Source organism: Enterobacter roggenkampii, from assembly GCF_001729805.1.
Classification (GTDB): Bacteria; Pseudomonadota; Gammaproteobacteria; order Enterobacterales; family Enterobacteriaceae; genus Enterobacter; species Enterobacter roggenkampii.
Genome location: NZ_CP017184.1, coordinates 114,551 through 229,893, shown reverse-complemented (window position 1 = coordinate 229,893; position 115,343 = coordinate 114,551). Strand labels below are relative to the sequence as shown.

Below are 115,343 nucleotides of genomic sequence, written 5' to 3'. Positions count from 1 at the left end.
AAAACGCTCGGGCTGGACGGCGTCATGGTCTATCAGGAAACCTACCACGAGGCGACGTACGCCCGACACCACCTGAAGGGCAAGAAACAGGATTTCTTCTTCCGCCTGGAAACGCCGGACAGGCTGGGTCGCGCCGGTATCGACAAAATCGGTCTGGGTGCGCTGATCGGGCTCTCCGACAGCTGGCGGGTGGATTGTTACATGGTGGCGGAACATCTGCTGTGGTTGCAGCAGCACTACTGGCAGAGCCGATACTCCATCTCCTTCCCGCGCCTGCGTCCCTGCGCGGGAGGAATTGAACCGGCTTCGCTGATGGATGAACGCCAGCTGGTGCAGACCATTTGCGCGTTTCGCCTGCTCGCTCCGGAAGTGGAATTATCGCTCTCAACGCGCGAGTCTCCGGCATTTCGCGATCGCGTCATCCCGATTGCAATTAACAACGTCAGCGCGTTTTCCAAAACGCAGCCTGGCGGCTACGCCGACGACCATCCGGAACTGGAACAATTTGCACCCCATGACGGACGACGCCCGGAAGCGGTCGCCGCCGTCCTGACGGCGCAGGGTCTTCAGCCCGTCTGGAAAGACTGGGACAGCTGGCTGGGAAGAGCCTCGCAGTGACGTTGAAACGCACTGCAACACGTTAAAAAATTGTCGAGCCGCGACGAAAAGGCAAAACCGGAAGATTGTCAGCGATCGTCCGGTTTTTTATTGTCACACGGTCAGCAACGGATGCTGACCAGGGCGAAAAGCTTCTTCCTCGTTTCGCCCTGCCTCTGGTTCATTGCACAAACGGCTCATGCCATTTTAATAAGTATTTTCTTAATGGTTCTTAAGATAAATCATCCTGTCAAAAATCGCGTGCCGTATAATTCACCGCTAACCGCAGGACAGCGACTATGCTGAGAGGATATCGGCAGACGAAAAGTATTCACCATCAGGAACGATGTACAGCTCATGGCACTTCACAGCAAAAAGCTCTCTTTTACCCGGCCCATTATGCTCAGCTTTGCGGGGATCCTCTGCAGTTTTGCGGTGATCGCGATCGCGGTGACGCTTTCGCAACGAAAGGATTTTCTTGAGGATTATCATAAGATCAATAGCAACTTCACGCACAACCTGGCGGTGAACTACACCGAATCTATCCTGCGTGAAAACGACTATATTCTGGGCCGTTCCGCGATGTACTTTGCGCGCGACGACAGGCTAAACGAGACGCTAAACCTTAACCCGACGCAGGGGCTGCAGATGGTCATGCATTTGCAGAACCTGATGCCGACCGTCTCCTCCATTTCGCTTGCCGATACGCAGGGGCATTATCTGCGCGCACCGGAGGTGCTCCCCACGGAGAAGAGTAAAACCTTCGATCCCCGAACGCGGCCGTGGTTTGTCGCTCAGGCGGAAGCCAGCATCTTCAGCCACTATACCCGTCCCTACATGGACTACTTTACCGGCCATCCGACGGTAACCCTTTATAAGCCGTTGATCTCGCCGGAGGGCAGACTGAAGGGAACGATCGCCTTTCATCTCGATTTGACGTCGATGGGCTATACCCTGCGCCAGATGGTGGCGCCCGTTCAGGGGGAATTCTTCGTCGTCGAACGCGACGGTGCTGTGGTGCTGCATCCGGATACCGGCGCGCTCTTCAAGCAGTACGTGAGCGAAGCGCTGATGGACAAAATGACCAGCGGCGAAGGCCATCTTTACGACAAGAAAAGCAACGCCTGGTATTACTATTACTCGTTTACCAACCCGGACTGGTTTGTCATCTACCGGGTATCCGGTGCGACGCTCACCGATATCACCCGCCACGAAACGACGATCGTTGGCTGGGGGTTTGCGCTGGCGGCCATCATCATCATCCTTTTCGGCTTATACCTCCGCCACGCCTCGCGTAGCGTGCTGATGCACATTATCAATGCCATCAAAACTGGCGACGTTAACGAGGCGCCGCGCCTTGAAGCGATGTTGAGCCACACGATTCAGTCCAATAAAGAGCGCGAAATGGCGTATGTGCGCCAGGCCACCCACGATGCGCTGACGGGCTGTAAAAACCGCCGTGCGTTCGACAGCGATATCGCAGAGCTGCTGAATGCCCAGCAGCCCTTCGCGATGGCGCTGGTGGATATTGATAACTTTAAGTCAATTAACGACACGCTGGGTCACCTGACCGGTGATATCGTTCTGCGCAACGTGGCTCGTGAAGGGATCCAGATTATGCAGCCACATCACGTCTCGGTTTACCGTTATGGCGGAGAAGAGTTCGCCGTAATCTTCCAGGCGGAGCAGATGTCTTCCGCGCTCTCATTATTGGAAGCGTGGCGTACCGCCGTTGAAAAACGCGTCTGGCGGGAAGAAAACCTGCGGGTTACGTTCAGCGGCGGTCTTGGGGAGTGGCATTTTGAACCGCTGGAACAATTTGTCGGAAGCGTTGATAACGCTCTCTACAGCGCCAAACAGCAGGGAAAAAATCGAATCGTTCGCACATCCATCAGCTAATCCTCTCGCTTTCACCCTGCCCGTTTCGACGGGCCGGGTACCCGCCAATGTAAAATTGTAACCGGTTTCAGAAAAACGCCTGTTTCTTTGTGATGCCTGACACACAATCGCGGTAAAGCGGTTGTTGAAGCGGTCTGCACGGGATAATTATCAATAAACACATGTAGATCGAGGCTGATTATGAAGAACATCGTTTTATGCTGTGCAGCGGGAATGTCAACCAGCATGCTGGTTCAACGTATGAAAGACGCCGCGCAGAAAAAAGGGGTTGAAGTCACCATTAAAGCCGTTCCGGTTGCGGAGTTTAAAGACAACATCGCAACGGCCGACATCGTATTGCTGGGGCCACAGGTTAAATACGAGCAGGCTAAATTACAGGCGCAGGCCGACCCGCTGGGCAAAAAGGTCGCGGTGATCGACATGATGGATTACGGCATGATGAAAGGTGATGCCGTACTGGATAAAGCGCTCAAACTTCTGGAGTCATAATGGAAGACTTAGAAACCACGATTATGGAACTGCTTGTTAACGCAGGCGCGGCGCGCAGTGCGGCCCTGACGGCATTGCAGATGGCGCGTAAAGGTGAGTTTGACGAAGCCGAAAAAGCGATGGAAGAGTCGCGGGAATATGTGAAGCATGCGCACACCATACAGACGCAGCTTATCGGTCTTGATGAAGGGACCGGGAAGCTTCCGGTTAACCTGATCACCGTCCACTCGCAGGATCACCTGATGAACGCCATGGTCATACAGGACCTGGCGGGCGATATGATTGAGCTGTATCGACGGATCCCATTAGTAAACTGAAATAGTGCAGATATAAAAAAACCCGCCGAAGCGGGTTTTTTATTAGCGACTGAACGATTACTCGTTGTCGGAGCCACCCAGACCTGCGTTCAGCAGTTCTGCCAGGCTCGCGGATGCATCTTCAGCAGTAACCTGCGGTGCAGCTGGCAGTTCGCCTGCAGCACGACGACGCATACGATCCTGATGGTACGCATAACCGGTACCCGCCGGGATCAGACGACCCACGATAACGTTCTCTTTCAGACCGCGCAGTTCATCACGTTTACCTGCAACAGCGGCTTCGGTCAGGACACGAGTCGTTTCCTGGAACGATGCTGCAGAGATGAAGGACTCGGTTGCCAGAGACGCTTTGGTGATACCCAGCAGATCGCGCGAGAAGGTCGCACCGATTTTGCCGTTCGCTTCCAGTTCGCGGTTAGCGATCTTGACGCGTGAGTATTCAACCTGCTCGCCTTCGAGGAACTCGGAGCTGCCCGCGTTTTCGATGGTTGCTTTACGCAGCATCTGACGAACGATAACTTCGATGTGTTTATCGTTAATCTTAACGCCCTGCAGGCGGTATACGTCCTGTACTTCGTTAACGATGTAACGAGTAACAGCATGCACACCACGCAGACGCAGGATGTCGTGCGGCGCTTCTGGACCGTCGGAAACCACGTCACCACGTTCTACGCGTTCACCTTCGAACACGTTGAGCTGACGCCACTTAGGAATCATCTCTTCGTACGGTTCGCTGCCATCTACTGGAGTGATAACCAGACGGCGCTTACCTTTGGTCTCTTTACCGAAGGAGATGATACCGCTGATTTCAGCCAGAATTGCCGGCTCTTTCGGACGACGTGCTTCGAACAGGTCCGCAACGCGTGGCAGACCACCGGTGATGTCCTTGGTACCGCCGGATTCCTGAGGAATACGCGCCAGGGTGTCACCCGAGCTGATCTGTACGCCATCTTCCAGCTGTACAATCGCTTTACCCGGCAGGAAGTACTGCGCAGGCATATCGGTACCTGGGATCAGAACGTCGTTACCCTGAGCATCAACGATTTTCAGTGCAGGACGCAGATCTTTACCACCGGTAGTACGTTCAGCAGAATCCAGAACCACCAGAGAAGACAGACCGGTCAGCTCGTCAGTCTGACGAGTAATGGTCTGGCCGTCGATCATGTCAGTGAAGCGGATGAAACCACTTACTTCGGTGATAACCGGCATGGTGTGTGGATCCCAGTTTGCAACGGTTTCACCGCCGGCAACCTGCTCGCCATCACCTTTCGCCATAACCGCACCGTAAGGCACTTTATAGCTCTCTTTGGTTCGACCGAATTCGTCGATCAGCTTCAGCTCGGTGTTACGTGAAGTGATAACCAGTTTACCGCTGGAGTTCACAACAGATTTCGCGTTGCTGAGCTTGATGCTACCTTTGTTTTTCACCTGGATGCTGGATTCAGCAGCCGCACGAGATGCCGCACCACCGATGTGGAACGTACGCATCGTCAGCTGTGTACCCGGTTCACCGATGGACTGTGCCGCGATAACGCCGATGGCTTCACCTTTGTTGATGATGTGGCCACGCGCCAGGTCACGACCGTAGCAGTGCGCACATACACCAAAGTCGGTGTCACAGGATACAACGGAACGCACCTTCACGGAGTCAACAGAGTTCGCTTCCAGCAGGTCACACCACTGTTCGTGCAGCAGGGTGTTGCGTGGAACCAGAATGTCTGCGGTGCCCGGCTTCAGAATGTCTTCCGCGGTCACACGACCCAGTACGCGATCGCGCAGTGGCTCTTTAACATCACCACCCTCGATAACCGGGGTCATGGTGATACCTTCGAGGGTGCCACAATCGTCTTCGGTCACAACCAGATCCTGCGCAACGTCTACCAGACGACGCGTCAGATAACCGGAGTTCGCGGTTTTCAGTGCGGTATCCGCCAGACCTTTACGCGCACCGTGCGTGGAGATGAAGTACTGGAGTACGTTCAGACCTTCACGGAAGTTCGCGGTGATTGGCGTTTCGATGATGGAGCCATCTGGCTTCGCCATCAGACCACGCATACCTGCCAGCTGACGAATCTGTGCTGCAGAACCACGCGCACCGGAGTCGGCCATCATGTAGATGCTGTTGAAGGAAACCTGCTGCTCTTCTACGCCGTCACGGTTAATCACGGTTTCGGTCTGCAGGTTATCCATCATCGCTTTGGATACACGATCGTTCGCCGCTGCCCAGATATCGATAACTTTGTTATAGCGTTCGCCCGCGGTAACCAGACCAGACTGGAACTGCTCCTGGATCTCAGCAACTTCAGCTTCCGCTTCAGAGATGATCTCGTGTTTCTTCTCTGGGATGACCATGTCATCGATACCAACAGATGCACCTGAACGCGCTGCATAAGCAAAGCCGGTGTACATAGTCTGGTCAGCGAAGATAACGGTCGGCTTCAGGCCCAGAATGCGGTAACAGGTGTTCAGCATTTTGGAGATCGCTTTCTTGCCCAGCGCCTGGTTGACGATGGAGAAAGGCAGACCTTTCGGTACGATCATCCACAGAATGGCACGGCCAACGGTCGTGTCTTTCAGGCTGGTTTTCGCAACGAATTCGCCGTTTGCATCTTTTTCGTATTCGGTGATACGCACTTTAACGCGCGCATGCAGAGAGGCCAGGCCAGCGCGATAAATACGCTCAGCTTCTTTCGGGCCAGTCAGCACCATGCCTTCGCCTTTGGCGTTAACACAGTCACGGGTCATGTAGTACAGACCCAGTACAACGTCCTGAGAAGGAACAATGATTGGCTCACCGTTCGCTGGAGACAGGATGTTGTTGGTAGACATCATCAGCGCACGCGCTTCGAGCTGAGCTTCCAGCGTCAGCGGTACGTGAACAGCCATCTGGTCACCATCGAAGTCGGCGTTATATGCCGCACAAACCAGCGGGTGCAGCTGGATCGCTTTACCTTCGATCAGGACTGGCTCAAATGCCTGGATACCCAGACGGTGCAGGGTTGGTGCACGGTTCAGCAGTACCGGGTGTTCGCGGATAACTTCGTCCAGGATATCCCAAACGACAGCTTCTTCACGCTCAACCATTTTCTTAGCGGCTTTGATGGTGGTGGCCAGGCCACGCAGTTCCAGCTTGCCGTAGATGAACGGTTTGAACAGCTCCAGTGCCATTTTCTTCGGCAGACCGCACTGATGCAGACGCAGGTATGGACCTACGGTGATTACAGAACGACCGGAGTAGTCAACACGCTTACCGAGCAGGTTCTGACGGAAACGACCCTGTTTACCTTTGATCATGTCGGCCAAAGATTTCAGAGGACGTTTGTTAGAACCGGTGATCGCACGACCGCGACGACCGTTATCCAGCAGGGCATCTACCGCTTCCTGCAGCATACGTTTTTCGTTGCGTACGATGATGTCCGGCGCAGCCAGATCCAGCAGACGTTTCAGACGGTTGTTACGGTTGATCACGCGACGATACAGATCGTTCAGATCGGACGTTGCGAAACGACCACCATCCAGCGGAACCAGTGGACGCAGATCTGGCGGCAGAACCGGCAGAACGGTCAGGATCATCCACTCTGGCTTGTTACCAGACTGAACGAACGCTTCCAGCAGTTTGATACGCTTGGTCAGCTTTTTACGCTTGGTTTCGGAGTTGGTTTCGTTCAGCTCTTCACGCAGCTGCTCGCACTCTTGCTCCAGATCCATGCTCTTCAGCAGGGCCTGAATAGCTTCCGCACCCATCTTCGCGTCGAATTCGTCACCGAACTCTTCCAGCGCGTCCAGATACTGCTCTTCAGTCAGGATCTGATGACGTTCCAGGTTCGTCATCCCGCCTTCGATAACCACATAAGATTCAAAGTACAGAACACGTTCGATATCACGCAGCGGCATATCCAGCAGCAGACCGATACGGGACGGCAGTGATTTCAGGAACCAGATGTGAGCAGTCGGAGACGCCAGCTCGATGTGGCCCATGCGCTCACGGCGCACTTTGGTCTGGGTCACTTCAACGCCGCACTTCTCACAGATCACACCGCGGTGTTTCAGGCGCTTGTACTTACCGCACAGGCACTCGTAATCTTTTACTGGCCCGAAAATACGCGCACAGAAAAGGCCGTCACGCTCAGGTTTGAACGTACGGTAGTTGATGGTTTCCGGCTTTTTAACTTCACCGAAAGACCATGAACGGATCATGTCTGGCGAAGCCAGAGCAATTTTGATCGCATCAAACTCTTCGGTTTTAGTCTGCGCTTTCAGAAACTTTAATAAATCTTTCACGGATTTGCTCCCGTCGGAGTTAGCACAATCCGGTGCCGGGGGTTAACCCGGCACCAGTGACCTGTTTGAGCGAGAATTACTCGTCTTCCAGTTCGATGTTGATACCCAGCGAACGAATCTCTTTCAACAGTACGTTGAAGGATTCTGGCATGCCTGGTTCCATCTGATGGTTGCCGTCCACGATGTTCTTATACATCTTGGTACGACCGTTCACGTCATCAGACTTAACGGTGAGCATTTCCTGCAGGGTGTATGCCGCGCCGTATGCTTCCAGCGCCCACACTTCCATCTCCCCGAAGCGCTGACCACCGAACTGTGCCTTACCACCCAGCGGCTGCTGAGTAACCAGGCTGTAAGAACCGGTAGAACGAGCGTGCATCTTGTCGTCGACCAGGTGGTTCAGTTTCAGCATGTACATGTAACCTACGGTTACCGGACGTTCGAACTGTTCACCGGTACGGCCGTCAAACAGCGTAATCTGACCAGACGTTGGCAGACCACCCAGTTGCAGCAGCTCTTTAATTTCAGCTTCTTTTGCACCGTCGAATACCGGCGTTGCAATTGGCATACCTTTGCGCAGGTTCTCTGCCAGACGCAGCACTTCTTCATCGCTGAAGGTGTTCAGGTCGACTTTCTGACGCACGTCGGTACCCAGATCGTAGGCACGCTGGATGAATTCGCGCAGTTTCGCGACTTCCTGCTGCTGTTTCAGCATGGCGTTAATCTTGTCGCCGATGCCTTTCGCAGCCATACCCAGGTGAGTTTCCAGGATCTGACCAATGTTCATACGAGACGGTACGCCCAGTGGGTTCAGTACGATATCTACCGGCGTACCGTTAGCATCGTGCGGCATATCTTCGATCGGGTTGATCTTAGAGATAACACCCTTGTTACCGTGACGACCTGCCATCTTATCACCAGGCTGGATCTGACGTTTAACAGCCAGATAGACCTTAACAATCTTCAGCACGCCTGGTGCCAGATCGTCGCCCTGAGTGATTTTGCGGCGTTTCGCTTCGAGTTTTTTCTCGAACTCGTGTTTCAGTTCGTCATACTGCTCAGCCAGCTGTTCCAGCTGATTTTGTTTCTCTTCGTCGGTCAGGCCCAGTTCCAGCCAGCGATCGCGTGGCAGTTTGTCGAGCTTCTCAGCTTCAACGCCACCGGCAACCAGCACCGCATAGATACGGCTGAACAGACCCGCTTCGAGGATCTGCAGTTCTTCAGACAGGTCTTTCTTAGCCTGTTTGAGCTGCATCTCTTCGATTTCCAGCGCACGCTTATCTTTCTCAACGCCATCACGAGTGAAGACCTGAACGTCGATAACCGTACCGGAAACACCGTTTGGTACGCGCAGAGAAGAGTCTTTAACGTCAGACGCTTTCTCACCGAAGATGGCACGCAGCAGTTTCTCTTCTGGCGTCAGCTGGGTTTCACCTTTCGGCGTAACCTTACCCACCAGAATGTCGCCGCCGGTCACTTCCGCACCGATGTAAACAATACCGGATTCATCCAGTTTGGAGAGCGCAGCTTCACCCACGTTAGGGATGTCAGCAGTGATCTCTTCTGGCCCCAGCTTGGTGTCACGGGACACGCACGCCAGTTCCTGAATGTGGATGGTGGTGAAACGATCTTCCTGAACCACACGCTCGGAGACGAGGATGGAGTCTTCGAAGTTGTAACCGTTCCACGGCATGAACGCTACGCGCATGTTCTGACCGAGCGCCAGTTCACCGAGGTCGGTGGACGGACCGTCTGCCAGCACGTCGCCGCGCTCAACTGGCTCACCCAGAGATACGCAAGGCATCTGGTTGATACAGGTGTTCTGGTTAGAACGGGTGTATTTGGTCAGGTTATAAATGTCGATACCTGCTTCGCCCGGGTACATCTCGTCTTCGTTAACTTTGATAACGATACGGGAGGCATCCACGTACTGAACAGTACCGCCACGCTTAGCAACTGCAGTAACACCGGAGTCAACGGCAACAGCACGTTCCATACCGGTACCAACCAGCGGCTTATCAGCACGCAGAGTTGGAACGGCCTGACGTTGCATGTTCGCACCCATCAATGCACGGTTGGCGTCATCGTGTTCCAGGAACGGGATCAGGGACGCACCGACGGATACCACCTGCTGGGTGGATACGTCCATGTAGTCAACCTGGTCGCGGCTGAACAAGCTGGATTCGCCTTTGCTACGGCAGGTAACCAGATCTTCTACAAAGTGGCCTTCGTCATCCAGGTTGGAGTTCGCCTGAGCGATAACGTAGTTGCCTTCTTCGATAGCAGACAGGTAATGAATTTCGTCGGTTACAACACCGTCGGTCACTTTACGATACGGGGTCTCGAGGAAACCGTATTCGTTAGTCTGTGCGTACACGGACAGGGAGTTGATCAGACCGATGTTTGGACCTTCAGGCGTTTCGATTGGACATACGCGACCGTAGTGCGTCGGGTGTACGTCTCGAACTTCGAAGCCTGCACGCTCACGGGTCAGACCGCCTGGGCCGAGTGCAGAGATACGACGCTTGTGCGTAATCTCAGACAGCGGGTTGTTCTGGTCCATGAACTGAGACAGCTGGCTGGAACCGAAGAACTCTTTCACTGCTGCAGAAATCGGCTTGGCGTTGATCATATCCTGAGGCATCAGGGTATCCAGATCGCCCAGAGACAGACGCTCTTTCACCGCACGCTCTACACGTACCAGGCCAACGCGGAACTGGTTTTCCGCCATTTCGCCTACGGAACGGATACGACGGTTGCCGAGGTGGTCGATGTCGTCCACTTCGCCTTTGCCGTTACGGATATCGATGAGCTTCTTCATCACTTCGATGATGTCGTCTTTGCTCAGGATACCGGAACCTTCTATTTCGTCGCGCAGCAGAGAACGGTTGAACTTCATACGACCAACCGCGGACAGATCGTAGCGGTCTTCGGAGAAGAACAGGTTCTCGAACAGGCTTTCAGCCGCTTCGCGAGTTGGTGGCTCACCAGGACGCATCATGCGGTAGATTTCAACCAGCGCGCTCAGACGATCGTTGGTTGGGTCGACGCGTACAGTCTCAGAGATGTACGGACCGTGGTCCAGATCGTTGGTGAACAGCGTTTCGATACGTTTGTGGCCAGCCTGACTCAGCTTAGCCAGCAGATCCAGGCTCAGCTCCATGTTAGCCGGGCAGATCAGCTCGCCAGTTGATTCATCAACGTAATCTTTCGCGGCTACTTTTCCTGCAATGTATTCAACCGGAACTTCGATGTGTTTGATATCATCTTTTTCCAGCTGGCGGATGTGGCGCGCGGTGATACGGCGACCTTTTTCCACATACACTTTGCCGTCGGCTTCGATGTCGAACGACGCGGTCTCACCACGCAGACGTTCCGGCACCAGCTCCATCTGCAGCTTGTTGTCGCGGATTTCAAAGATCACTTTCTCAAAGAACAGGTCCAGGATCTGCTCAGTGGTATAGTTCAGTGCACGCAGAATGATGGTTGCAGGCAGTTTACGACGACGGTCGATACGGACAAACAGGTTGTCTTTTGGATCGAACTCGAAGTCCAGCCAGGAACCACGGTAAGGAATGATGCGTGCGTTATACAGTACTTTACCGGAAGAGTGCGTTTTACCTTTATCGCTGTCGAAGAAGACGCCCGGGCTACGATGCAGCTGGGAAACGATAACACGCTCAGTACCGTTAATAACGAAAGTACCGTTGTCCGTCATGAGTGGAATTTCACCCATGTAGACTTCTTGTTCTTTAATGTCTTTTACGGTGCCTTCCGGCGCTTCGCGCTCGTAGATCACCAGACGCAGTTTCACGCGCAGCGGTGCGGAATAGGTCACGCCACGGATCTGACATTCCTGAACGTCAAACACCGGTTCGCCAAGGCGGTAGCTGACGTACTGCAGCTCGGAGTTACCGCTGTAGCTCTGAATCGGGAACACGGAGCGGAAGGCTGCTTCCAGACCGTACTGCCCTTCAGGATCTTGCTCGATAAACTTCTGGAACGAGTCAAGCTGGATAGAAAGGAGATATGGAATGTCCAGAACTTGTGGACGTTTACCAAAATCCTTACGAATACGTTTTTTCTCGGTATAGGAGTAAACCATAGGGTTCCTCAGCTCGCTGACAAGTCGACCCATCTGTCCGACGAAGGGACAGTTTGTGCAACACCATTTTGTGGACCGGAAAATTGAATACTTTCCGCAATACCTGTTGCTATCACGCTTAAATCATTTCGTCGCGATTTACACAGAGCGAGCACCCTGTCGCAATATATTAAGTCGTCGATAGAAACATGCATTGTCAGGACAATCAGCAGTCAAACAGTGTGAAATGCTACTGATGCCTTACAGCGCAAAAAGGCTGGTGACTAAAAAGTCACCAGCCATCAGCCTAATGACTTAGGCTGCAACCAGAAAAGTTGGCTTATTTAACTTCAACTTCAGCGCCAGCTTCTTCCAGAGATTTTTTCAGTGCTTCTGCGTCGTCTTTGCTCACGCCTTCTTTCAGCGCAGCTGGAGCAGATTCTACCAGGTCTTTAGCTTCTTTCAGACCCAGGCCAGTTGCGCCACGTACTGCTTTGATAACAGCAACTTTGTTCGCGCCAGCAGCTTTCAGAATTACGTCGAATTCAGTTTTTTCTTCAGCAGCTTCAGCCGGGCCCGCAGCTACAGCTACAGCAGCAGCAGCAGAAACACCGAATTTTTCTTCCATTGCAGAAACCAGCTCTACAACGTCCATTACGGACATAGCTGCTACTGCTTCAATGATTTGATCTTTAGTGATAGACATTTAAATTGTTCCTGAAAATCAGAATAAGTTTAGACGTAAGCAAATGCTTTATAAAGAAAACTGCGATTAAGCAGCTTCTTTCGCATCGCGTACAGCAGCCAGAGTGCGAACCAGTTTGCCAGCCGCAGCTTCTTTCATGGTTGCCATCAGGCGTGCAATTGCTTCTTCGTAGGTCGGCAGGGTTGCCAGGCGATCGATTTGCGATGCCGGGATCAACTCACCTTCAAAGGCTGCAGCTTTGACCTCAAATTTTGCATTCGCTTTCGCGAACTCTTTGAACAGACGAGCAGCAGCGCCCGGGTGTTCCATAGAGTATGCAATCAGGGTCGGACCAACAAACGTGTCTTTCAGGCACTCGAACTGAGTACCTTCAACTACGCGGCGCAGCAGGGTGTTACGAACAACACGCATGTATACGCCAGCTTCACGACCTGCTTTACGCAGTTCAGTCATTTTGTCTACAGTAACGCCACGGGAATCCGCAACTACTGCAGACAGCGCGCCTTTGGCTACTTCGCTGACTTCAGCAACAATCGCTTGTTTGTCTTGAAGATTTAAAGCCATTAGCTTTGCTCCTGGATGTTTGCCGGAACTCATGTTCCGGAACTCACTTCACTCTCCCCAACGGAAAGAGCGTCTTAATACGGTGAGCAGAAACAAGCCAGAGTATCCAAAAATAATCTTAGCGTTCTGTCACCGTCTACGCAGGGGATTAAGTCTCTTGCGAAACACCTGCGGTCTTCGACGGAGGCCTGGATTAGGCCAGGCTCCAACGAACAAATCTTTTAGCCGCTAACAATTGTTAGCAAACGTGGGGGTAAGATTGTAGACAAAATCACCGCCCACGTAAAGGCATTAGTTTGCAGCAGCGCTCAGGCCAGCCTGGTCAACTGCAACACCTGCACCCATGGTGGTGGAGATGCTAACTTTCTTGATGTACACGCCTTTCGCCTGAGTTGGTTTTGCTTTTTTCAGCGCAACCAGCAGAGCTTCAAGGTTTTCTTTCAGTTTGTCAGCGTCAAAGTCCACTTTACCGATGGTGGTGTGGATGATGCCGTTTTTGTCGTTACGATAACGAACCTGACCTGCTTTAGCGTTCTTAACCGCTTCAGCAACGTTAGGGGTTACAGTACCCACTTTCGGGTTTGGCATCAGGCCGCGTGGACCCAGAACCTGGCCCAGCTGGCCAACAACGCGCATTGCATCTGGAGAAGCAATAACAACGTCAAAGTTCATTTCGCCTTTCTTGATCTGATCAGCCAGATCTTCCATACCTACCAGTTCAGCGCCGGCAGCTTTAGCAGCTTCAGCGTTTGCACCCTGAGCAAATACAGCTACGCGAACGGAACGGCCAGTACCGTGTGGCAGTACAGTTGCGCCACGAACGTTCTGATCGGATTTACGCGCGTCGATGCCCAGGTTAACGGCAACGTCAACGCTTTCAACGAACTTAGCAGTTGCCAGTTCTTTCAGCAGAGCGATAGCTTCGTTGATGTCGTACTGTTTGGTCGCATCAACTTTGTCACGGATCACGGACATGCGCTTGGTCAGTTTAGCCATTTCTTAGTCCTCCACTACCAGGCCCATGGAACGTGCAGTACCTTCGATTGAGCGAGTCATCGCTTCAATGTCGGCACCAGTCATGTCGGCAGCTTTGGTCTGCGCGATTTCCTGCAGCTGAGCGCGGGAAATTTTACCCACTTTGTCTTTGTTCGGTTTACCGGAACCAGACTTGATACCAGCCGCTTTCTTCAGCAGAACTGCTGCAGGAGGGGTTTTGGTAACGAAAGTGAAAGAACGGTCAGCGTAAACAGTGATTACGACTGGGATTGGCAGACCTTTTTCCAGGGATTCCGTTTTTGCGTTGAACGCTTTACAGAATTCCATGATGTTCACACCCTGCTGACCCAGAGCTGGACCAACTGGTGGACTTGGGTTCGCCATACCAGCTGCAACCTGCAGCTTGACGTAGGCTTGTACTTTCTTAGCCATTCTAAAATCCTCTGATTGGGTAATAGCGCCTCAGTGAGGCTCCCCGTGAATAAAATTCGTTTTACGGGCCGGGCCCATAAAAACAAAAGGCGCGAAATTGTATTCCAATCTCGCGCCCTGTGCAACGATTAAATCGTCGCTTTTTTGATCGCTGCTTAGGCTTTTTCGACCTGCGCAAAGTCCAGTTCTACCGGGGTCGCACGACCGAAGATAGATACAGAAACTTTCAGGCGGGACTTTTCGTAGTCCACTTCTTCAACGACGCCGTTAAAGTCAGCAAACGGACCGTCATTAACACGAACCATTTCACCCGGTTCAAACAGCGTTTTCGGACGCGGCTTATCACCAACCTGCTGCAGGCGGTTCATAATCGCATCCACTTCTTTGTCGCTGATTGGCGCCGGACGGTCAGACGTGCCGCCGATAAAGCCCATCACGCGCGGTACGCTGCGCACCAGGTGCCAGCTCGCGTCGTTCATCACCATCTGAACCAGCACGTAACCCGGGAAGAATTTGCGCTCGCTTTTGCGACGCTGGCCGCCACGGATCTCGACCACTTCTTCGGTCGGAACCATAACTTCGCCAAATAACTCTTCCATGTTGTGTAATTTGATATGCTCACGCAGCGACGTTGCTACGCGGCCTTCAAAACCGGAAAACGCCTGAACGACGTACCAGCGCTTTTTAGGGGCTTCAGACATCTCAGAACCTCAGGCCAGTGATAAAGGATACCAGGCGAACCAGAATACCATCCAGTCCCCACAGGATCAGTGACATTACAGCGGTAACCGCCGCTACGATCAGCGTGGTGTGCAATGTTTCCTGGCGAGTCGGCCAAATTACCTTACGGACTTCGGTACGCGCTTCGCGAGCAAAAGCGACGGTCGCTTTGCCTTTCGTCGTCAACAGCGCGACACCACCCGCTGCAGCAATCAGAATTACCACTGCAAGCGCGCGTAGCGGCAGCATCATGTCACGATAAAGGTAGTTGCCGACAATCGCTACGATCAGCAGAACGGCTACTACTACCCATTTCATCGCTTCCAGGCCGCGCCCGCTCCCTTGAGCTTCGGTATTCGCACTCATAAACCAACCTGTCAGAAGTATTCTACAAACATTTTCACCCCGCGATTGCGAGGCAAACCAAATCGAAATGCTAATTCGCTTTTCGAATTATACGCTCTCTGCAGAGCCTGTCTCAGCAATGATTATGACAAAAATAATCACTGATGAGCCAGGTTCTGACGTGAAAGCGTGCAAAAAGGGCATCAAATGATGCCCTTTTATTGCGCATTGCGTCAAATGTTATCAGCAATTAGCCGAGAACTTTAGCAACCACGCCCGCGCCAACGGTACGGCCACCTTCACGGATTGCGAAACGCAGACCGTCGTCCATCGCGATTGGGTGGATCAGCGTCACAACCATCTTGATGTTGTCGCCTGGCATTACCATCTCAACGCCTTCTGGCAGTTCGATGGTACCGGTCACGTCAGTAGTACGGAAGTAGAACTGTGGACGGTAGCCTTTGAAGAACGGAGTATGACGGCCGCCTTCGTCTTTGGACAGGATGTACACTTCAGATTCGAACTTGGTGTGTGGCTTGATTGAGCCTGGCTTAGCCAGAACCTGACCACGTTCGATTTCTTCACGTTTGATACCACGCAGCAGAACACCAACGTTCTCACCAGCACGGCCTTCGTCCAGCAGTTTGCGGAACATTTCAACGCCAGTACAGGTAGACTTCGCAGTCTCTTTGATACCAACGATTTCAACTTCTTCACCAACTTTGATGATACCGCGCTCTACACGACCGGTAACAACGGTACCACGACCGGAGATGGAGAATACGTCTTCGATTGGCAGCAGGAATGGCTTGTCAATCGCACGCTCTGGTTCTGGGATGTAAGAATCCAGGAAGCCAGCCAGTTCGATGATTTTCGCTTCCCACTCTGCGTCGCCTTCCAGCGCTTTCAGAGCAGAACCACGAACGATTGGGGTATCGTCGCCTGGGAAATCGTACTGAGACAGCAGTTCACGAACTTCCATCTCTACCAGTTCCAGCAGCTCTTCGTCATCAACCATGTCGCATTTGTTCAGGAACACGATGATGTAAGGAACGCCTACCTGACGACCCAGCAGGATGTGCTCACGAGTCTGAGGCATTGGGCCGTCAGTCGCAGCAACAACCAGGATCGCGCCGTCCATCTGCGCAGCACCGGTGATCATGTTTTTAACATAGTCGGCGTGGCCTGGGCAGTCTACGTGTGCGTAGTGGCGAGTCGGGGTGTCGTACTCAACGTGAGAGGTGTTGATGGTGATACCACGAGCTTTTTCTTCTGGTGCGTTATCGATCTGGTCGAATGCACGAGCAGAACCACCGTAGGTTTTTGCCAGAACGGTAGTGATTGCAGCGGTCAGCGTTGTTTTACCATGGTCAACGTGGCCGATAGTACCGACGTTAACGTGCGGTTTTGTACGTTCAAACTTTTCTTTAGACATCGATTGTCCCTCTAAGACACGGATAAATCGGTGATATCACCACATCAACCAGGCGAAATGCCTGAATTGTTGAATACAGTAAAATTGAAACAGAGAGAAACGGGAAGGAGAAGTGAAGTGGTGCTGATACCCAGAGTCGAACTGGGGACCTCACCCTTACCAAGGGTGCGCTCTACCAACTGAGCCATATCAGCACGTATTGGAGCGGGCAGCGGGAATCGAACCCGCATCATCAGCTTGGAAGGCTGAGGTAATAGCCATTATACGATGCCCGCATCCTGAAACTCGGCTACCCAGTTCTTTCTGTAACAAAAAAAGAGATTTCTCTCTTTTTCAGTTTGAGCTGGCTAATTTTTCCAACCAGCTCCGGCGGCATTTACGCTGCCAGAAAGTGGTGGTGGGGGAAGGATTCGAACCTTCGAAGTCTGTGACGGCAGATTTACAGTCTGCTCCCTTTGGCCGCTCGGGAACCCCACCGGACTTGATGGTGCCGACTACCGGAATCGAACTGGTGACCTACTGATTACAAGTCAGTTGCTCTACCTACTGAGCTAAGTCGGCATCAAGTAGCGCGCATTCTATGGATACCTGCGCGGTCATGCAACTAAAAATTTGCATAAAACGTTCTTTCGCTCACATTTTATGCTAACAGCGCGTTGAGCGCTGTAAAAGTAGTCATTCACGGTCAAATAATCAACATGTAAGGGGTATTTGCACTGTAAACACCGTAGCGTGACGGCCTCCGCGTAACGCAGCGCTTTCCATCTTTTTTCTTATTATTCCTGTCATCTGGTGTTAACCTCCTGCCCATTGTCCAAAATTAACTGTGTGATGAGCCACGATCCGGCAGTTTAATGCTGGCTCACTGAAGCATGCTTATGAGCAAAAAAGAGCAAACGTTAATGACGCCTTATCTTCACTTTAACCGCAGCCAGTGGGCTGCCCTGCGTGATTCCGTCCCTATGACGCTGACGGAAGGTGAAATCGCACGGTTAAAAGGGATAAACGAAGATCTGTCCCTTGAAGAAGTGGCAGAAATTTATCTCCCCCTCTCGCGCTTGCTTAACTTCTATATCAGCTCGAACCTGCGTCGTCAGGCGGTGCTGGAGCAGTTTCTCGGGACGAACGGTCAACGCATTCCTTATATCATCAGTATCGCAGGCAGCGTGGCCGTGGGTAAAAGCACCACCGCACGCGTCCTGCAGGCACTGTTGAGCCGCTGGCCGGAACACCGCAGCGTGGAGCTGATCACGACCGACGGCTTCCTGCATCCGAACGAAGTATTAAAAGAACGCGGGCTGATGAAGAAGAAAGGCTTCCCGCTCTCTTATGATATGCACCGTCTGGTGAAATTTGTCTCCGATCTGAAATCCGGCGTGCCTCACGTGACGGCGCCGGTCTATTCGCACCTGATCTACGATCGCATCCCGGACGGGGATAAAACGGTAGTCCAGCCGGATATTCTCATTCTGGAAGGTCTCAACGTGCTGCAAAGCGGCATGGACTATCCTCACGATCCGCATCACGTCTTTGTCTCGGATTTCGTCGATTTCTCTATTTATGTCGATGCGCCGGAAGACCTGCTGCAGAACTGGTACATCAACCGCTTCCTGAAGTTCCGTGAAGGGGCATTCACCGATCCGGATTCCTATTTCCACCACTATGCTCAGCTTTCTGAAGAAGAAGCGATCAATGTGGCGACGGGGCTGTGGAATGAGATCAACTATGTGAATCTTAAAGAGAACATCCTGCCGACGCGCGAGCGTGCGAGCCTGATCCTCACCAAGAGCGAGAAGCACGCCGTCGACCAGATTCGCCTGCGGAAATAATAAAGCAGATATAAAAAAACCGGCTTAGCGCCGGTTTTTTTCGTTATGCGTGTGGTTTCTCGCCATTTTCATCCTGATCGACCGCGAAGCAGGCCACCAGCTGACCACCATACTCCTTCAGCTGCGGCTGTAGCTGGGTGCAGGGGCCAAAGCGGCGGCTGCAGCGGGCGTTGAATGCACATCCCGGCGGCGGATTCAGCGGGCTTGGCAGCTCTCCCGTCAGCTTTATGCGCTCACGACGATCGTCCGGGTTCAGACGCGGCGTCGCAGACAGCAGCGCCTGGGTGTACGGGTGACGAGGGTTATTAAAGATCTGGTCTTTGGTCCCCTTCTCCACGCAGCGCCCCAGGTACATCACCATCACTTCATCGGCAATATGCTCCACCACCGACAGGTCGTGGGAGATGAACACGTAAGAGAGCCCCAGCTCCTGCTGGAGATCCATCATCAGGTTCAGCACCTGCGCCCGCACGGAGACGTCGAGCGCCGACACCGGCTCATCGGCAATCACCACGTCCGGGTCAAGCATCAGACCGCGCGCGATGGCGATACGCTGGCGCTGGCCGCCGGAGAACATGTGCGGGTAGCGGTCATAGTGCTCGGTTTTGAGGCCGACCTTCGCCATCATCGCCAGCGCTTTTTCACGGCGCTGCTCTTTGCTGAGATTGCTGTTAATCAGCAGCGGCTCTTCCAGAATCTGCCCCACCTTTTTACGCGGGTTCAGCGAACCATACGGGTTCTGGAACACAATCTGGATTTTCTGGCGACGCAGCTTCTGCGCCTGCGGGTCGTGCTTGAGCAGATCCTGCCCCTGATAATAGAGCTCGCCGCCAGTCGGCACTTCAATCATCGTCAGCAGACGGCCCAGCGTGGATTTCCCGCAGCCGGACTCCCCCACCACCGCCAGCGTTTTACCGCGTTCGAGGTTAAAGGAGACGCCGTCCAGCGCTTTCACCAGGCGTTCAGGGGCAAACAGCCCCTTCTTCACCGGGTAATATTTTTTCAGGTCGATGGCCTGCAACAGCGGCTGTTGCGTGGTGGCCTGTTGCGTACTCATAGTGTTGGCCTCCCGGCATCATCGAGTGGGTAGTGGCATTTCGACTGACGACCGTCAGCCAGCTGGTTCAGCTCTGGTTCTTCCGCCCGGCATTTGTCCGTCGCATACGGACAGCGCGGATTGAGTAGACAGCCCTGCGGACGGTCATATTTGCCCGGCACCACACCCGGCAGCGACGCCAGACGCGCTTTATCCTGAGCAAACTCCGGCAGCGCGCGTAAAAGCGCCTGGGTATACGGGTGACGCGGCGCGCGGAAGATATCGTGTGAATTTCCGGTCTCGACCACCTGGCCGGCATACATCACGATGATTTTGTGCGCAGCTTCAGCCACCAGCGCCAGATCGTGCGTAATCAGCACCAGCGCCATGTTCTCTTTCTGCTGCAGCTCCAGCAGCAGCTCGATGATTTGCGCCTGGATGGTCACATCCAGCGCCGTCGTCGGTTCATCGGCAATCAGCAGCTTTGGCCGACAGGCAATCGCCATGGCGATCATCACGCGCTGGCTCATCCCGCCTGAAAGCTGGTGCGGGTAAACGTCCAGACGCGATGCCGGGTCAGGAATGCCCACCTGGTTCAGCAGATCGATCGCCCGCTGACGACGCGTTTTCTTATTCCCGCCCTGGTGCACCTTGATTGCTTCCATAATCTGGAAACCGACGGTGTAGCACGGGTTCAGGCTGGTCATCGGATCCTGGAAAATCATCGCCACTTCCGCACCCACCAGCTGACGGCGCTGTTTCTCAGAAATGCGCTTCAGGTCCTGACCGTTGAACTGCAGGTTTTCCGCCATCACGCGGCCCGGGTAATCAATCAGCCCCATGATCGCCAGCGAGCTCACTGACTTACCGGAACCGGACTCCCCGACAATGCCAACCACTTCGCCCTGATTTACGCTATAGCTGATGCGGTCCACGGCGCGAAACGGGGTGCCTTCATCGCCGAAGTGCACCGATAATTTATCTACATTTAATAACGCCATCTCGTGCCTCTTACTGCTTCAGTTTGGGATCAAGCGCATCACGCAGGCCATCACCCATCAGGTTAAATGCCAGCACCGTCAGCAGGATTGCCAGACCCGGGAAGGTGACAACCCACCAGGCGCTTTGTGCGAACTGCAACACGTCGGAGAGCATGGTGCCCCACTCCGGTGTTGGCGGCTGCGCACCCATGCCCAGGAAGCCAAGAGCGGCCATATCAAGAATGGCGTTAGAGAAACCGAGCGACGCCTGAACGATCAGCGGCGCAAGGCAGTTAGGGAAGATATTGACGAACATCTGGCGCATCGCACCGGCACCCGCCACGCGAGAGGCGGTGACGTAATCGCGGTTCACTTCCACCAGCACCGCCGCGCGGGTTAAACGCACATAGTGAGGAAGCGCCACGAACGTCAGCGCCAGGGCGGCGTTACCGATCGACGGACCGAAGATCGCCACCAGCACCAGGGCCAGCAGCAGGCTTGGCAGCGCCAGCATGATGTCGACGATACGCATGATGATGTTATCAACGATACCGCCGAAGTAGCCGGCAACCAGACCCAGTACGATCCCCATAATCAGGGATAACACCACCACCAGGCAGCCGACCAGCAGCGACAGGCGCGCACCGTACATCAGACGCGACAGCACATCGCGGCCCACATCATCGGTCCCCAGCAGGTGCGCCAGGCTACCGCCATCCTGCCAGGCTGGCGGGGCGAGCAGCGCATCGCGGAACTGATCCGCCGGGTTATACGGCGCGAGGACGTTCGCAAACACCGCAATCAGGATCATGATAGCGACATACACCAGCCCCACCACCGCGCCTTTGTTGCGCTTGAAGTAGTGCCAGAACTCCTGCATCGGCGTCATCGGAACCGGTGCAGCAACAACTTTGTTTTCAGAAACCTGTGACATGATGGCCCCTTACTTCTTATGACGAATACGCGGGTTCACCACGCCGTACAGCAAATCGACCAGCAGGTTGACGAGGATAATCATCGTCGCGACCAGCAGCACACCGCCCTGCACCACCGGATAGTCACGGCGTTGCAGCGCGTCAATCAGCCAGCGACCCAGGCCCGGCCAGGAGAAGATGGTTTCGGTCAGGATCGCCCCCGCCAGCAATGTCCCCACCTGGAGACCGATAACGGTCACCACCGGCAGCATGGCGTTACGCAGCGCATGGACGATGATAACGCGCATACGCGTCAGGCCCTTGGCGCGCGCGGTGCGGATATAATCCTCACCCAGCACTTCCAGCATCGATGAACGGGTCATACGCACGATCACCGCCAGAGGAATGGTGCCCAGCACCATGGCAGGCAGGATCATATGCGCGACGGCATCCATGAAGTTGCCCTCTTCGCCCCAGATAGCCGTATCAATCAGCATAAAGCCAGTGAGCGGGTTGGAGTCATCCAGGAAGACCATATCGCTGACGCGCCCGGAGACCGGTGTCAGGTTAAGCTGCACCGAGACCAGCATGATCAGCATCATGCCCCACCAGAAGATAGGCATGGAGTAGCCGGTCAGCGCCAGGCCCACAGCGGTGTGGTCAAAAATAGAGCCACGCTTAACGGCAGCCAGTACCCCGACAGGAATACCCACCGCGGTGGCGAAAATCATGGCGCAGACGCCAAGCTCCAGCGTCGCTTTAAAACGCGGCACGAACTCGTCCCACACCGGAAGACGGCTTTTCAGTGAAATCCCTAAATCACCGTGCAGCACGCCCCAGATATAGTGGAGATACTGCTGCCACATTGGCTTATCGAGGCCGAGTTCAGCCAGCAGCTGTGCATGGCGCTCAGGGGAAATACCACGCTCGCCCGCCATAATCATTACCGGGTCGCCGGGGATCATATGGACGAAGGCAAAAGTGAGAAGGGTGATACCGATAAACGTGGGGATAACAAGTCCCAGACGTCGGAGGATGAACTGCAACATAACCCGGATTCTCTCTGATGACGCACGACCAGTGGCGTGACGTCTGTATTGCTCACAAATCTTATCCCCTCTCCTTTCAGAGAGAGAATTAAGCACTGCTGCCGGGTGGCGCTACGCTTACCCGGCCTACATACCGTAGGCCAGTGCAAGCGCAGCGCCGCCTGGCGTTGCTTTTAATTATTCAACCGATACGTTTTCGAAGTGGTGTTTGCCCAGTGGATCAACCACGTAGCCTTTCACTTCTTTACGCACTGGCTCGTACACGGTGGAGTGAGCAACAATCAGCGCCGGAGCCTGATCGTGCATAACAACCTGCGCCTGCTTGTACAGTTCAATACGTTTGTTGTGATCGTCGGTCGCACGCGCCGGCTGGATCAGGTCTTCAAACGGCTTGTAGCACCAGCGAGAGTAGTTAGAACCGTCTTTCGCTGCAGCACAGCTGAACAGGGTAGCGAAGAAGTTGTCCGGATCCCCGTTGTCACCGGTCCAGCCCATCATCACTGCCTGGTGCTCACCCGCTTTGGCGCGCTTCAGGTACTCGCCCCACTCGTAGGTCACAATCTTGGCCTGTACGCCAATCTTCGCCCAGTCAGCCTGAACCATTTCTGCCATACGGCGTGCGTTCGGGTTGTACGGACGCTGTACCGGCATCGCCCACAGCTCAACGGTGAAGCCTTTATCCTGGCCCGCTTCTTTCAGCAGCGCTTTCGCTTTCTCAGGATCGTAGGAGTAGTCTTTAACGTCGTCGTTATAGCCCCACATGGTTGGTGGGATCAGGTTTTTGGCTGCAACGCCAGCGCCCTGGTAAACCGCCTTGATGATCGCTTCTTTGTTCACCGCGTAGGTCAGCGCCTGACGCACTTTCACGTCATCAAACGGTTTCTTCTCGGTGTTGAAGGAGAGATAGCCCACGTTCAGGCCAGCCTGCTCCAGCAGGTTGATGTTCTTATCCTGCTTCATGCGGGCGATGTCAGCCGGGTTCGGGTATGGCATCACCTGGCATTCGTTTTTCTGCAGTTTTGCATAACGTACTGACGCATCAGGCGTGATGGAGAAGACCAGACGATCAATCTTCGGCTTGGTGCCCCAGTAGCCTTCGAATGCTTTATACAGAATACGGGAGTCTTTCTGGTACTGCAGCAGCTGGAATGGACCGGTACCGATTGGGTTCAGGTCGACTTTTTCCGGCGTACCGGCTTTCAGCATGTTGTCCGCGTACTCTTTGGACAGAATTGAGGCGAAGTCCATGGCCAGGTCAGCCAGGAACGGTGCTTCCGGACGCGTCAGCACGAACTGAACGGTATTATCGTCCACTTTTTTCACTTCAGAGATCAGATCCGGCAGACCCATCCCTTCGAAGTATTCATAGCTGCCGCCAGAGACTTTGTGGTACGGGTTCTGAGCGTTTTTCTGACGGTCGAAGGAGAACACAACGTCGTCGGCGTTAAAGTCGCGCGTTGGTTTGAATTCTTTGCTGTCCTGCCACTTCACGCCCTTGCGCAGGTGGAAGGTGTAGGTTTTACCGTCTTCGCTGACGTCCCACTTCTCGGCCAGACCCGGAATCACTTCCGTGGTGCCGGTTTTGAATTCAACCAGACGGTTATAGATCGGTACAGAGCTTGCGTCGTAAGTCGTACCAGAGGTAAAGAGCTGTGGGTTAAAGCCTTCCGGCGAGCCTTCAGAACAGTAAACCAGGGTTTTTGCCTGTACGCTTGCTGCCACGGTCATAGCCACCAGGCTCAGACCAAGCTTCAGCATCCCTGACTTCTTCAAGGAAATACTCATTATTCTGCTCCAATGTGATGTTTTGCTTTGTTGTGTTACGCCGCCAGACCTTTATTTATTTTTTACCCGGTCCGGTCGGAGGTGCCCGAAGGCGTTAAAGGGATGGAGAATCCTTTCAGAAGAGCGTTTGAGTTGCAGCGCAGATCGTCCCTGAAATGCCCCTCATGCCCTACAATCTGTCAACAGAATGTGAAAACGTCAATACAGGTGACGGGGATTTACGCTGAGTGTGAGAAACCGCAAACAAAGATTAAAAAAACCATGAGCGTCAGTTTTCAGCAGGGAAATTTATGCTACTCGCCATGTTGCAGCACAACTATCTTCATATTTCGCAACAATCAGTGATTAACTTTTATTCAGAATGGGTAAATTTTCTTGCAGAATGGTGATTATCTGAGCACTAAATACCGCGAACGTTAAAACGCACAGCGAAAAATGCTGAGGTTATCCATAAGCAACGCGAAAAAAGATCAATCTATATATAAAAAAATACAATGGATTATGTCACAAAATCGTTAACAAGCAGGGAGAAGCGGGCGTAAGGGGCGTTTTGATTACTCTGAAGAGCTAAGGCCATAATGCAAAAAGGGCTAACCTTACGGTTAGCCCTTTTCAGAATGTGGTCGGCGAGAGAGGATTCGAACCTCCGACCCACTGGTCCCAAACCAGTTGCGCTACCAAGCTGCGCTACTCGCCGAATGCGGAGCGCATCTTACTGCTGAGGTGCGCCCCCGTCAATCCCTTATTTTCAAAAAGCCATTCAACTGGCGATATTCTCGCCAGAGCAGCTACTGCGCGGCTTTTGCGCTGTTGTCAGGGAGTTTACACCAGTTGTTGTTTTCGTTAATCCCACCGTTCGGTGAGGTGTAGCCGAGACAACCCATAATGGTGTCGTACAGCTCAACGTGACGACGCGGCACCTTCATTTCCGCCTCTTTCTTCAGATGGGCAAACATCTTCGCTTTCTCCGGGTCTTCCAGATACTTATCGGACATCCACACCATCATTGGCACGCGGAACTGCTCCGGCGGCGCCATCTTGCGTGGTGTACCGTGCAAATGTTCGAACTCATTGATAGATTCACCGTGGTCCGCCGCATAGAAGACAATAGCCTTCTTATCGCGAACCTGGTCAATCACCGAATCAATAAAGTGATCCACATACATCACGGAGTTGTCATAAGAGTTAATCAACTGGGCTTTGGTGCAGTCTTTATCCACTCCGACGCACTCCGGCGTCCATTTGGCAAAGCTGCGGGGGTAGCGCTGCGTGTAGTTAAAGTGCGACCCTTTGGTATGAAGGATGATCATATGCTTACCATCAGGGTTCCCGTTGAGTGAGAGTTTCATCTCATCAATCAGCAACATGTCATCGACAGGTTTGCCACGGTTGCGCGCCTCTGCGCCAATCTGCTCGCGGTAGGAGATGTTTTGCGCCATGGTGTTGCTGTAGAACCACATCTCACTCTGCATCGCATAGAGGTCGGAGGTAAACCCAAGCTGATGCAGCACCGAGAAGACGTTTTGCTCTTTTAGCGTACGCTGCGGGTTATCGCTCGCCCCGCCCTCGCGCACAAACATGCAGCGCAGGGAAAGCTTGGTGGCGGTATCACAGGAATAGCCACGATAGGCAATCAGATTCTTTTCCTGCGCCAGTTTAGGCGTGGTATCACGGTTATAGCCGAGAATGCCCATATGATCCCAGCGCGTGGTCTCTCCGATAATAAAGACGACGTAGGTATCGTCGATATCCTTTGGCGCCACATAGGTAAACTTCTTCGCCGGGTTTATCAGCGACTTATTATCCGAGGACTCATCCACCTGCGCCCACGCATACAGCCCCAGCGCGGAGATCCAGTTAGACGGTAAATAAGAGTTGGCAACCACGCCACCGTAGCTCGGCATATCCACGCCGGAGGTCCGCTCATCATTCTTCTGCTTCACCTCCAGCAGACGAATCGGCCCCCAGACCATCAGGCCCGCCAGCAGCACCACGGCGACGCTTCTGAATCGCTTTCCGGGCGTGCGGATCTGGTGAACAAGGGTATAGCGGCAGCGGTTGCTCCAGATGAGCAGCAGCGGCAAGGCGCTGACCGCTACCAGCCAGAGGATAAAGTGCAGCCCCACAACCTCTTTAGAGAGGTCGATATCCGTGGTCATCACCGAGGCAATAATGCCGTAGCCAATCACCACGTTCATAAAAGTCATGTAATAGCTGGCACCCGCCGAGCACAGCACGATAAACGTTGCCAGCACTCGCCACACGCGACGGCCAAACAGGGTAAGAATACGGAATAAAAAGAAGGTGACCAGTACCGCAGCGACCAATTCGACAACCGCTGCAATTCCTTTCCAGACGGTAAAATCATGCGCGTAACCGTCAAACCGACGGAAAAAAACTGCGCCGTTCATAAACAGGCCGATGTACAACGCCAGCAAAAAGCAGAGCTTTTGTTGCGCCATCGATTTAATGTATTTCATGCAAGCTACCCGGAAAAAGGGACAGTACCGCCGCCCACCTCGATTAAAAAGTGGGCAGATTAGACATACGCTCAGGGGATCGTTCAATGAAACGTCTACAGGCGTGGTAAGTAGACCACAGGGAAGCGGAAAAGTGGCAGCAGAGAGTGTGATCAGTACAGTTATTTACAAAAAAGCAAATCCAAAAACAGACAAAATCGCTTTATTTCCAGGTTAAGAAAATAAAAAGGCCGGATTACCGGCCTTTCTCGTCGCGATTATGCATGAACTTCTTTAAAAACTTCACGTTGCGGCTGGCGAATCGTGGTTGACAGCGCCAGGGAGATAATCAGCAAGGCAAATATCACGCAGAAGGTTACGTAGAACCCGCCGAACAGTGAAGCAATCAGCGAGCCACAGATACTGCCGATCCCGAAGCCCAGATAGATCACGCCGTAGTTTTTCGCCAGATTGTTCAGGCCAAAGAACTCGCTCACCAGTGACGGGAAGACGGTAATGGTGCCGCCGAAGTTAAAGGCCACGCAGGCAATTGCCGCGAAGAAGGTGGCTTCATTCAGCGGAGCGAACAGCAGCGCCGCCATACCGACCAGCGAAACCACCTGCCCAATCGTAATCACGCGGATGCGGGCGATTTTGTCGGACAGAATACCGAGGACCAGACGACCGGAGAGGTTAGCAATGGAGATGACGGTCACCGCGTTGGCCGCCGTGGCTGCATCCAGTTTCACCATCCCCTGTGCGATATCTTTCGCGACGCCGATGACATACAGGCCGCTCATGCAGGCCGTCAGGAACATCACCGCCAGCATCCAGTACTGCGGTTTACGCATGGACTGCGCGAGGGTGAAATCATTCTCCACCACGCCATTCACGGATTTCACTTCCTGCTGCGGCGCATCCTTCAGCAGCGTGGCGCCGAACAGAATCATCACCAGCACGATTGCGCCCCAGATCATGAAGGTTTTTTCGAGGCCAACGGACGCCAGCAGATGGGCATCGATAAATTTGAACCCGAGGCTGCCCAAACCATAAGAACCAATGGCAAACGCGGAGATTAAGCCTTTACGTTCCGGGAACCACTTCACGCAGTTTGACAGCGTCAGCAGATAGCCCGCGCCGTCCGCCAGTCCCACCAGCACGCCCGCACTCAGCCAGAGCATCATCAGATTGCTGGAATGCGCGGTCAGGAAAAAGCCCAGCCCCAGCAGGATGCCGGACGCCATGGTCACGCGCTTCACGCCAAAACGCTCCTGCAGCTTGCCCGCGACGGAAGATGAAATCGCCAGACCCAGGCTCAGCAAACCAAAGGAGAACGCGACCTGGCTGACCGGTGCGCCGAGTTTGTCAGAAAGCGCACTGTTAAACAGGCTCCAGGTATAGACCGATCCCAGCGCAAACTGAGTGACGATGGTACCAAAGAGCGTGAGCCAGCGCGTGCGGTTATAGGTTGATGTGTTCATGGCAGTTGTCCTGCAAGATAAATTGAGGGAATTCGCTGAGGACAACGATAAACAAAACCTCAATATGCCTGGGGTAAAACGGCATGAAATGCAGGCGGAACGGAATGAAATGCCTGGAATCGGGAATGAATGACCTGGCACGGGAATAAAGCGACAGCGTGTTAGTATCTGCTATCGCTGTAAAGCCCGTGGTTATTGTATTCGAGATGTTATCGTAACGTTTAAAAAAGTAACAATTCTAGAAATTGGCGCTGACGCCGAGGGTGTATAAAAACTCCTCACCGGTGGTGGTATGCTCCCCCTGAGCCAGCGAGGCATAGGCCGCCATGTGCGTATTAAAGGGAATATCCGTTCCCACGGTGACATCCATCCAGCTGCCGTTTTGGGCAGGAGCTGGCGTTTGCGGCATACCAAACTGCGATTTCCACTGGTTTTCACCAAACTGTTGGTTATAGCTGATCTGCGCCCAGGGCCGGAGATCGCCGTACTGGGTGTTAACACGCCACCCCAGCGTGCTGACGCTGGCATGCCAGAGCGGGTCCGTAACTGACTGTGTCGACGCGCTATTACCAAACTCGTTGATCATCATAGGAGCCGTGCCGTCGTACCGCCACGCCACCACCGGGCCGGTGGTCATTCGCGCTGAAACGGGAAAATTCCAGCCTACGCTCATCGCCCCCTCTGTCGTGCTGCCAGACGGTATATTCAGAGCAAGACCCGGCGCATTTTGCGAAGACTGAATACGCTCCGCGAGAATATCCTCATAGCGCGGTTGGTGATCCGCGTCCCATGTATAGCGTTCCGCCGTATTATTTTGGGCGTCTGAAACGATATATTCCTGTTGCCAGGCAGACGCTGTATTACAAAAAAACAGGCAGGCTGAAATCCCCACCAGGCCAGACACAGCATGGCGACCACTGATTTTTTTTATCATCTTCAACGCGACCCCAGAGAGAGCCGAATTCGGCGATATTTGTCGTTATTCAGGAAGAGCTTAGAGAGCATATGGCCCTGTATTAACTATTGTCTTTATAGTAAACACGTCAAGCCAGTCAGAACGAAATTTTTGCGAAATCAGTATCAATAAGGGAGATGACGGATGGAACGTTGCGGTTGGGTAAGCCAGGATCAGCTTTATATCGACTATCACGATCGGGAATGGGGCGTGCCGGAAAGGGATGGCAAAAAGCTCTTTGAGATGATCTGCCTGGAGGGCCAGCAGGCGGGGTTATCATGGATTACGGTACTGAAAAAACGCGAAAATTACCGCAGCGCTTTCCACCAGTTCGACCCCGTCGCCGTCGCCGCGATGACCGATGAGGACGTCGAGCGACTGGTGCAGGATGCCGGCATCATCCGCCATCGCGGCAAGATCCAGGCCATTATCGGTAACGCACGCGCTTATCTGGCGATGGAACAAAACGGCGAATCATTTTCAGATTTTGTCTGGACGTTTGTGAATAACGATCCGCAAGTCACGGAGGCGACCACGCTCGCGGAAATTCCGGCCGCCACTCCGGCCTCGGATGCGCTCTCGAAGGCACTGAAAAAACGCGGCTTTAAGTTTGTCGGCTCCACCATCTGCTACGCCTTTATGCAGGCCTGTGGCCTGGTCAACGACCACGTTACCGGCTGCTTCTGTCATCCGGGAGGCCATCATGATCCGCAAATGGCAAAATGAAAATACCGCGCCGCTGCTGAGCCTGTGGCTGGAAAGCACCACGGAAGCGCATCCGTTCATCGCGCCGAATTACTGGAAAGAGAATGAGGCCATGGTGCGGGACGTTTATCTGCCGTCCGCTGAAACCTGGGTCTGGGAGCAGGACGGCGAACCTTGCGGATTTATCAGCGTGATGCAGTCTCAGTTTGTCGGCGCCCTGTTTGTGGCGCCGTCATGCATCGGGAAAGGCATCGGGCGCGCGCTGCTGAACCATGTTCAACAGCGCTTCCCGCACTTAACCCTGGAGGTGTATCAGAAAAATGTCCGGGCGGTGAATTTCTACCATGCTCAGGGCTTTCGCATTGAAGACAGCGCCTGGCAGGATGACACCCAACACCCGACGTGGATTATGAGCTGGCAGGCGGATCAAACGCCGTTAAGGTAAGCTCGGGACCCGTATATTTCTCGACCCAGGCCAGCGCCGTGTTCCCTGCGCAACCATTCCCCAGCTTCGAGCTGGGGAGATCTTTGGTCAGCACGTTAACCGCCCCGTTTTTACAGATACCGCCTTCGGCGAGCTCAAGGTCAGGCCATGCGCCCTGATGAATGCAGATCACGCCCGGCTTAATCCCGTCGCTCACCACCGCCCCTGCCAGCACTTGTCCACGCGCGTTCCAGACGCGCACCACGTCGCCGTCCGCAATCCCGCGCGCTTGCGCATCAAGGGTATTCAGCGTGATGGGCTCTCGCCCGGCGACCGCATACTGCTCGCGCAGGGAGGTATAGTTAAGCTGGCTGTGCAGACGGTGCGCGGGATGGGCAGATAATACCTGCAGCTGATCCGGCCGGGCGTTGCCGTGCCATTCGTCCGGCTCGAGCCACGTGGGATGCGGCGGGCAGTCAGCATAGCCAAAGCTGGCGATGCGCTCGCTGTAGATCACGATCTTGCCGTTCTCGGTTTTCAGCGGGTGGTTCTCCGGATCGCGGCGGAAATCGGCAAAACGAACAAACTTCGCGTTCTGTTCGCTCTCCGGCATTTCGACGATCTGGTTCGCCTCCCAGAACTCAGTAAATGGCGGGAGCGTCACGCCCTGCGCCGCGCCGCGCTGCCCGGCAATCTGGTAGAAGGTTTCCAGCCATTCGAGATCGGTTTTTCCCTCGGTAAAACGCGCGCGACCGCCCGCTTCCCACCGCTCGCTCAGTTCAGCAAACACGTCGAAATCATCACGCGCCTCATCGCGCGGGGCCACCACGCGCTTCATCGGGACCATATGCTGATTGCTGTAGTCGCCGGTCATGGTGAGATCGTTACGCTCAAACGAGGTGGTCGCCGGGAGCACGATATCAGCGTGTTTCGCCGAGGCGGTCCAGAAGCACTCTGAAATCACCACCAGCTCCGGCTTCTGCCAGGCGCGGATCAGGCGGTTGGTATCCTGATGGTGCGTGAAGTTCGACCCGCCCGCCCACCAGACAAATTTAATATCCGGGAAGTGGCGGTCGAGACCATTGTGCTGATAAAAACCGCCCGGATTTTCCAGGGCTTCAACAATACGCGCCACCGGGATTTTATCCACGGCGTCCACGCCGCCCTGCACCGAACCTTGCAGAGACGCCAGCACAGCCGCTTTACGCGTGGGGTTACCGCCGTTGGCAAAGTGATAGGAGAGACCAAAACCGCCGCCCGGCGTACCGATCTGCCCCAGCATCGCGGCGAGGGTCACCAGCATCCAGTGTTTTTGCTCGCCAAACTGCTGGCGCTGCATCCCCCAGCCGGACATCAACATCGTGGTGTTTTTATGGAATAACGCCGCCAGTTCGCGGAGTTTATCCGCAGAAACACCGCAAATGTCAGCCGCCCACTCTGCCGTTTTGGCTACATCATCCGTTTTACCCGTCAGATAGTCGGCGAATTTATCGAAGCCGGTGGTACAGCGCGTCAGGAATTCGACATCGTGCCAGCCGTTTTCCACCAGGGTATGGGCGATACCCAGCATCATTGCCACGTCGGTGCCCATATGTGGGGCAATCCACTCGGCGCTGTCGCCGAAGAAATCCAGGGTTTCAGAGCGCATCGGGTCAATGCAGATGATGCGCTTGCCGCTTTTGCGCAGCGCGTCGAAATAGCCAATGCCCTGCTCGTCGCTGGCATTCCAGGCAATTTTCAGCGTGTTAAGAGGGTTAGCGCTCCACAGCACCACCACGTCGGTATGTTCCAGCACCAGCGGCCAGCTGGTCTGCTGCTGGTACACCTCGTTCCCGCCCACGACGTACGGCATGATCGCCTGCGCTGCACCGGTGGAGTAATCCCCCAGATGACCGGTATAGCCGCCCGCCAGGCTCATATAGCGCTGCAGCAGCGTCGATGCCTTGTGCAGCACCCCGTTAGAGCGCCAGCCGTAGGACCCGGCGAAAATGGACGACGGACCGTAACTGTCGCGAATGCGCTTGTGCTGGGTGTGGATCAGCGCCAGCGCGTCATTCCAGCTCACGCGAACAAACTCATCCTGACCGCGAATGCCCTGCGGCTTGTCAGGTGAGGCGAGAAAACCTTTACGCACCATCGGCCAGCGCACGCGCGTTTTGCTGTGCACCTGATCGCGAACGACGGTCTGTAAAGAGTTGGGATGTTGTGTTGGCAATGCTCCGCGAGACGACAGAACATTTTCGCCATCGGTTTCGACCAGCATTGGCCCCCAGTGGGCGGCGGTCAGAATGGTTTTCGTTGAGGTGCTCAAGCGTGCGCTCCTGGTTGCGTGCAGGTTTTACGGCCTTCTTGCTGAGACCGTTTATGGTTTGTCACAAATTTCAGAGTTATACCCGGAATTTTCTCCGTATCTGGACGTCATAATCAACTGCCACGTTCGCCGTGGCAAAGAATAAAAAGGATTAAGGAAAGAAGATGAAAAAACGCGTACTCGTTATTGCCGCTCTGGTGAGCGGTGCACTGGCTGTTTCTGGCTGCACAACCAACCCTTACACCGGTGAGCGCGAAGCGGGTAAATCCGGCATTGGCGCGGGTATCGGCTCGCTGGTCGGCGCAGGCGTTGGGGCGCTCTCCTCCTCCAAGAAAGACCGCGGCAAAGGCGCGCTGATTGGCGCAGCGGCGGGCGCGGCCCTGGGCGGCGGCGTCGGTTATTACATGGACGTGCAGGAAGCAAAACTGCGCGACAAAATGAAGGGAACCGGCGTGAGCGTGACGCGCAGCGGCGATAACATCATCCTGAATATGCCGAACAATGTGACCTTTGACAGCAGCAGCGCAACGCTGAAACCCGCGGGTGCGAACACCCTTACCGGCGTGGCGATGGTGCTGAAAGAGTACAATAAGACCGCCGTGAACGTGATTGGCTACACCGACAGCACCGGCAGCCAGGATCTGAACATGCGTCTGTCCCAGCAGCGCGCCGATTCCGTGGCCAGCTCGCTGATTACCCAGGGCGTTGAAGCAAACCGCATCCGCACCAGCGGCATGGGCCCCGCCAACCCTATCGCCAGCAACAGCACGGCGGAAGGCAAAGCGCAGAACCGCCGCGTAGAGATTACGTTAAGCCCAATTCAGTAGGTAATAGCAAAACGGCAACCCCGTTGCCGTTTTTAGTGTTTGCGCCCTCTCCCGTGGGAGAGGGTTGGGGTGAGGGTATCAGACCGCAACCTCCGGTAAGCGCAGCGCCACCGGGCAAATTACTTGATTCGTCCGATTTTCCCGCTAAGGTATTCTCACTAAATTCAGGGAAATCAGCGATGAGCAAACCAGCCCGGGCCACCATCAGCGACGTGGCGAAAGCCGCCAAAACCGGTAAAACCAGCATTTCGCGCTACCTTAACGGCGAGAAACATCTGCTATCCGATGCGTTGCTGGCGCGTATTGAACAGGCCATTGCCGATCTCGACTACCGTCCCAGCCTCATGGCGCGCGGGCTCAAACGCGGCCGCACCCGCCTTATCGGGCTGATCATCGCCGATATCACCAACCCCTACTCCGTGAACGTGCTCAGCGGTATCGAAGCCGCCTGTCGCGAGAAAGGCTTTACGCCGCTGGTCTGTAATACCAACAACGAAGTCGACCAGGAGCTGCATTATCTCGACCTGCTGCGCAGCTATCAGGTGGAAGGGATTGTGGTCAACGCGGTAGGCATGCGTGAAGAAGGCTTAAATCGCCTGCAGCAATCCTCCCTACCCATGGTCCTCATCGACCGTAAAATCCCGGAATTTGCCTGCGATGTGGTCGGGCTGGATAACACCCAGGCCGCCACGACCGCCACCGAACATCTGATTGAACAGGGCTTCGAGGCCATTCTGTTTCTGAGTGAACCGCTGGGGATGGTCAACACCCGACGTGAACGCCTGAGCGCATTTCGCGCCACGCTGGAGCGTTATCCCGGCGTGATCGCCGAAAATGCCGAAACGCCGCTTCACGAAGCCGGGCAGCTCGACAACACCCTGCGTCAGTTCCATACGCGCCATCGTGGGATGCGCAAAGCGGTTATCTCCGCCAACGGGGCGCTGACGCTGCAGGTCGCCCGCTCGCTCAAGCGCATTGGCCTGCACTGGGGCAGCGACATCGGTCTGCTGGGGTTTGATGAACTGGAGTGGGCGGAGCTGGCTGGCGTCGGCATTACTACCCTCAAACAGCCCACCTGGCAGATTGGCTATGCTGCTGTTGAACAAGTCGTTCGTCGTATTGAAGGCACCAGCGATGCCGTTCGCGAGCAGGTCTTCTCCGGCGAGCTGATCGTTCGTGGCTCCACCGCGCGTTAAATTTCCCTTGTGATAGCGATCATAAATTCAACATCCTGACCTTTTCTTTGGAACCGGTTCCATCTAGCGTAATAGTATTGATATGTTGCGATGGAGTCCGAAGATGGGCAGGAAAATTATGGTGGTCACCGCCGCGTACGGTGCGGAACAGGTGCGACAGGCGGGCGGTCAACGGGCGATGCTCCCCGTTATTGCTGGCGCGGGGGCAGACGGCGTGGAGATCCGCCGGGAACTGTTCAACAGCGAAGAGCTGCTGGCGCTGCCTGCGCTGGGCGAATCCATTGAGCTGCTGGGTCTGCTGGCGTGCTACTCCGCACCCGCCGCCCTGTTTATGCCCGACGGCACCCTCAACCCTGACCTGCCCCGCTATCTTTCTGAAGCCAACACCCTGAACGCACTTTGGCTGAAGGTTTCCCTGGGCCATTTCAGCGACACGCAGCCTCTGGGCGCCCTGCGTACGCTGCTGAATACCAGCGGCATGGCGCTGGTCGTGGAGAACGATCAGACCGACTGCGGACAGCTCGCGCCCATGCAGCGCTTCCAGGCCGCCTGTCGGGAAATGGCGCTCCCCGTCACGCTGACCTTCGATATGGGGAACTGGCTGTGGGTGGGCGACTCCCCTGAAGAGGCCGCGCGTCACCTGGCCCCTGCCGTGAGCTATATCCACGTGAAGGCCGCCGTTCCGCATAAAGATAACTTCCGCGCCGTCGCACCGGACCGCGCCGATGCACGCTGGCTGGATCTGCTCGGCCAGCTGCCTGCCGATGCCCCGCGCGGTATCGAATTCCCGCTGGAAGGGGCGGATTTAACCGCCGTTACCCGCCATTACGTCAACCTGCTGCGCGAGGAGTAAACCATGCACAAGACGCTGGATGTCATCACGATCGGCGAGGCCATGGCCATGTTTGTCGCCACCGAAACGGGCGAGCTGAGTGCGGTGGAGCACTTTATCAAACGCGTCGCAGGCGCTGAACTCAACGTCGCGACCGGCCTGGCGCGTCTCGGCCTGAACGTGGGCTGGGTCAGCCGCGTGGGGGATGACAGCTTTGGCCATTTCGTTCTCGATTCGCTGAAAAAAGAGGGGATTGATGCTGCAGGGGTCACCCTCGACGGACGCTTCCCTACCGGCTTTCAGCTTAAATCCAAGGTCGAAAATGGAACCGATCCCATCGTGGAGTATTTCCGCAAAGGCTCGGCTGCAAGCCACCTTTCTGTCGCGGATTACCACGCCGATTACTTTGCCTCCGCACGCCATCTGCACCTGAGCGGCGTAGCCGCGGCACTCTCTGCCAGCTCGTATGAGCTGCTGGATCATGCCGCGACCACCATGAAAGCCCAGGGGAAAACCCTATCGTTCGACCCCAACCTGCGTCCGGTGCTGTGGAAAAGCGAAGCGGAAATGGTGGAGAAACTGAACCGTCTGGCGTTCCGGGCGGACTGGGTTCTGCCAGGCCTGAAAGAAGGGATGATTCTGACCGGCGAAAGCACGCCGGAAGGCATCGCCGACTTCTACCTGAATAAAGGGGTAAAAGCGGTGGTGCTGAAGACCGGTGCCGATGGCGCGTGGTTTAAAACGGCCAACGGCGAGCAGGGCGCGGTCGCGGCAGTGAAGGTCGAGAACGTCGTCGACACCGTCGGCGCAGGTGACGGCTTTGCCGTGGGCGTGATTAGCGCCCTGCTGGAAGGTAAAACGCTGCCGCAGGCCGTCGCGCGAGGCAACAAGATTGGCTCGCTGGCCATTCAGGTGCAGGGCGACAGCGAAGGATTACCAACGCGAGCACAGCTCGGCGTTTAAATTCCCTCTCCCTGTGGGAGAGGGCCAGGGTGAGGCAGCAAGCCGCACCAGATAATTAAGCCACCGTGTACCCTACAGACAACGGCGGTAACAACCTCAACAACAGAGGCAAGCCTATGAACAGTTCGACCAATGCAGTAAAACGCTGGTGGTACATCATGCCAATCGTGTTCATCACGTACAGCCTGGCGTACCTTGACCGAGCCAACTTCAGCTTCGCGTCCGCCGCGGGGATCACCGAGGACCTCGGGATCACCAAAGGGATCTCCTCCCTGCTGGGTGCCCTTTTCTTCCTGGGCTACTTCTTCTTCCAGATCCCCGGCGCGATCTATGCGGAACGCCGCAGCGTGCGTAAGCTGATCTTCATCTGTCTGATCCTGTGGGGCGCCTGCGCGTCGCTGACCGGCATGGTGAACAATATTCCTGCCCTGGCCGCCATTCGCTTTATCCTCGGCGTCGTTGAGGCGGCGGTTATGCCCGCGATGCTGATCTACATCAGCAACTGGTTCACCAAATCTGAGCGCTCGCGCGCGAATACCTTCCTTATCCTCGGTAACCCGGTCACGGTACTGTGGATGTCGGTGGTGTCCGGCTACCTGATCCAGGCCTTCGGCTGGCGCGAGATGTTTATCATTGAAGGGGTGCCGGCAATTATCTGGGCCTTCTGCTGGTGGGTGCTGGTGAAAGATAAACCAGCCCAGGCGAAATGGCTTTCCGAAGATGAAAAAGCGGCGCTGCAGGCGCAGCTGGATAAAGAACAGCAAGGCCTGAAGGCGGTGCGTAACTATGGTGAAGCCTTCCGCTCGCGTAACGTGATCCTGCTCTGCGCGCAGTACTTTACCTGGAGCATTGGCGTGTACGGCTTTGTGCTGTGGCTGCCGTCCATTATCCGCAGCGGCGGTGAAAACCTCGGCATGGTCGAAGTAGGCTGGCTGTCATCCGTACCGTATCTGGCGGCAACCATCGCGATGATCGTCGTTTCCTGGGCGTCGGACAAGCTGCAGAACCGCAAGCTGTTTGTCTGGCCGCTGCTGCTGATTGCTGCCTTCGCCTTTATTGGCTCCTGGGCCGTGGGCGCAAACCACTTCTGGGTCTCTTATACGCTGCTGGTGGTTGCCGGTGCGGCCATGTACGCCCCTTACGGACCGTTCTTTGCCATCATCCCCGAGATGCTGCCGCGTAACGTGGCGGGTGGCGCGATGGCGCTGATTAACAGCATGGGTGCGCTGGGTTCGTTCTGCGGCTCCTGGTTCGTCGGTTACCTGAACGGTGCCACCGGCAGCCCATCCGCATCGTACATCTTTATGGGAGTGGCGCTTTTCGCCTCGGTATGGCTTACTCTGATTGTTAAGCCTGCTAATAATCAACAACACCCTGTCGGCGCTCGCCACGCCTGAATCCTTAAAAAATCAACGGAGATTAGCATGAAGCCGTCCGTCATTTTGTATAAAACCCTGCCGGAAGATCTGCAGAAACGCCTTGAAGAGCACTTCACCGTCACGCAGGTGAAGAACCTGCGCCCGGAAACCGTGGCACAGCACGCCGACGCGTTCGCGAGCGCGGAAGGCCTGCTGGGTTCAAGCGAAAAAGTGGATGTCGCCCTGCTGGAGAAAATGCCGAAGCTGCGTGCTACCTCAACCGTTTCCGTGGGTTACGACAACTTCGACGTGGATGCGCTTAACGCCCGCAAAATCCTGCTGATGCATACCCCGCATGCCCTGACGGAAACCGTGGCCGATACGCTGATGGCGCTCATGCTCACCACGGCCCGTCGCGTGGTGGAAGTGGCTGAGCGCGTCAAAGCGGGCGAATGGACAAAAAGCATTGGTCCGGACTGGTTCGGTGTGGATGTTCACGGCAAAACGCTGGGCATTGTCGGTATGGGGCGTATCGGGCTGGCGCTGGCGCAGCGCGCGCATTTTGGTTTTAACATGCCGATTCTGTATAACGCGCGTCGCCATCACAGTGAAGCCGAAGAACGCTTCAACGCCCGTTACTGCGAGCTGGATACCCTGCTGCAGGAAGTCGATTTTGTCTGCCTGGTGCTGCCGCTGACGGATGAAACCCGTCATCTGATCGGTAAAGAGGCGTTTGAAAAAATGAAGGCATCTGCCATTTTCATCAACGCGGGTCGTGGCCCGGTGGTGGATGAGAAGGCGCTGATTGAGGCTCTGAAAAACGGTGAGATCCATGCAGCAGGTCTGGACGTGTTTGAGCAGGAGCCGCTGCCGGTGGACTCCCCGCTGCTGACAATGCCTAACGTGGTTGCCCTGCCCCACATCGGCTCAGCCACCCATGAGACGCGCTACAACATGGCGGCCACCGCGGTCGATAACCTTATTGCCGCCCTTAGCGGAAAGGTGGAGATAAACTGCGTGAACCCGCAGGTGCAACGGTAGAAACGAAAAAACCCGCCAGAAGGCGGGTTTTTAAATTCTTTGCTACTGGGTTGGAAGCTTACAGGCTTACAACGTTACCAGCTGCTGGGCCTTTAGCGCCGCTTTCGATGGTGAAGGACACTTTCTGACCTTCGTCCAGAGATTTATAGCCATCGTTCTGGATAGCAGAGAAGTGTACGAACACGTCTTTAGAGCCATCGTCAGGAGTGATGAAGCCGAAACCTTTATCAGCGTTGAACCATTTTACCAGACCAGTCATTTTAGCAGACATAGAAATTACCTTATTAACAAATATATTGTGCCTTCCGGCTTGATGGATTGCGTTACAGATTTTTAAGCGATGAAGGAAGGGTCACTACGAAGGGTATCTATGGATAACAATCTGGACTGCTTTACTAAACTGCTTTAGGTCTGTGTAACAAACCGACGGGAATAGTTATACCGATGTGGTAGAGGAATGACAAGCGTTATTTTCGCAACGCATTAAAAAACCCCGCCAGAAGCGGGGTTTTTTCGGTTTATTCTGTGGCAGCGACTGCGGCACTCCAGGCCTGGCTGAAGGCCTGATGCTGAGAGGCCAGCGGCCCAATCAGCGTATTGTACTGGCTTGCCTGCTGGGAGGTTGGGAACTGAATACCGTTGGCAACAAAGCTTACCTGCGTATTCTGCTGGGCAATAAAGTCACCCACCTGGACCAGCTGCTGCGTGAAGATTTGCGCGGCCGGAATCAACGGTTGCAGTGCTTCTGACGGTTTGGTCACCACTTTCTCATACACTTTGTCGAAGACCGGTTTGAGATCGTCGCCCTGCTTCAGCGCAGAACGTGACGCGTCAGCCTGCATTTTCGCATTCTGCAACTGCTGGCTCAGCACGCCAAGCGCACCGTTGGACTGGCGCAATGGTTCACGCTGCGTCATGTAATCCTGTGGAACGCGGATGGCGTTCACGCTATCCACTACCGGGCGGATACCGGAATCCATCGCCTGGCTCACCTGCTGTGAATAACCATAAAGAATGGCGTAATCGGACACAAAGGGGCCAAACTGCTTTTTCTGATCCGCAGTCAGCGTTGGCAACCGCTCGCCGCTGCGCATCACTGTATTCTGCAGAAAATCGATAAACGCTTTGCGCTGATCGCCTTCTTTATCAAAACACCCACTCAGGCTAACAACCATCAACAACGCCGCAATAGGCGCAAACCAGCGAGAGCAGGACTTTCCTGTCGCCATTTTATTACTCCTTTCACCCAAAAAAGCGCACACCGGCACACGCGTGCCCGACGCTGACAAGGATAGTCCAGGTCAGCCTTGCAAGATACTCTTTTCATGCAAAACGGCTATTGCCGATTTATTTCTTACCATTTACAAAAAAATACCTGGCGAAGCCGACTTATGACTAATCAGGGAATTAGCATAACTCTCCATATTGCTGAATCGGATACAGCGATCGTTACCGCACGATTAATCACACCCGTGACGATCCTGGGTTGGTATTAGGGACTATTCTTAACTGGCTCTCTGATGTTCTTGATCACGATGTGAGATTTAAGAGGAGTCCTCAATGGAATATAAAGATCCTGAGTTTGAGCTGCTGAGCAGCCTGGAACAGATCATTTTTAAAGATGTACCGCAGACGATTACCCTGCAACAAAAATCCAATCCCTTTACAGAATATGAGCAATTGCGCAAAGGGACAGGACTGAAAACCGAAGAATTCGCCAGAGCGATGGGTGTCAGCGTGGCTATGGTGCAGGAGTGGGAGTCAAAACGTGAGAAACCCACCCCAACCGAGTTACGGCTGATGCGCCTGATTCAGGCCAACCCTGCACTCAGCAAGCAGATCGCGTAGTGAAGATTGAATGCCCCCGCCTTTGCGGGGGCTTGTGTTTTACAGGCTATCACAACGCCAACCTGCCTCTTCCCACACCAGCTCATGCGTTAACGTTAAGCCGCTTAAAAACGCCTCATCGTGTGATACCACCAGCAGTGCCCCAGGGAAACCGGCCAGCGCCGCTTCAATGGCCTGGACTGAAGCCAGATCCAGATGGTTGGTCGGTTCATCCAGCAGCAGAAGCTGCGTGGCCTCCGCGCGCCACAGCACGCAGGCCAGGGCAGCCTTAAGACGCTCACCGCCGCTGAGCGTCGCCAATGGGAGCATCACTTTGTCAGCCCCCAGTTGAAGCTGCGCTAAACGGGTTCGCACTACCCCCTCTTCCAGAGGGGTATGACTCAAATTGAGATGCGTCATGACCGACTGCGAGAGATCGAACCGGGAGAGATGCTGGTCGAGATAAGCGCAGCTGACGGACACTTTACAGCTACCCGAACGGGGAGCCATCTCGCCGAGGAGGGTTTTTAACAGCGTCGACTTCCCGCAGCCGTTCGGCCCCTTTAACGCCACGCGCATCGGTCCGTCCATCCGCCAGTTGAGCGGAGGAACAGGTACATGCTGCAGCACCAGATCCTCCAGCACCAGCACCTGCTTCCCCTCCGGGATCTGACTTCCCGGCAGGGTGAACATGACCGGGTTATCGTCTTCAACCCGCTCACGCGCCTTGTTAACCGCGGCGTTCAGCGCTTCATTTTGCTCGCTGTGCTGTTTTTTCCAGGAGCCAATCCGCTCCTTTGCCGCGCCTTTATATTTGACCCGCTCGAACGATGCGATATTCAGGGTATCGACGGTGCGTAACGTCTTTGCCGACCGCCGCTGGCTGTCATCATGCTCTTTTTGCATGCGCGCGCGGGTGCGTTTGCGCTCGGTTGCCGCATGTTCCAGCGCCGCGCGGGCAGCCTGCTGTTCGGCATCGCGCTGGGCTTGATAATCCGCATAATTTCCGCCGTAGCTGCGCAGACCCGAGGCGCTCAGCTCAAGAATACGCGGCACCTGCTCCAGAAGTTCGCGGTCATGAGAGGCCACCAGCACGCCGCCCTGATACCGACTCAACTGGTCGTAGAACCACGCCCGGCCTTGTCGATCCAGATGGTTAGTCGGTTCGTCCAGCAGAAGAAAGTCCGCGCCCGCCGTAAACGCCCCGCACAGCAGGGCGCGGATGCGCTCGCCGCCGCTGAGTTCTATGGCGGGCTTATCAGGCTCAAACGGTGGGAGCGTCGCATTGATAAACGCTTCGCTCAGACGTTCGGCTATATCCCAGTAGCCGTCGAGCAACGCCAGATCGTCAGGCTGGTAATCGCCGCTGTCAATGCGCTTTCGCGCAGTAAAAATCGCGTCATACCCGAGAAGTTCAGCCAGCGTCGTCTGCGAAGAAATAACATGCTGCTGCGCCACCCAGGCATGCGAGCCAAAGCGTTCAATATGACCGGTAGCCGGTTCGTCCAGCCCCGCCAGCAAGCGCAGCAGACGCGTTTTTCCGCTGCCGTTGCGGCCAACCAGCGCGCACAGGGAGGGTTCCAGCGTGAGATTCAGCGGACCAAAAAGGGTATCGCCCGTCGGAAACTGACAGGTGACCTGATGCAAAATAAAAGAAGGGGACTGCGCAAAATGAGCCATAAGCACTCCTGAATGAAATCAAAACATCCCCTGCCGACGCGGTGGCGTTTTAGCAAGGATCGAAATTCATCAGTCGTGTTTGTTCATTTTTGGGGGGCACTCCAGCGCGAGAAAGTTAACGGGGGTAAGGATAGCGGTAATGGGTTGACCATTTCAAGGTTAAATTTTCAGCAACACACTATAAAAAAACCCGCCGAAGCGGGTTTTTAGCATTTGTCACAACGGGCGCATTACTGCAGCAGCGAAATATCCGCCACGCGCAGGAACAGCTCACGCAGTTTCTCGAGCATAGAGAGACGGTTAATACGCAGCTCTTTATCTTCTACGTTTACCATCACTTTCTCGAAGAAGGCGTCGATGACGTCACGCAGCTCGGCCAGCTCCACCAGCGCTTCCTGGTAGCGACCTTCCGCGAAGACCGGCTCGAGCTTGTCGCGCAGCACCACAACCTGCATCGCCAGGGCGATCTCTTCCGGCTCTTTCAGCGTCGCGGCGTTCACGCGCTCGTTCAGCGTCTCGTCGGACTTCGCCAGGATGTTGGAGACACGCTTGTTGGCCGCCGCCAGAGCAGATGCCGCTTCCAGCGTACGGAAGTGGGAAACCGCCTTCATACGCGCATCGAAATCAGCCGGACGGGTCGGACGACGCGCCAGCACCGCCTGAATGGTGTCGACGGTGTAACCTTCATCCTGATACCAGGCGCGGAAACGACCGAGCATAAAGTCGATCACGTCATCCACAACGTTGGCGTTGGTCAGCTTGTCGCCGTACAGACGCACCGCTTCTTCGGTCAGGGTCTGCAGATCCAGGTTCAGGTTCTTCTCAACGATGATACGCAGCACGCCGAGCGCAGCACGACGCAGCGCAAACGGGTCTTTGTCGCCTTTCGGATGCTGGCCGATACCGAAGATACCCGCCAGGGTGTCCATCTTATCGGCAATTGCGACAGCACAAGCTACCGGGTTGGACGGCAGTTCGTCACCCGCAAAGCGCGGCTGATACTGCTCGTTCAGGGCAACCGCCACGTCTTCCGCTTCGCCATCGTGACGCGCGTAGTGCATGCCCATCACGCCCTGGGTGTCGGTAAATTCGAACACCATGTTGGTCATCAGGTCACACTTGGAGAGCAGGCCTGCGCGGGTCGCGTGGTTAACGTCGGCACCGATTTCACGAGCGATCCAGCCGGACAGCTCCGCAATACGGTCGGTCTTGTCGCGCAGCGTACCCAGCTGCTGCTGGAACAGTACGGTCTGCAGGCGTGGAAGATGATCTTCCAGGCGCTTTTTACGGTCGGTGTTGAAGAAGAACTCGGCATCCGCCAGACGTGGGCGCACGACCTTCTCGTTACCGGAGATAATCTGGCTCGGATCTTTCGATTCGATGTTCGCGACAAAGATGAAGTTTGGCAGCAGCTTGCCGTCGTTGGCATAGACAGGGAAGTACTTCTGGTCACCCTTCATGGTGTACACCAGCGCTTCAGCCGGAACGGCCAGGAACTTCTCTTCGAACTTCGCGGTCAGCACAACCGGCCATTCCACCAGCGAGGTCACTTCTTCCAGCAGGCTGTCGCTCAGATCGGCTTTACCGCCAATCTTACGCGCCGCCTCTTCTGCATCGGCTTTGATTTTGGCTTTACGCTGTTCGTAGTCAGCAATGACCTTACCGCGCTCCAGCAGGATTTGCGGATACTGATCGGCATTGTCGATGGTGAACTCAGGCTCGCCCATGAAGCGGTGACCGCGGATCACGCGATCGGACGCCACGCCCAGAATGGTGGCCGGAATCACGGTATCGCCCAGCAGCAGGGTCACGGTGTGAACCGGACGCACGAAGTGCACGTCGGACGCGCCCCAGCGCATCAGCTTAGGAATCGGCAGCTTAGCCAGCGAGCTCGCAATCATCTCCGGCAGCAGCGCTTCAGCGCTTTCACCTTTTACGTGAGCGCGATACAGCAGCCACTCGCCTTTGTCGGTGGTCAGACGCTCGGCCTGGTCAACGGTAATACCGCAACCGCGCGCCCAGCCTTCTGCTGCTTTGCTTGGCTTGCCTTCGGCATCGAACGCCTGGGCAATCGCCGGGCCACGTTTTTCCACTTCACGATCCGGCTGAGACGCCGCCAGGTTAGCCACTTTCAGCGCCAGACGACGCGGTGCAGCAAACCATTCAATTTTACCGTGCGCCAGGCCAGCGTTATCCAGCTCGGCAGTCACGTTCGCAGCAAAAGATTCAGCCAGGCTGCGCAGGGCTTTTGGTGGCAGCTCTTCGGTGCCGATTTCCACCAGGAAAGTTTTCTCAGACATGGCCGCCTCTTATTTGTTTCGGTTGCACATCGGGAAGCCAAGGGCTTCACGGGACGCATAGTAAGCTTCTGCAACGGCTTTGGTCAGGGTGCGAATACGCAGAATGTAGCGCTGACGTTCAGTCACGGAGATCGCTTTGCGGGCGTCCAGCAGGTTGAAGCTGTGGGCGGCCTTCAGAATACGCTCGTAGGCAGGCAGCGGCAGCGGAGTCTCCAGCGCCAGCAGCTGCTGCGCTTCTTTCTCATACTGCTCGAAGCAGGTGAACAGGAAGTCCACGTCCGCGTATTCGAAGTTATAGGTGGATTGTTCCACTTCGTTCTGATGGAACACGTCGCCGTAGGTGGTTTTACCCAGCGGGCCGTCGCTCCAGACCAGGTCGTAAACGCTGTCTACGCCCTGAATGTACATCGCCAGACGTTCCAGACCGTAGGTGATCTCACCGGTGATCGGCTTACATTCCAGACCGCCAACCTGCTGGAAGTAAGTGAACTGGGTCACTTCCATGCCGTTCAGCCACACTTCCCAACCCAGACCCCAGGCACCCAGCGTTGGGTTTTCCCAGTTGTCTTCCACGAAACGGATGTCGTGAATGGTCGGATCCATACCCAGCTCTTTCAGCGACCCGAGGTACAGTTCCTGAATGTTGTCGGGTGATGGCTTAATCACCACCTGGAACTGATAGTAATGCTGCAGACGGTTCGGGTTCTCACCGTAACGACCATCGGTCGGACGACGGGAAGGCTGCACATACGCGGTCGCCATTGGCTCTGGCCCCAACGCGCGCAGGCTGGTCATCGGGTGTGAAGTGCCGGCGCCGACTTCCATGTCCAAAGGTTGAACAATGGTACAGCCCTGACGAGCCCAGTAATCCTGTAAGGTCAGGATCAGGCCCTGGAAGGTCTTGGTATCAAACTTTTGCATAGTATTTCGTGCTGGATACGTGTGGTTTTAAATGGAAGGGACCAGTATACCCGCTGGCTGCAAGATATACAGTACGAAACGGGGTTGTTTAGGGAAAATTGGGAAATAAGCATTCACGCCAGGGCGCTGCCGGCGTCTGGCTGTTGATTATGCGAGCAGGCTAGCGCATGGAGAGGTGTAAAAACTGGCCGTCCGCATCAAACGAGCAGACAAAGCCTTCTTTACGCGCCGTATAGCCCTTGAGCTCATAGCTGCCCTGAAAGCGCTCAAACCCGGTGACGTTGATTTTCTGCACGTCCGAGTTATAGCGGCGTGCGGCCTGGTCCTTGCAGAGTGACTCCATATTCAGTGAACGTTCCGGGCTCATTTTGCCCTGCTGGGCTTTTTGCACTGGTGCTTCTTGTGGCGCACTGCATCCTGCCAGCATGAAAAGCAGAAAGAGTGATGCCACACGCTTCATCATCATTTTTATTACCGTCCTGGTCAGTGGCTGTTATTTTTAGTATCAACACGTTTATAGATTATGGTCAGCCATTCTGCGAATCTCGCGGTCTCCCGGCAAGCCTGCGAATAAAACTCAGAATTTTCCAAACGAAGACTTTTGGACAATGGGAGTCACATTCACTTTACAGGGAATACGAGGAACTGATGCCGTCAAAAATTAACTGGATTGATAACCTGCGAGGAATAGCGTGTCTGATGGTGGTCATGATCCACACGACGACCTGGTACGTCACGAACGCCCACAGCATCAGCCCCGTTAACTGGGATATCGCCAATATTCTCAACTCTGCGTCGCGCGTCAGCGTGCCGCTGTTCTTTATGATTTCTGGCTTTCTCTTTTTTGGTGAACGCAGCGCGCAGCCGCGGCACTTCATCCGCATCGCGGCCTGCCTGGGGTTCTACAGCGCCGTTGCCCTGCTCTATATCACCCTGTTCACCTCCATTAACGCCGGGTTATCCCTCAAATATTTGCTGCAAAAACCGGTGTTCTACCACCTGTGGTTCTTCTTCGCCATTATCGTGATCTATCTGGTCTCTCCGCTCATTCAGGTGAAAAACGTCAGCGGGAAAATGCTTCTGGCCCTGATGGTGGTGATTGGCATTGTCGCCAACCCTAATACGGTCTCGCAGAAAATCGACGGATTTGAGTGGCTGCCGGTGAACCTCTATATCAACGGCGATACCTTCTATTACGTGCTTTACGGCATGCTGGGGCGCGCCATCGGGATGATGGACACGCAAAAACGCGGTCTGAACTGGCTCTGCGGGGCACTGTTTATCGCCGGCGTGGCGGTGATTTCACGCGGGACGCTGCATGAGCTGCAGTGGCGCGGTAATTTTGCCGATACCTGGTATCTCTACTGCGGCCCGATGGTCTTTATCTGTGCCGTATCGCTGCTCACGCTCGTTAAAAACACCCTGAATGCGCGTCCCCTTCCCGTACTGAGCGTCATTTCACGACACTCTCTCGGGATTTACGGTTTTCACGCGCTGGTGATCCACGCGCTTCGGACACGAGGCATCGAGCTTAAAACCTGGCCGGTGCTGGATATCATCTGGATTTTTGCTGCGACCCTGGCGATCAGCCTGCTGCTGTCGATGCTGCTGCAAAAAATAGACGTTCGCCGCTTCGTCAGCTAACGCTTCGCTGCCGGGCGCGATGGTACTGGCGCGGGGAGGAAAACCCTGCCGCCAGGGAAGCCTGCTCCACGCCGCGCCCCTGCAATAGCCACTGTTCCGCCACCGCCAGACGCAGCTGCTCCAGATAATCGCGGACGCTAATCCCTAAATGTGTCTGGAAAAGCCGGGTGAGATGGCGCGGGCTGACGTGCGCCAGCGCGGCGATATCAGGCAAGTTCCATGCTTTTTGCGGCTCGGCGGTGAGCGCATCCTGCGCCCGATGAATCGCCGGATGAAGATGATTGCGGTAGCGTAGCCACGGGGAGAGCTGGGGATCGTCACCAGAACGGCGGAACCAGACCACCATCTCGCGCGCCACATTCAGCGCCTTTTCGGGGCCGCACAGGCGGTTAATCATATGCAGCGCCAGGTCGATGCCCGACGTGATCCCCGCGCTGGTCCAGATGTTCTCGTCCTGCACAAAGATGCGGTTTTCTTTAATCGTCGCCGTAGGGGCCGCGGTGCGTAAACGGCTGATAACGTCATGGTGAGTTGTGCACTGTTTGTTATTCAGCAGGCCCGATTTCGCCGCCAGCAGCGCGCCAGAACAGACGCACATCACCGTGATATCCCGGCGCTGAATAATCGGCTGCAGGCGCATCAGCCAGTGCTGTATCCGTAACGCCTGCGGCGTCGAAAACTGAGAGCGGGAGTCACTCACGCCGGGCAATACCAGCAGGCTCCCCTCGGGAAGACGTTCCGGCAGCGGCTGAATGCCGCTCATCGTCAGACCTATCGACGTCGGCACGTCAGGTTGCGGGCCAATGTAATGCAGACGAAACGCGTCGCCAGCCAGCACAAAGGTTTCTGCCGGGCCCGTCATATCTAATGACAGCACCCCGGGCAACATCACGAACCAGACGTCGATGGGCATTACAGTGACTCCAGCGTCTCCGCTACCGTTTTAATGTCGGCAAAACGCCCGGACAGTACCGTTTCGGTACGGTGGCGAATGTCCGCTGCGCTAAGGGTAATGCCCCTGTACGTCATGGGGAACGTCAGCGTTGCCTCGCTCACAAAGGTCACAGCATAACCCAGATCGGATGCCACCCGGGCGGTGGTTTCACAGCATTGCTCCGTGCGAATGCCGCAGATAATCACACTATTGATATCACGCTCGCGCAGCCAGCGATCGAGCCCGGTATCCGTGAAGGCATTATGGACGTGTTTCTGGAAAACCACATCCGGCTGATGACGCAAAAAGGCCATCGGTTTGACATAACCGCTTTCCAGCGTAAATGGGCCGTCTTCATCCACATGAAAAATATCAACGACCGGAATACCGCGCGCCTGGCAGCCTTCAATCAGACCCAGCATCGCCTGCTGAAAAGCGGGAATGTCATCCTCCTGCCAGTAATTGCGGTGATGGAAGGACTGCTGAGTATCAATGTTGATGAGTGCAATGCGTGACATGATGGTTCTCCTCGCCAGTGGGTGTGACACCATACTGGCAAGGAAAGGAAGGCGCGCACAGACCAAAAAAGGACATCCTCGTGCCTCTCACGGACAAGCGAATTTACGTCATCAGCGGCAGCAGCTGCTGGTAGATTTTGCGGAACACGTCGCGCCTTTCCGCGTACCGCGCATGGCGCGCCGCGTCAGGCAAATGCGCCTGTTCAAGCGTAAGCTGCGGCAGCAGTTGTGAAAGCGGTTTTTCCGGGTTCATAGCAATCTGCGCCAGACGCGCGGCGCCGAGCGCGGGGCCAACATCGCCACCGGTGCGGAAATCCAGCTGCAACCCGCTGATGTCCGACAGCATTTGTCGCCAGTAAGGGCTTCGCGCACCGCCGCCAATCAGGGTGACGCTTGCGGGTTTCAGGCCGCAGTCGTGAACCACGTCCATTCCGTCAGCCAGCGCATATCCGACGCCTTCGAGAACCGCACGCGCCAGTTCTGCCGGACCATGCTGATGGGTTAAGCCAAAGAACACCCCTTTCGCTTCAGGGTTGTTGTGTGGCGTACGCTCGCCGGACAGATACGGTAAAAACCAGACGGTACCGGCATTTTCATCCGCCTGCTGTGCTGCGGCAATCAACGCAGGAACATCGGCCATCCCGGTCAGCTTCGCCGCCCAGTCCAGGCACGACGCTGCACTCAGCATCACCGACATCAAATGCCATTTTCCAGGCAGCGCATGACAGAAACTGTGCACCGCGCTTTCGGGATTGCTGCGATAGCCGTCGCTGACGGCAAAATAGACGCCAGAGGTTCCCAGCGACAGCATCGCCTGACCTGCCTCAACCATGCCGACGCCCACGGCCCCTGCGGCATTGTCACCGCCCCCGGCAACCACCGGCACGGCAGACATATTCCAGCGTTCCGCAACGTCCGGCAGCAACGTGCCTGTTACCTCGCTACCTTCGAACAGGGCGGGCATGTGTTCACGGGTCAAATGGCAGGCATCCAGCATCGCCTCGCTCCAGTCGCGTTTCGCCACGTCGAGCCACATCGTGCCGGCGGCATCGGACATGTCGGAGGCGAAATCGCCCGTCATGCGAAAACGCAGATAGTCTTTCGGCAGCAGGACTTTCGCCACCTGCCGGAAAATCTCCGGCTCGTGTCGCTGCACCCACAGAAGCTTAGGCGCGGTAAAGCCGGGCATCATCAGGTTGCCGGTGATCGCGCGGGAAGTGGGTACGCGTTCCTCAAGAAGCGCACACTCTTCTGCACAGCGGCCATCGTTCCAGAGAATGGCGGGTCGCAACACGCGATGCTGGCTATCGAGCAGCGTCGCGCCGTGCATTTGCCCGGCAATCCCCAGCGCTTTCACGTCGCGCAGGCTGTGCTGCTCGCCTAAGGCTTTGATTGCGCGATCCGTCGCCTGCCACCACTGCTCCGGATCCTGTTCCGACCACAGCGGATGCGGACGTGAAACCTGCAGCTTTTCAGTCTGCGTTGCTAACACCTCGCCCTGCTCGCTTAACAGGATGGCTTTCACACCCGATGTGCCCAGATCGATCCCGATATACATATAGTGGATTCCTTAAGTGAAAATGCCCGGTGGCGCTGCGCTTACCGGGCCTACAAGCTGGATGCCGTTATTTATCGAACAGGTAGTGGTTGACCAGATTTTCCAGCAGCTCCTGGTGCCCGCTCTGGTGCTGCGGCGCCAGCTGATGGTGTTCAGCGTACTTCGCGATCTCCGCAAGCGATAACTGACCTTTCAAAATTTGCTGGCCCAGCTCACTGTTCCAGCCGCTGTAGCGCTTCGCCACGCGTTTATCGAGCTCGCCGTCTTCAATCATACGTGCCGCCACCTTCAGCGCCAGCGCCATGGTGTCCATCGCGCCAATGTGGCCGTAGAACAGATCGTATTTGTCGGTGCTCTGGCGACGCACCTTGGCGTCAAAGTTCAGGCCGCCGGTAGTGAAGCCGCCCGCTTTGACGATCTCATACATCACCAGCGCATTCTCTTCCACGCTGTTCGGGAACTGGTCGGTATCCCAGCCCAGCTGCGGGTCGCCGCGGTTCGCATCGACCGAGCCGAAGATGCCCAGCGCAATCGCCGACGCGATCTCGTGGTGGAAAGAGTGGCCCGCCAGCGTGGCGTGGTTGGCCTCAATGTTCACTTTAATCTCTTTTTCCAGACCGAACTGCTTCAGGAAGCCATACACCGTCGCCACGTCGTAGTCATACTGGTGCTTCGTCGGCTCCTGCGGCTTCGGCTCAATCAACAGCGTGCCGCGGAAGCCGATTTTGTGCTTGTGGTCGACAACCATCTGCATAAAGCGGCCAATCTGCTCGCGCTCCTGACGCAGGTCGGTGTTGAGCAGGGTTTCATAGCCTTCACGGCCTCCCCACAGAACATAGTTTTCGCCGCCCAGCTGATGCGTGGCATTCATTGCCGTCACCACCTGCGTGGCCGCCCAGCTAAACACTTCCGGATCCGGGTTGGTTGCCGCACCTGCGCCGTAGCGTGGGTTAGTGAAGCAGTTTGCCGTGCCCCACAGCAGCTTCACGCCGCTTTCCTGCTGTTTTGCCGCCAGTACATCCACCATCTGCGCAAAGTTGTTCAGGTACTCTTTCAGCGATGCGCCTTCCGGCGACACGTCGACGTCATGGAAGCAGTAGTACGGCACGTTCAGCTTGTGGAAGAACTCAAACGCTACATCGGCTTTGCGCTTTGCCAGCTCGATGGCCTCACCCGGCTGCTGCCACGGGCGGTCAAAGGAGCCCACGCCGAACATATCGGCGCCGTTCCAGCAGAAGGTATGCCAGTAACAGGCGGCAAAGCGCAGATGATCTTCCATGCGCTTACCCAGCACCAGCTCATCCGGGTTGTAGTGACGAAATGCTAAAGGATTGGTCGTTTTCGGGCCTTCGTAACGAACACGATCGAGTTGGTCGAAATAAGCTTGCATATTGAGCTCCATAATCAGGGTATGCGGCGAGTCGTTGATACAGGAGTAATAGTGAATAGACATTTTGGGTTGCTCAATTACGTTATTTCACACTGCTATTGAGAGAATGCACAACTGTGCGCTGGCTCGCAAAATAATGCGCAGACGAACTATTTTTCGGCGCGGATTCCAGAATCAAATGTAATTAAGACGTTACGTATTTTAAAATCCGATCGCGGTCATAAATTCAGAAATAAACCAAATATCATAATGAGAAGATAAAAATCTGTAATTGCCAGCCTGCCTTTCCGCGTTAAAAATTTGCTGCGTCCCAGCAGTGAATGTTTCTTTTATCTCAGCAACACATACCCCTACAAAAAGGCCTAATAATTATGAAGATAAAGAACCTGACCCTAACGCTCTGCGCCACGCTCCTTCTGGCAAGCTTTGCAGGACATGCCAAAGAGGTCAAAATTGGCATGGCGATTGACGACCTTCGTCTGGAGCGCTGGCAAAAAGATCGCGATATTTTTGTCAAAAAAGCGGAATCACTCGGTGCGAATGTGTTTGTTCAGTCAGCTAACGGCAATGAAGAAACACAAATGTCGCAGATCGAGAATATGATTAACCGCGGCGTCGATGTGCTGGTCATTATCCCCTATAACGGCCAGGTATTAAGTAACGTAGTGAAAGAAGCCAAACAAGAAGGCATAAAAGTGCTGGCCTATGACCGCATGATTAATAATGCGGACATTGATTATTATATTTCGTTCAACAATGAAAAAGTCGGCGAATTACAGGCACAAAGCCTGATCGACAAAGTGCCTCAGGGCAATTATTTCCTGATGGGCGGTTCGCCGGTAGATAACAACGCCAAGCTGTTCCGCGAAGGGCAAATGAAGATCCTTAAGCCGTACATCGATAACGGGAAAATAAAAGTGGTTGGCGATCAGTGGGCCGACGGATGGTTACCCGAAAACGCCCTGAAGATTATGGAAAACGCGCTGACGGCCAACAACAACAAAATTGACGCGGTTGTGGCCTCCAACGATGCCACCGCAGGCGGTGCGATTCAGGCCCTGAGCGCCCAGGGGCTGGCCGGTAAAGTCGCGATTTCTGGTCAGGATGCCGACCTGGCGGGCGTAAAACGCATTATTGCAGGAACTCAGACCATGACGGTCTACAAACCGATTACTGAGCTTGCCAATACGGCGGCGGAAATTGCCGTTGAGCTGGGCAACGGTAAGCAACCTAAAGCAGATGCAACGCTGAATAACGGCCTGAAAGACGTTCCGGCTCGCCTGCTCACCCCTATTGAAGTCAATAAAGAGAACATTGACGCCACCGTCATTAAGGACGGTTTCCACAAGAAGAGCGAACTGTAATCCGGCGCGGCCCCTGCTCTGCGGGGGCGCATCACGTTGCACTGTTCTTTCCTCGGGTTATGTGGAGCAGTTATGCCTTATTTACTTGAAATGAAAAGCATCACCAAGCGCTTCGGCACGGTGAAAGCCGTCGACAACGTCAGTCTCCGGCTAAATCCCGGCGAAGTGGTTTCGCTGTGTGGCGAGAACGGTTCAGGCAAGTCAACGCTGATGAAAGTGCTGTGTGGTATCTACCCGCACGGCAGCTACGAAGGCGAAATCGTTTTTGCCGGCGAAGTGATCCAGGCAACTCACATTCGCGATACCGAACGCAAAGGTATCGCCATCATCCACCAGGAACTGGCGCTGGTGAAACATCTCACCGTGCTGGAGAACATTTTCCTCGGAGCCGAAATCTCCCGCCACGGCGTGCTGGATTACGACACCATGACGCTCCGCTGTGAAAAGCTGCTGGCGCAGGTGAGCCTCCACATTTCACCGGATACCCGCGTGGGCGACCTGGGCCTTGGGCAACAGCAGCTGGTTGAAATCGCTAAAGCGCTCAATAAGCAGGTCAGGCTGCTGATCCTCGATGAGCCAACGGCCTCGCTCACCGAACAGGAAACCGCGGTTCTGCTCAATATCATCCGCGACCTGCAAAACCACGGCATCGCCTGTATCTACATTTCGCACAAGCTTAACGAGGTCAAAGCCATTTCGGACACCATCTGCGTGATCCGCGACGGCCAGCACATCGGCACGCGTGAAGCCGCGGGCATGAGCGAAGATGACATCATCACCATGATGGTGGGGCGCGAGCTGACGGCGCTCTACCCGAATGAGCCTCACACCAAAGGTGATGAAGTGCTGCGCGTGGAAAACCTGACCGCGTGGCACCCCGTTAACCGCCACATCAAGCGCGTCAATAACGTCTCGTTTTCTCTGCACAGCGGCGAAATTCTCGGTATTGCCGGGTTAGTCGGCGCCGGGCGCACGGAGGCCGTACAGTGTCTGTTTGGCGTATGGCCGGGGCGCTGGGAGGGCACGATTTATATCGACGGCCAGCCGGTGAAAATCGACAACTGCCAGCAGGCGATTGCCCACGGTATTGCTATGGTACCGGAAGACCGCAAAAAAGACGGCATCGTGCCGGTCATGGCCGTGGGGAAAAACATTACGCTTGCGGCGCTCGATCGCTTCTCCGGCGCGCTGAGCAGCCTTGACGATGCCGCCGAGCAGCAGTGCATCCTCCAGTCGCTTGCCCGTCTGAAGGTCAAAACCTCCTCACCGGAACTGGCGATTGGTCGCCTGAGCGGCGGCAACCAGCAGAAGGCGATTCTGGCGCGCTGCCTGCTGCTCAATCCACGCATTTTAATCCTTGATGAGCCGACGCGCGGGATTGATATCGGCGCCAAATATGAAATCTACAAACTGATTAATCAGCTTGTACAACAAGGGATTGCCGTCATTGTTATTTCGTCTGAGTTACCCGAAGTGCTCGGCCTGAGCGACCGTGTGCTGGTTATGCACGAGGGAAAACTGAAAGCCAACCTGATTAACCAGAACCTGACGCAGGAGCAGGTGATGGAAGCCGCTTTAAGGAGCGAACGTCATGTCGAAAAGCAATCCGTCTGATATCAAAGTCGCCGTTCCGACGCCCGGTGCGTTCGCAGGGCTAAAAGCGCTGAACCTGCAGGTGTTCGTGATGATCGCGGCCATTATCGTCATCATGCTCTTCTTTACCTGGATGACGGATGGCTCGTACCTGAGCGCGCGTAACGTCTCCAACCTGCTCCGCCAGACCGCTATCACCGGCATTCTGGCCGTGGGCATGGTGTTCGTGATTATCTCCGCGGAAATCGATCTGTCGGTCGGCTCGATGATGGGGCTCCTCGGCGGCGTGGCGGCCATTTTTGACGTCTGGCTCGGCTGGCCGCTGCCGCTGACCGTGGCGGTCACGCTGGTGCTGGGTCTGGTTCTGGGGGCCTGGAACGGCTGGTGGGTAGCCTACCGTAAAGTGCCGTCGTTCATTGTCACCCTGGCGGGGATGCTGGCCTTCCGCGGGATCTTAATCGGCATCACCAACGGTACCACCGTCTCCCCGACCAGCGCGGCCATGTCGCAGATTGGTCAAAGCTATCTCCCGGATGGCGTGGGCTTTACCATCGGCGTGGCGGGGCTGCTGGCGTTTGTCGCGTGGCAGTGGCGTGGACGCATGCGCCGTCAGGCGCTGGGGCTGGCGTCGCCAGCATCAACCTCGGTGGTGGGACGTCAGGCGCTGACGGCGGTCATTGTGCTGGGCGCCATCTGGCTTCTTAACGACTATCGCGGCGTTCCGACGCCGGTGCTGCTGCTGGCGCTTTTGCTGCTGGGCGGCATGTTTATGGCAACGCGCACCGCGTTTGGCCGCCGTATTTATGCCATCGGCGGCAACCTTGAGGCTGCCCGTTTGTCGGGGATTAACGTCGAACGCACTAAACTCGCGGTCTTCGCCATTAACGGCCTGATGGTCGCCATCGCCGGGCTGATCCTCAGCTCGCGTCTGGGGGCCGGTTCTCCCTCCGCGGGCAACATCGCCGAGCTGGATGCTATCGCCGCCTGCGTCATCGGTGGTACCAGCCTCGCAGGCGGTATCGGCAGCGTCGCGGGCGCGGTGATGGGGGCATTTATCATGGCGTCGTTGGATAACGGGATGAGTATGATGGACGTCCCGACGTTTTGGCAGTATATCGTCAAGGGAGCCATTCTTTTACTGGCAGTCTGGATGGACTCGGCCACCAAGCGACGGGCCTGATAACGGTATTGTGACTTAATTGGGAAGTGAGCCATGTTTGAAAAGCGTCACCGCATTACGTTGTTATTCAATGCCAACAAAGCCTATGACCGTCAGGTGGTAGAAGGCGTGGGTGAATATTTGCAGGCGTCGCAATCCGAATGGGATATTTTTATTGAAGAAGATTTCCGCACCCGTCTGGAGAACATTAAAGACTGGCTGGGCGATGGCGTCATCGCCGACTATGACGACCCCGTCATTGAGCAGCTGCTGACCGACGTCGACGTGCCGATCGTGGGCGTCGGCGGCTCCTACCACTCGCCCGAACACTATCCGCCGGTTCACTATATTGCCACCGATAACCATGCCCTGGTCGAAGCCGCGTTTCTCCATTTAAAAGAGAAAGGCGTCCACCGCTTCGCGTTTTATGGTTTACCCGCCACCAGCGGCAAGCGCTGGGCCGTTGAGCGTGAACACGCATTTTGCCAGCTGGTCGCGCAGGAGAAGTATCGCGGCGTGGTCTATCAGGGGCTGGAAACCGCCCCGGAAAACTGGCAGCACGCGCAGAACCGTCTCGCTGACTGGCTGCAAACGCTGCCGCCGCAAACCGGGATTATTGCCGTAACGGACGCCCGCGCCCGCCACGTGCTGCAGGTCTGCGAACACTTACACATCCCGGTGCCCGAAAAGCTGTGCGTGATTGGCATTGATAACGAAGAGCTTACCCGCTATCTGTCCCGCGTGGCGCTCTCTTCCGTGGCTCAGGGCACGCGTCAAATGGGCTATCAGGCGGCGAAGCTGCTGCACCGCCTGCTGGATAAAGAATCTCTGCCGCTTCAACGCCTGCTGGTGCCTCCTGTTCGCGTCGTGGAACGTCGCTCGACCGATTATCGCTCCTTAAGCGACCCGGCCGTCATTCAGGCCATGCACTATATTCGCAACCACGCCTGCAAAGGGATTAAGGTCGATCAGGTGCTGGATTCGGTGGGCATTTCGCGTTCGAATCTGGAGAAGCGTTTTAAAGAAGAGGTGGGCGAAACCATTCATGCCGTCATCCATGCAGAAAAGCTGGAGAAAGCACGCAGCCTGCTCGTTTCCACGTCGCTGTCGATCAACGAAATTTCGCAGATGTGCGGTTACCCGTCGCTGCAATATTTCTACTCGGTGTTTCGCAAAGAGTATGACACCACGCCGAAGGAGTATCGGGATCGCCACAGCGAGGTGCTGATTTAGAAAAGAAAACGCCTTCCAGTGGAAGGCGTTTTTTTGAGATTACATATGAGCGGCGATTAAGCGCTGGTTATCCTGGTACATGGCGAACAGATAGTTGTTATAGCTCTGTCCCTTCGTCGAATACCCTTTCAGCTTGTGGATCATCGTACTGGCCGTCACTTCCTGGTCCGCTTTACGCAGCTGAGCGCGTGATTTACGGAACGATGAGTAGGCCGGGTGCGTGTTCAGATTCACCACATAAGCGTTCACGGAATCCTTCACGGATTCAAACTGCGAATAGCCTTTCACCTTGCCAGGCGCATTCGTACAACGACCTTTCACGCATTTCATGCCGAAAAGGTTGTTGTTGTTACGCGCAAGCTTAGACGTTCCCCAGCCGCTTTCGGCTGCAGCCATGGTCGCAACCATGCTGCCCGGGATGATATCCACACGCTCAAGGAGAGCATTCCACGGCACACGACGCGTGTTCCCGTTCCAGCTCAACTTATAGCGCTTCGTGATATCTTTCAGACGCGCGCGCTCGGATGGCGACCAGCGGCTATCGTACTGTTTGGAAATCAGCCAGTTACGATCCGCAGTAATCGCGGCATTTTGACTCGTGATGTAAGGCATTACCGTCCGGAGAAACGCTTTTTTCCTTGGTGTTCCGGAAGGGTATTTTCGCAAATCAGGAAGTGAACTACTCTTTGCACTATTGCGAGAATACTCTTGTTTACTGCTAACCTTACTACTTGTCGTCTTTATTACGTGGGCTTTCTTACTCGTTGTATCCGTGTGCGTCTTCGCAAGCACCCCACCCGAAAATGCCGTGGTGAGTAACATGAGTATCGCAGCCCCATATCGTCGAATGGGAGTCGATATCATTAGGTCTCCTGGTCGGATGTAATCATCCCAACACCTTATTTTTTTCACAAATTTGAGAGCGGAATCTCAAATCATATCAAAAATAGACTTCAAGAGCACGTATAGAAATAGTCCAATTCCGAAACTATGTCACCTGAAACTTGCTCATAAAAACATCATTTCCGGAAAAATGTGTGCGTTATCGCAGATAACTGCCTAATTTTGCGCAAGATCACTCATCCTCACGCATCCTCCTGGCAGAAAGCGACAGGGGATGAGTTTTTCCCGCCCGCCTGCTGGCAAACTGGTCAAAAATGCCGCGACAGGAACCTGGAATGAAACGCACCGCAATAGCCTTTCTGATGTTACCCGCACTGGCACATGCCGACTGGTCATCGCCGGGGTTTGACGCATTTCGCGCCGAAGGCACCGGGATTTTCACCAGCCAGGCAAAGCTTGCGAAGGGTACGCGTCCTCTTACGCTCAGTTTTGACAAGACGTGCTGGCAGCCCACAGGCGCGATAAAACTCAATGAGATGCTGTCGCTCAAGCCCTGTGACGGTACACCGCCGCAGTGGCGCCTTTTCCGCGACGGTAAATACCAGATGCGAATCGATACACGCTCCGGCACGCCCACGCTGCTGCTGGCGGTTCAGAGCGCGACAGAACAGCCGGTGGCCAACGTTATCCGCCAGTGTCCGAAGTGGGACGGTAAGCCGCTGACGCTGGACGTCAGCCATACCTTCCCGGAAGGCTCCGTCGTGCGCGATTTCTACAGTAAACAGACGGTGACCGTACAAGGTGGAAAAATCACCCTGCAGCCAGCCGCCAACAGTAACGGCCTGCTGCTGCTTGAGCGCGCCGAAACCGACAAGCCTGCGCCGTTTAGCTGGCAAAACGCCAGCGTCTATTTTGTACTGACTGACCGCTATGTGAATGGTGACCCGAGCAACGACAACAGCTACGGCCGCCACAAAGACGGCATGCAGGAGATTGGTACGTTCCACGGCGGGGATCTCAAGGGACTGACCAGCAAGCTCGATTACCTGCAGCAGCTGGGGGTGAATGCGCTCTGGATAAGCTCCCCGCTTGAGCAGATCCACGGCTGGGTAGGCGGCGGCACCAAAGGTGATTTCCCGCATTATGCCTATCATGGCTACTATACCCAGGACTGGACAACGCTCGACGCCAACATGGGCACCGGGGATGACCTGCGTCAGCTTGTTGATGAAGCGCATAAGCGCGGCATTCGCATCCTGTTTGATATCGTCATGAACCACACGGGCTACGCGACGCTTGCGGACATGCAGGCGTATCAGTTTGGCGCCCTGTACCTGCAGGGTGATGAACTGAAAAAGACGCTGGGAGAGCACTGGACGGACTGGAAGCCTGGCGCAGGCCAGACCTGGCATAGCTTCAACGACTACATCAACTTCAGCGACAAAGCCGCATGGGAAAAATGGTGGGGTAAAAAGTGGATCCGCACCGACATCGGTGATTACGACAACCCCGGCTTCGATGATTTAACGATGTCGCTGGCGTTTCTGCCCGACCTGAAAACGGAATCCGCCGCCCCTTCCGGGCTACCCAATTTCTACCAACACAAACCCGATACCCACGCGAAAGCTATTCCGGGTTATACCCCGCGCGATTACCTGACCCACTGGCTCAGCCAGTGGGTACGTGACTACGGCATCGACGGTTTCCGCGTGGATACCGCGAAGCACGTTGAGCTTGCGGCCTGGCAGCAGCTGAAAGACCAGGCAAGCCAGGCGCTGGCCGCCTGGAAAGGCGCTCACCCGGACAAAAAGCTCGACAACGCACCGTTCTGGATGACCGGCGAATCCTGGGGTCACGGAGTGATGCAGAGCGATTATTACCGCCACGGCTTCGACGCGATGATCAACTTTGATTATCAGGAGCAGGCGGCGAAAGCGGTAAATTGCCTGGCCGATATGGATCTCACCTGGCAGCAGATGGCGGAGAAGCTGCAAAGCTTCAATGTGCTGAGCTACCTCTCATCGCACGATACGCGTCTGTTCCGCGAAGGGGGCCAGCGCGCGGCGGAGTTGCTCCTGCTGGCACCGGGCAGCGTGCAAATCTATTACGGGGATGAGTCCGAGCGTCCGTTCGGGCCGACAGGCTCCGACCCGCTGCAGGGCACCCGCTCGGATATGAACTGGCAGGACGTCACGGGCAAGCAGGCCTTAACCGTCGCCCACTGGCAAACGCTGGGTCAGTTCCGCGCCCGCCACCCGGCGATTGGTGAAGGCAAGCAAACCACGCTGTCGCTGAAAGAGGGGTATGGATTCGTACGTGAACATGATGGCGATAAGGTGATGGTCGTCTGGGCGGGGAATCAGTAGATCATACCCCTCACCCTAACCCTCTCCCCATGGGGAGAGGGGAGAAGCTCCAGAACTATTCACTACACAAATCCACTCCCGCCCTATAAAACAACAAATCCGACCACACCACCCGATTTGCACCAACACGGTGCTAGCGTTATGGTTACCCACTTTCAAAATAAGCTCGACAGATCACCTGCTATGACGTTTTCACTTTTCGGCGACAAATTTACCCGCCATTCAGGCATTACTCGCCTGATGGAGGACCTCAACGACGGGCTGCGCACACCGGGCGCAATCATGCTCGGCGGCGGAAACCCGGCTCAAATCCCGGAGATGAATACCTATTTCCAGACCCTGCTCGCTCAGATGCTGGAAAGCGGCAAAGCAACCGATGCGCTTTGCAATTACGACGGCCCGCAGGGGAAAACCGAGCTGCTGGCACTCCTCGCCGAAATGCTGCGTGACGAGCTGGGCTGGGATATCGAACCACAGAATATTGCACTGACAAACGGCAGCCAGAGCGCGTTTTTCTACTTGTTTAACCTGTTCGCTGGACGTCGCGCGGACGGCACCACCAAAAAAGTGCTGTTTCCGCTGGCGCCGGAGTATATCGGCTATGCCGATTCCGGCCTGGAAGAGGATCTGTTCGTCTCTGCGCGCCCGAACATCGAGCTGCTGCCGGAAGGCCAGTTCAAATATCACGTCGATTTTGAACACCTGCATATTGGCGAAGAGACGGGCATGATCTGCGTATCGCGCCCGACTAACCCAACGGGCAACGTGATAACCGATGACGAACTGATGAAGCTGGATGCGCTGGCCAATCAGCACGGTATTCCGCTGGTGATCGATAACGCCTACGGCGTGCCGTTCCCGGGCATCATCTTCAGCGAAGCACGTCCGCTGTGGAACCCGAACATTGTCCTGTGCATGAGCCTCTCTAAGCTGGGTCTGCCGGGCAGCCGCTGCGGCATCATCATCGCCAATGAGAAAATCATCACCGCCATCACCAATATGAACGGCATTATCAGCCTTTCACCGGGCGGCATTGGCCCGGCGATGATGTGCGAGATGATCAAACGCAAGGACCTGCTGCGTCTGTCGAATGACGTGATCAAGCCGTTCTACTACCAGCGCGTTCAGGAGACGATCGCGACACTTCGCCGCTATTTGCCGGAAGAACGCTGCCTTATCCACAAACCGGAAGGGGCGATTTTCCTGTGGCTGTGGTTTAAGGATTTACCCATCACCACCGAGCTGCTTTACCAGCGCCTGAAAAAGCGCGGCGTACTGATGGTGCCGGGCGATTATTTCTTCCCGGGTCTGGATAAGCCATGGCCGCATACCCATCAGTGCATGCGCATGAACTACGTCCCCGACCCGGAAAAAATCGAAGCGGGTGTTAAAATTCTCGCCGAAGAGATCGAAAAAGCCTGGCAAGAAGGCAATTGTTAAAAAATAAGGCTCTTCAAATGAAGAGCCTTATTTTTCCGTGATCTGAATCTTATATTAAGGATATATCCTGTAGCACTCCATTTATCATTCCCATTGAGTTTTCTTAGGAATATTCCTTTAATTTAGGCTCGCTAACCACCCTCTCAATAATTAAGCAAAAATTAAATATGCTAACTTATTGTTATTTTAAATAACCCTCTTCAACGCAGCAAAATACCTTCCTGAGTCGCTTTCATGCATATTTAAAAATACTGCATATACTCACTAATACGCCGCTCGGCGTTCTTTTGCGTGGAGTATTCATATGCTACCTAATAATGTTAGTCGCATCAGCGCTATTGCTGTTGCGGTACTGCTCGCGTTCTCTCTTTCTGCCTGTAGTGGAAGCGGTGGCGGATCTCACTCAACGGCCAAAAATAACCCTGCGACGGGAAGCAGCAGCGGCTCAGATGATGGAAGTGGCACAACCGCGAGCAATGGCGGTTCGGGCAGCAACGGATCGGGCACCGGAACGGGTTCAGGTACCGGGACAGGCGCTGGCGGCGGAACGGGTTCAGGGTCGGGATCAGGCTCAGGTTCAGGCTCAGGCTCAGGCTCAGGCTCAGGAGGCAGTGGAGGAACCACTACCGCAGGCGTAAATACGATACTGGGTGATGCCGGTAAAACCGTGACCAGCGTCGGATCCACTGTGGATAGCCTCGGAAGCCAGCTTCCAACGAATAATCCCGTCACGTCAACCGTCTCAACCACCGTCAGCGGTGTTGGCAGTGCCGTGTCCACCGTGGGGACAGGCGTCACGACTGGCGTTGGCGATGCAAACAACCCGAACGGTGTGGGTACCACGGTTAAAGGTGTGACCACGTCGATCACCTCCCTCGGCAATACCGTTTCAACAGTAGGCACGGGCCTGGCGAGTTCCACTTCCGGAACCCCGGTCAGCGGCGTAACCGGCCTGACGGGCAGCGTGGTCAACAGCACCGGGCAACTGGTCAGTAACACCGGCACGGGTCTCACCAACACGGTAAGCAGCCCTGCTGTCACTCAGGTAACAACCGATACCACGACCCTGGCTAACAAGACGCTGGGCGGAGTACAGGGCGTGACGCAAACCGTAGGCACCACAACGGGTCTCGGCACACCGGTTAACGGTCTGCTGACCCAGGTGGGTGGCACCGTCAGCGGCGTGGGGACCAACATTAGCAGCAGCAATAGCGGGCTTAGCGGTGTCGGTCAGGTCGTTCAAAATGTCGGCCAGACGGTCACGGATAGCGGTACGCTAGTGAAACCCACATCAACCACCGGAGGCAGCGGCACAGGATCTCTGACGGCCGATGCCAATGTGACAGCCACGAACAATAGCCTGAGCACAACGGTCAATACCACCCTCAATACGCTGACTGCGGGTGTAACGGCCAATGCAGGCACAACCCAAAACACATCTACGACAAACCCGATTAACGGGCTCAACACGTTAACCTCGAGCCTAATGACGCCAAAACAGTAATCCTTTTACTGCCTGTCTGCGCCCCTGGTTCAGGGGCGCTTTATTCAGCGACATTTACCCCAACCGGGGATGACGAACAGGGATAGCGCGATGAAACACCACTTCCTTTTTTCGCTGACGGGGCTGGTTGTGCTGAGCATGGCCCGCGCCGATACTCTGCCCTCTATTATTAACCCCGATAACCCGGCGCAAGTTTCTCGTAACGTTGCCCCCGAACAGACTGAGGCCGCGCCACAGCCGAACGTCAAAATAGAAAAACCGAAGTCAACGCTGACGCCTGAAACGCCTATTACCATTCATCACATTCAGTTTATTGGCGGCACGCGTTATCCCTTGAAGGAATTACTTCAGCCCTTCAGGCCTTACGCTGGAAAAACCGTGCCGCTAAAAACGCTTACGGGGCTGGTAAACGATATTACGGAACGCTATAAGGCCGACGGTTTTCCACTCTCTTATGCCTGGCTGCCCGATAATAATTTCCAGCAGGGCAATATTAAAATTGTTCTGGTTGAAGGCTATGTCGCTCATAGCGACATCACCAGTAATAACCCGCACATCGCCGAACGTCTTAAACGTTTGTCCGAAAAAATCATGGCGGAAAAACCGCTGTCTCAGGATACGTTCGATCGCTACAGCCAGCTGATGACGCGCACCCCGAACGTTCCGGTTACGGCTAACGCGCAGCTGCCAACCAATATCTATGGCGCGGCGGCGATGCAAATCACCGGCAACCAGGAGCGGAGCTGGAATATCGCGTCGACGATTGATACCCGTAAAGGGCAAGATTTAATGATGCTGAACGGCACGCTCAGCAACATGACAAGCTATGGCGATCAGCTTGGCGTGGCCACGCTTGTACCGTTAGATAGCAACACGCGAAAAAATTATGTCGGCCTGAACTGGCAGCAGTTTTTAAACGATGAAGGGCTGACGATGCAGCTAAAAGGCAGCTATTACCGTGAGGATCCGCGAGATTTTTCGCCCCTGCTCTCTTTGCCGAATAATATCAGCGTCGATTCGAAGCAAAAAACAACGCAATACAACGGCGGTGTGACGTTTGGCTACCCCCTGCTGCTGACGCAAAAATCACAAATTAATCTGACCAGCGGTTTTGATTACACCGACCGCCAGGATGATTATGCCCTGCAGGCCAGACTGCTGGGCAAAACCTATAGCCTGGACTCCGTCAACCAGCACGCGCGTTATCCCGCGCTGGAAGTGGGCATCAACGGTGCACATCAGTTCACAACCGCCAGCCTCAGCGGCCGACTCAACGTGCGTCAGGGTATTGATGCGATGGGAGCCGATATCGTCTCGGCCCCCAGGCCCGATATTAATTTTACGCTCACGAAAAGCTATCTGGACGCAGCCTGGATGTTTGCCGATAAGTGGCGGCTATCAACGTCCTGGGAGGGGGACTGGTCAAACAACACGTTGCCAGAGCCCGAACGCGTTAGCTTCGGTGCCCAGCGGTTTGGCCGTGGATACCAGGACAGTGAAGCAAGCGGTGATTACGGCTATGGCGGGCAGGTAGAACTGCGCTATATCCAGATGCGAAAAGAGAGCACATGGCTTGCCACAATCCAGCCCTACATGCTGGCCGATACCGCGCAAACCTGGTTTAACACCTCCGGCTTGCCTCATCAGCGGCTCGGGTCAGTGGCGGCTGGCGTGATGGTAGGCGATACCCGCCATTATAGCATCACGGTTGAGGCGGCAAGACCCGTCGGGGATGTTCCGACAGACAGTCGCAACAGAGACTGGCGCTACAGTCTGACGTTTACGTGGAATTTCAATAAAATGCAGTAAGCCTTTCAGCCCGAATACTGGCAGGATCAACGCAGCGCAGCGCGTGGGTTGGACAGGCCTCCACGCAGGCCGGTCCGCCTTCGCGCTGCACACATAAATCACATTTCAGCGCTTGTGCCCTGCTTCCCACCAGCCGTACCTGCATCGCCCCAAACGGACAGGCGACCATGCAGCTTTTACAGCCAATACAGCGCGTCTGATCAACAAGCCAGGCGCCTGCCGTAAGGCTGATGGCATGGGTTGGGCAGACATTGGCACAGGGGGCGTCCTCGCACTGATGGCAACCCACCGCCGTAGTGTAGGCGTCCCCCTTCACCACCCGCAGGCGAGAGGTAAAAGCCTCTGCGGTGAAGTCATCCTGATGCGCGACCGCACAGGCCACTTCACAGGTGCGGCACCCGATGCATTTTTCCGCATCCGCCATGATAAATCGGTTCATCTGTTACGCCTCGCGTACGTTAAAACCCAGCTCTTTTGAGATAGCCTCTGCCGTTTCGCGCAGCGGCTTGAGCAGGTTCTTCTCGCCCACCTGCTTCATGCGCGACGTCGATAGCGAGATAGAGATCGCATACGGAACGCGGCCGTGAATATCAAACACCGGCACGGCAATACAGGAGACGCCAAGCTCGTTCTCTTCTTTGTCCATCGCCATGCTGCGATCGCGAATTTCCGCCAGTTCATCATACATGGCGCTCAGTTCAGTGATGGTGTTGCGCGTCAAAGGTTGGATCTGTTCCTGATGGCTTTCCCAGTAGCTCGCCACGTAATCTTGATGGCCAAACGCCATGTAAATCTTGCCCATCGCAGAGCAGTACAGCGGCATATGCTGGCCGATATAGGCGCGCGTGCGCAGCATACCGGTTGTCGGTTCGAGCTTGTAAATCAGGATCGCGTGGTCGTCTTCCCGGCTGGAGAAGTTCACCGTCTCGCCGGTCGCAATGTTCAGCGCTTCGAGGTGCGGAGCGGCCACGTGAATGATATTCAGCGACGACAGCGCCTTTTGCCCGACGGCGATAAATTTGGTGGTCAGACGATAGCTGCCCGCGGCGGGTGCCGGGGTCACGTACCCGCACGACTGTAGCCCCTGCAGCAAGCGGTGCACGGTGCTCTTATTCAGCCCCGCCAGTTCCGATAAATGTGCAAGCGGGCACCCGTTCGGATAGTTGCTGAGGATCTCAATCAGCATCAGGCCGCGAAACAAGCTCTGGCTGCCTGCTGGCCTCTCTTTTTCTTGCGTCATTTCGCTCTCTTTCATGCTCATTACATGGCTCCTGTTTAGCGCGCCCTGATGGTAGCGCAAAGTGTGGGTCAGTTCACGATCTCAACAGAAAAAACACAACCAATTGATTTTAATCGATTTTGAAAAACATGAATGTCGTTGATCTAACAAAATTTGATCGCTATATTTGAAATCAGATTTCGCATAGTGGAATTTAGCGATAAAAAAGCACTCACACTTGCCCTTAAAAGAACAGGAGAACAGGGATGAAAGTGACCTTCGAAGAGTTGAAAGCGGCGTTCAATCGGGTTCTGCTCGACCGCGGCGTGAAAGCGGAAACCGCAGACGCCTGCGCCGAGATGTTTGCCCGCACCACGGAATCCGGCGTCTATTCGCATGGTGTAAACCGCTTCCCGCGTTTTATTCAGCAGCTTGATGCAGGGGATATCATTCCTGACGCCCAGCCCAAACGGGTGATGACATTAGGCGCCATCGAACAGTGGGATGCGCAGCGCTCCATTGGCAACCTGACGGCGAAGAAGATGATGGATCGCGCCACCGAGCTGGCGTCCGATCACGGCATTGGTCTGGTGGCACTGCGTAACGCGAACCACTGGATGCGCGGCGGCAGCTACGGCTGGCAGGCGGCGGAGAAGGGCTATATCGGCATTTGCTGGACCAACTCGATTGCCGTGATGCCCGCGTGGGGATCAAAAGAGTGCTGCATCGGCACAAACCCGCTGATCGTTGCCATTCCGTCGAACCCGATCACCATGGTCGACATGTCGATGTCGATGTTCTCCTACGGCATGCTGGAGGTGAACCGCCTGGCCGGGCGCGCGTTGCCGGTAGATGGCGGCTTTGACGACGAAGGTCACCTCACCAGAGAGCCGGGCGTGATCGAGAAAAACCGCCGTATTCTACCCATGGGCTACTGGAAAGGGTCCGGCTTATCCATCGTGCTCGATATGATCGCCACCCTGCTCTCCAACGGATCGTCCGTCGCGGAAGTGACCCAGGACAACAGCGACGAGTACGGCGTATCGCAGATCTTCATCGCCATTGAGGTGGATCGCCTGATCGATGGCCCAACCCGCGATGCCAAACTGCAGCGCATTATGGACTTCATCACCACCGCCGAACGCGCGGATGAAAATGTCGCCATCCGTCTGCCAGGGCATGAATTTACCCGTTTGCTTGAAGAGAACCGCCGCAACGGCATCACGGTTGACGACAGCGTGTGGGCGAAAATCCAGTCTCTGTAAGGAGTGGGCCATGATATTCGGACATATTTCCCAGCCAAATCCGTGTCGCCTGCCGCGGGCGATTGAAAAAGCCCTTCATTTTCTGCGCACGACGGATTTCACCACCCTGGAGCCAGGCGTAGTAGAAATTGAAGGTCGCAACATTTTTGCCCAGGTTCTCGACCTGACAACAAAGGATCTGCACGAGAATCGCCCGGAAGTGCATCGCCGCTATCTGGATATCCAATTCCTGGCCTGGGGTGAAGAGAAAATCGGTATCGCGATTGATACCGGTAATAACGAAATAAGCGAATCATTGCTGGAACAGCGCGATATTATTTTTTATCACAACAGTGAAAATGAGTCGTTTATCGAAATGATACCCGGCAGCTATGCCATATTTTTTCCGCAGGATGTGCACCGTCCTGCCTGTATTAAAAATAAGGAAACCACAATTCGTAAGATTGTGGTGAAAGTGGCAATCAGCGAATTAGATTAATTTTCTGATAAATACAGGAACGCGAAATGACCAACACCGGTTTTATTATTGGTGCGTACCCCTGCGCACCCTCGTTTCACCAGAAAGAGGAACAAGAAGAACAAACCTTCTGGCGGGAACTTTCTGACACGCCGAATATTCGCGGGCTGGAACAGCCTTGCCTTGAAAATCTTCATCCCCTTGGTGACGAATGGCTGTTCCGCCATACCCCGGGGGACTGGCAAATCGTGGTCACGGCAGTAATGGAAACCATGCGCCGCCGCGGCAGCAACGGCGCATTTGGCCTGGCCTCGGCTGACGACGCGCAGCGTAAAGCGTGCGTGGACTTTTACCGACATTTGCACCAAAAAATTAACGCCGTGAATACCCGCTTCCCGGGGAAAGTGATTGCTCTTGAGATGCAGGCGGCCCCGCAGGCGGGCAATGCCTCGGTCGAACAAGCCACCGACGCGTTTTCCCGCTCCGTCCGTGAAATAACAAGCTGGGACTGGGGCTGCGACCTGGTGCTGGAACACTGCGATGCCATGACCGGCGTCGCACCCCGTAAAGGCTTCCTGCCCTTAGAGCAGGTTCTGGAGGTGGTGAAAGACACGGATATCAGCGTCTGCATCAACTGGGCGCGGTCGGCCATCGAAGGCCGTAACACCACCCTTCCGCTTGACCACGTTCAGGCCGCGCTTAATGCCGGGAAACTGGGGGCCTTGATGTTCTCGGGTACGACCACCAGCGGCGAGTACGGTGAATGGCAGGATCTGCACGCGCCATTTTCTTCCTTCTGTGCCGATAGTTTGATGTCCACTGAACGTGCAAAAGCACTCTTTACTGCGGCGAGCGCCGCAACGTTGAAATTCTCCGGTATTAAATTACTGGAAATAAATGCTAATGCTGATGTCAGCCATCGAATCGCCATTTTGCGCGACGGTATCAGCGCAATGAATAAAGCAACGCAATAACAATAAGAAAAGTTTATTCCGGTTACCTACTGAGAGATTAACTATGAATATTTCTACTCATGCTCTACATGCGGACATTCCGCGCCAGCGCTGGCTAAGAATCATTCCTCCTATTCTTATCGCCTGTATTATTTCATATATGGACCGCGTGAATATCGCGTTTGCAATGCCGGGAGGGATGGACGAAGAATTAGGTATTACCGCCACCATGGCAGGCCTCGCGGGCGGCATATTTTTTATCGGCTATCTGTTCCTGCAGGTACCCGGCGGCAAGATTGCGGTGCACGGTAGCGGCAAGAAATTTATCGGCTGGTCACTGGTCGCCTGGGCGGTGATCTCGGTGCTCACGGGTCTCGTGACGAATCAGTACCAGCTGCTGGTGCTGCGCTTCTTACTCGGCGTGGCGGAAGGCGGGATGCTACCCGTTGTGCTCACCATGATCAGCAACTGGTTCCCGGATGCCGAACGCGGTCGCGCCAACGCAATTGTGATCATGTTCGTACCCATCGCCGGGATAATCACCGCCCCGCTGTCGGGCTGGATTATTACCGCACTTGACTGGCGCTGGCTGTTCATCATTGAAGGTCTGATGTCCGTCGTTGTGCTGGTGCTGTGGGCGTTCACCGTGTACGACCGTCCGCAGGAAGCCCGCTGGATCTCAGCGGCCGAGAAAAACTATCTGGTACAAACGCTGGCGGCTGAACAGCAGGCCATCGCCGGAAAAGAGGTGAAAAATGCCTCGCTCAGCGCGGTGCTGTCTGACAAAACCATGTGGCAGCTGATCGCCCTGAATTTCTTCTATCAGACCGGGATTTACGGTTACACCCTCTGGCTGCCGACCATTCTGAAGGAGCTGACGCACACCAGCATTGGTCAGGTGGGGATGCTCGCCATCCTGCCCTACATCGGCGCCATTGCGGGCATGTTCCTGTTCTCCTCGCTTTCTGACCGCACCGGCAAGCGCAAGCTGTTTGTCTCCCTGCCGTTGATTGGCTTCGCGCTCTGCATGTTCCTCTCCGTTGCCCTGAAAGCAAACATCTGGCTGGCCTATGCCGCACTGGTGGGCTGTGGTTTCTTCCTGCAATCCGCCGCGGGGGTGTTCTGGACGATACCGGCAAGACTGTTTAGCGCCGAAATGGCAGGTGGCGCGCGCGGCGTGATCAACGCCCTGGGTAACCTCGGTGGCTTCTGCGGCCCGTATGCCGTTGGCGTGCTGATCACCCTGTACAGCAAAGATGCAGGCGTCTACTGCCTGGCCGTTTCACTCGCGCTGGCGTCGCTGCTGGCCCTGCTGTTGCCGGCGAAATGCGATGCCGGGGCAGAGCCCAATCCCACGGTAAATCCCCATAAGCGTGCGGCCTGATGCCCTCACCACAGCCCTCTCCCACGGGGAGAGGGAGAAAACCGAACAGTAGGCCGGGTAAGCGAAGCGCCACCCGGCAATTAAGCGAGATGAAGATGAGTGAAAAAGAGCCCTTCTGGCTGGGTATCGATTGTGGCGGTACTTATCTAAAAGCCGGTTTATACACCCGCCAGGGCAAAGAAGTTTGTATCGAACGCCGCTCCGTTGCCACGCTCAGCCCGCGAGCGGGCTACGCTGAGCGGGATATGCATCAGCTCTGGCAGCACTGCCACGCCACCATCGCCGCGTTGCTCAAGAATGCAGGCGTAAACGGCAACCAGATCAATGGGGTCGGCATTTCTGCGCAGGGTAAGGGGCTGTTTCTGCTCGATAAACAAGACCAACCGTTGGGCAACGCCATCCTCTCCTCCGATCGCCGGGCACTGGAGATTGTGCAGCGCTGGCAGCAGGACGGCATTCCCGAAAAACTCTACCCGCATACGCGCCAGACGCTGTGGACCGGGCATCCGGCCTCGCTTCTGCGCTGGGTCAAAGAGAACGAGCCGCAGCGGTATCAGCAAATTGGCTGCGTGATGATGGCGCACGACTATCTGCGCTGGTGCCTGACCGGCGTGAAAGGCGGTGAAGAGAGCAACATCTCCGAGTCCAATCTCTACAACATGAATACCGGGCAGTATGACCCGCAGCTTACGCGCTGGCTCGGGATCAGCGAGATTGACGGCGCCCTACCGCCGATTGTCGGTTCAGCAGAAATCAGCGGGGAAATCACCGCTCAGGCAGCCGCCCTGACCGGTCTCGCGGCGGGCACGCCCGTCGTGGGGGGACTGTTTGATGTGGTTTCCACCGCGCTCTGCGCCGGACTGCAGGACGAGCACACGCTGAACGCCGTGATGGGCACCTGGGCCGTCACCAGCGGGATCGCCAGTGCGCTTCGCAGCAACGAACCCTTCCCCTACGTTTATGGCCGCTACGTGCATCCGCAGCAGTACATCGTTCACGAAGCCAGCCCGACCTCGTCCGGCAACCTTGAGTGGCTCACCGCGCAGTGGGGCGACATGTCGTTCAGCGAGATCAACCACGCCGTCGCCAGCCTGCCGAAAGCCGAAAGCGATGTGTATTTCCTGCCGTTCCTCTATGGCAGCAACGCCGGGCTGGAGATGACCAGCGGTTTCTACGGAATGCAGGCGCTACACACGCGCGCGCACCTGCTGCAGGCGGTTTATGAGGGCGTGGTGTTCTGCCACATGACCCACCTCAACCGCATGCTCGAGCGCTTTACCCACGTGCATGCCCTGCGCGTGACGGGTGGCCCAACCCATTCGGAGGTATGGATGCAAATGCTCGCGGACGTCAGCGGGCTGGCGATTGAACTGCCGCAATTGGAAGAGACCGGCTGTTCCGGCGCCGCCCTGGCCGCCCTGGTCGGCACCGGCGTGTATCCCGATTTCCATGCGGCGCAATGCGCCCTCCGACACGACATTCGTGTCATTGAGCCTGACATGCGCGCCCATGAGGCCTATCAGCGCAAGTATCAGCGCTATCAGCTACTGATTTCAGCACTACAGGGCTATCACGCCCGAGTTAAGGAGAACAACCTATGAGCCGACCATTACTGCAGCTGGCGCTCGACCATACCTCTCTTCAGGCCGCGCAGCGTGATGTCGCGTTGCTTGCCGATCACGTTGATATCGTCGAAGCGGGCACCATTTTGTGCCTGACCGAAGGGCTAAACGCCGTGCGCGCCCTGCGCGAGCAGTGCCCGGATAAAATCATCGTTGCGGACTGGAAAGTGGCCGATGCCGGAGAAACGCTGGCAGAGCAGGCATTTGGCGCGGGTGCAAACTGGATGACCATCATCTGCGCCGCCCCGCTGGCCACCGTGGAACGCGGCCACGAGGTGGCCCTGCGCCGCGGGGGAGAAATCCAGATGGAGCTCTTTGGTCACTGGACGCTGGACGATGCTCGCGCATGGCATCGCATCGGCGTGAAGCAGGCCATTTATCACCGCGGACGTGACGCACAGGCGAGCGGCCAGCAGTGGGGTGAGGAGGATCTCGCAAAAATGAAAGCGCTCTCCGATATCGGTTTGCAGCTTTCTATTACCGGCGGTATCACCCCCGCCGACCTGCCGCTGTTTAAGCAAATCAACGTCAAAGCCTTTATTGCCGGACGCGCGCTGGCAGGCGCCGCCAATCCGCCGCAGGTGGCACAGGCATTCCATTCGCACATTCGCGACATCTGGGGAGCGTAACCATGCGTCAGCATCCGTTAGGTATTTACGAAAAAGCGCTGCCAAAAGATCTCTCCTGGCCCGAGCGGCTGGTACTGGCGAAAAGCTGCGGGTTCGATTTTGTCGAGATGTCTGTCGATGAAACCGATGAGCGATTATCACGCCTCGACTGGAGCACCACGCAGCGCGCCTCTCTGGTGGAAGCGATGCTGGAAACCGGCGTGGCGATCCCCTCTATGTGCTTGTCTGCACACCGTCGCTTCCCGTTTGGCAGCCGCGATGAAACCGTGCGCGAACGCGCCCGTGAGATCATGAGCAAAGCCATCAGGCTGGCGCGTGACTTAGGCATTCGCACCATCCAGCTTGCCGGGTATGACGTCTATTACGAAGCGCATGACGAGGGGACGCAACAGCGCTTTGCCGACGGGCTGGCGTGGGCCGTGGAGCAGGCCGCCGCCGCACAGGTGATGCTGGCGGTGGAGATTATGGACACCGCGTTTATGAACTCCATCAGCAAATGGAAAAAGTGGGACGACATGCTCGCCTCACCGTGGTTCAGCGTTTATCCGGACGTCGGCAACCTGAGCGCGTGGGGCAACGACGTCACCGCCGAGCTGACGCTGGGCATTGACCGCATTGCGGCTATTCACCTGAAAGATACCCAACCCGTCACCGCACAAAGCCCAGGACAGTTCCGCGACGTGCCGTTTGGCGAGGGCTGCGTCGATTTCGTTGGCGTGTTTAACACGCTCCATCAACTGAACTATCGCGGCGCATTTCTGATTGAAATGTGGACCGAAAAAGCAAAAGAGCCGGTGCTGGAGATTATCCAGGCGCGCCGCTGGATTGAAGCCCGTATGCAGGAAGGAGGCATGACATGCTAGACGAACTTAAAGCCGAGGTACTGGCAGCAAACCTGGCGTTGCCCGCCCACCAGCTGGTGACCTTTACCTGGGGCAACGTCAGCGCGGTTGACCGCGAAAGCGGCATGATGATCATTAAACCGTCCGGTGTGGAATACGACGTGATGACGGCGGAGGATATGGTGGTGGTGGATATCGCCACGGGTCAGGCCGTCGAGGGTAATAAAAAACCCTCTTCAGACACGCCTACCCATCTTGCGCTGTATCGTCGTTACCCGGAGATTGGCGGCATCGTGCATACCCATTCGCGCCACGCCACTATCTGGTCCCAGGCGGGGCTGGATTTACCGGCCTGGGGTACCACGCACGCGGACTATTTCTACGGAACCATCCCCTGCACGCGCCTGATGACCTCGGCAGAAATTGCCGGGGAATACGAATACCAGACGGGTGAAGTGATCATCAAAACCTTCGAGGAGCGCGATCTTAGCCCGATGCAGATCCCGGCGGTGCTGGTCCACTCCCACGGCCCGTTCGCCTGGGGTAAAGACGCGGCCGATGCGGTTCACAATGCCGTGGTGCTGGAAGAGTGCGCCTATATGGGCCTGTTCTCTCGCCAGCTCGCACCGCAGCTTCCGGTTATGCAGCAGGAGCTGCTCGACAAGCATTATCTGCGTAAGCACGGGGCGAATGCCTACTACGGGCAGTGATCGGGCATTGAGATGGGCTTTAAGGAACAGCACTGCAGGCAAGATCGTAGGCCGGGTAAGGCAACGCCGCCACCCGGCTTTAACGCATCAGAAACGCCAGGTCAGGCCGGTCATCAGCGCGAAGCTGTCGTCGCGGTCGATCATCGGGCTGTTCTTCACGTCGTCAGGCAACACGGTGTAGACCGCGCTGGCGTTGAGATACAGCTTCTGGGTTAACTGATATTTAGCCGCCAGACCAACGTATGGCGTCCAGCTGTCGCCGGCGGTGTATTGATCCAGTCCGGAGCGGCGAGACTCGCTGCCGGATACGCCGTAGTAGTAGTCGTTATAGCTTTCGTCGCTGTAGAACACACCTACGGAAGGCGTCAGGGTCAGGCGCTCCATTTTGATCGGACGGAAGTACGATACTTCGCCGATCACGCCGCCGCTTTCATCCGTGGCATCACCAGAGACCGCCACTTTCAGCGACCCCCAGCTTTCGTGGCGGTAGTACGCCCCACCGAGGAAGGCGGATGCTTTACGCTCATCAAGCTGCTTCATCTGATGATCGTCGTTATCGTCAGGGTCGAAATGCAGCGGCATCCACGTTGCGGTCAGGCTCAATTCATTTTTTGCATCTTTCCACAGGATCCATCCGCCCGTGGTCTGACGAACGTAGAAACGATCGCCTTCGTAGCTAATCAACGGTACTGCGGTCGTATTTTCGTTATAGCCTTTGTAAGGAGACTCATTAAATACAGCCCCCGCACCAAGTGAAAATTCACCGGCCATGGCAGACGTTGATGCAAATAACGTGGCAGCGATCAGTAAATTGTATTTAATAGTCATTCCATGTAATCCATATATATGCCAAACAAGCGAGGCGCATAATAATGGTTACAAAATTGCCAATGCAACGCTGCGGTTTATATAATATTATATATAAAATCATATAGATGGGTGTGCATAATGAGTACATTACAGCTAAAACCACGCGAATTAAAAATTATCTCCGTCATTGCAGCCACCCACAGCATTGGTGATGCCGCCGCCCTGCTGGGTATGGCGCAGGCCAACGTCAGTAAATATCTGTCTGATTTTGAAACGCGGGTTGGGCTCAAGGTTTTTGAGCGCACCACGCGGCAGCTGGCCCTGACCCAGTTTGGTGAAGCGTTACTCCCCTACGTGAATGCCACGCTGGATAAGAACAGCCAGCTTGTTAATTTCATTGCTGATTATAAGCATGAAAAGCGCGGAAAAGTGACGATCTATGCCCCAACAGGTATCGTGACCTACCTCGCGCGACACGTGATCCATCAGATAGAAGACATCGGCGACATCCGCATCTCCCTGAAAACCTACAATCTGGACCGGAATGAATTTTCAGAAGGCGTTACCTTTCCGGATGACTGCGACATTTTAATTACCTATGCTCAGCCGAAAGACGAAAGCCTGGTGGCCAGCGTTTTGACACAATATTCCGTTACGGCCTTCGCAACCGTAGAATATTTAAATAAACATCCCTTAACCGGACCTGAAGATTTAATTAATCACTCCTGTATTCTCATTGACTCCATGCTGGTCGATGAAGCCAACATCTGGCGTTTCCGCGTGCACGGCAGCGATGACGTGCATGACTACCGGGTGACCGGTAATTATATTTGCGACAATACGCAGACGGCCCTGGAGCTGGCAAGAAATAATCTTGGGATTGTTTTTGCGCCAAAAGAGAGCCTGAAAAAAGAATTAACGAAAGGCATGCTCGTCCCCTGCTTCCCGCATCAGGAAGAGTGGTGGCTCGATCTGACCGCCATCTTCCGCAAACGCGAATACCAGCCCTGGCGCGTGCAATACGTTCTGGATGGCGTACTGAACTGCCTGCGCCAGCAAATCGCTCAGGCCGCCCACGGACGGCCTGAGCTGGGCGACTAGAACAGCCCCAGTGGCTTATCGGAATAGCTGACCAGCAGACATTTGGTCTGTTGGTAATGCTCCAGCATCATCTTGTGGGTTTCACGCCCGATGCCCGACTGCTTATAACCGCCAAATGCCGCGTGTGCCGGATAGGCGTGATAGCAGTTGGTCCAGACGCGTCCGGCCTGAATGCCGCGGCCCATTTTATAGGCCAGATTACCGTTGCGGCTCCAGACGCCTGCCCCCAGGCCATACGGCGTGTCGTTGGCAATCGCCAGCGCCTCCTCCATCGTTTTAAAGGTGGTCACGGCCAGCACCGGTCCGAAGATTTCCTCCTGGAAAACGCGCATGGTGTTCTGCCCGAACAGGATCGTCGGCTCAAGGTAATACCCGTCCTGCAGATCCCCTCCGAGCACCTTACGGCGTCCGCCGGTGAGAATATCCGCCCCCTCCTTCTTGCCGATGTCGATGTAGTTGAGGATCGTTTCCAGCTGTCCATGCGAGACCTGCGCCCCCATCTGGGTGACATTATCGAGCGGGTTACCGCTGCGGATAGACTCGACGCGGCGAATGGCCCGCTCCATAAAGCGCTCGTAGATGGATTCCTGCACCAGCGCGCGGCTTGGGCAGGTGCAGACTTCGCCCTGGTTAAACGCAAACAGCGCAAACCCTTCCAGGGCTTTATCAAAGAAGGCATCCTCTTCCTCCATCACGTCCTCGAAGAAGATGTTCGGGGATTTCCCGCCCAGCTCGAGGGTCACCGGAATGATGTTTTGCGTGGCGTACTGCATGATCTGCTGGCCCACCTCCGTCGACCCGGTAAACGCCACTTTGGCAATCCGTTTTGAGGTGGCCAGATATTCCCCTATCTCACCGCCCGCACCGTTGACCACGTTAATCACGCCCGGCGGCAGCAGATCGCCAACGATTTCCATCAGCAGCAGGACCGAGAGCGGGGTCAGACGCGCCGGTTTGAGCACAATACAGTTTCCGGCCGCCAGCGCGGGCGCCATTTTCCAGCTCGCCATCAGCAGCGGGAAGTTCCACGGAATAATTTGCCCTACGACGCCCAGCGGTTCGTGGAAGTGATACGCCACGGTATCGTTGTCAACTTCGCTGATCCCGCCCTCCTGCGCGCGAATACAGGAGGCAAAATAGCGGAAGTGGTCGATAGCCAGCGGCACGTCAGCCGCCATCGTTTCCCGGATCGGCTTGCCGTTATCCCAGGTTTCCGCCGTCGCCAGCAGCTCCAGATTTTGCTCCATCCGGTCGGCGATTTTGAACAGGATCGCCGCCCGGTCCTGCACGGAGGTGTGAGCCCATTTCTCTTTCGCTTTGTGCGCCGCATCCAGCGCCAGGTCGATATCACGCTTACCGGAGCTGGCAATCTCGCACAGCGGCTGGCCGGTAACCGGGGTCAGGTTGGAATAGTATTCGCCGTCGACGGGCGCGACCCAGTCGCCGCCAATAAAGTTGTCATAACGGGGCTTCAGCTTGAGGGGAAAACCATACTCGCCGGGCTGGATACGCGATGAGGGAGGATTGTTTGTCATGTCCGTCTCCTTGCTGTTGGTGTACAACAAGGGTAGTTCCGGCTGGCGATTTTCTCGCCAACCGGTAACGGTGTTTACGACGGAGGTCACGGAGTTTCAGGAAATAATAACGAATCGCGCAACAGATGATCGTTACCGCGACGGCGGGTAAAGCCGATGCGGTTGAAATACTCCAGGATCTGAATCGCCAGCTTGCGGCCCACGTTCAGCCGATCGCGGAAATCCGCTGCGCAGGTCGAGCCGCGCGCCTGATCCAGCTCGCGGATCAGGTTGGCAAACGCCACAATGCGATCGTTACGGTAGTAACGATCTTTCACGATCGCGACGATTAGCCCCTGCTGCGCCGCATGGCGCAACACCTGCCGCATCAGCTGCTCTTCGGTATTCGTTTCGCGAGCCAGATCCCGAACCCACCACGGCTCATCGCCAAACAGCGGGGCTACTTTTTGCCATATCGCCTCCTGATCTGCGGTGAACCCGGCCTTGTGATCCGGCAGGTGCAGCCAGCCGTGGTGGCTTTTAATCACCCCGCTTTCGCGCATGTTTTCAATCAGCAGCAGCACCAGCGCATCGTCTTCCATCGGCAGCGCCATGCGTCGCAGACGCTCACGGCCCGGGCCTGGCTCGTCCTGATGCTGTTCGTGGTAAATCGCAAGCGTGTTCAGTATCTTACGCTGCCATTGCGCAGCAACCGGGGCATTGAGCAGGCTGTCTCCGGCCTGTATAAAGCCCGGCTCCTGGGTCAGCTGGCGTAAGCCTTCCCCGCTCAGCTGGCGTGCCCATGCAAAATCACGCAGACTCACCGCCCCGCGATCGAGGTGCACCCGCAGCGCGGCGTTATCCTCTTTGGCCTGCGCCAGCGCGGCCAGCCACTGAAGATATTCCGGCTTACGCTTGCCGCGTCGAGGTGGGTTAAGCGCCACCACGCGCGCCCCCGCCAGCGTTTCCCTTGCAGAAATGTCACGCAGTACCAGACGATCGTTGTCTGCCAGCCAGAGCGGCGAATCGAATACCAGCTCGGCAAGGTCGTTTTCCAGCAGCGACACGCGCCCGGTGATATGGCTGGCCGCGTGATGAATATGCAGCGGCTGCCATTGGGTCAACGGTATGTGTGTCTGCAGGGAGACAATCACGCGTTCAGACGGTTCCGGCGGAGCATCGGCCAGCAGCCAGTCTCCGCGGTTCAGCTGCTCTTTTTCCGCATCCCCGGCAATGTTCAGCGCGATACGTTGTCCGGCGTGGGCACGGTCAGCGGGCTGGTTTTGTGCGTGCAGTCCGCGCACGCGCATCGGTTTATTCACGCCCGTCAGCCAGAGGGTATCTCCCACGCTGACTTCACCGCTCAGCGCGGTGCCGGTTACGACCAGCCCCGCACCTTTTACGGTAAAGGCCCGGTCGATCGCCAGACGAAAGCGGTGATGGCTGGCGTGAGCGCGTGATGAAAGGTGCTGTAAATGGTGGCGAAGTTCGTCGATACCACGCCCTTCTGTCGCCACGGTGACAAAAAGCGATGCATCGGCAAAGCCATACTCCCGCAGTGTCGCCTGGACCGTTTCGCGCACCTCGCTGACGCGCGCGTCATCCACGCGATCGGCTTTGGTCAGCGCCACGGTCAGCTGCGGGTTGCCGGTTAGCTGCAGGATCGCCAGGTGCTCGCGGGTTTGCGCCATCACGCCGTCATCGCAGGCCACCACCAGCAGGGCATGATCGATGCCGCCCACGCCCGCCAGCATGTTAGACAGAAACTTTTCATGCCCCGGCACATCAATAAAGCCCAGCACGCGGCCATCAGGCTGGGGCCAGTAGGCATAGCCCAGATCGATGGTCATGCCGCGCTTTTTCTCTTCCGGCAGGCGGTCGGCGTTTACGCCGGTAATCGCCTGCAGTAACGTGGTTTTTCCGTGGTCAACGTGACCGGCGGTGGCAATAATCATTTCAACAACATCTCCAGAAATCGCTCTTCATCTTCAAGGCAGCGCAGATCCAGCCACATTCGGCCGTCGTAAATCCGCCCGAGAACCGGCGTCGGCAGGCCACGCCAGCGTGACGACAGGGCGTCAAGATGGCTACCGCGCCCGTCACGCGGCGTGAACGTCAGCGCCTCACTCGGCAGCCTGTCCACCGGCAGCGAACCGCTGCCAATCTGCGACTGGCAGGACTCAATGCGAACGTCAAAATCGGGGTAGTGAGGAGCGACGCGCGGCAGCAGTAATTCGGCCTGGGCTCGAATCGAGGCGGCATCGCGGCTTAACAGGCGCAGCGTGGGCAGGCGCTCAGCCAGTTTTTCCGGATGGAGATAGAGCCGCAGCGTCGCCTCCAGCGCGGCAAGCGTCATTTTATCGGCGCGCAGGGCGCGCTTGAGCGGATGCTGCTGCAGCTGCGCAATCAGCTCGCGCTTGCCGACGATAATCCCGGCCTGCGGCCCGCCCAGCAGTTTGTCGCCGGAAAAGCTGACCAAGCTAACGCCCGCCGCAATCATCTCTTGCGGCATCGGCTCTTTTGGCAGCCCGTACAGGCTCAGATCCACCAGCGAGCCGCTGCCGAGATCGGCAATCACCGGTATATTCAATTCGCGCCCAATCGCCGCCAGCTCCGCCTCTTCAACCGTTTTGGTGAAGCCTTCAATATGGTAATTGCTGGTGTGGACCTTCATCAGCAGGGCGGTATTTTCATTCACCGCCGCGCGATAGTCTTTCGCATGGGTACGGTTAGTGGTACCCACCTCATGCAGCGTACAGCCCGCCTGGCGCATCACGTCAGGAATACGAAACGCTCCGCCAATCTCCACCAGCTCGCCGCGGGACACCACCACCTCTTTGCCGCTGGCGGTGGCCGCCAGCATCAGCAGCACCGCTGCGGCGTTGTTATTCACAATGCAGGCATCTTCCGCGCCGGTCAGCTGGCACAGCAGCTCCGCCAGCGCGCGGTCGCGGTGCCCGCGTCCGGCGCCGTCCAGATCGTACTCCAGCGTTACGGGCGCTTGCATGGCCTGCACGACTGCGGCAACGGCCTCTTCCGCCTGCTGCGCGCGCCCCAGGTTGGTATGCAGCACGGTTCCGGTCAGGTTTATCACCGGGCGTAATGCGCTTTGCGCCTTCTCATCCAGCCGCTGTTCAACTTCCTGCTCCCACGCGCTACACCAGGCGGGCAAGGCGTTTTCTGCCTGAATCGCGCATCGGGCTTCGTCCTGAAGCAGGCGTAACATTTCCACCGTCGCGGTATGGCCGAAACGCTCAGCAACGGCATGAATGCGGGGTTCGCGAAGAAGACGGTCGGTAGCGGGGATCTGGCTGTACAGCGAATGATGAGTAGTCATGAAGGCGCCTGGCGAGTAAATATCTTCCCCCCTCCCGACGGGAGAGGGAGTTAACATGTGGGGGGATTGTACCGCCTCCGACGGCGAAGTGTTATAACCCGCGTCAAGCCTTTGGTGGTTCGGTACGGGCAAAGCTCTCGCGGCTAAACAGCGTGTCTGCAAGCTTCACCAGCAGCGGACGGTCGACGCACCAGCCCGGGGAGACGTGGCGGAAGTTGAGATAACCAATCGCGCAGGCGATGGCGATGGTCCCCAGGTTCAGGCTGTCGGTGTCGATCTTTCCCTCCCGGATAAGCTGTTCACACCTGTCCAGGCTGCGGCTGATTTTTTCCCGCTGGCGTAACAGTTCCGTTTCCGACTGCTGGGCAGCGGGCCTTGCCTGTTCCCGTACGGAGGTTAACGCCGCATCCATAATACCGTCGGCCAGGGCTTCGACCTGCTTCACCGCCAGCGCCGCTTTTGGGTCAGCAGGCAGCATAGCCGGGGCAACGCCCAGCAGCTCAATGTACTCGGCAATAATTGGGGAATCGAACCAGTACTCACCCTCGTCCGTGACCAGCGCCGGGACTTTTCCCAGCGGGTTGTACTGCGCAACGCCGTTTTCCGCGTTGTAAGGCTGTTCATTCACGAATTCAAATTCAATCCCCTTCTCCAGCAGGAGAATCGAGATTTTTCGCACGAAGGGACTGGTGTAGCTGCCGATGAGTTTCATTGCCTGATCCTTAATGCCGGAAAAAAGTCAGTATGGATCAAGCGATGAAAAAAGGGCAGGTCTGCATGTCGCATTCCTGCCCTGCAAGGATTAGTGATCGAGGTAGAGGTAGTGCATCCAGCTGGTCATACGCAGCAGTACTTTACGCATGACCGAGACGTGGGCGAAGTGGTCCGAATAGACCGCCACCTGGGCATAGATACCGTCCGGCAGGGCATCGACTTCAGCGTCAGGGCTCAGCTCGATGATGGCCTGCACGCCATCCGTGCCCGGCGTGACCGTCAGAGACTGGAGCGCACCCTGCGCCTGATAGGTTCCCCCCGGCACCACCGGCAGAATTGCGGTGAGCTTCCCGGAGAATACCTGGCCCGGCAGGGCGTTAAACACCACTTCCGCTTCATCGCCCGGTTTCAGACGCAGCAGCGAGTTCTGGCGGAACTGGGCCACAATCTGACGCTTCTGTTCAGGAATGAAGACCATTACCGGACGCAGAGGCAGCGCGGCAGCATAGGTCCCCGGACGGATCAGCACCTGGGTGATGTAACCATCGCTCGGCGCACGCACTACGGTCTGGTCCAGGTTATATTTGGCTTCGGCAAGCTGGGCACGTAACGAAGCAATCTGCGACTGCTCGCCGTTCACCATGCTGTCTAACTGGCTTTGAATCTGCACCTGCTCAGCCACGGAGCCTTTCACCATGGCATCCTGTGCCAGATAGTTTTGCCGCGCGTTATCAATATCGCTTTCAGAGAAAGGATTCACCTTCGCCTGACTGCCTTTCAGGTAGCGCTGATAATCTTTATAGAGGCGATCGCGCTCAGCGGAGACGCGTGTGGTATTGGCAACCGCTTCCGACAGCTGCGCTTTCAGGTTATCGATATTGTGCGTCGCGGTTACCAGGTCAGCCTGGAGTCTGTCGACGCGCGCCTGGTAGCGGCCAGGATCCAGTTTAAATAACACTTCGCCTTTTTTAATAAGCTGGTTATTTTTATCCGTGACTTCACTGACCACACCGGTCACCTGCGGCGTGATTGGAATAGAAATAACCGCTTTTTGCGCCGTAAAGGTATACGGATGGTTATAGTTCATTAACAGAATAAGACCGGCAACAATAAATACGCCGCCTAATGTTGCGGTGGCAAGCGTCCACTGGTTGACCGGAATTCGGAATATTTTAAAAATGGCCCAGGCAAATGCCACGTAGGTCAAAATAATCAACAGATCCATGATTAGCGCTCCAGCGTGTTCTTATCAGCAGTGGGCTGTACTGCAGCCAGCTTTTGTTCGAGTTCCGCCACGCGTTTGGCCAGCGCATCCATGCCCGGAACTTCATCAGGCTTTGTGATGTGGTTTTGCATGCCCCAGCCGCGATCTTCGCGGTACAGCGTGGCCCAAATCCACAGGAATGGCCAGATGGCATGGAGTGTAAACAGGCTAATCCAGCCTGCCGTATGAATGGCATCGGCATGCGGATGGTTACGCTTTTTGGCCATATTATAAGGAATATCATGGATGGCGATGATTCCGTAAAAGAGAACCAGAAATACAAAAATCAATACGCCCAGCGCAAAATAGTTGAGAAACATATTCTCCTCACTTAAACAACGTCAACTCATTAAATTAATAAAACGGTACGTAACCTAATTAATTTTTTTATAAACACGGGGATGTGCTTACTATTTCCGAGCCGGGGAGTATGAGTTTTTATAATATCTCCATGCAAGTTTATAAGCGTGTCAAAATATATCCTGAATAATAATAGACTTAACCTTACAATATGAGCGTAATCCACCTTTTAACTTTTCGCCATACCACACATCAAAAGTGGTTTTTTAGCTTATCGTGTCGTGCCATATCATCCTGGCGCTGAAACGCGAAGCAGAGTTTGCCGCCGATCACAGCCGGAGAAATCTGCATAAAAATATTTTGTGAAATCAGTCACAATCCAGAAACAAACACGTCATGACAAAACGTGACGGCAATCACACTAAGGGGTGGATTTTGCTTTTTTTCTCGCCATCGTATTTTTTTTGCCCACTTATTTTGTGATTGAGATCACTTCATTGACATCCCTACCCCCTGCATTTACGTGACACGCATCACATAAATTTTCCCTGTCTGGACAGTTGAACGATTCAGTGCCAGATTTCACAGCATCAGAACAGGGCCCGGCTACCTCTGCCGCCTCATTAACAATAAACCTCGGGCCATAAGCCTAAGCGTAAACAGAAGAAGGGGTGTTTTATGTCATCCGATTTCAAGATCAAAGTTCAAAGCTTTGGTCGTTTCCTCAGCAACATGGTGATGCCAAATATCGGCGCGTTTATCGCGTGGGGTATCATCACTGCATTGTTCATTCCGACAGGGTGGTTGCCTAACGAAACGCTGGCGAAACTTGTTGGCCCAATGATTACCTATCTCCTGCCGCTGCTCATCGGTTTCACCGGGGGTCGTCTGGTGGGTGGTGACCGTGGTGGCGTCGTGGGTGCCATCACAACCATGGGTGTTATCGTCGGTGCGGATATGCCGATGTTCCTCGGTGCGATGATTGCCGGTCCTCTGGGCGGTTGGGCGATTAAGAAATTCGACGTCTGGGTTGATGGTAAGATCAAATCCGGTTTCGAAATGCTGGTGAACAACTTCTCTGCGGGCATCATCGGGATGATCCTCGCCATTCTGGCGTTCCTCGGCATTGGCCCTGCGGTTGAAGTGCTGTCTAAAGTTCTGGCGGCAGGCGTAAACTTCATGGTGGCGCATGAGATGCTGCCGCTGGCGTCGATCTTCGTTGAACCGGCGAAAATCCTGTTCCTTAACAACGCCATCAACCACGGTATCTTCTCGCCGCTGGGTATTCAGCAGTCACACGATCTCGGCAAGTCCATCTTCTTCCTGATTGAAGCCAACCCGGGTCCGGGTATGGGCGTACTGCTGGCGTACATCTTCTTTGGCCGTGGCAGCGCAAAACAGTCTGCTGGCGGTGCGGCGATCATCCACTTCCTGGGCGGTATCCATGAAATTTACTTCCCATACGTGCTGATGAACCCACGTCTGATCCTGGCCGTTATCCTCGGCGGTATGACCGGCGTGTTCACGCTGAGCGTGCTGGGCGGCGGTCTGGTTTCTCCGGCCTCTCCGGGTTCTATCCTGGCGGTACTGGCGATGACGCCAAAAGGCGCTTATTTCGCGAACCTCGCAGCTATCTTTGCGGCAATGGCCGTCTCCTTCGTGGTCTCTTCTATCCTGCTGAAAACCAGCAAAGTGAAAGAAGATGATGACATCGAAGCCGCAACCCGTCGTATGCACGACATGAAAGCCGAATCCAAAGGCGCAACGCCACTGGCAGCAGGTGATGTTTCTAACGACCTGAGCCACGTGCGTAAAATCATCGTTGCCTGTGATGCCGGTATGGGTTCCAGCGCAATGGGTGCAGGCGTGCTGCGTAAGAAAGTGCAGGATGCGGGCCTGACCAACATCTCCGTGACCAACAGCGCCATTAACAGCCTGCCGCCGGATGTTGACCTGGTGATCACGCACCGCGATCTGACCGAACGCGCCATGCGCCAGGTGCCGCAGGCACAGCACATTTCGCTGACCAACTTCCTCGACAGCGGCCTGTACACCAGCCTGACCGAACGTCTGGTTGCCGCGCAGCGTCACGAAGACAACGAAGTGAAAGTGCGCTCCAGCCTGCAGGACAGTTTTGACGAGAGCAACGCCCACCTGTTTAAGCTGGGTGCGGAAAACATCTTCCTCGGTCGTACCGCGGCCACCAAAGAAGACGCGATTCGCTTTGCCGGTGAGCAGCTGGTGAAAGGCGGCTACGTTCAGCCTGAATATGTCGACGCGATGCTGGAACGCGAAAAACTGACGCCAACCTATCTGGGCGAATCCATCGCGGTGCCGCACGGTACGGTTGAAGCGAAAGATCGCGTCCTGAAAACCGGCGTCGTATTCTGTCAGTACCCGCAGGGCGTGCGCTTCGGTGAAGAAGAAGATGACATCGCCCGTCTGGTAATTGGTATCGCCGCTCGCAACAACGAGCACATTCAGGTGATTACCAGCCTGACCAACGCGCTGGATGATGAAACGGTTATTGAGCGTCTGGCGAACACCACCAGCGTTGAAGAAGTTCTGGCTCTGCTTAACAAATAACGGTACTCCTCCCTCTCCCCCCGGGGAGAGGGCTAGGGTGAGGGGAAAACGTTCCTCACCCCAGCCCTCTCGGGTAAAAACATTGATGAAGGTTAACACTATGAAAGCATTACATTTTGGCGCAGGTAATATCGGTCGTGGTTTTATCGGTAAACTGCTGGCAGACGCGGGCATTACCCTGACATTCGCCGATGTGAATCAGGTCGTCCTGGATGCCCTGAATGCCCGTCATAGCTATCAGGTCCATGTGGTGGGCGAAAACGAGCAGGTTGAGACAGTATCTGGCGTCAACGCGGTCAGCAGCATCGGCGACGACGTTATTGACCTTATCGCCAGCGTCGATCTGGTCACCACCGCCGTGGGCCCGGTTGTGCTTGAGCGCATCGCCCCTGCGGTCGCGAAAGGCCTGGCAAAACGTAAAGCGCAGGGTATCGACACCCCGCTGAACATCATCGCCTGTGAAAACATGGTGCGCGGCACCACGCAGCTGAAAGGCCACGTTCTCAACGCTGTGGCAGATGAAGATAAAGCCTGGGTGGAAGCGCACGTCGGTTTTGTGGATTCCGCCGTGGACCGCATCGTTCCGCCGTCAGAATCTGCCACCAACGACCCGCTGGAAGTGACCGTGGAAACCTTCAGCGAGTGGATCGTTGATAAAACCCAGTTTAAAGGCGACTTGCCTACTATTCCGGGAATGGAATTAACCGATAACCTGATGGCATTTGTCGAACGCAAACTCTTCACGCTGAACACCGGGCATGCTATAACCGCGTACCTCGGAAAATTGGCCGGTCATCAGACCATTCGTGACGCGATCCTCGATGAGAAGATCCGCGCGGTGGTAAAAGGGGCAATGGAAGAGAGCGGCGCGGTGCTGATCAAACGCTACGGTTTTGATGCTGAGAAACACGCAGCATACATCCAGAAAATCCTCGGTCGCTTTGAAAACCCGTATCTGAAAGATGACGTTGAGCGCGTGGGCCGTCAGCCGCTGCGTAAGCTGAGCGCGGGCGACCGCCTGATTAAGCCGCTGCTGGGCACGCTGGAATACGGTCTGCCGCACGCCAACCTGGTGAAAGGAATTGCCGCCGCGATGCACTACCGCAGCGAGCAGGATCCACAGGCGCAGGAACTGGCTCAGCTGATTGATACCCAGGGCGCGCAGGCTGCGCTGGCGCAGATTTCCGGTCTGGACGCCAACAGCGACGTGGTTGTGGAGGCGGTTAACGCATACAACGCAACCAAATGATGCAGAATGCGGCGCAGGTAATCCTGCGCCCTGATTACAGATTGTCAGATATGCAGGCAATAATGGAACAAACCCAGGCCTTTGAAAATCGTGTGCTTGAGCGTCTGAATGCTGGCAAAACCGTACGAAGCTTCCTGATTGCCGCCGTCGAGCTGTTAACCGAGGCGGTGAATATCCTGGTGCTTCAGGTGTTTCGCAAAGACGACTACGCGGTAAAATATGCTGTAGAACCGTTACTGGACGGAGACGGACCGCTGGGCGATTTATCCGTGCGTCTGAAGCTGATTTATGGTCTTGGCGTGCTGAACCGACAAGAGTATGAAGATGCGGAGCTGCTAATGGCGCTGCGCGAAGAGCTCAACCATGACGGTAACGAATACACCTTTACCGACGATGAGATCCTGGGGCCGTTCGGCGAGCTGCACTGCGTCACCGCGCTCCCTCCGGCACCGCAGTTTGATAACAGCGACCCGGAACTCTACGCGATGCAAAAGCTGCGTTATCAACAGGTTGTCCGTTCTACGATGGTCCTTTCCCTGACTGAGCTGATTTCCCGAATCAGCTTAAAAAAAGCGTTTCAGAAGTAAGCCTGCTCACATTGGTGTATCCTTCCCTGTAAATTCCCCGTTTTCAGAGTTATTTGTCATGAAAGAAGTCGAAAAGAACGAAATTAAACGCCTGAGCGACCGCCTGGATCTCATCCGCCATCAGATGGCGGGCCTGTCGCTGGTCGATTCCGCCGAGAAATATGCCGAGCTTGAAAAAGAGACCGCAAAGCTGGAAGCGGAGATCGAGCGCCTGCGCGAGGTCAAAGGTCAGAAGCTGAGCAAAGAAGCGCAGAAGCTGATGAACATGCCGCACCGCCGTGCGATCACCAAAAAAGAGCAGGCCGACATGGGCAAGCTGAAGAAAAGCGTCCGTGGTCTGGTGGTGGTTCACCCGATGACCGAGCTTGGCCGCGAAATGGGCCTGAAAGAGATGACGGGTTTTTGTAAGACGGCGTTCTGATTTCATGCCGGGTGGCGCTGCGCTTACCCGGCCTACTCTTTTCCCCTTCGCGTGAATTGGTCCAACCAATAGCGCAATCAATCCTCCCCCGGTTCACAATTCCATTATTTGCGCTCACAAAACCATTGCTAGCTCATAACATCTGGTTAACCATTCATTGTCATTAACCCTACAACACAACATTGGCAGGACCACTTTTACACAGACTGTGACGCTGAGATGAGCGGAGACTCACCCGCAGCGCAGGCTGTCTGGTCCCCAGGAGACCTGCATGAGCCTCTGGCAACAAAACTACGACCCGGCCGGAAATATCTGGCTATCGAGCCTGATCGCATCGCTGCCGATCCTGTTCTTCTTCTTTGCGCTGATTAAGCTCAAGCTGAAGGGCTACCTTGCCGCGACGTACACCGTCGCCATCGCCCTGATGGTGGCGCTGTTCTTCTACAAGATGCCGGTCGATCGCGCGTTGGCCTCCGTCGTCTACGGTTTCTTCTACGGCCTGTGGCCGATTGCGTGGATCATCATCGCGGCGGTCTTCGTCTATAAAATCTCGGTGAAAACCGGGCAGTTCGACATCATCCGCTCGTCGATTCTCTCCATCACGCCGGACCAGCGCCTGCAGATGCTGATTGTCGGCTTCTCCTTCGGGGCGTTTCTGGAAGGCGCGGCAGGCTTTGGCGCACCGGTGGCGATCACCGCCGCGCTGCTGGTGGGACTGGGCTTTAACCCGCTGTATGCCGCGGGCCTGTGCCTGATTGTGAACACCGCGCCGGTGGCGTTTGGCGCGATGGGTATTCCGATTCTGGTCGCGGGCCAGGTGACCGGTCTGGACAGCTTTGAGATTGGCCAGATGGTTGGCCGCCAGCTGCCGTTCCTGACCATTATCGTCCTCTTCTGGATCATGGCGATTATGGACGGCTGGCGCGGCGTGAAGGAGACCTGGCCTGCGGTGATGGTGGCGGGCGGTTCGTTCGCGATTGCCCAGTACCTCAGCTCGAACTTCCTTGGCCCGGAGCTGCCGGACATCATCTCTTCGCTGGTGTCGCTGGTCTGCCTGACGCTGTTCCTGAAACGCTGGCAGCCGGTTCGTATTTTCCGCTTCGCCGACATGGGCGCCTCACAGGTCGATCAAACGCTGGCCCGCACCGGCTACACCGCAGGCCAGGTGATCCGCGCCTGGTCGCCGTTCCTGTTCCTGACCGCCACGGTTACGCTGTGGAGCATCCCGCCGTTTAAAGCCCTGTTCGCCCCGGGCGGCGCGCTGTACGACATGGTCATTAACGTTTCGGTGCCGTTCCTCGACAAGATGGTCGCCCGTATGCCGCCGGTGGTGCACGCCGCCACGCCGTATGCCGCGGTCTATAAATTCGACTGGTTCTCCGCCACCGGGACCGCCATCCTGTTTGCCGCTATTCTTTCCGTGGTGTGGCTGCGCATGAAGCCTGCGGCGGCGGTACAGACCTTTGCGGCGACCGTAAAAGAGCTGATGCTGCCGATTTACTCCATCGGCATGGTGCTGGCGTTCGCGTTTATCTCGAACTACTCCGGTCTGTCGTCGACGCTGGCACTGGCGCTGGCCCATACCAGCCACGCCTTCACCTTCTTCTCGCCGTTCCTCGGCTGGCTGGGGGTGTTCCTGACCGGTTCCGATACCTCGTCTAACGCCCTGTTTGCCGCACTGCAGGCAACGGCGGCCCAGCAGATTGGCGTGTCGGACGTCCTGCTGGTGGCCGCGAACACGACGGGCGGCGTGACCGGGAAAATGATCTCCCCGCAGTCCATTGCCATTGCCTGTGCGGCGGTGGGACTGGTCGGTAAAGAGTCGGATCTGTTCCGCTTTACCGTGAAACATAGCCTGATATTCACCTGTATGGTCGGAGTCATCACCACCCTGCAGGCCTATGTCTTAACCTGGATGATCCCATGATAGTGATGCCCAGACGCCTGTCCGACGAGATTGCCTCTCGCGTGCGGGCGCTGATTGAAGAACAACAGCTGGAAGCGGGCATGAAGTTGCCCGCCGAACGCCAGCTCGCCGCCCAGCTTGGCGTGTCGCGCAACTCACTGCGCGAGGCGCTGGCGACGCTGGTCAGCGAAGGGGTGCTGGTAAGCCGTCGCGGCGGCGGCACCTTTGTACGCTGGCAGCATGACGACTGGTCCGAGCAAAACATCGTTCAGCCGCTGAAAACGCTGATGGAGAACGACCCGGACTACAGCTTCGACATCCTTGAAGCGCGTCACGCCATCGAAACCAGTACCGCCTGGCACGCGGCCATGCGGGCAACCGAGGCCGACAAAGAGAAACTCATCGCCTGCTTTGAGGCCACGCAAAGCAGCGACCCGGATATCGCCTCCCAGGCGGACGTGCGCTTTCACCTGGCGATTGCCGAGGCGTCGCACAACGTGGTGCTGCTCCAGACCATGCGCGGGTTCTTCGACCTGCTGCAATCCTCCGTGAAGCAGAGCCGCCAGCGGATGTATCTGGTTCCGCCGGTGTTTGCCCAGCTGACCGAACAACACGAGGCGGTGCTCAACGCCATTCTGGCCGGTGATGCCGAGGCCGCACGCAAAGCGATGATGGCGCATCTCGGTTTCGTGCATACCACGATAAAACGATTCGATGAAGACCAGGCCCGACAGGCGCGTATTACCCGTCTGCCTGGCGACAGTGATATTTCCAGGGAGAACAAAGCATGATTATTTCAGCAGCCAGTGACTATCGCGCCGCGGCGCAGCGCATTTTGCCCCCGTTCCTGTTCCACTACATTGACGGCGGGGCGTATGCCGAATACACACTGCGCCGCAACGTGGAAGACCTGTCGGAGGTGGCGCTGCGCCAGCGCGTGCTGAAGAATATGTCTGACCTCAGCCTTGAGACGAAACTGTTCAACGAAACGCTCTCCATGCCGGTCGCGCTCGCACCTGTCGGCTTATGCGGCATGTACGCCCGCCGTGGTGAAGTGCAGGCCGCCGCCGCGGCAGATGCCAAAGGCATTCCGTTTACCCTCTCTACCGTCTCGGTCTGCCCGATTGAAGAGGTCGCCCCGACCATCAAGCGGCCAATGTGGTTCCAGCTGTACGTCCTGCGCGATCGCGGCTTTATGCGTAACGCGCTGGAGCGCGCCAAAGCGGCGGGCTGCTCCACGCTGGTCTTTACCGTTGATATGCCGACTCCCGGCGCGCGCTACCGCGATGCGCACTCCGGCATGAGCGGCCCAAATGCGGCGCTCCGCCGCTACTGGCAGGCGGTAACGCATCCACAGTGGGCGTGGAACGTCGGCCTGAACGGTCGTCCACACAATCTGGGGAATATCTCGGCGTATCTGGGTAAACCCACCGGGCTGGAGGATTACATCGGCTGGCTGGCGAACAACTTCGATCCGTCCATCTCCTGGAAAGACCTGGAGTGGATCCGCGAATTCTGGGATGGCCCGATGGTGATCAAGGGGATCCTCGACCCGGAAGATGCCCGCGATGCGGTCCGCTTTGGCGCAGACGGGATTGTGGTTTCTAACCACGGCGGCCGCCAGCTCGACGGGGTGCTCTCCTCCGCCCGCGCCCTGCCGGCCATTGCCGATGCGGTGAAAGGCGATATCGCCATCCTGGCCGACAGCGGGATCCGCAACGGGCTGGATGTGGTGCGCATGATTGCACTGGGTGCCGACAGCGTGCTGCTGGGGCGCGCGTATCTGTACGCCCTGGCGACCGCGGGCCAGGCGGGCGTGGCGAATCTGCTTAACCTGATCGAAAAAGAGATGAAGGTAGCGATGACGCTGACCGGTGCAAAAACGATTAGCGAAATCAGCAGGGATTCTCTGGTTCAGGAGTTAAGCAAATTACCGGCCGCGCTGGCTCCGCTTGCTCAGGGAAACGCGGCCTGAATTATCCCTCGTTAACACCTCTTCTCACGCGTCCGATCTCCCCCTCGGGCGCTTTTTTATGCCAAAAATAACATCCAGATAACATATTGGATAAGAAAATTTGACATCTACCTGTCGCCCGCAATTGTATAGACAAGCAAAGACAAGAACACAAAAACAACATCACATCAGAGGGGAGCGTATGACCTATTCAGGTAAGGTGGATATTCAGCAGGTGATCGACGACAGCCGCTTTTCAGGGTTTCACTGGCTGCTCATTGTGCTGGGCTTTCTGGTTCTGGCGATCGATGGCTTTGATACGGCGGCGATGGGCTACATCGCGCCCACGCTGTCGGCAGAATGGGGGATCCATAAGCAGGATCTGGGGCCGGTGCTGAGCGCCGCGCTGCTGGGGCTGTCGTTGGGCGCGCTGATCGCCGGTCCGGTATCGGACCGGATGGGGCGCAAGCGCGTGCTGGTCTTCTCCTGCCTGTTCTTCGGCCTTGCGAGCCTGGGAACCGCCTGGGCGCAAAGTCTGAATACCCTGACGCTGTGGCGCTTTCTGACCGGCCTGGGGCTCGGTGCCGCCATGCCGAACGCCATTACGCTGATCTCCGAGTTTGCCCCCCAGCGCTGCCGCGCGATGGCGATCAATACCATGTACTGCGGCTTCCCTCTGGGTGCGGCGGGCGGCGGCGCGATCTCGTCCTGGCTGATTCCCCACCACGGCTGGCGAAGCGTGCTGCTGACCGGGGCAATTGCGCCGCTGATTTTAACGCTGCTGCTGGCGCTGCTTTTACCGGAGTCGGTGAAGTTTCTGGTGCAGCGCGGGAAAGATGTCAGGCAGATCCGCCGTATCGCCAGCCGGTTCTCGCGCAGCACGCTGGAGGGCGTCACGGGCTTTTTCCTGGCGGAGGAGAAGGTCGCGTCGAAAAAAGGGAGCGTGTCGCAGCTGTTTTCCATGCCCTGGCTGCCCGGCACCCTGATGCTGTGGGTGACCTATTTTATGGGGCTGGTGATTTACTACGTCCTGCTGAGCTGGATGCCGACGCTGATGCAGGGGATGGGCTATGCGCTGGCGGAATCCGCATGGCTGACTTCGCTGTTCACCTTCGGCGGTACCGCAGGCATTCTGCTCGCAGGCTGGATGATGGACCGCTGGGAAGCGCACAGGGTGGTTGCGTGTGGTTTCGTCCTGACGATGGGCCTTATTCTGTTACTGGGCATTGAGCATAACCATATCGCCCTGTTTGGCGGGCTGATCTTCCTGATGGGGATCGCGATGAACGGTGCGCAGTCGGGCATGCAGACCCTGGCCGCCACCTTTTACCCTACCGAGTGCCGCGCGACGGGCATTGCCTGGATGCAGGGCATCGGCCGCTTTGGCGGCGTGGCGGGAACCATGACCAGCGCCCAGCTTCTTTCAATGCAGTGGCAGGCGGACAGTATTTTAATGATCCTCAGCGTGCCCGCCCTGGTGGCCGCGGCGGCAACCGTCTACAAAATGCTGTACAGTCGCTCGCAGGAACCCGGCGTCGCGTAGTTCCTCTCTTTTCTGCTATCCTGCCCCCGCAATTAAGGGGGCAGCATGCTTAACATCGTTTTATTCGAACCAGAAATTCCGCCGAATACCGGCAATATTATCCGCCTGTGTGCCAACACCGGTTTTCGTCTGCACATTATTGAGCCGATGGGCTTTACGTGGGACGACAAACGCCTGCGTCGCGCAGGGCTGGATTATCATGAATTTACCGCCGTTATTCGCCATCACGATTACGCCGCGTTTCTGGAAGCAGAGCAGCCGCAGCGCATGTTCGCCCTGACCACCAAAGGCACGCCAGCGCACAGCGCCGTAAGCTATCAGGCAGGTGACTATCTGATGTTTGGCCCGGAAACCCGCGGCCTGCCGGCCACGATTCTGGATGCCCTGCCCGCTGAGCAGAAAATCCGTATTCCGATGATGCCGGACAGCCGCAGCATGAACCTGTCGAACGCGGTGTCGGTGGTGGTGTATGAAGCATGGCGCCAGCTGGGATATCCGGGCGCCATTCTCAGAAGTTAAATGCCGTCACCATACTCGAAGGTATGGTGAATGCCGTTGAAGTGCTGATCCATATCCATGGACGGCTTATCGCTGTCTGGCTTACCGACGATGCGCGCCGGTACGCCAGCGGCAGTGGTGTGCGGCGGCACGGGCTGGAGCACAACCGACCCGGCGCCAATCTTCGCACCGCGCCCGACTTCAATATTGCCGAGGATTTTGGCACCCGCGCCAATCATCACCCCTTCACGAATTTTCGGATGGCGATCGCCGCTGGTTTTCCCGGTACCGCCCAGGGTAACCGACTGCAGGATCGAGACGTCGTCTTCAATCACCGCTGTTTCCCCGACAACGATCCCGGTGGCGTGGTCGAGCATGATCCCGCGGCCAATCTTCGCCGCCGGGTGAATATCAACCTGAAACGTCACGGAAACCTGGTTTTGCAGGAAGATCGCCAGCGCGCGGCGGCCTTCATTCCATAGCCAGTGGCCAATGCGGTACGCCTGCAGGGCGTGAAAGCCTTTCAGGTACAGCAGCGGCGTAGAATATTTATCGACCGCCGGGTCACGGGTGCGCACGGCCTGGATATCACAGGCGGCAGACGCAATCATTTCCGGGTCAGCGGCGTAAGCCTCTTCCACCACCTCACGAATCGCAATCGCGGGCATGATCGAGGACGCCAGCTTGTTGGCGAGCATATAGCTCAGCGCGCTGCCGAGGTTTTCGTGCTTGAGTAGCGTTGCGTGGTAGAAACTGGCCAGCATAGGCTCACAGTCGGCCAGCGCCCGGGCTTCGGCTTTAATGTTATTCCAGACGATATCCAGTTCTTCACACGGCATTGCTTACTCCAGACGATAGTTAATGACCAGCCAGTTCTGCGCTGGCTGGGTCATTCAGGTGACAACGGTTCCGACTAGTTACTGCTGCGCTCGTCCTTGCGCGCACGACCTAATAAGGTCAATGCTGCCTCGCGCGCATTTTTTCCGCAATACAATACCTGATAAATTTCCTCGGTTATTGGCATTTCGACACCGAAACGGTGCGCCAACTCGCGGACTTCTTTGGTATTGCGGTAGCCTTCCACCACCTGGCCAATCTTCTCCTGCGCGTCTTTCACATCGCTGCCCTGTCCGAGCATCATGCCAAAGCGGCGGTTACGAGACTGGTTGTCGGTACAGGTCAGCACCAGATCGCCCAGGCCAGCCATCCCCATAAAGGTGGCCGGATCGGCACCCAGCGCTTCGCCCAGGCGGGACATCTCGGTCAGACCGCGGGTGATCAGCGCCGTACGGGCGTTGGCACCAAAACCAATGCCGTCGGACATCCCGGCGCCAATCGCAATCACGTTCTTCACCGCGCCGCCCAGCTGCACGCCGATAAAATCGGGGTTGCTGTAAACGCGGAAGCTCTTGCCGCAGTGCAGCAACTGCTGGAGATCGTCGGAGAAGGCCCGATCGGTGGAGGCCAGTGAAATCGCCGTCGGCAGGCCAGCGGCCAGCTCTTTCGCAAAGGTCGGGCCGGAGATGACCGCCAGCGGGATCGCATCACCCAGCGCTTCGCGGGCAACGTCCTGCAGCAGGCGTCCGGTTTCGGCTTCCAGTCCTTTCGTCGCCCAGACAACGCGCGCATCCGGGCGCATCAGCGGCTTAATCTGACGCAGCACATCGCCAAAGACATGGCTCGGAACCACAATCAGAATGTTGCGGCTGGCCGCCAGCGCGGTCGCAAGGTCGCTTTCAAGGTGCAGGGTGTCAGGGAACGGAACGTCCGGGAGAAACGCCACGTTACAGCGGTCGCGCTGTAGCGTCGCGATATGTTTTGGGTCGTGGCCCCACAGGACCACATCGTGACCATTTCTTGCCAGCGTGATGGCAAGAGCGGTGCCGTATGAGCCGGCACCGATCACAGTCATTGACGCATTAACAGTGCTCATCAGGCATCCTGATGTTGTTCAGCACCTTCGCCAGCCTGCTGCTGCAGATAGTTCATGAACAGCGCATCAAAGTTAACTGGCGCAAGGTTCAGTTGCGGGAATGTACCGCGAGAAACCAGGCTGGTGATGCATTCACGTGCATACGGGAACAGAATGTTCGGGCAGTACGCACCCAGGCAATGCGCCATCTGGTTGCCTTCGATACCGCCGATGGAGAAGATACCGCCCTGCTGTACTTCACACAGGAAAGCAGTCTCTTCGCCCAGAGAAGCGGTCACGGTCACACGCAGTACGACTTCATACACGTCATCAGCCAGTTGGGTTGATGCGGTATCCAGATCAAGTTTAACCTCTGGCTGCCAGTCTTTCTGGAAAACGTGCGGCGCATTTGGCGCTTCAAAAGAGACATCTTTGGTGTAGATGCGCTGGATCTGGAAAATCATTTCATTATTGCTTTGTTCTGACATGGAAATACCCTTTTTAATTGTCCTAAAGTCTCTTAGCTCAGCAGCGGATCGAGTCCACCACGGGCATCGAGCGCATACAAGTCATCACAGCCGCCAATGTGCTGCGCATCAATAAAAATCTGTGGAACCGTCGTACGACCACTACGTTGGATCATCTCTTCGCGTTTAATCGCGTCACCGTCAATCGGCAGTTCCTGGAACGTGACGCCTTTGCTGTTCAGCAGCGCTTTCGCACGGTGGCAGAACGGGCACGTCGCTTTGGTGTAGATCTCAATATGGGCCATGACTGAACTCCTTATTTACCGCGTACCAAAGGAAGATTTTCCCCGCTCCAGCCGGAAATGCCTTCTTTCAGCACAGATACGTTTTCGAAGCCTGCTTTATGTAGCAGGCTGGCGGATTCCTGCGCCTGCATGCCGGTACCGTCAACAACGATAATCGGCTGGGCTTTATGCTTCTCAAGCTCGCCCACGTTGTTCGCTTTGATTTCAGCAGGCAGCAGGTTAATCGCACCTGCAATGTGCCCTTTGCGGAAATCGTCACGCTGGCGCAGATCGACCACGACAGCATCTTCTTTGTTAATCAGACGCGTCGCTTCACCACGGGTGATAACCTTAATCTTAGACGTCAGGCTCTTAAATGTGGTGAACAGCACAGCAGCCAGCAGGCCAATCCACGCGATGCTCAGAACCGGATGGCGGCTAACGAATTGCATAATTTCTTGCATGGAGGGTAACTACTCCCGACTTAGTGATTAAAAAAACCAGGACAGGAGTATACCTGTGCGTTCTGGCAAATACAGCCAGCGACCCTAACCTAATCCATTTTCTGCGGCATGCCACCTAAAAAAATGCCTCAAAATGGTCTGGCGAGTCCCTTGCCCCTGCGCTTTCTTTGATCTTCTGCGGCTATTTGATCGATTCAGCTGTAGTAAAATTACGCAAATTTTGACTCTTGAGCATGAGGTTGTCGCAATGTCGGTTTCTAAAAAACCTATGGTACTGGTGATTCTGGATGGCTATGGCTACCGTGAAGAAAGCCAGGATAACGCTATTTTCAACGCCAAAACCCCGGTCATGGATGCCCTGTGGGCAAAACGTCCGCATACGCTGATTGACGCGTCTGGCCTGGAAGTGGGCCTGCCGGACCGCCAGATGGGCAACTCCGAAGTCGGTCACGTTAACCTGGGCGCCGGGCGTATCGTGTATCAGGACCTGACGCGTCTGGACGTTGAAATCAAAGAACGCACCTTCTTCTCCAACCCAACGTTGTGTGGCGCGGTTGATAAAGCCGTTGCTGCTGGCAAAGCCGTTCACATCATGGGTCTGCTCTCTGCTGGCGGCGTTCACAGCCACGAAGATCACATCATGGCAATGGTTGAACTGGCCGCTGAGCGCGGTGCGGAAAAAATCTATCTGCACGCCTTCCTGGACGGTCGCGACACGCCACCACGCAGTGCGGAAGGCTCCCTGAAAGCCTTCGAGAACAAATTCGCCGCGCTGGGCAAAGGCCGCGTAGCCTCCATCATTGGTCGTTACTACGCCATGGACCGCGACAACCGCTGGGATCGCGTTGAACAGGCCTATGACCTGCTGACCCTGGCAAAAGGGGAATTCCAGTTTGCGACCGCCGTTGAAGCGCTGGAAGCGGCTTATGCACGCGATGAAAACGACGAATTCGTGAAAGCGTCCGTGATCCGTGCTGAAGGCCAGGCCGATGCCGCGATGGAAGACGGCGACGCGCTGATCTTCATGAACTTCCGCGCTGACCGCGCGCGCGAAATCACCCGTGCGTTCGTCAACAGCGACTTCGACGGTTTTGCCCGTAAGAAAGTGGTAAACATCGACTTCATCCAGTTGACCGAATACGCGGCAGACATCAAAGCGCCGTGCGCATACCCACCGGCCTCGCTGGCAAATACCTTCGGTGAGTGGATGGCGAAGAACGACAAAACGCAGCTGCGTATTTCCGAAACGGAAAAATACGCGCACGTGACCTTCTTCTTTAACGGCGGCGTTGAAGAGCCGTTCAAAGGCGAAGAACGTATTCTGATCAACTCCCCGAAAGTCGCCACCTACGATCTGCAGCCAGAAATGAGCTCTGCAGAATTGACTGAAAAATTGGTTGCGGCCATCGAGAGCGGCAAATACGACACCATCATCTGTAACTACCCGAACGGCGACATGGTCGGTCATACCGGGGTGATGGAAGCGGCAGTGAAAGCGGTTGAAGCGCTGGACCACTGCGTTGAGCAGGTGGCGAAAGCGGTTGAATCCGTTGGCGGCCAGCTGCTGATCACCGCGGATCACGGTAACGCTGAACAGATGCGCGACCCGGCGACCGGACAGGCGCACACCGCCCACACCAACCTGCCGGTTCCGCTGATTTATGTGGGTGATAAATCAGTGAAAGCCGTAGAAGGCGGCAAGCTTTCTGACATCGCGCCAACCATGTTGTCGCTGATGGGGATGCCGATCCCTGAAGAGATGACTGGTAAGCCGCTGTTCATCGTGGAATAATCGCTCCCCATGAGGGGAAAGGCGATTTTTTCAATCACATGGGTCGTGAAGCCGCTTAGGTTATCAGTCAGACCTCTGTTTTACGCCAGCGCACTCAGCGCTGGCGTATTGCTGTGCGCCGCATCCGCCCACGCGGATGACCGCGACCAGTTGAAATCCATTCAGGCCGATATCGCCGCCAAAGAGCGTGCGGTACGCCAACAGCAGCAACAGCGCGCCGCCCTGCTCGCCCAGCTTAAGCAGCAGGAAGAGGCCATCTCCGCTGCCACGCGTAAACTCCGTGAAACGCAAAACACCCTTGCCCAGTTGAATAAGCAGATCGACGAGATGAACGCGTCGATTGCCAAACTGGAGCGCCAGCGCGATGCGCAGGAGCGCAACCTTGCCGCACAGCTTGATGCCGCATTCCGCCAGGGTGAACATACCGGACTCCAGCTGATCCTCAGCGGCGAAGAGAGCCAGCGCGGCCAGCGCCTGCAGGCCTACTTTGGCTATCTGAACCAGGCGCGTCAGGAGACGATCGCGCAGCTGAAGCAGACGCGCGAAGAGGTTTCCACGCAAAAAGCCGAGCTGGAAGAGAAGCAGAGCCAGCAGCAGACGCTGCTCTACGATCAGCAGGCCCAGCAGGCAAAGCTTGAGCAGGCACGCAACGAGCGTAAGAAAACCCTGGCCGGTCTCGAGTCCTCCATTCAGGAAGGTCAGAGCCAGCTGAGCGAAATGCGCGCCAACGAATCCAAACTGCGCAACAGCATCGCCCGTGCGGAAGCCGCGGCGAAAGCGCGCGCCGAAAAAGAGGCTCGCGAGGCGCAGGCCGTTCGCGACAAGCAGCAGGAAGCCTCCCGCAAAGGGACCACCTACAAGCCAAGCGAAAGTGAACGTTCCCTGATGTCGCGTACCGGCGGCCTCGGCTCTCCTCGCGGTCAGGCTTTCTGGCCCGTTCGCGGTTCAATTCTGCATCGCTATGGCGAACAGCTGCAGGGTGAGCTACGTTGGAAAGGGATCGTTATCGGTGCGTCTGAAGGTAGCGAAGTGAAAGCCATCGCCGATGGCCGCGTGATTCTGGCCGACTGGCTGCAGGGTTACGGGCTTGTGGTAGTGGTCGAGCACGGTAAAGGCGACATGAGTCTTTACGGCTACAACCAGAGCGCGCTGGTCAGCGTCGGCACGCAGGTGCGCGCTGGCCAACCCATCGCCCTTGTGGGCAGCAGTGGCGGTCAGGGCCGCCCGTCACTCTATTTCGAAATTCGTCGTCAGGGTCAGGCGGTCAATCCACAGCCGTGGTTGGGAAGATAAGTTTTGCTTCAATTTCGTCGAATCGTTTTCTCCGTCGTCAGCGCGCTGGCGCTGGCTGCACCGGTATACGCCGGTAAGCTCGCTATCGTGATTGATGACTTCGGTTATCGCCCACATTATGAAAACCAGGTGCTGGCGATGCCGTCGGCCATCTCCGTTGCCGTCCTGCCGAATGCCCCCCACGCGCGTGAGATGGCGACCAAAGCCCACAGCAGCGGGCATCAGGTTCTCATCCACCTGCCTATGGCCCCGCTCAGCAAGCAGCCGCTGGAAAAAGATACCCTGCGCCCGGATATGAGCAGCGAGGAGATCGAGCGCATCATCCGCGACGCCTACAACAAGGTGCCGTATGCCGTAGGGCTGAACAACCATATGGGCAGCGCGATGACCTCCAGCCTGTACGGGATGCTAAAAGTGATGCAGGCGCTGGAGCGTTACAATCTCTACTTCCTTGACAGCATGACCATCGGCAACAGCCAGGCGATGCGCGCCGCTCAGGGAACGGGCGTAAAGGTGATTAAGCGCAAGGTGTTCCTGGATGATACCCAGAACGAAGCCGATATTCGCGTGCAGTTTAATCGCGCGGTACAGCTGGCCCGCCGCAATGGTTCGGCCATTGCCATCGGTCACCCCCACCCGTCTACCGTCCGCGTCCTGCAGCAAATGCTGCCGACCTTACCTTCCGATATCACGCTGGTGCGCCCGAGCGATCTGCTGAATGAGCCGCAGGTGGATACCTCTACGCCGAATTCTGCGCAGCCCGTCCCGACGGCGCCGCGTAATCCGTTCCGCGGCGTGAAGCGCTGCGTACCGAAGCAGCCGCTAGAACCGGTCTACGCGACCCGCTTCTTCTCCGTCATCGGAGACAGCATCAGTAACAGTACGCTGGTGAAATACGTCCAGCAGCAGTGGCAGGGATGGGGTAAGAAAGCCTGACGCTTATTTCGCAATCTGAGAGTCCGTCTGCTCATTCGCAACGGGCTCCTTTTTCTCCTGATGCTGATACCAGGATTTGAAATATTTCAAAAAACTGTAGGCTGTGGCATACAGCCCCGTCACGACCCCAACCTTGCCCTGACGCCAGGCTCCGCTGAACAGATACCATTTGAAGAACGCCCCGATGGCGCTGATGATGCCGCGTCCGATCGAAGGCCGAGCCGGCTGGTACTTCACCAGCCGGGTGGTGTAACTGTTGAGCTTGTTGAACACTTCATGCAGGTTATAAAACGTGTCGTGACGCACCCGCCCCGGCATTTTCACGGCAACAATCTTACCTTCAACTTTGTCATCTACGGGTCGTTGGTTGAAGCGAGCCTGGGTACGATTAAACAGCCGCACCGGGAAATCAGGCGAGGAAACAGGATAGATTGTACGCACCTCCTCGCCCAGCACGTGCCAGTAGCGGGCGATACGCCAGGCGCGATCGGCGGAAGGTTCATCCCCGGCTTTCAGGGTCAGAATAAAGTCGACCGTTTCCGCGTCCAGGATCTCGTCGCTATCCATACATAGCACCCAGTCATTGCTCGCCAGATCGATCGCATGGTTCATCTGCACGCCATGCATAGCATAGGGGTGATGATGAAGGGAGAGGCCGTACTCGCGGCAAATAGAAAGGGTGGCATCCGTACTGCCGGAATCCAGAACGACAATTTCATCTGCCACCGTCAGCAGCGGAGGAATCACCTCGCGCAGCAAACGCGCAGAATTACAGGTCAATAAACAAACGGTAAGCTTGAACATAGGCTCTGTAAAGTAAACGGATCGTCAACAAACTTTATAAGTGTGCGGGTAAAAAAGCGAAGGAAAAATCGAAATAATCTGATTGCGGATGTAAGAAACGTGAAGAGGCCGTAAAAAAAGCGCCCGAAGGCGCTTTCGCGGTTAATCCCAGCTCAGAATCACTTTCCCTGACTGGCCGGAACGCATCGCGTCAAAGCCCTGCTGGAACTCATCTATAGAGAAACGGTGAGTAATAATCGGGGACAGATCCAGACCGGACTGGATCAGCGCCGCCATCTTGTACCAGGTCTCAAACATCTCACGGCCATAGATGCCCTTGATGAACAGCCCCTTGAAGATCACTTTGTTCCAGTCGATGGACATATCCGACGGCGGGATACCCAGCATCGCGATACGGCCACCGTGGTTCATGGTATCGAGCATGGTGCGGAACGCCGGTGGCGCACCGGACATCTCCAGACCCACATCGAAGCCCTCGGTCATGCCCAGCTCTTCCATCACGTCGGTCAGGCTCTCTTTCGAGACATCCACCGCGCGGGTGACGCCCATTTTGCGCGCCAGCGACAGGCGGTATTCGTTTACGTCGGTGATCACGACGTTGCGCGCACCTACATGCTTCGCCACGGCTGCCGCCATAATGCCGATGGGGCCCGCGCCGGAGACCAGCACGTCTTCACCGACCAGATCGAAGGAGAGCGCCGTGTGCACGGCGTTACCGAACGGATCGAAAATGGAGGCCAGATCGTCAGAAATATTGTCCGGGATTTTGAAGGCGTTAAAGGCCGGGATCACCAGATATTCCGCAAAGCAGCCCGGACGGTTCACGCCCACGCCGATGGTATTGCGGCACAGGTGCGTACGCCCACCGCGGCAGTTACGGCAGTGGCCGCAGGTAATGTGACCTTCACCGGAGACGCGGTCGCCGATTTTGAAGCCTTTCACTTCCTGGCCGATACCCACCACTTCACCGACATATTCGTGACCGACAACCATCGGTACAGGAATGGTTTTCTGCGACCACTGGTCCCAGTTGTAGATGTGAACGTCAGTACCGCAGATAGCCGTTTTACGAATTTTGATCAGCAGATCGTTATGACCGACTTCCGGTTCCGGCACGTCGGTCATCCAAATCCCTTCTTCCGCTTTCAGTTTGGATAACGCTTTCATCACACGTCCTCAGGCAATGACGCCCAGCTGTTTACCGATGCGGGTAAAGGCTTCCACCGCACGTTCAATTTGTTCAGGCGTATGCGCCGCAGACATCTGGGTGCGGATACGCGCCTGACCTTTTGGCACCACCGGGAAGAAGAACCCGGTGACGTAAATCCCTTCTTTCTGCAGTTCGCGGGCAAAGTTCTGCGCCACGACCGCATCACCCAGCATCACCGGAATGATCGCGTGGTCAGCACCAGCCAGGGTGAACCCTGCTGCGCTCATTTTTTCACGGAACAGACGCGCGTTGGACCACAGGCGGTCGCGCAGTTCAGCGCCGGACTCCACCATCTCCAGCACTTTGATGGAGGCGGCAACAATCGCCGGTGCCAGGGAGTTGGAGAACAGATACGGACGCGAGCGCTGGCGCAGCCACTCCACCACCTCTTTACGCGCAGCGGTATAGCCGCCGGATGCGCCGCCGAGCGCTTTGCCCAGCGTGCCGGTGATGATGTCCACGCGGCCCATTACGTCGCAGTATTCGTGGGAGCCGCGACCATTTTCGCCGACAAAACCGACCGCGTGAGAGTCATCGACCATCACCAGCGCGTCGTATTTATCCGCCAGGTCACACACGCCCTTCAGGTTGGCGATCACGCCGTCCATGGAGAATACGCCGTCGGTGGCGATCAGCACATGGCGAGCGCCCGCTTCACGGGCCTCTTTCAGGCGCGCTTCCAGCTCAACCATGTCGTTGTTGGCGTAGCGAAAACGCTTCGCTTTACACAAGCGTACGCCGTCGATGATGGAGGCGTGGTTCAGGGCGTCGGAGATAATCGCATCTTCTGCGCCGAGCAGGGTCTCGAACAGGCCGCCGTTGGCGTCGAAGCAGGAGGAGTAGAGAATGGCGTCTTCCATTCCGAGGAAGTTCGCCAGCTTTTGCTCAAGCTGCTTGTGGCTGTCCTGGGTACCGCAGATAAAGCGTACGGAGGCCATACCAAAACCGTGGGTATCCATGCCGTTTTTTGCCGCGGCAATCAGCTCAGGGTGATTCGCAAGACCTAAGTAGTTGTTCGCACAAAAGTTGATCACATGGCTGCCGTCGGCAACGGTGATGTCCGCCTGCTGTGCAGACGTGATAATACGCTCTTCCTTGAACAACCCTTCCGCACGTGCGGTCTCAAGGTCGCTGTTTAACTGTTTGTAAAAATCACCACGCATTGCAATTCTCCAGACTCGGCAAATTTCGGGACATATTACCCAAACCTATAGTTCATGACGAGATGACACGTCATCTCTTGTCGTTTTTGCAGCATAAATCACGTGTACCCTTGCGCTATGTCGGTGAATGGCTGAAGGGCAGCCATACTAATGATATGATAGAAACATTAGCGTCCGGGATTGTCCCCGGGCTCCACACTTCAAAGGTTACAGTTATGATCATCGTTACCGGCGGCGCAGGCTTTATCGGCAGCAATATTGTTAAGGCTCTCAATGACAAAGGCATCACCGACATCCTGGTGGTTGACAACCTGAAAGACGGCACCAAGTTCGTCAACCTGGTGGATCTGAACATCGCTGACTACATGGATAAAGAAGACTTCCTTATCCAGATTATGGCAGGCGAAGAGTTCGGCGAGATCGAAGCCATCTTCCACGAAGGTGCCTGCTCCTCCACTACCGAGTGGGACGGCAAGTACATGATGGACAACAACTATCAGTATTCCAAAGAGATCCTGCACTACTGCCTGGAGCGTGAAATTCCGTTCCTGTATGCCTCTTCTGCCGCCACTTACGGCGGGCGTACCTCGGACTTCATCGAGTCCCGCGAATATGAGCAGCCGCTGAACGTCTACGGCTACTCCAAATTCCTGTTCGACGAGTACGTGCGTCAGGTACTGCCAGAAGCGAACTCGCAGATCGTCGGCTTCCGCTACTTCAACGTCTACGGACCGCGCGAAGGCCACAAAGGCAGCATGGCGAGCGTGGCGTTCCACCTGAACACCCAGCTGAATAACGGTGAAAGTCCAAAACTGTTCGAAGGCAGCGACGGCTTTAAGCGTGACTTCGTTTACGTGGGCGACGTGGCGGCCGTAAACCTGTGGTTCTGGGAAAACGGCGTGTCCGGCATCTTCAACCTGGGTACCGGCCGCGCAGAGTCCTTCCAGGCGGTGGCTGACGCCACGCTGGCGTACCATAAAAAAGGCAGCATCGAGTACATTCCGTTCCCGGACAAGCTGAAAGGCCGCTATCAGGCGTTCACCCAGGCTGACCTGACTAACCTGCGCGCAGCGGGTTATGACAAGCCGTTTAAAACCGTTGCCGAAGGCGTAACGGAGTATATGGCCTGGCTGAACCGCGACGCGTAAGTATGAAGATTCTGGTGATCGGCCCGTCATGGGTGGGCGACATGATGATGTCGCAAAGTCTCTATCGCACGCTCAAGGCGCGCTATCCCCAGGCGATAATCGACGTGATGGCACCCGCGTGGTGCCGTCCGCTGTTATCGCGTATGCCGGAAGTGAATGAAGCGATCCCGATGCCGCTCGGCCACGGGGCGCTGGAAATTGGCGAACGCCGCAAGCTCGGCCATAGCCTGCGCGAGAAGCGGTATGACCGCGCGTATGTTCTGCCCAACTCCTTTAAATCTGCCCTGGTGCCCTTCTTTGCGGGCATTCCGCATCGCACCGGCTGGCGCGGCGAAATGCGCTACGGCCTGCTGAACGATGCACGCGTGCTGGATAAAGCGGCCTGGCCATTAATGGTGGAGCGCTACGTGGCGCTAGCCTATGACAAAGGCGTGATGCGCAGCGCGAAAGACCTGCCGCAGCCGCTGCTCTGGCCCCAGCTTCAGGTTAACGACGGTGAAAAATCCCAGACCTGCAGCGCGTTTGGCCTTTCGGCTGAACGTCCGATGATTGGCTTCTGCCCTGGCGCCGAGTTCGGCCCGGCAAAACGCTGGCCGCACTACCACTATGCAGAGCTGGCGAAACAGCTGATCGACGAAGGCTACCAGATTGTCCTGTTCGGTTCGGCAAAAGACCACGAGGCGGGCAACGAAATTCTCGCGACGCTCAGTAATGAACAGCAGGCCTGGTGCCGCAACCTGGCGGGAGAAACGCAGCTTGAGCAGGCGGTTATCCTGATTGCTGCCTGCCACGCTGTGGTTAGCAACGATTCAGGCCTGATGCACGTCGCCGCTGCGCTCAACCGTCCGCTGGTGGCGCTGTATGGGCCAAGCAGCCCGGACTTTACGCCTCCGCTGTCCCATAAAGCGCGCGTTATTCGCCTGATCACCGGCTACCACAAGGTGCGCAAAGGCGATGCCGCTGAAGGTTATCATCAGAGCCTGATCGACATTGCCCCGCAGCGCGTTCTTGAAGAGCTTAACGAACTGCTGTTGAGCGAAGAAGGATAACGAATGCGGGTACTGATCGTTAAAACCTCGTCGATGGGCGATGTTCTGCACACGCTGCCGTCACTGACGGACGCCATGCGGGCCGTACCGGGCATTCGTTTTGACTGGGTGGTGGAAGAGGGCTTCGCGCAGATCCCCACCTGGCATGAAGCGGTCGACCGCGTGATCCCGGTGGCGATTCGCCGCTGGCGGAAAGCGTGGTTCTCCGCGCCGATTAAAGCCGAACGCAAAGCCTTCCGCGAGGCGGTACAGGCGCAGCGTTATGATGCCATCATCGACGCGCAGGGGCTGGTCAAAAGCGCCGCGCTGGTGACGCGACTGGCGCGCGGCGTAAAGCACGGCATGGACTGGCAAACCGCCCGCGAACCGCTGGCGAGCCTGTTCTATAACCACCGCCACCACATCGCGAAGCAGCAGCACGCGGTGGAACGTATCCGAGAGCTGTTTGCCAAAAGCCTGGGCTATGCGAAACCGGAAACCCAGGGCGACTATGCGATTTCCCGGCATTTCCTGCACACCTCATCGCAGAAAAGCGATCCTTATCTGATTTTCCTTCACGCGACAACCCGCGATGACAAGCACTGGCCGGAAGCGCACTGGCGCGAACTGATCGGCCTGCTGGCAAACGCGGGGCTGCGTATCAAACTCCCGTGGGGCGCTCCCCATGAAGAAGCGCGGGCCAAACGCCTGGCGGCAGGGTTTGATTATGTGGACGTTCTGCCGCGCATGAAGCTGGATGGCGTCGCTCAGGCGCTGGCAGGCGCGACGGCTGTGGTCTCCGTGGATACGGGACTCAGCCACCTGACGGCGGCGCTGGACCGTCCTAATATTACGCTTTACGGCCCAACGGACCCGGGCCTGATCGGCGGCTATGGAAAAAATCAATATATCTGCCGCCCGGAACACTCATCGCAGCTGAGCGATCTCAGCGCCGCTGCGGTATTTGCGCAATTAGAGCCTTTGCTGGCAGCAGAGAGAGCCTATGTCTGATTTTTTCTCAGCGGAGCGCCCGCCAAAGCGCGTGCTGATTATTAAGCTTCGTCACCACGGTGACGTTTTGCTTACCTCGCCGGTTTTTACCGTGCTGAAAAAGAACTGGCCGAACGTGGAAGTCGATGCGCTGGTTTATGACGATACCCAGGCGATGCTGACCAGCCACCCGCATATCGACCAGGTGCACACTATTGGGCGCAACTGGCGCAAGAAGGGCTGGTTTGAACAATTCCGCCTCTACCGCGCCCTGCTGAACACCCTGAAAGGCCGTCAGTATGACGTGCTGATTAACCTGACCGAACACTGGCACGGCGCGCGTCTGGCGCGTCGCCTGAAACCGCGCGTCTCCGTCGGCTTTAAGCCGGATAAGCGCGGGGGCCTGGCGCGTCGCCGCTGGGTGAAATCGTTCACCACGCTCTATCCGGCGATTCAGGACAACAGCCGTCATATGGTGGAGGTTAATCTGGATGCCCTGCGCCGGATCGGCATTCATCCGCAGTCCGATGAAGACAAACATACGCTTTTTGTGCCCGGTGACGCGGCAGAAGCCTCTGTGGCCGATAAGCTGGCCGGGTTTGGGCTCACGAGTAAATCCTACATTCTGGTTCACCCGACCTCGCGCTGGATGTTTAAGGCCTGGGATATCAAAAAGCTGGCAGCGACCATTGATAACCTGGCGGCGCGCGGCCTGCCGATCGTCCTCTCCGCCGCACCGTCAAAAGAAGAGAAGGCCTATATGGATGCGCTGCGCGCAGCCCTCACCCAGCCGGTCTTTGATTTAAGCGGTCAGCTGAACCTGAAAGAGCTGGGCGCGCTCATGAAGCACGCCCGGGTGTACTTCGGCGTGGATTCCATGCCAATGCATCTTGCGAGCGCCGTCGGTACGCCAACCGTCGCCATCTTTGGCCCTACCGGCGCCATCAAATGGGCGCCGTGGGGGGTGAACTATCGCGTAATCGTTGCCGGGTTTACCTGCCAGCCTTGCGGCAAAGCGGGCTGCGGAGACAGCGGTGTCTCTGACTGCATCACGGCCATCACCCCACAGCAGGTGCTGAGCGCCATTGATACGATGCTTCTGGAAACGGAAACACCTGCATGAAGCTGGCTATTGTCCGACAGACCTACAACCCCAACGGTGGCGCAGAGCGTTTTGTCTCACGTGCGCTGAACGTGCTGGCGCAGGATACGTCGCTTGATGTCACGCTAATTGCTCGCCAGTGGGAGGATGCCGCAGGCTGGAAAACGCTGACGGTCAATCCGCCGTTTCGCAATCGCATCGCGCGTGAATCCGGTTTTGCCGTCGAAGCCGCCGCGCATTTTGCGCAGTTTGATATTGTGCAAAGCCACGAACGCATACCGGGAGCCACCATCTTCCGGGCGGGCGACGGTGTTCACGCCACCTGGCTTGAGCAATATGGCCGCATTCTGTCGCCGCTGGCGCGCTGGGCGCAATCTCTGAGCCGCTATCACCGCTACATTCTGCAGGCCGAGGCGCAGATGTTTACCCATCCGCAGCTGCGCAAGGTGATCTGTAATTCGAAGATGGTGCGCGATGATATCGCGCGGCGCTTCGGGCTGCCGGACGACAAGCTGACGGTGATCTACAACGGCGTGGACACCGTTCAGTTTAGCCCTGAGGTCCGCGCCCTTTCGCAGCGTGATGTCCTGGGTATTCCTCCTGACGCACCGGTACTGGCGTATGTTGGGTCAGGCTTCAGCCGCAAAGGCGTCGCCACCGCGCTGCGCGCCATTGTGGCGCATCCTGACGTCTGGCTGCTGATTGCCGGCCGCGATAAACATGCGCGGAAGTTCGAAAAGCTGGCACAGGCGCTGGGGATTTCCTCACGAGTGAAGTTCCTGGGCCCCGTTGCCAACGTGCGTGAAGTCTATGGCACGGCGGATGCCCTTATCCTGCCGACGCTCTACGATCCCTTCCCGAACGTCTGCGTGGAAGCGCTGGCCTGTGGTTTGCCGCTGCTTACCAGCCACGGCTGCGGCGCGGCGGAGTGGATAACCGAGGGTCAAAACGGCTGGGTGCGCGATGCGCTGGACAGCGAAGGCTACCAGCAGGCCATCTCGCTGTGGCTGAAAGGCCGTGAACAGGGTGTCGATTACTCCGCCGCTGCGCGTGCAACCGCCGAGCCCTTCACCCTGGACAGAATGGCGAAAGAGCTGCAGGCGCTTTATCGTGATTTGCTGCGCTGAGCGGCATCGGAGAAGACTTTCTCCATCGCGTCCAGCATACATTCGCGGGTAAAGTGCGTGCTCAGGTAGTCATATCCCTGTTGCGCGAGCGTCTCGCGAAGGGCTGAGTCGTCATAGAGTTTCATTATGGCATCGTGCAGCGCGTTTTCGTCGCGCTGCGCGACCAGCACTCCCGTCTGCCCGTTAATCACCGCATCTCCCGTTCCACCTGCATCCGTCGCAATGGTGGCAATACGGGTGGCTAACGATTGCAGCACGCCCTGTGGAACACCTTCCATATCGTGCGAAGGGCTGAGCGCAATATCAAAGGCCGGGAACCAGCGTTCCGGATCGGATTGATGTCCCGCCATGACCACGCGCTGCTGTAACCCCAGGGCGGTGATTTCCTGTTCCAGCGTCGCTTTGTGCGGACCTTCGCCGACAATCGCCAGCTTGATGTGTGGATTGGCGATTTTCGCCAGGGCGCGCAGCAGTACGCTATGGCCTTTGTTCGGGCGCAAATGCGATACCACGCCCAGCCAGAAATCGTCCTGCGACAAACCACAATGAACCCGGGCCTGGTGCTTATCTCCCGGATGGAAACGCTGCGTATCGACACCGCTTGGCACCGACGTACTCTGAGACATCGGCACGCCAATATTTGCCACCTGATGGCGCAGCGCCTCGCCGGTGGTCACGATATGCGCGCAGGCCGTGCGGAAGAGCCAGCGGGTCGTCCAGTTGTTGCGCGGTACGCCGGACGCATGACGGGTTCTCACCAGTGGTACAGGGTTGGACAGCGTCAGATTCGCCAGCGCCACCAGCCAGGTATCGGCAGAGTTATGGCTGTTGATGACGTCAATCGAGTGACGGTTATCCTTCATCCAGCGACGCAGCACCTGCAGGTTTTTAAGGTTCTTACGCTTCAACGGCATCGTGACCACCGTCAAACCGGCATTGCGTGCCAGCGCGTGGAGCGGCGCAGTTTCCGGACAAAGGAGAGTCACCTGATGGCCACGCTGAATCATCCCAAGCGATTCGTTGATAATGCGCAGAGGCTGCCCGCCTTTGCCGCCGTCTGCTTCAGTGTGAACAATATGCATATATTTCCTGTCGTTTAGCTGAAACCGCTGTCCAGGCCGCCGATTATATACGTGGGTATTACGATAATGCACAGGCGGATTAATCTTGCTTACAAACATTGTCCTTCTGTAGTAATGGCTTCTGTGGTAATTTTCTCAGGCTTTTATTCCACTCAAAATCAGTGGAATCTGCATATGGCATTGTTAACTAACCGGTATTAACGCCGAGATCCTTTACCAGTACCAAAATTATGACAAATACTCGTAACATCCTGACAGGTCTTTTAGTACTGTCTGTACTGGCTTTATGTTTTATCTGGCCAATCCCAAACGATCAGCTACCTTTTCATCGTAATGGACTGATTTATCCTAATATTGTGGTGGCGCTCGGTCTTTTCTTTAGCTCTTCAGTGGCGAGAAAAGCGCTGGACTTAAACAAAATTAAGTTCGTGCTTATTGTGCTGTGGGCATTAACCTTCTTTATCCTGATTAACGGCTTTTTTGTCGCGCCAGATATTAAAGAAATGGTGTCGACCTGGGATGGACAGTGGTTACGTCCGGTATTGCTTTTCTGTGCGGGCCTGGTGTTATTACCGGTGATTCAGGAGCGCTTCCCCTCTTTATCGGCAGCCCGGTTCTTTACTCTCGTCGTCCTTTTTTTCTGGGGCGTCGTCTGTATCCATCTCCTTGATACCGTCTGGCTTTACTGGCGAGACGGCGTGATCCACTGGGGCGAAACGCGGATTGTTTATAACCGCACGCGCATGAGCTTCCAGGTCAATATGATCACCGGTTTCCTGCTCGCCGAACTGCTTGCGCGCGGCCTGCTTCATCAGCGTTTCTTACGCCTGAAGACACCGTTCCTCGCCTTTATGCTGTTGTGTAACCTTGTCTGCACTGCGTTAGTCGATACCCGCTGGGGAACGATCGGCCTGGTTGGCAGCCTGTTCTCCACCTTCATTCTGCTTAGCCTGCATAGCATGCGTCGCAGCCGGGTGTTGCTCACCGGTGGCATTCTTTTGGGCATTACTATCGCTTCTGCGCTTCTGGGCTATGCCTCCTGGAAAACCGATCCGCGCTGGCAAAGTCTGGAAGATGATGCCGTAACAGGCTGGAACGCGCCTTTCACCAGTTTTTGCTATAACAAAACCAACGGAACAGTACCGACTAACGATCTCGGTCGTCCAATGAACCACTCCAACGGCTGTCGCGCGAGCTTCTTCCATCAGGGCTGGAAACTGGTGGGCGAACATCCTGCGGGAATGGGGCCTCGCAAAGAGGCCTTCCGCTATGTGCTGCGTCGCGACACGCAGGACAATCGCATTGATATTCCGCACAGCCACTACGGCCTGATTGAGTTTGGTATCCAGAACGGCATCGTGGGCATTGCAGGCTGGCTGATTCTGCTGGCAGGCTGCTGGTACATCGGCTGGCGCGAGTTCCGCCATGGCAATATGATGGCAGGCATGTTCCTGCTGCTGTTTACGGTTGGTTTCTTCTCCCGAACCATGGTTGACCACAATCTGAAAGATCACTACCTGGAACAATATATGCTGTTAACCGGGTTACTTGTGGGAATGTGCGCGTTACGGCCCGCTAAACGGACAGAAACAACCTCCTGATCGCGTATATTGCGCCGATGATAACAGGCATCGGCGCAACGTTACCTATCAGAACTCTTTTGCCTGCCGGCTGTCGAAAAGCCATTGCACGTTGCTGTATCGCTCGCTAGCCGCATCTCACCGCGTTAAATTACGGAGTAAGCATGTCTGGAACGCCTCAATTAAGCCTCGTTGTCGCCGTCTATAATGGCGAGAATTTCCTGAGCGCTTTTTTTGACAGCATAAAGAAACAGAATCTGCACAGCCTGGAACTTGTTATTGTTAATGACGGCTCTACTGACGGCTCTGCAGAGATCATCGCCCGCTACGCCAGTGAATTCAGTCATTTTAACGTCATCGACCAGCCTAATGGGGGTGTCTCTGCGGCCCGTAATACCGGTCTGGCCGCAGCAACGGGCGATTACATCGCGTTCCCGGATATTGATGATGTCATCTATCCGGGCATGTATCCGCGCCTGCTGGAGATTGCACTCGCCGGGCAGTTGGACGTCGCGACCTGCAACGGTACCTACATTTATGACGACGGACGCCCGTCGAAGAAGATTTTCCCTTCAGATAAACTTGCGTCAACCGACGTGCTGGACGGCCCGACCTGGCTGCAGATGGCACTCGAATCGCGCAAGTTCCTGCACGTGACGTGGCTGAACATCTATCGCCACGCCTTTATCAAAGAGCAGGGCTTCAGCTTTGAACAGGGTCTGCGCCATCAGGACATCCCCTGGACTACGGAAGTGCTGCTCACCGCCAGACGCGTGCAGTATATTGATGAGACCTATTACGACTACCTGATCCACTCCGCTTCCGTTTCCCATACGCCAGGCACGGACGACACGCGCATGCGCTCTTCGCGCCATTATATGAAGATTCTGGAGATGCTGGACGCCATCAACAAACGCTATCCGGAACAGGTGAAACGCGTGCCCGCCTGCCGCTGGCAAATCGCCAAAGAGGGTCTTGGGATCCTGCATAGCATTAATAACATTGAAGATATGGCCAAAAAACGCGAGATCACCCGTGAGCTTTTCGATCGCGGTATCTGGACTCTGATTTGGCAAAATGCGCGCGGCTTCCGCCAACGGTGGCGTCTGGGACGTCGCTACTTCCGTCTTAAAAAAATTCTTGGCTAACGGAAATTATGAGCAAACTTAAATTACACGCGGTTTCCCGCGCGGATTTCATCGCTAAAAACTACGCAGATTTCCAGACTCTCCTGGATAACCAGGTCAATCCTGACGATATTCCGGAGCGATTTTATTGTGGCGGCCGCGGTGGCTGGACGTTCCAGACTACCCTGGCGCTTAAGCACTATTATGGTGACGCAATCGAGTGTTCGTTTGGCTCTGAATGCAGGCCAGATGCCATTAACCTGATGCATAACGACGACTTTGGTTCCCGCGTGAAGCCTTGGCGTGGCTTCACCGTGGTCGCGCGTGCGGACCGCCCTCCCGTGATTGGCGCCGATGTTGTCGTCGACCAGAATCCGGAAGTAGACAACCATAGCAATCGTATTTTCGTCCCCTACTGGCCACAGCCGGGCGTAAAACCACGCGAACGCACCGACGAGACAATCAAAACCGTCGCATTCTTCGGCCGTGTAGACAGTTTCCCGGACGAATACCGCGAAGGGAATTTTAAGCAACGTCTTGCCGAACAAGGTATTGAGCTCCGCATCTCGTTCGATAACTGGACAAACTACCAGGACGTGGACGTGTGCATCAGCTTCCGCAAATCACACGATCACAAACTGGCGCGTAAGCCTGCCAGTAAGCTCATTAACAACTGGCTGGGGAAAACGGTGATGGTCTGCGATGACGAGCCGTCTTATCGCGCGATCCGCGAAAGCGAGCTGGACTACCTGATCGCCAAAAACCCTGATGAAGCCTTCAATGCCATCATGCGTCTTAAAAACTCCCCTGAACTGTATCGTCAGATGCGCGAACAGGGTGAAAAACGCCTACAGGTCTATTCCCGCGAAGCGGTCGCTGCACGCTGGTATGCCCTGTTTGAGGATATTTGGCGAAAAGGATTGCACAATCGTCCTACGGTAGTTCGCGCACTGCGCTTTGGTTTTGGTAAAGCCATTCGCCCGCTGACTAAAAAGTTCTGATCGGAATAGAGTCCTTCCATGTTCAAAACAACGACACACTCTTCGTTCACCCCGCGCAGCAATCTGTTGCGCACCCTGGGGTTGACGCTGGCATTCCTGCTGCTGTTCTCGCTTTCAGAAATCATCATTCTGCTGAAAGATCACGTCTACCAGCCGAAGTCCGGTGATATCTCGCTGTATCTGATCATTTCCCTGCTTGCCGCAGCCAGCGCGCGTTTCTTCCTGACTCGCCTGCTGCTGGCCGTCACGTTTATCGTTCAGATTTCGGAAGCGGTGTACTACCAGTTCTACGGTCAGTTCTATGGCCCGAGCGAAGTCTGGCTGGCGTTCGTGGAAACGAAAGACATTGCCAGTGGGATCACCGACAGCCTGGGTTCACTGGGCATCTACTTCGCCATCATGATTGTAGCGGTCGTGTTTGCGCTGGTCTTTGCGCGTCGTCTGGCGCCGCTTTGGCACAAATGGATTGCGCTTCCTTGCCTGCTTGCGATTGTCGTGATGTTTGTCGGTCAGTTCTACAAAGCGATCGACGGGCAGATGTACAAGTTCAACCCGGACCTGCGCCACTCCCTGCTGCGTAACGGCCTGTCTGCAATGAGCTTCAGCGCCATACGCCTGATCCCGGAAGCGATGTCAGGCGAAAACCAGAATCTGACCCACTACGATCCCTACCAGGTCAAACCTGTTAAGGATACGCGCGCGGGTAAATATTCGATTATTCTGGCGATAGGTGAAAGCCTTAATCCGCACCACGTCAGCGCTCTGGGCTACGAACGCGATACCACGCCTGAGCTGAAAGCGCTGCTCCAGCAGTATCAAGGTACGGGCCGCCTGATTGTCTCCAACGCCGTGTCCACCCGCGTGGCCATCCCGAT

The 115,343-nt window shown here is 56.0% G+C and carries 101 protein-coding genes and 5 tRNA genes (2 of these 106 running past the window's edge); 54 read left to right on the top strand and 52 right to left on the bottom strand.

Annotation, left to right across the window (positions count from 1 at the left end):
- From thiH to BFV67_RS01020, 4 genes are all read left to right on the top strand, one after another.
- Positions 1–618, top strand: partial view of a 2-iminoacetate synthase ThiH gene (thiH, locus tag BFV67_RS01035; protein WP_069597749.1) — the 3' portion only. Its footprint begins 510 nt before the window's first position; the window shows 618 of its 1,128 coding nt (coding positions 511–1,128); the start codon falls outside the window, past its left edge; it ends in the stop codon at positions 616–618.
- Between the two features lie 336 nt (positions 619–954).
- On the top strand, positions 955–2,496 hold the full coding sequence (locus BFV67_RS01030) for a sensor domain-containing diguanylate cyclase (RefSeq protein WP_025910400.1): 1,542 nt from the start codon (positions 955–957) through the stop codon (positions 2,494–2,496).
- Positions 2,497–2,676: 180 nt separating this feature from the next.
- Positions 2,677–2,985 carry a PTS sugar transporter subunit IIB gene (locus tag BFV67_RS01025; RefSeq protein WP_008503456.1) on the top strand — a complete coding sequence of 103 codons (309 nt, stop codon included), beginning with the start codon at positions 2,677–2,679 and terminating at the stop codon, positions 2,983–2,985.
- Positions 2,985–3,302 carry a PTS lactose/cellobiose transporter subunit IIA gene (locus BFV67_RS01020; protein ID WP_008503455.1) on the top strand — a complete coding sequence of 106 codons (318 nt, stop codon included), beginning with the start codon at positions 2,985–2,987 and terminating at the stop codon, positions 3,300–3,302. The genes BFV67_RS01025 and BFV67_RS01020 overlap by 1 nt, the downstream gene beginning before the upstream one ends.
- 57 nt (positions 3,303–3,359) lie before the next feature.
- On the opposite strand, the gene rpoC is transcribed toward BFV67_RS01020, so the two are convergent.
- The 13 genes from rpoC to BFV67_RS00950 all read right to left on the bottom strand — a co-directional run bounded on the left by rpoC (position 3,360) and on the right by BFV67_RS00950 (position 17,426).
- Positions 3,360–7,583 (bottom strand): DNA-directed RNA polymerase subunit beta', encoded by a 4,224-nt coding sequence (gene rpoC / locus BFV67_RS01015; RefSeq protein WP_008503454.1) that lies wholly within the window; start codon positions 7,581–7,583, stop codon positions 3,360–3,362.
- Positions 7,584–7,659: 76 nt separating this feature from the next.
- The gene (rpoB, locus tag BFV67_RS01010; RefSeq protein ID WP_008503453.1) at positions 7,660–11,688 is read right to left on the bottom strand and encodes a DNA-directed RNA polymerase subunit beta; all 4,029 of its coding nucleotides are present in this window, start codon (positions 11,686–11,688) and stop codon (positions 7,660–7,662) included.
- A 319-nt stretch (positions 11,689–12,007) separates the two neighbouring features.
- A complete protein-coding gene (gene rplL / locus BFV67_RS01005; RefSeq protein WP_002445276.1) occupies positions 12,008–12,373 on the bottom strand; it encodes a 50S ribosomal protein L7/L12 in 366 nt (121 codons plus the stop codon).
- Between the two features lie 66 nt (positions 12,374–12,439).
- The gene (gene rplJ / locus BFV67_RS01000) at positions 12,440–12,937 is read right to left on the bottom strand and encodes a 50S ribosomal protein L10 (protein ID WP_003862338.1); all 498 of its coding nucleotides are present in this window, start codon (positions 12,935–12,937) and stop codon (positions 12,440–12,442) included.
- 291 nt (positions 12,938–13,228) lie between these two features.
- The gene (rplA, locus tag BFV67_RS00995) at positions 13,229–13,933 is read right to left on the bottom strand and encodes a 50S ribosomal protein L1 (RefSeq protein ID WP_006810530.1); all 705 of its coding nucleotides are present in this window, start codon (positions 13,931–13,933) and stop codon (positions 13,229–13,231) included.
- 3 nt (positions 13,934–13,936) lie between these two features.
- A complete protein-coding gene (gene rplK, locus BFV67_RS00990; protein WP_008503452.1) occupies positions 13,937–14,365 on the bottom strand; it encodes a 50S ribosomal protein L11 in 429 nt (142 codons plus the stop codon).
- 155 nt (positions 14,366–14,520) lie between these two features.
- The gene (gene nusG / locus BFV67_RS00985; protein WP_003862341.1) at positions 14,521–15,066 is read right to left on the bottom strand and encodes a transcription termination/antitermination protein NusG; all 546 of its coding nucleotides are present in this window, start codon (positions 15,064–15,066) and stop codon (positions 14,521–14,523) included.
- A 1-nt stretch (position 15,067) separates the two neighbouring features.
- Positions 15,068–15,451: a preprotein translocase subunit SecE gene (gene secE / locus BFV67_RS00980; RefSeq protein ID WP_003862342.1), complete on the bottom strand. Its 384-nt coding sequence runs from the start codon at positions 15,449–15,451 to the stop codon at positions 15,068–15,070.
- A gap of 229 nt (positions 15,452–15,680) precedes the next feature.
- Positions 15,681–16,865 (bottom strand): elongation factor Tu, encoded by a 1,185-nt coding sequence (gene tuf / locus BFV67_RS00970; RefSeq protein ID WP_014830236.1) that lies wholly within the window; start codon positions 16,863–16,865, stop codon positions 15,681–15,683.
- Between the two features lie 118 nt (positions 16,866–16,983).
- Positions 16,984–17,059, bottom strand: a tRNA-Thr gene (locus BFV67_RS00965).
- 6 nt (positions 17,060–17,065) lie between these two features.
- A tRNA-Gly gene (locus tag BFV67_RS00960) sits at positions 17,066–17,140 on the bottom strand.
- Between the two features lie 117 nt (positions 17,141–17,257).
- Positions 17,258–17,342 (bottom strand) — tRNA-Tyr (locus tag BFV67_RS00955).
- Between the two features lie 8 nt (positions 17,343–17,350).
- Positions 17,351–17,426: transfer RNA gene (locus BFV67_RS00950), tRNA-Thr, on the bottom strand.
- Between the two features lie 317 nt (positions 17,427–17,743).
- On the opposite strand from BFV67_RS00950, the gene coaA reads away from it, so the two are divergent.
- Complete coding sequence (gene coaA, locus BFV67_RS00945; protein ID WP_032654569.1) at positions 17,744–18,694, top strand: type I pantothenate kinase; 951 nt, start codon at positions 17,744–17,746, stop codon at positions 18,692–18,694.
- 43 nt (positions 18,695–18,737) lie between these two features.
- Here the strand turns inward: coaA and dppF are convergent, their stop codons facing one another.
- The 9 genes from dppF to BFV67_RS00900 all read right to left on the bottom strand — a co-directional run bounded on the left by dppF (position 18,738) and on the right by BFV67_RS00900 (position 29,332).
- A complete protein-coding gene (dppF, locus tag BFV67_RS00940) occupies positions 18,738–19,751 on the bottom strand; it encodes a dipeptide ABC transporter ATP-binding subunit DppF (protein ID WP_008502773.1) in 1,014 nt (337 codons plus the stop codon).
- On the bottom strand, positions 19,748–20,731 hold the full coding sequence (gene dppD, locus BFV67_RS00935) for a dipeptide ABC transporter ATP-binding protein (protein WP_008502772.1): 984 nt from the start codon (positions 20,729–20,731) through the stop codon (positions 19,748–19,750). Before dppD ends, dppF begins: the two co-directional genes overlap by 4 nt.
- A gap of 10 nt (positions 20,732–20,741) precedes the next feature.
- Positions 20,742–21,644, bottom strand: a complete 903-nt coding sequence (gene dppC, locus BFV67_RS00930) for a dipeptide ABC transporter permease DppC (RefSeq protein ID WP_008502771.1) — start codon at positions 21,642–21,644, stop codon at positions 20,742–20,744.
- Between the two features lie 9 nt (positions 21,645–21,653).
- Positions 21,654–22,673: a dipeptide ABC transporter permease DppB gene (gene dppB / locus BFV67_RS00925; RefSeq protein ID WP_008502770.1), complete on the bottom strand. Its 1,020-nt coding sequence runs from the start codon at positions 22,671–22,673 to the stop codon at positions 21,654–21,656.
- 177 nt (positions 22,674–22,850) lie between these two features.
- The gene (gene dppA, locus BFV67_RS00920; protein ID WP_008502769.1) at positions 22,851–24,458 is read right to left on the bottom strand and encodes a dipeptide ABC transporter periplasmic-binding protein DppA; all 1,608 of its coding nucleotides are present in this window, start codon (positions 24,456–24,458) and stop codon (positions 22,851–22,853) included.
- A gap of 620 nt (positions 24,459–25,078) precedes the next feature.
- Positions 25,079–25,155: transfer RNA gene (locus tag BFV67_RS00915), tRNA-Pro, on the bottom strand.
- Between the two features lie 91 nt (positions 25,156–25,246).
- Positions 25,247–26,938 carry a kdo(2)-lipid A phosphoethanolamine 7''-transferase gene (gene eptB, locus BFV67_RS00910; protein WP_008502768.1) on the bottom strand — a complete coding sequence of 564 codons (1,692 nt, stop codon included), beginning with the start codon at positions 26,936–26,938 and terminating at the stop codon, positions 25,247–25,249.
- A gap of 257 nt (positions 26,939–27,195) precedes the next feature.
- Positions 27,196–28,398, bottom strand: coding sequence for an L-lactate MFS transporter (locus BFV67_RS00905; RefSeq protein WP_069597748.1), 1,203 nt, complete (start codon positions 28,396–28,398; stop codon positions 27,196–27,198).
- Positions 28,399–28,636: 238 nt separating this feature from the next.
- On the bottom strand, positions 28,637–29,332 hold the full coding sequence (locus BFV67_RS00900; RefSeq protein WP_069597747.1) for an autotransporter domain-containing protein: 696 nt from the start codon (positions 29,330–29,332) through the stop codon (positions 28,637–28,639).
- 165 nt (positions 29,333–29,497) lie between these two features.
- Here BFV67_RS00900 and tag point away from each other — a divergent pair, with 165 nt between their 5' ends.
- Both tag and BFV67_RS00890 read left to right on the top strand, forming a co-directional pair.
- Positions 29,498–30,079, top strand: a complete 582-nt coding sequence (tag, locus tag BFV67_RS00895; protein WP_008502765.1) for a DNA-3-methyladenine glycosylase I — start codon at positions 29,498–29,500, stop codon at positions 30,077–30,079.
- Complete coding sequence (locus tag BFV67_RS00890; protein WP_008502764.1) at positions 30,057–30,503, top strand: N-acetyltransferase; 447 nt, start codon at positions 30,057–30,059, stop codon at positions 30,501–30,503. The genes tag and BFV67_RS00890 overlap by 23 nt, the downstream gene beginning before the upstream one ends.
- Here the strand turns inward: BFV67_RS00890 and BFV67_RS00885 are convergent.
- Positions 30,466–32,745, bottom strand: coding sequence for a molybdopterin guanine dinucleotide-containing S/N-oxide reductase (locus BFV67_RS00885; RefSeq protein WP_069598933.1), 2,280 nt, complete (start codon positions 32,743–32,745; stop codon positions 30,466–30,468). The genes BFV67_RS00890 and BFV67_RS00885 overlap by 38 nt on opposite strands.
- Positions 32,746–32,957: 212 nt before the next feature.
- Here BFV67_RS00885 and BFV67_RS00880 point away from each other — a divergent pair, with 212 nt between their 5' ends.
- From BFV67_RS00880 to ghrB, 6 genes are all read left to right on the top strand, one after another.
- Complete coding sequence (locus BFV67_RS00880; RefSeq protein ID WP_008502762.1) at positions 32,958–33,620, top strand: OmpA family lipoprotein; 663 nt, start codon at positions 32,958–32,960, stop codon at positions 33,618–33,620.
- Between the two features lie 179 nt (positions 33,621–33,799).
- Positions 33,800–34,816 carry a LacI family DNA-binding transcriptional regulator gene (locus tag BFV67_RS00875; protein WP_008502761.1) on the top strand — a complete coding sequence of 339 codons (1,017 nt, stop codon included), beginning with the start codon at positions 33,800–33,802 and terminating at the stop codon, positions 34,814–34,816.
- 103 nt (positions 34,817–34,919) lie between these two features.
- On the top strand, positions 34,920–35,669 hold the full coding sequence (locus BFV67_RS00870; protein WP_069597746.1) for a sugar phosphate isomerase/epimerase family protein: 750 nt from the start codon (positions 34,920–34,922) through the stop codon (positions 35,667–35,669).
- Between the two features lie 3 nt (positions 35,670–35,672).
- Positions 35,673–36,611, top strand: a complete 939-nt coding sequence (locus tag BFV67_RS00865) for a sugar kinase (protein ID WP_023294842.1) — start codon at positions 35,673–35,675, stop codon at positions 36,609–36,611.
- Between the two features lie 116 nt (positions 36,612–36,727).
- Positions 36,728–38,008 (top strand): MFS transporter, encoded by a 1,281-nt coding sequence (locus BFV67_RS00860; RefSeq protein ID WP_008502758.1) that lies wholly within the window; start codon positions 36,728–36,730, stop codon positions 38,006–38,008.
- A gap of 27 nt (positions 38,009–38,035) precedes the next feature.
- Positions 38,036–39,010: a glyoxylate/hydroxypyruvate reductase GhrB gene (gene ghrB / locus BFV67_RS00855; protein ID WP_069597745.1), complete on the top strand. Its 975-nt coding sequence runs from the start codon at positions 38,036–38,038 to the stop codon at positions 39,008–39,010.
- Between the two features lie 58 nt (positions 39,011–39,068).
- Here ghrB and cspE read toward each other — a convergent pair whose 3' ends face one another.
- Together cspE and BFV67_RS00845 are read right to left on the bottom strand one after the other, a co-directional pair.
- The gene (gene cspE / locus BFV67_RS00850; RefSeq protein WP_003860775.1) at positions 39,069–39,281 is read right to left on the bottom strand and encodes a transcription antiterminator/RNA stability regulator CspE; all 213 of its coding nucleotides are present in this window, start codon (positions 39,279–39,281) and stop codon (positions 39,069–39,071) included.
- Between the two features lie 247 nt (positions 39,282–39,528).
- Positions 39,529–40,239, bottom strand: coding sequence for a DUF3053 domain-containing protein (locus BFV67_RS00845; RefSeq protein WP_008502756.1), 711 nt, complete (start codon positions 40,237–40,239; stop codon positions 39,529–39,531).
- A gap of 331 nt (positions 40,240–40,570) precedes the next feature.
- Here BFV67_RS00845 and BFV67_RS00835 point away from each other — a divergent pair, with 331 nt between their 5' ends.
- Positions 40,571–40,858 carry an HTH-type transcriptional regulator gene (locus tag BFV67_RS00835; protein ID WP_008502755.1) on the top strand — a complete coding sequence of 96 codons (288 nt, stop codon included), beginning with the start codon at positions 40,571–40,573 and terminating at the stop codon, positions 40,856–40,858.
- A 39-nt stretch (positions 40,859–40,897) separates the two neighbouring features.
- On the opposite strand, the gene BFV67_RS00830 is transcribed toward BFV67_RS00835, so the two are convergent.
- The 4 genes from BFV67_RS00830 to BFV67_RS00815 form a co-directional block, all read right to left on the bottom strand.
- A complete protein-coding gene (locus BFV67_RS00830; protein WP_069597744.1) occupies positions 40,898–42,517 on the bottom strand; it encodes an ABC-F family ATP-binding cassette domain-containing protein in 1,620 nt (539 codons plus the stop codon).
- 230 nt (positions 42,518–42,747) lie between these two features.
- Positions 42,748–44,817, bottom strand: coding sequence for a glycine--tRNA ligase subunit beta (gene glyS, locus BFV67_RS00825; RefSeq protein ID WP_069597743.1), 2,070 nt, complete (start codon positions 44,815–44,817; stop codon positions 42,748–42,750).
- Positions 44,818–44,826: 9 nt separating this feature from the next.
- A complete protein-coding gene (gene glyQ, locus BFV67_RS00820; RefSeq protein ID WP_003860141.1) occupies positions 44,827–45,738 on the bottom strand; it encodes a glycine--tRNA ligase subunit alpha in 912 nt (303 codons plus the stop codon).
- Positions 45,739–45,898: 160 nt separating this feature from the next.
- Positions 45,899–46,204 (bottom strand): YsaB family lipoprotein, encoded by a 306-nt coding sequence (locus BFV67_RS00815; RefSeq protein WP_023294837.1) that lies wholly within the window; start codon positions 46,202–46,204, stop codon positions 45,899–45,901.
- Positions 46,205–46,386: 182 nt separating this feature from the next.
- Between BFV67_RS00815 and BFV67_RS00810 the strand changes: the two genes are divergently transcribed.
- Positions 46,387–47,382: an acyltransferase gene (locus BFV67_RS00810; RefSeq protein ID WP_023345230.1), complete on the top strand. Its 996-nt coding sequence runs from the start codon at positions 46,387–46,389 to the stop codon at positions 47,380–47,382.
- Here the strand turns inward: BFV67_RS00810 and BFV67_RS00805 are convergent.
- From BFV67_RS00805 to xylA, 4 genes are all read right to left on the bottom strand, one after another.
- The gene (locus BFV67_RS00805; protein ID WP_063452833.1) at positions 47,375–48,295 is read right to left on the bottom strand and encodes a GlxA family transcriptional regulator; all 921 of its coding nucleotides are present in this window, start codon (positions 48,293–48,295) and stop codon (positions 47,375–47,377) included. The genes BFV67_RS00810 and BFV67_RS00805 overlap by 8 nt on opposite strands.
- Positions 48,295–48,834 carry an isochorismatase family protein gene (locus tag BFV67_RS00800; protein ID WP_023326455.1) on the bottom strand — a complete coding sequence of 180 codons (540 nt, stop codon included), beginning with the start codon at positions 48,832–48,834 and terminating at the stop codon, positions 48,295–48,297. The genes BFV67_RS00805 and BFV67_RS00800 overlap by 1 nt, the downstream gene beginning before the upstream one ends.
- Positions 48,835–48,937: 103 nt before the next feature.
- Positions 48,938–50,392 carry a xylulokinase gene (gene xylB / locus BFV67_RS00795; RefSeq protein ID WP_023345228.1) on the bottom strand — a complete coding sequence of 485 codons (1,455 nt, stop codon included), beginning with the start codon at positions 50,390–50,392 and terminating at the stop codon, positions 48,938–48,940.
- Between the two features lie 67 nt (positions 50,393–50,459).
- A complete protein-coding gene (gene xylA / locus BFV67_RS00790) occupies positions 50,460–51,782 on the bottom strand; it encodes a xylose isomerase (protein WP_095428923.1) in 1,323 nt (440 codons plus the stop codon).
- 371 nt (positions 51,783–52,153) lie between these two features.
- Between xylA and xylF the strand changes: the two genes are divergently transcribed.
- From xylF to xylR, 4 genes are all read left to right on the top strand, one after another.
- Positions 52,154–53,146 carry a D-xylose ABC transporter substrate-binding protein gene (gene xylF / locus BFV67_RS00785; protein WP_069597742.1) on the top strand — a complete coding sequence of 331 codons (993 nt, stop codon included), beginning with the start codon at positions 52,154–52,156 and terminating at the stop codon, positions 53,144–53,146.
- A 72-nt stretch (positions 53,147–53,218) separates the two neighbouring features.
- On the top strand, positions 53,219–54,760 hold the full coding sequence (locus BFV67_RS00780) for a xylose ABC transporter ATP-binding protein (RefSeq protein ID WP_008502745.1): 1,542 nt from the start codon (positions 53,219–53,221) through the stop codon (positions 54,758–54,760).
- Positions 54,738–55,919, top strand: a complete 1,182-nt coding sequence (gene xylH, locus BFV67_RS00775; protein WP_008502744.1) for a xylose ABC transporter permease XylH — start codon at positions 54,738–54,740, stop codon at positions 55,917–55,919. The genes BFV67_RS00780 and xylH overlap by 23 nt, the downstream gene beginning before the upstream one ends.
- Before the next feature lie 33 nt (positions 55,920–55,952).
- A complete protein-coding gene (xylR, locus tag BFV67_RS00770; protein WP_023345227.1) occupies positions 55,953–57,131 on the top strand; it encodes a D-xylose utilization transcriptional activator XylR in 1,179 nt (392 codons plus the stop codon).
- Between the two features lie 39 nt (positions 57,132–57,170).
- Here xylR and BFV67_RS00765 read toward each other — a convergent pair whose 3' ends face one another.
- A complete protein-coding gene (locus tag BFV67_RS00765) occupies positions 57,171–57,995 on the bottom strand; it encodes a protein bax (protein ID WP_021242459.1) in 825 nt (274 codons plus the stop codon).
- A 314-nt stretch (positions 57,996–58,309) separates the two neighbouring features.
- Here BFV67_RS00765 and BFV67_RS00760 point away from each other — a divergent pair, with 314 nt between their 5' ends.
- From BFV67_RS00760 to BFV67_RS00740, 5 genes are all read left to right on the top strand, one after another.
- Positions 58,310–60,340 carry an alpha-amylase gene (locus tag BFV67_RS00760; RefSeq protein WP_069597741.1) on the top strand — a complete coding sequence of 677 codons (2,031 nt, stop codon included), beginning with the start codon at positions 58,310–58,312 and terminating at the stop codon, positions 60,338–60,340.
- A 183-nt stretch (positions 60,341–60,523) separates the two neighbouring features.
- Positions 60,524–61,780: a valine--pyruvate transaminase gene (gene avtA, locus BFV67_RS00755; protein WP_008502740.1), complete on the top strand. Its 1,257-nt coding sequence runs from the start codon at positions 60,524–60,526 to the stop codon at positions 61,778–61,780.
- A 317-nt stretch (positions 61,781–62,097) separates the two neighbouring features.
- A complete protein-coding gene (locus BFV67_RS23810) occupies positions 62,098–62,418 on the top strand; it encodes a hypothetical protein (protein ID WP_052259165.1) in 321 nt (106 codons plus the stop codon).
- A 29-nt stretch (positions 62,419–62,447) separates the two neighbouring features.
- Positions 62,448–63,284, top strand: coding sequence for a collagen-like triple helix repeat-containing protein (locus BFV67_RS00745; protein WP_235610613.1), 837 nt, complete (start codon positions 62,448–62,450; stop codon positions 63,282–63,284).
- A 90-nt stretch (positions 63,285–63,374) separates the two neighbouring features.
- Positions 63,375–65,093 (top strand): ShlB/FhaC/HecB family hemolysin secretion/activation protein, encoded by a 1,719-nt coding sequence (locus BFV67_RS00740; protein WP_069597740.1) that lies wholly within the window; start codon positions 63,375–63,377, stop codon positions 65,091–65,093.
- Here BFV67_RS00740 and BFV67_RS00735 read toward each other — a convergent pair.
- Positions 65,077–65,532 carry a 4Fe-4S dicluster domain-containing protein gene (locus tag BFV67_RS00735; protein WP_069597739.1) on the bottom strand — a complete coding sequence of 152 codons (456 nt, stop codon included), beginning with the start codon at positions 65,530–65,532 and terminating at the stop codon, positions 65,077–65,079. The two genes, BFV67_RS00740 and BFV67_RS00735, sit on opposite strands and share 17 nt — an antisense overlap.
- Positions 65,533–65,535: 3 nt before the next feature.
- Positions 65,536–66,354, bottom strand: coding sequence for an IclR family transcriptional regulator YiaJ (yiaJ, locus tag BFV67_RS00730; protein WP_021242452.1), 819 nt, complete (start codon positions 66,352–66,354; stop codon positions 65,536–65,538).
- A 224-nt stretch (positions 66,355–66,578) separates the two neighbouring features.
- Here yiaJ and yiaK point away from each other — a divergent pair, with 224 nt between their 5' ends.
- The 8 genes from yiaK (at position 66,579) to araD (ending at position 74,174) form a co-directional block, all read left to right on the top strand.
- Positions 66,579–67,577 carry a 3-dehydro-L-gulonate 2-dehydrogenase gene (yiaK, locus tag BFV67_RS00725; RefSeq protein ID WP_021242451.1) on the top strand — a complete coding sequence of 333 codons (999 nt, stop codon included), beginning with the start codon at positions 66,579–66,581 and terminating at the stop codon, positions 67,575–67,577.
- Between the two features lie 10 nt (positions 67,578–67,587).
- Positions 67,588–68,055: a YhcH/YjgK/YiaL family protein gene (locus tag BFV67_RS00720; RefSeq protein WP_023294828.1), complete on the top strand. Its 468-nt coding sequence runs from the start codon at positions 67,588–67,590 to the stop codon at positions 68,053–68,055.
- A 26-nt stretch (positions 68,056–68,081) separates the two neighbouring features.
- On the top strand, positions 68,082–69,008 hold the full coding sequence (locus tag BFV67_RS00715) for a DUF4862 family protein (protein ID WP_069597738.1): 927 nt from the start codon (positions 68,082–68,084) through the stop codon (positions 69,006–69,008).
- Positions 69,009–69,051: 43 nt separating this feature from the next.
- On the top strand, positions 69,052–70,371 hold the full coding sequence (locus tag BFV67_RS00710; protein WP_021242448.1) for an MFS transporter: 1,320 nt from the start codon (positions 69,052–69,054) through the stop codon (positions 70,369–70,371).
- A gap of 95 nt (positions 70,372–70,466) precedes the next feature.
- Complete coding sequence (locus BFV67_RS00705) at positions 70,467–71,972, top strand: FGGY-family carbohydrate kinase (protein WP_069598931.1); 1,506 nt, start codon at positions 70,467–70,469, stop codon at positions 71,970–71,972.
- Positions 71,969–72,622, top strand: coding sequence for a 3-keto-L-gulonate-6-phosphate decarboxylase UlaD (gene ulaD, locus BFV67_RS00700; RefSeq protein ID WP_032654530.1), 654 nt, complete (start codon positions 71,969–71,971; stop codon positions 72,620–72,622). Before BFV67_RS00705 ends, ulaD begins: the two co-directional genes overlap by 4 nt.
- Positions 72,623–72,624: 2 nt before the next feature.
- The gene (locus BFV67_RS00695; RefSeq protein ID WP_025910545.1) at positions 72,625–73,485 is read left to right on the top strand and encodes an L-ribulose-5-phosphate 3-epimerase; all 861 of its coding nucleotides are present in this window, start codon (positions 72,625–72,627) and stop codon (positions 73,483–73,485) included.
- Positions 73,479–74,174: an L-ribulose-5-phosphate 4-epimerase gene (gene araD, locus BFV67_RS00690; protein WP_032675742.1), complete on the top strand. Its 696-nt coding sequence runs from the start codon at positions 73,479–73,481 to the stop codon at positions 74,172–74,174. Before BFV67_RS00695 ends, araD begins: the two co-directional genes overlap by 7 nt.
- Positions 74,175–74,261: 87 nt before the next feature.
- On the opposite strand, the gene BFV67_RS00685 is transcribed toward araD, so the two are convergent.
- Positions 74,262–75,002 carry a MipA/OmpV family protein gene (locus BFV67_RS00685; protein ID WP_021242443.1) on the bottom strand — a complete coding sequence of 247 codons (741 nt, stop codon included), beginning with the start codon at positions 75,000–75,002 and terminating at the stop codon, positions 74,262–74,264.
- 120 nt (positions 75,003–75,122) lie between these two features.
- Between BFV67_RS00685 and BFV67_RS00680 the strand changes: the two genes are divergently transcribed.
- Positions 75,123–76,085, top strand: coding sequence for a LysR family transcriptional regulator (locus BFV67_RS00680; RefSeq protein WP_008502735.1), 963 nt, complete (start codon positions 75,123–75,125; stop codon positions 76,083–76,085).
- On the opposite strand, the gene aldB is transcribed toward BFV67_RS00680, so the two are convergent.
- From aldB to BFV67_RS00650, 6 genes are all read right to left on the bottom strand, one after another.
- Positions 76,082–77,620, bottom strand: coding sequence for an aldehyde dehydrogenase AldB (gene aldB, locus BFV67_RS00675; protein ID WP_023294820.1), 1,539 nt, complete (start codon positions 77,618–77,620; stop codon positions 76,082–76,084). The genes BFV67_RS00680 and aldB overlap by 4 nt on opposite strands.
- 86 nt (positions 77,621–77,706) lie before the next feature.
- Positions 77,707–79,554, bottom strand: coding sequence for a selenocysteine-specific translation elongation factor (gene selB, locus BFV67_RS00670; RefSeq protein ID WP_045409030.1), 1,848 nt, complete (start codon positions 79,552–79,554; stop codon positions 77,707–77,709).
- The gene (gene selA, locus BFV67_RS00665) at positions 79,551–80,936 is read right to left on the bottom strand and encodes an L-seryl-tRNA(Sec) selenium transferase (RefSeq protein ID WP_069597737.1); all 1,386 of its coding nucleotides are present in this window, start codon (positions 80,934–80,936) and stop codon (positions 79,551–79,553) included. Before selA ends, selB begins: the two co-directional genes overlap by 4 nt.
- A 103-nt stretch (positions 80,937–81,039) precedes the next feature.
- Positions 81,040–81,648 (bottom strand): glutathione S-transferase, encoded by a 609-nt coding sequence (locus tag BFV67_RS00660; RefSeq protein ID WP_008502731.1) that lies wholly within the window; start codon positions 81,646–81,648, stop codon positions 81,040–81,042.
- Positions 81,649–81,738: 90 nt separating this feature from the next.
- Positions 81,739–82,875, bottom strand: coding sequence for an HlyD family secretion protein (locus tag BFV67_RS00655; protein WP_021242439.1), 1,137 nt, complete (start codon positions 82,873–82,875; stop codon positions 81,739–81,741).
- Positions 82,876–82,877: 2 nt separating this feature from the next.
- Complete coding sequence (locus BFV67_RS00650) at positions 82,878–83,234, bottom strand: DUF3302 domain-containing protein (RefSeq protein WP_008502729.1); 357 nt, start codon at positions 83,232–83,234, stop codon at positions 82,878–82,880.
- A gap of 658 nt (positions 83,235–83,892) precedes the next feature.
- Here BFV67_RS00650 and BFV67_RS00645 point away from each other — a divergent pair.
- From BFV67_RS00645 to trmL, 9 genes are all read left to right on the top strand, one after another.
- Complete coding sequence (locus BFV67_RS00645) at positions 83,893–85,800, top strand: PTS mannitol transporter subunit IICBA (RefSeq protein ID WP_021242437.1); 1,908 nt, start codon at positions 83,893–83,895, stop codon at positions 85,798–85,800.
- Between the two features lie 100 nt (positions 85,801–85,900).
- Positions 85,901–87,049 carry a mannitol-1-phosphate 5-dehydrogenase gene (gene mtlD, locus BFV67_RS00640; protein WP_025910554.1) on the top strand — a complete coding sequence of 383 codons (1,149 nt, stop codon included), beginning with the start codon at positions 85,901–85,903 and terminating at the stop codon, positions 87,047–87,049.
- Complete coding sequence (mtlR, locus tag BFV67_RS00635) at positions 87,046–87,636, top strand: mannitol operon repressor MtlR (protein WP_008502725.1); 591 nt, start codon at positions 87,046–87,048, stop codon at positions 87,634–87,636. The genes mtlD and mtlR overlap by 4 nt, the downstream gene beginning before the upstream one ends.
- A gap of 58 nt (positions 87,637–87,694) precedes the next feature.
- Positions 87,695–88,057: a YibL family ribosome-associated protein gene (locus BFV67_RS00630; protein ID WP_008502724.1), complete on the top strand. Its 363-nt coding sequence runs from the start codon at positions 87,695–87,697 to the stop codon at positions 88,055–88,057.
- Between the two features lie 271 nt (positions 88,058–88,328).
- A complete protein-coding gene (lldP, locus tag BFV67_RS00625; RefSeq protein WP_023294815.1) occupies positions 88,329–89,984 on the top strand; it encodes an L-lactate permease in 1,656 nt (551 codons plus the stop codon).
- Positions 89,981–90,754 (top strand): transcriptional regulator LldR, encoded by a 774-nt coding sequence (lldR, locus tag BFV67_RS00620; RefSeq protein WP_032654503.1) that lies wholly within the window; start codon positions 89,981–89,983, stop codon positions 90,752–90,754. The genes lldP and lldR overlap by 4 nt, the downstream gene beginning before the upstream one ends.
- Positions 90,751–91,938 (top strand): FMN-dependent L-lactate dehydrogenase LldD, encoded by a 1,188-nt coding sequence (lldD, locus tag BFV67_RS00615; RefSeq protein ID WP_069597736.1) that lies wholly within the window; start codon positions 90,751–90,753, stop codon positions 91,936–91,938. Before lldR ends, lldD begins: the two co-directional genes overlap by 4 nt.
- Before the next feature lie 181 nt (positions 91,939–92,119).
- Positions 92,120–93,460 carry an MFS transporter gene (locus BFV67_RS00610; protein ID WP_069597735.1) on the top strand — a complete coding sequence of 447 codons (1,341 nt, stop codon included), beginning with the start codon at positions 92,120–92,122 and terminating at the stop codon, positions 93,458–93,460.
- A 45-nt stretch (positions 93,461–93,505) separates the two neighbouring features.
- Positions 93,506–93,979 carry a tRNA (uridine(34)/cytosine(34)/5-carboxymethylaminomethyluridine(34)-2'-O)-methyltransferase TrmL gene (trmL, locus tag BFV67_RS00605; protein WP_021242431.1) on the top strand — a complete coding sequence of 158 codons (474 nt, stop codon included), beginning with the start codon at positions 93,506–93,508 and terminating at the stop codon, positions 93,977–93,979.
- On the opposite strand, the gene cysE is transcribed toward trmL, so the two are convergent.
- From cysE to BFV67_RS00580, 5 genes are all read right to left on the bottom strand, one after another.
- Entirely contained in the window at positions 93,976–94,797 is an 822-nt protein-coding gene (cysE, locus tag BFV67_RS00600) for a serine O-acetyltransferase (RefSeq protein ID WP_008502718.1), read from the bottom strand. The genes trmL and cysE overlap by 4 nt on opposite strands.
- 74 nt (positions 94,798–94,871) lie before the next feature.
- Entirely contained in the window at positions 94,872–95,891 is a 1,020-nt protein-coding gene (gpsA, locus tag BFV67_RS00595; protein ID WP_008502717.1) for an NAD(P)H-dependent glycerol-3-phosphate dehydrogenase, read from the bottom strand.
- Positions 95,891–96,358 (bottom strand): protein-export chaperone SecB, encoded by a 468-nt coding sequence (secB, locus tag BFV67_RS00590; protein WP_008502716.1) that lies wholly within the window; start codon positions 96,356–96,358, stop codon positions 95,891–95,893. The genes gpsA and secB overlap by 1 nt, the downstream gene beginning before the upstream one ends.
- 32 nt (positions 96,359–96,390) lie before the next feature.
- Positions 96,391–96,642, bottom strand: coding sequence for a glutaredoxin 3 (grxC, locus tag BFV67_RS00585; protein ID WP_008502715.1), 252 nt, complete (start codon positions 96,640–96,642; stop codon positions 96,391–96,393).
- Between the two features lie 11 nt (positions 96,643–96,653).
- On the bottom strand, positions 96,654–97,085 hold the full coding sequence (locus BFV67_RS00580) for a rhodanese-like domain-containing protein (RefSeq protein WP_008502714.1): 432 nt from the start codon (positions 97,083–97,085) through the stop codon (positions 96,654–96,656).
- A 247-nt stretch (positions 97,086–97,332) separates the two neighbouring features.
- Between BFV67_RS00580 and gpmM the strand changes: the two genes are divergently transcribed.
- The 3 genes from gpmM to BFV67_RS00565 are packed head-to-tail and all read left to right on the top strand — an operon-like array spanning position 97,333 to position 101,106.
- On the top strand, positions 97,333–98,877 hold the full coding sequence (gene gpmM / locus BFV67_RS00575) for a 2,3-bisphosphoglycerate-independent phosphoglycerate mutase (RefSeq protein WP_069597734.1): 1,545 nt from the start codon (positions 97,333–97,335) through the stop codon (positions 98,875–98,877).
- A gap of 33 nt (positions 98,878–98,910) precedes the next feature.
- Positions 98,911–100,170 carry a murein hydrolase activator EnvC gene (gene envC, locus BFV67_RS00570; protein WP_025910576.1) on the top strand — a complete coding sequence of 420 codons (1,260 nt, stop codon included), beginning with the start codon at positions 98,911–98,913 and terminating at the stop codon, positions 100,168–100,170.
- Positions 100,171–100,173: 3 nt separating this feature from the next.
- Complete coding sequence (locus BFV67_RS00565; RefSeq protein WP_032654497.1) at positions 100,174–101,106, top strand: divergent polysaccharide deacetylase family protein; 933 nt, start codon at positions 100,174–100,176, stop codon at positions 101,104–101,106.
- 3 nt (positions 101,107–101,109) lie between these two features.
- Here the strand turns inward: BFV67_RS00565 and BFV67_RS00560 are convergent, their stop codons facing one another.
- The 3 genes from BFV67_RS00560 to kbl form a co-directional block, all read right to left on the bottom strand.
- Positions 101,110–101,910, bottom strand: a complete 801-nt coding sequence (locus BFV67_RS00560) for a glycosyltransferase family 2 protein (protein WP_008502710.1) — start codon at positions 101,908–101,910, stop codon at positions 101,110–101,112.
- Positions 101,911–102,051: 141 nt separating this feature from the next.
- Positions 102,052–103,077, bottom strand: coding sequence for an L-threonine 3-dehydrogenase (gene tdh, locus BFV67_RS00555; protein ID WP_021242426.1), 1,026 nt, complete (start codon positions 103,075–103,077; stop codon positions 102,052–102,054).
- 9 nt (positions 103,078–103,086) lie between these two features.
- Positions 103,087–104,283 carry a glycine C-acetyltransferase gene (kbl, locus tag BFV67_RS00550; protein WP_023294809.1) on the bottom strand — a complete coding sequence of 399 codons (1,197 nt, stop codon included), beginning with the start codon at positions 104,281–104,283 and terminating at the stop codon, positions 103,087–103,089.
- Between the two features lie 215 nt (positions 104,284–104,498).
- On the opposite strand from kbl, the gene rfaD reads away from it, so the two are divergent.
- Genes rfaD through BFV67_RS00525 form a run of 5 tightly spaced genes read left to right on the top strand, consistent with a single transcriptional unit; the run spans position 104,499 to position 109,678 of the window.
- Positions 104,499–105,431, top strand: coding sequence for an ADP-glyceromanno-heptose 6-epimerase (gene rfaD, locus BFV67_RS00545; RefSeq protein WP_008502707.1), 933 nt, complete (start codon positions 104,499–104,501; stop codon positions 105,429–105,431).
- Between the two features lie 2 nt (positions 105,432–105,433).
- A complete protein-coding gene (gene rfaF / locus BFV67_RS00540) occupies positions 105,434–106,480 on the top strand; it encodes an ADP-heptose--LPS heptosyltransferase RfaF (RefSeq protein WP_069597733.1) in 1,047 nt (348 codons plus the stop codon).
- A gap of 3 nt (positions 106,481–106,483) precedes the next feature.
- Positions 106,484–107,470 carry a lipopolysaccharide heptosyltransferase RfaC gene (gene rfaC / locus BFV67_RS00535; RefSeq protein WP_069597732.1) on the top strand — a complete coding sequence of 329 codons (987 nt, stop codon included), beginning with the start codon at positions 106,484–106,486 and terminating at the stop codon, positions 107,468–107,470.
- Positions 107,463–108,572, top strand: a complete 1,110-nt coding sequence (gene rfaQ, locus BFV67_RS00530; RefSeq protein ID WP_063618645.1) for a putative lipopolysaccharide heptosyltransferase III — start codon at positions 107,463–107,465, stop codon at positions 108,570–108,572. The genes rfaC and rfaQ overlap by 8 nt, the downstream gene beginning before the upstream one ends.
- Complete coding sequence (locus tag BFV67_RS00525; RefSeq protein WP_069597731.1) at positions 108,569–109,678, top strand: glycosyltransferase family 4 protein; 1,110 nt, start codon at positions 108,569–108,571, stop codon at positions 109,676–109,678. The genes rfaQ and BFV67_RS00525 overlap by 4 nt, the downstream gene beginning before the upstream one ends.
- Here the strand turns inward: BFV67_RS00525 and BFV67_RS00520 are convergent.
- Positions 109,657–110,760: a glycosyltransferase family 4 protein gene (locus BFV67_RS00520; protein ID WP_063616612.1), complete on the bottom strand. Its 1,104-nt coding sequence runs from the start codon at positions 110,758–110,760 to the stop codon at positions 109,657–109,659. The genes BFV67_RS00525 and BFV67_RS00520 overlap by 22 nt on opposite strands.
- 230 nt (positions 110,761–110,990) lie before the next feature.
- Here BFV67_RS00520 and BFV67_RS00515 point away from each other — a divergent pair, with 230 nt between their 5' ends.
- The 4 genes from BFV67_RS00515 to BFV67_RS00500 form a co-directional block, all read left to right on the top strand.
- On the top strand, positions 110,991–112,361 hold the full coding sequence (locus BFV67_RS00515; RefSeq protein ID WP_069597730.1) for an O-antigen ligase family protein: 1,371 nt from the start codon (positions 110,991–110,993) through the stop codon (positions 112,359–112,361).
- Between the two features lie 143 nt (positions 112,362–112,504).
- Positions 112,505–113,488, top strand: coding sequence for a glycosyltransferase (locus BFV67_RS00510; RefSeq protein WP_047748122.1), 984 nt, complete (start codon positions 112,505–112,507; stop codon positions 113,486–113,488).
- Positions 113,489–113,496: 8 nt separating this feature from the next.
- On the top strand, positions 113,497–114,468 hold the full coding sequence (locus BFV67_RS00505; protein WP_023294800.1) for a glycosyltransferase family protein: 972 nt from the start codon (positions 113,497–113,499) through the stop codon (positions 114,466–114,468).
- 18 nt (positions 114,469–114,486) lie between these two features.
- A protein-coding gene (locus BFV67_RS00500; RefSeq protein ID WP_069597729.1) for a sulfatase-like hydrolase/transferase crosses the window boundary here: on the top strand, positions 114,487–115,343 show its 5' portion. The gene runs 778 nt beyond the window's last position; only the first 857 of its 1,635 coding nucleotides appear in the window; its start codon is at positions 114,487–114,489; its stop codon lies off the right edge, out of view.

What these genes read in the sequence shown, in the direction of transcription:
- BFV67_RS00905 (WP_069597748.1), bottom strand. Translation starts at nt 28,398, where the DNA reads ATGAACACATCAACCTATAACCGCACGCGCTGGCTCACGCTCTTTGGT.
- glyQ (WP_003860141.1), bottom strand. Translation starts at nt 45,738, where the DNA reads ATGCAAAAGTTTGATACCAAGACCTTCCAGGGCCTGATCCTGACCTTA.
- trmL (WP_021242431.1), top strand. Translation starts at nt 93,506, where the DNA reads ATGCTTAACATCGTTTTATTCGAACCAGAAATTCCGCCGAATACCGGC.
- BFV67_RS00870 (WP_069597746.1), top strand. Translation starts at nt 34,920, where the DNA reads ATGGGCAGGAAAATTATGGTGGTCACCGCCGCGTACGGTGCGGAACAG.
- dppC (WP_008502771.1), bottom strand. Translation starts at nt 21,644, where the DNA reads ATGTCACAGGTTTCTGAAAACAAAGTTGTTGCTGCACCGGTTCCGATG.
- secB (WP_008502716.1), bottom strand. Translation starts at nt 96,358, where the DNA reads ATGTCAGAACAAAGCAATAATGAAATGATTTTCCAGATCCAGCGCATC.
- eptB (WP_008502768.1), bottom strand. Translation starts at nt 26,938, where the DNA reads ATGAAATACATTAAATCGATGGCGCAACAAAAGCTCTGCTTTTTGCTG.
- gpsA (WP_008502717.1), bottom strand. Translation starts at nt 95,891, where the DNA reads ATGAGCACTGTTAATGCGTCAATGACTGTGATCGGTGCCGGCTCATAC.
- xylH (WP_008502744.1), top strand. Translation starts at nt 54,738, where the DNA reads ATGTCGAAAAGCAATCCGTCTGATATCAAAGTCGCCGTTCCGACGCCC.
- BFV67_RS00705 (WP_069598931.1), top strand. Translation starts at nt 70,467, where the DNA reads ATGAGTGAAAAAGAGCCCTTCTGGCTGGGTATCGATTGTGGCGGTACT.
- yiaK (WP_021242451.1), top strand. Translation starts at nt 66,579, where the DNA reads ATGAAAGTGACCTTCGAAGAGTTGAAAGCGGCGTTCAATCGGGTTCTG.
- BFV67_RS00630 (WP_008502724.1), top strand. Translation starts at nt 87,695, where the DNA reads ATGAAAGAAGTCGAAAAGAACGAAATTAAACGCCTGAGCGACCGCCTG.
- BFV67_RS00830 (WP_069597744.1), bottom strand. Translation starts at nt 42,517, where the DNA reads ATGGCTCATTTTGCGCAGTCCCCTTCTTTTATTTTGCATCAGGTCACC.
- BFV67_RS00845 (WP_008502756.1), bottom strand. Translation starts at nt 40,239, where the DNA reads ATGGCGACAGGAAAGTCCTGCTCTCGCTGGTTTGCGCCTATTGCGGCG.
- rfaC (WP_069597732.1), top strand. Translation starts at nt 106,484, where the DNA reads ATGCGGGTACTGATCGTTAAAACCTCGTCGATGGGCGATGTTCTGCAC.
- BFV67_RS00650 (WP_008502729.1), bottom strand. Translation starts at nt 83,234, where the DNA reads ATGTTTCTCAACTATTTTGCGCTGGGCGTATTGATTTTTGTATTTCTG.
- tuf (WP_014830236.1), bottom strand. Translation starts at nt 16,865, where the DNA reads ATGTCTAAAGAAAAGTTTGAACGTACAAAACCGCACGTTAACGTCGGT.
- BFV67_RS00760 (WP_069597741.1), top strand. Translation starts at nt 58,310, where the DNA reads ATGAAACGCACCGCAATAGCCTTTCTGATGTTACCCGCACTGGCACAT.
- BFV67_RS00835 (WP_008502755.1), top strand. Translation starts at nt 40,571, where the DNA reads ATGGAATATAAAGATCCTGAGTTTGAGCTGCTGAGCAGCCTGGAACAG.
- tag (WP_008502765.1), top strand. Translation starts at nt 29,498, where the DNA reads ATGGAACGTTGCGGTTGGGTAAGCCAGGATCAGCTTTATATCGACTAT.
- xylB (WP_023345228.1), bottom strand. Translation starts at nt 50,392, where the DNA reads ATGTATATCGGGATCGATCTGGGCACATCGGGTGTGAAAGCCATCCTG.
- secE (WP_003862342.1), bottom strand. Translation starts at nt 15,451, where the DNA reads ATGAGTGCGAATACCGAAGCTCAAGGGAGCGGGCGCGGCCTGGAAGCG.
- BFV67_RS00505 (WP_023294800.1), top strand. Translation starts at nt 113,497, where the DNA reads ATGAGCAAACTTAAATTACACGCGGTTTCCCGCGCGGATTTCATCGCT.
- BFV67_RS00875 (WP_008502761.1), top strand. Translation starts at nt 33,800, where the DNA reads ATGAGCAAACCAGCCCGGGCCACCATCAGCGACGTGGCGAAAGCCGCC.
- xylR (WP_023345227.1), top strand. Translation starts at nt 55,953, where the DNA reads ATGTTTGAAAAGCGTCACCGCATTACGTTGTTATTCAATGCCAACAAA.
- BFV67_RS00685 (WP_021242443.1), bottom strand. Translation starts at nt 75,002, where the DNA reads ATGACTATTAAATACAATTTACTGATCGCTGCCACGTTATTTGCATCA.
- BFV67_RS01025 (WP_008503456.1), top strand. Translation starts at nt 2,677, where the DNA reads ATGAAGAACATCGTTTTATGCTGTGCAGCGGGAATGTCAACCAGCATG.
- BFV67_RS00815 (WP_023294837.1), bottom strand. Translation starts at nt 46,204, where the DNA reads ATGATGATGAAGCGTGTGGCATCACTCTTTCTGCTTTTCATGCTGGCA.
- BFV67_RS01020 (WP_008503455.1), top strand. Translation starts at nt 2,985, where the DNA reads ATGGAAGACTTAGAAACCACGATTATGGAACTGCTTGTTAACGCAGGC.
- dppA (WP_008502769.1), bottom strand. Translation starts at nt 24,458, where the DNA reads ATGAGTATTTCCTTGAAGAAGTCAGGGATGCTGAAGCTTGGTCTGAGC.
- BFV67_RS00645 (WP_021242437.1), top strand. Translation starts at nt 83,893, where the DNA reads ATGTCATCCGATTTCAAGATCAAAGTTCAAAGCTTTGGTCGTTTCCTC.
- BFV67_RS00610 (WP_069597735.1), top strand. Translation starts at nt 92,120, where the DNA reads ATGACCTATTCAGGTAAGGTGGATATTCAGCAGGTGATCGACGACAGC.
- dppD (WP_008502772.1), bottom strand. Translation starts at nt 20,731, where the DNA reads ATGGCGTTATTAAATGTAGATAAATTATCGGTGCACTTCGGCGATGAA.
- BFV67_RS00660 (WP_008502731.1), bottom strand. Translation starts at nt 81,648, where the DNA reads ATGAAACTCATCGGCAGCTACACCAGTCCCTTCGTGCGAAAAATCTCG.
- BFV67_RS00695 (WP_025910545.1), top strand. Translation starts at nt 72,625, where the DNA reads ATGCGTCAGCATCCGTTAGGTATTTACGAAAAAGCGCTGCCAAAAGAT.
- rpoB (WP_008503453.1), bottom strand. Translation starts at nt 11,688, where the DNA reads ATGGTTTACTCCTATACCGAGAAAAAACGTATTCGTAAGGATTTTGGT.
- glyS (WP_069597743.1), bottom strand. Translation starts at nt 44,817, where the DNA reads ATGTCTGAGAAAACTTTCCTGGTGGAAATCGGCACCGAAGAGCTGCCA.
- aldB (WP_023294820.1), bottom strand. Translation starts at nt 77,620, where the DNA reads ATGACAAACAATCCTCCCTCATCGCGTATCCAGCCCGGCGAGTATGGT.
- rplL (WP_002445276.1), bottom strand. Translation starts at nt 12,373, where the DNA reads ATGTCTATCACTAAAGATCAAATCATTGAAGCAGTAGCAGCTATGTCC.
- BFV67_RS00710 (WP_021242448.1), top strand. Translation starts at nt 69,052, where the DNA reads ATGAATATTTCTACTCATGCTCTACATGCGGACATTCCGCGCCAGCGC.
- BFV67_RS00680 (WP_008502735.1), top strand. Translation starts at nt 75,123, where the DNA reads ATGAGTACATTACAGCTAAAACCACGCGAATTAAAAATTATCTCCGTC.
- BFV67_RS00880 (WP_008502762.1), top strand. Translation starts at nt 32,958, where the DNA reads ATGAAAAAACGCGTACTCGTTATTGCCGCTCTGGTGAGCGGTGCACTG.
- BFV67_RS00780 (WP_008502745.1), top strand. Translation starts at nt 53,219, where the DNA reads ATGCCTTATTTACTTGAAATGAAAAGCATCACCAAGCGCTTCGGCACG.
- BFV67_RS00560 (WP_008502710.1), bottom strand. Translation starts at nt 101,910, where the DNA reads ATGTTCAAGCTTACCGTTTGTTTATTGACCTGTAATTCTGCGCGTTTG.
- nusG (WP_003862341.1), bottom strand. Translation starts at nt 15,066, where the DNA reads ATGTCTGAAGCCCCTAAAAAGCGCTGGTACGTCGTTCAGGCGTTTTCC.
- gpmM (WP_069597734.1), top strand. Translation starts at nt 97,333, where the DNA reads ATGTCGGTTTCTAAAAAACCTATGGTACTGGTGATTCTGGATGGCTAT.
- rplJ (WP_003862338.1), bottom strand. Translation starts at nt 12,937, where the DNA reads ATGGCTTTAAATCTTCAAGACAAACAAGCGATTGTTGCTGAAGTCAGC.
- BFV67_RS00655 (WP_021242439.1), bottom strand. Translation starts at nt 82,875, where the DNA reads ATGGATCTGTTGATTATTTTGACCTACGTGGCATTTGCCTGGGCCATT.
- BFV67_RS00885 (WP_069598933.1), bottom strand. Translation starts at nt 32,745, where the DNA reads ATGCTGGTCGAAACCGATGGCGAAAATGTTCTGTCGTCTCGCGGAGCA.
- araD (WP_032675742.1), top strand. Translation starts at nt 73,479, where the DNA reads ATGCTAGACGAACTTAAAGCCGAGGTACTGGCAGCAAACCTGGCGTTG.
- BFV67_RS00520 (WP_063616612.1), bottom strand. Translation starts at nt 110,760, where the DNA reads ATGCATATTGTTCACACTGAAGCAGACGGCGGCAAAGGCGGGCAGCCT.
- BFV67_RS23810 (WP_052259165.1), top strand. Translation starts at nt 62,098, where the DNA reads ATGTTAGTCGCATCAGCGCTATTGCTGTTGCGGTACTGCTCGCGTTCT.
- ghrB (WP_069597745.1), top strand. Translation starts at nt 38,036, where the DNA reads ATGAAGCCGTCCGTCATTTTGTATAAAACCCTGCCGGAAGATCTGCAG.
- coaA (WP_032654569.1), top strand. Translation starts at nt 17,744, where the DNA reads ATGAGCAAAAAAGAGCAAACGTTAATGACGCCTTATCTTCACTTTAAC.
- ulaD (WP_032654530.1), top strand. Translation starts at nt 71,969, where the DNA reads ATGAGCCGACCATTACTGCAGCTGGCGCTCGACCATACCTCTCTTCAG.
- mtlR (WP_008502725.1), top strand. Translation starts at nt 87,046, where the DNA reads ATGATGCAGAATGCGGCGCAGGTAATCCTGCGCCCTGATTACAGATTG.
- dppF (WP_008502773.1), bottom strand. Translation starts at nt 19,751, where the DNA reads ATGAGTACGCAACAGGCCACCACGCAACAGCCGCTGTTGCAGGCCATC.
- BFV67_RS00515 (WP_069597730.1), top strand. Translation starts at nt 110,991, where the DNA reads ATGACAAATACTCGTAACATCCTGACAGGTCTTTTAGTACTGTCTGTA.
- dppB (WP_008502770.1), bottom strand. Translation starts at nt 22,673, where the DNA reads ATGTTGCAGTTCATCCTCCGACGTCTGGGACTTGTTATCCCCACGTTT.
- BFV67_RS00890 (WP_008502764.1), top strand. Translation starts at nt 30,057, where the DNA reads ATGATCCGCAAATGGCAAAATGAAAATACCGCGCCGCTGCTGAGCCTG.
- rfaF (WP_069597733.1), top strand. Translation starts at nt 105,434, where the DNA reads ATGAAGATTCTGGTGATCGGCCCGTCATGGGTGGGCGACATGATGATG.
- BFV67_RS00810 (WP_023345230.1), top strand. Translation starts at nt 46,387, where the DNA reads ATGCCGTCAAAAATTAACTGGATTGATAACCTGCGAGGAATAGCGTGT.
- BFV67_RS00525 (WP_069597731.1), top strand. Translation starts at nt 108,569, where the DNA reads ATGAAGCTGGCTATTGTCCGACAGACCTACAACCCCAACGGTGGCGCA.
- BFV67_RS00800 (WP_023326455.1), bottom strand. Translation starts at nt 48,834, where the DNA reads ATGTCACGCATTGCACTCATCAACATTGATACTCAGCAGTCCTTCCAT.
- BFV67_RS00805 (WP_063452833.1), bottom strand. Translation starts at nt 48,295, where the DNA reads ATGCCCATCGACGTCTGGTTCGTGATGTTGCCCGGGGTGCTGTCATTA.
- rfaQ (WP_063618645.1), top strand. Translation starts at nt 107,463, where the DNA reads ATGTCTGATTTTTTCTCAGCGGAGCGCCCGCCAAAGCGCGTGCTGATT.
- rfaD (WP_008502707.1), top strand. Translation starts at nt 104,499, where the DNA reads ATGATCATCGTTACCGGCGGCGCAGGCTTTATCGGCAGCAATATTGTT.
- BFV67_RS00735 (WP_069597739.1), bottom strand. Translation starts at nt 65,532, where the DNA reads ATGAACCGATTTATCATGGCGGATGCGGAAAAATGCATCGGGTGCCGC.
- BFV67_RS00740 (WP_069597740.1), top strand. Translation starts at nt 63,375, where the DNA reads ATGAAACACCACTTCCTTTTTTCGCTGACGGGGCTGGTTGTGCTGAGC.
- yiaJ (WP_021242452.1), bottom strand. Translation starts at nt 66,354, where the DNA reads ATGAGCATGAAAGAGAGCGAAATGACGCAAGAAAAAGAGAGGCCAGCA.
- BFV67_RS00900 (WP_069597747.1), bottom strand. Translation starts at nt 29,332, where the DNA reads ATGATAAAAAAAATCAGTGGTCGCCATGCTGTGTCTGGCCTGGTGGGG.
- xylA (WP_095428923.1), bottom strand. Translation starts at nt 51,782, where the DNA reads ATGCAAGCTTATTTCGACCAACTCGATCGTGTTCGTTACGAAGGCCCG.
- BFV67_RS00865 (WP_023294842.1), top strand. Translation starts at nt 35,673, where the DNA reads ATGCACAAGACGCTGGATGTCATCACGATCGGCGAGGCCATGGCCATG.
- BFV67_RS00580 (WP_008502714.1), bottom strand. Translation starts at nt 97,085, where the DNA reads ATGCAAGAAATTATGCAATTCGTTAGCCGCCATCCGGTTCTGAGCATC.
- BFV67_RS00510 (WP_047748122.1), top strand. Translation starts at nt 112,505, where the DNA reads ATGTCTGGAACGCCTCAATTAAGCCTCGTTGTCGCCGTCTATAATGGC.
- mtlD (WP_025910554.1), top strand. Translation starts at nt 85,901, where the DNA reads ATGAAAGCATTACATTTTGGCGCAGGTAATATCGGTCGTGGTTTTATC.
- kbl (WP_023294809.1), bottom strand. Translation starts at nt 104,283, where the DNA reads ATGCGTGGTGATTTTTACAAACAGTTAAACAGCGACCTTGAGACCGCA.
- BFV67_RS00715 (WP_069597738.1), top strand. Translation starts at nt 68,082, where the DNA reads ATGACCAACACCGGTTTTATTATTGGTGCGTACCCCTGCGCACCCTCG.
- lldR (WP_032654503.1), top strand. Translation starts at nt 89,981, where the DNA reads ATGATAGTGATGCCCAGACGCCTGTCCGACGAGATTGCCTCTCGCGTG.
- grxC (WP_008502715.1), bottom strand. Translation starts at nt 96,642, where the DNA reads ATGGCCCATATTGAGATCTACACCAAAGCGACGTGCCCGTTCTGCCAC.
- BFV67_RS00720 (WP_023294828.1), top strand. Translation starts at nt 67,588, where the DNA reads ATGATATTCGGACATATTTCCCAGCCAAATCCGTGTCGCCTGCCGCGG.
- rplA (WP_006810530.1), bottom strand. Translation starts at nt 13,933, where the DNA reads ATGGCTAAACTGACCAAGCGCATGTCCGTGATCCGTGACAAAGTTGAT.
- BFV67_RS01030 (WP_025910400.1), top strand. Translation starts at nt 955, where the DNA reads ATGGCACTTCACAGCAAAAAGCTCTCTTTTACCCGGCCCATTATGCTC.
- tdh (WP_021242426.1), bottom strand. Translation starts at nt 103,077, where the DNA reads ATGAAAGCGTTATCCAAACTGAAAGCGGAAGAAGGGATTTGGATGACC.
- selB (WP_045409030.1), bottom strand. Translation starts at nt 79,554, where the DNA reads ATGATTATTGCCACCGCCGGTCACGTTGACCACGGAAAAACCACGTTA.
- BFV67_RS00765 (WP_021242459.1), bottom strand. Translation starts at nt 57,995, where the DNA reads ATGATATCGACTCCCATTCGACGATATGGGGCTGCGATACTCATGTTA.
- avtA (WP_008502740.1), top strand. Translation starts at nt 60,524, where the DNA reads ATGACGTTTTCACTTTTCGGCGACAAATTTACCCGCCATTCAGGCATT.
- selA (WP_069597737.1), bottom strand. Translation starts at nt 80,936, where the DNA reads ATGACTACTCATCATTCGCTGTACAGCCAGATCCCCGCTACCGACCGT.
- cspE (WP_003860775.1), bottom strand. Translation starts at nt 39,281, where the DNA reads ATGTCTGCTAAAATGACTGGTCTGGTAAAATGGTTCAACGCTGATAAA.
- rplK (WP_008503452.1), bottom strand. Translation starts at nt 14,365, where the DNA reads ATGGCTAAGAAAGTACAAGCCTACGTCAAGCTGCAGGTTGCAGCTGGT.
- lldD (WP_069597736.1), top strand. Translation starts at nt 90,751, where the DNA reads ATGATTATTTCAGCAGCCAGTGACTATCGCGCCGCGGCGCAGCGCATT.
- xylF (WP_069597742.1), top strand. Translation starts at nt 52,154, where the DNA reads ATGAAGATAAAGAACCTGACCCTAACGCTCTGCGCCACGCTCCTTCTG.
- BFV67_RS00860 (WP_008502758.1), top strand. Translation starts at nt 36,728, where the DNA reads ATGAACAGTTCGACCAATGCAGTAAAACGCTGGTGGTACATCATGCCA.
- cysE (WP_008502718.1), bottom strand. Translation starts at nt 94,797, where the DNA reads ATGCCGTGTGAAGAACTGGATATCGTCTGGAATAACATTAAAGCCGAA.
- lldP (WP_023294815.1), top strand. Translation starts at nt 88,329, where the DNA reads ATGAGCCTCTGGCAACAAAACTACGACCCGGCCGGAAATATCTGGCTA.